The sequence below is a fragment of the Rothia uropygialis genome, from assembly GCF_004137765.1.
Taxonomy (GTDB): domain Bacteria; phylum Actinomycetota; class Actinomycetes; order Actinomycetales; family Micrococcaceae; genus Rothia.
Genome location: NZ_NOIS01000001.1, coordinates 402878 through 518220, shown reverse-complemented (window position 1 = coordinate 518220; position 115343 = coordinate 402878). Strand labels below are relative to the sequence as shown.

The following is a 115343-nucleotide window of genomic DNA, read 5'->3' as shown; positions in this document are numbered from 1 at the left end:
CGCTCGACCTGAACCTCTTCGTGACGAACCGGAACCTCAACGGTTTCGGTGTCTGTCTTGACGTGCTTGCGGAGTCGGACCTGACCCGTCTCGCGGCGTTCGGTCTGGTCGGTTGCCGCGAGCCGCTCCTCATGAGCCACTACATCGTTGTCGGCAGCTCCGTGACGGCCGGTTGCAGCCTGACGGCCTTCGGCTCCGGCCTGGTCGGCGTTGCCGCCTCGCGTCTGGGCCTCAGCCTGTCCATTGCTGTGGCGACCGGTTCCGGCCTGGTTACCGTCACGACCGTCCGCCGTACCTGCGGCCGCAGTTCCGCCCGCAGCCGTTCCAGCGGCGGCGGTTCCGGCCGCCGCATTACCATGCTCCTGGCCTGCCCGATTACCGGCCTGCCCACCCTGGGCGTCGGCGTTGCCGCTGTTGTCTCGTCCCGAGTTGCTGCCGTCCAGCGAGTAGTACTCGTAGATACGCTGTTCTTCCTCGGGGCTCAACGAGCCATCGTCGTCGATGTTCGGGGCATCCTTGACGAAATCCTTGTCATAAGGAACCGTCAGACCGTCATCGGAAGCGCGGGCTTGGTTCAACGGCACAAAGGTTTCCTTGGAACCGAAGAGGCCGGTATTGACCGTAGCGAATGTCGGCTCGTTGGTCTGATCGTCGAGATAAATCTCCCCGACCTTGCCGATCTTGTCGCCGTTGTTTCCGTAAACTGTGCTGTTGCGCAGGGACTCAATGTTCTGGTTATTAGTCATGGTCACTACCTTCTGATCGCTGGTCGGTTGAATTACCAATCCAATTCGAAACCAAGTGATTCCGAGCTATATAAACAACCTAACCACATAACAACTGATGGTCAACGCTTTATCCTTCCACCACGGGCGAAATTTCATATAAGGATATGTTTCTTTCAACGGCAACAACCGTTCATTCTCCGGCAATCTGCCCGAAATGGAGGGAAATGGCGTGCCACACAAACCCACTGCTGTCCATATCTTCCCACATGATTCTCAAGGATTTTAGGGATATTCCAAGCCTCTGGCCAGTCTGTAAACAAGTCTTCCGAGAAGATCAGAATTGGACGAATGCGCGGAAGGTGTCTCATGCAGGCGACCCAAATTGAAGGCGTTGCAAGGGACGGCAATCCCGCTCGCCACCTCACATTCCAGGGGAACGCTTCAAGTCTCCGGAGCAGGTGCACAACGCCCGAGGACGCCCCCAGGATCTATGACCTCGCAGGTGCGCCCTCGGGCGTTCGTACTCGTTGCGACCGACGCGCACCTCCTTATCTTTCTGGCGCTGAGGCTCGTTCTTGGGCCAGCCGCTTGCGTTTCAACGGGAGGAATTCCTCGTCACGCAGGCTGGTCTCGATGTCTTCGAGGCTTCGATCCTTGGTCTCGGGGACCCGGAAGTAGATCACGATCCACGCAATCACGTTGAGGGCCGCATAAACCATCATCGCGCCGCCCGGCGACAAGAAATTGACCAGAGTCAGGGCCGTGGAGGTGACCAAGAGGTTCGAGCCCCACAGGGCCATCGCGTGCAGGCTCGTGGCCGAAGTGCGCACCTTGAGCGGATAGAGCTCCGAGCCCATGAGCCAACCCACGACCTGTATACCGCCTGCTTGGAAAAGCATGAACAGCATGAGGAAGGTCAGCATGAGCGGCAGGTTGGGGTCGTTGCCACCGACGGAAAGAGTGATGCCGAAGAGCAAGATCCACAGCGCCGCAAAGGGCAGGGTCCACAACATGAGGGTCCGTCTGCCCATCCGATCCACGATGAACCGACCCACCGCGGTCATGACGACGTAGACCACACCGACCATGACGTTGATGCTGAGACCGATATCCGACGGCAAGCCGACGTGCGTCAGCAATGTCGGCGTGTAATAGATCATCATCTCCAGGCCGGTAATCTGCGTGAAAATCGCGACGGCAACACCCGCAATAATCGCTGGACGCATCCATTTTTCGGTGAACATCGCGGACCATTCGCTCTTCGCGGCCTGCCGCTGCGCTTTACGGCGAGTGCGTTCGATGTCGCGTATCTCCGATTTCGCGGATTTTTCACTGGGGCGAACCCACTCGAGCACTTGGGTCGCCGTATCGACCTCTCCTTGACTGACTAGCCATCGGGGGCTTTCAGGCAACGGGATCATGCCAATCACCAGCACGATGGCCGGAATAGCGGCGACAACGATTTTCCAGTGCCATTCCACGTCACGCAGGAAGTAGTTGACGAGTGCCGCCGTCAATATGCCTACACCGATCGCAATATTGAAGAAAGTCACGTAGCTGCCGCGCTTGTTCTTCGGGGCAAGCTCCGAAATATAGGTCGGAATAGTCTGGGTTGAACCGCCCACCGCCAGACCGAGGAAGAATCGGCTCGCCATCATGATGTACGGATTCGGCGAAAGGGCACAGAACACGACTCCGAGGACGAAAACCGATGCGACCGTAATGATCGTGATGCGCCGCCCGAAGCGACGAGCGAAGAAGCTGGCACCCAGGGCACCGACCACGGCGCCGGCGAGAATGAACGAGGTGATGAACTCGGCCGTTATCCCGTGCTCACTCACCCCGTAGTCCTGAGCGATCTGCGCGAGGGTTCCGGAGATGACGCCGGTGTCATAGCCGTAGAGCAAACCCCCGAGCGCTACCAGAAGGGAAGCAGAGAGAACCCGGAGTCGCGCCGTACGGCGAGGCTCGTTACTCAACGCCGCTGCTCGAAGCGAACCCGTGTCCGGGCTGTGCGGCCCTGAGCCTTCCGGCGTATTCGAAGAAGAACTTTCGGTGGTCAATCAAGCACTCCTGACGGTCAGAGAAATATGATTCACTTCCAGGCCGCCGAGGCCATCCGTCAAAACTTCGACCGGGACGGATGCCACCGGTCAGTCCAGGAGCGGTGCAAAAAACGGTGCACCGCGGACAATAAGATCCGCGGCACACCGCTTTGTGTCTCTATGCAGGTTATCAACAGGGTTTTCCCACGGGCAAGGTTATCTGCCTCATCCGGGTCCGCTTGGCCAAGGCGTGGAGAGGCCTCGACGTGGCGCCGAAGCCGTCACATCCCTCAGGCATTGTGGTTTCGCGGAGCCAACGATTGCACGTCGGCTTCTTCCAGGGGCACTGATTTCGATCCCGTGATGAGCTTATGCCCAAGCCATATCAGCAAGAAGACCGGCAACCCGATGTAGGAACTCAACACATGGAAGAGCTGGCCCTTGAATACGGCCTCGTAGTTCTGGCCCAGGATGACCACAATGCACAGCACGAACGCGATAATCGGCCCCAGAGGAAAAAGGGGCGCCTTGTATGGAAGATCCTTGAGGTCGTACCCCTGCGCCACGTAGGCCCTGCGGAATCTGAAATGGCATACCGCTATCCCAACCCACACGATGAATCCCGAAAGACCGGAGATATTCACCAACCACGTGTAGGCGGCGCCTTGCCCCACCACGGCCGTGATGAATCCGGCCAGTCCGACACAAGCCGTCGCGATCAGGGCGGGCATGGGGATCCCGCGCTTGTTCACTCTGGCAAATATTTTCGGTGCCTTGCCTTCAAGCGCGAGGGAAAGCAGCATACGGGTCGAAGCGTAGAGACCCGAGTTACCTGCCGAAAGGATGGCCGTGAGGATCACTGCGTTCATGAGGGAAGCGGCAAATGCGACACCGGCTCGTTCGAAGACCAGGGTGAAGGGTGAGAAAGCGATATCCGATTCGTCGCTTCTCAGCAGGTTCGGGTCGGTGTACGGAATCAGAAAACCGATGACCGCAATAGCTCCAATGTAGAAGAGCATGATGCGCCAGAACACGGAACGCAACGCTTTGGGGACGTCCCGGCGCGGATTCTCGGCTTCGCCCGCGGCCACACCGATCATTTCGGTTCCCTGGAACGAGAATCCGGCAATCATGAAGACCGAAATGATTGAGATGAACCCACCGCTGAAGGGTGCGTCCCCTTCGGTCCAATTCGTAAAGCCCGGGGAGTTCCCACCGATGATGCCCACGATCATCAGGATTCCGGCAATCAAGAACACGATGACGGCCGCAACCTTGACGGCTGCGAGCCAGAACTCACCTTCGCCATAAGCGCGTGCCGACAGCGCATTGAGCGCCGTCAGCAAGATCAGAAACACTGCAGCCCAAATCCAGCCCGGCACGTCGGGCAGCCAGAAGGACATGATGAGGCCGGCCGCGACCAGTTCGGCGGCAACCGTGATGGCCCAATTGAACCAGTAGTTCCATCCCATCGCGAAGCCGAAGGATGGGCTCACAAAGCGCGTAGCGTAAGTCTGGAACGATCCGGCCACCGGCAGATGGGCGGCCATTTCCCCCAGAGATTGCATGAGCAAGAGGACCATCAGACCGATGACGGCATAGGCCGCGAGAGCTCCTCCTGGGCCTGCGTCCGCGATGGTTCCGCCGGAGGCGAGAAAAAGCCCGGTGCCGATGGCGCCGCCGATGGCGATCATCTGCATATGCCGGTTCCGAAGCCCACGCTTGAGGCCTTCGGGCGTGAAAGTCTCCGACTCGGTGCTACTGCTGGACACAATTCTCCCCAGGGGTTGAACGCCAAATTTAGTTCAGGCTACCACCCGGGTCCTCGAGGAATGGCGCTCACAAACGGGACGTTCGGCCAGCCACAATCCAGGTTCGGTTCTATCGTCTCAAGTGGTTCGGGGGCGAAAACACCCCGTCATGGGGCCTGGGCTCCGTGACGGGGTGAGGTCGGTTACTACCGATTTCTCGGATTAGTCCCGGGCGGCCGCAATCGCCGCGTCGTAGTCGGGTTCCTGACCGATTTCCGGAACGAGCTGGGTGTAGACCACTTCGCCTCGAGGGCTGATTACGACGACGGACCGTGCCAGGAGCCCTTCCATCGGGCCATCGGTGATCCGGACGCCGTAGTCATCGCCGAAGGTCGAGCGGAACCCCGAGGCGGTTACGACATTGTCGATGCCCTCTGCACCACAAAATCGACCCAGCGCAAAGGGAAGATCGTTCGAGACGCACACGACCGCAACATCGTTGAGACCGGCCGCTTCTTCGTTGAACTTTCGGACACTCGCCGCGCACACTCCGGTATCAACCGAAGGGAAAATGTTCAGGACGATGGTTTTTCCTTGGAAGTCGTTCTCTGTGACTTCCCCCAGGTCGGTTCCGGCCAGGGTGAACGCGGGAGGGGTCGCTCCCTTGTCGGGCAAGTCGCCCGAGGTCTGGGTCGGTTTTCCCTTGAAGGTGATTTCAGCCATATGTACTCCTCAGTCTCATGTATCAGCCATGTGTACTCTTCTGGCTCGTGTATTCGTCCAGCTGGACGATGAACTACCTACTCGGTTTTCTCGGCGACCTGACGCTGAATGCGCGCCAGCATGCCGCTCATCCCATTCAACCTCAAAGGGCTGACCGCTTGGGTGAGGGAGAGCCGCAACGGCAAGTCCGAGGGGACGCCAGTGACGACGTTGGCGGATTTCCCGTCCAGTCCTTCCTGGAGAATCCCCGCGAAACCACGAGTCGTGGGAGCTTCCGGCGGGGCCGAGAAGTACAGACGGACCGTGTTGTCCTCCTCGACCTCGGTCACGAGGAAGATCGGCGACTGGCACTCCGGCACGGGTTCGAGCAACTCGGGGTGGTCCTTGAACCGAGCGGGAAGCTCAGGCAGGCCGTTGCTGAATTCGAGGAGGAGTTGCAAACGGTCCTGAAGCGGAAGCTCGGCGAACTCGTCCACGATCTCCTGCAGTGATTCGGGAAGTTCGGTTGCGGTCTGGGTCATGATGCTGAAGGCGCCTCTCCGGGCTCTTCGCCCTGAACGATGGGTACACGGACGGCATTGCCCCACTCGGTCCATGAGCCGTCGTAATTGCGAACATTGTTGAATCCGAGCAGGTGTTCCAGAACGAACCACGTGTGGCTCGATCGTTCGCCGATGCGGCAGTACGCGATGATGTCCTGTTTCGGTTCGAGGCCGAGCTCATCCTGGTAAATGCCGCGCAACTCATCTGCGGATTTGAATGTACCGTCTTCATTGGCCGCACGCGCCCACGGGACGGAATGTGCCGTTGGGATATGGCCTCCGCGAAGGGCCCCTTCCTCTGGGTAATTGGGCATGTGCGTACGGCGGCCCGTGTACTCGTCGGCGCTTCGCACGTCGATCAGCGGAAGGCTGCCGATGCTCTCGCGGACCTGCGGAAGGTATGCACGGATACGCTCGTCCTCCCGTTCGACGACGGGGTACTCCCCCTGCGCCGGCGAGGGCACCTCAGTTGTCACGTCCCGATCTTCTTCGATCCACTTGGCACGGCCACCGTCCATGAGTCGAACGTCCTGATGCCCGAACAGCGTGAAGACCCACAGGGCGTACGCGGCCCACCAGTTGGATTTGTCGCCATAGACAACGATGGTCGTATCCCGACTGATGCCCTTCTTGGACATGAGCTCAGCGAAAGCTTTCCCGTCCACATAGTCTCGGGTCACGGGATCGTTGAGTTCCGTATGCCAGTCGACCTTGACCGCACCGGGGATGTGGCCGGTCTCGTACAGGAGGACGTCTTCGTCGCTTTCCACGATCACGACGCCCGGATCCTTGGCGTGGTCTGCGACCCACTGCGTGCTGACGAGTCGTTCCGGATGCGCATATTCGGCGAACTTCGCGCTGTTGTCATTCGGTACTGACACTTTTCCTCCGTTGGATAGCGGGAACTCTTCTTGAGAGAACGCTCTGAGGCATCTCTGTTATTCCCGAATTTACAGCTTTGGCGCGTGCAATGCCTTCGGACATATTTCGGACTGTGACAGTGGCGTTCCACTTGTGCTGGAAGACTCCTACGCTGAAATTTCAGCCAAGTGCTCTGACCGAGATGGCAGGACCGAAGAGGCTCCCCAGTCCAAACGATCAGCACGAGTCATTTTTCGAGTGAGGAGCAGGATGAGCCAACGTCAGGTGCACCTTGCGGCACATTTCCCCGGGGTCAATAACACCACGGTATGGTCGGACCCTAAGTCCGGTTCCAATATCGATTTCTCCAGCTTCAAACATTTCAGCCGAACGGCAGAACGCGGGCTTTTCGATTTCGTGTTCTTGGCCGAAGGCCTGCGACTTCGTGAGCACAAAGGGAAAGTTTTCGATCTGGACACCGTCGGTCGTCCTGAAACGGTCACCGTGTTGTCCGCGTTGGCCGCTGTCACGGAGCACATCGGTTTGGCAGGCACTTTGAGCGCGACTTTCAATGAGCCGTACGATTTGGCCCGAAAACTGGCGACTCTCGATCACGTCTCCGAGGGACGTGCCGCATGGAATGTCGTCACCACCAATGATGCCTTCACCGGCGAGAATTTCCGGCGAGGCGGCTATCTCGACTACGCGGATCGATATCGTAGGGCCGTCGATTTCATTTCTGCCGCGCGGCAGATGTGGGAGTCCGACGCCGGGCCGTTCGAATTCTCGTCGGAATTCTTTGACATTGCGGGGCGCTTCCCCGTGCGCAAGAGTCCGCAGACCCACCCGGTACTCTTCCAGGCCGGTGATTCGCCTACAGGCCGTGATTTCGCGTGCGCCAATGCGGACGCGATTTTTACGCGGCATTCCGGCCTCGAGGGCGGTCAGGAATTCTACGCCGACATTTCCGACCGGCTTGCACGGTTCGGACGGTCCAAGGATGACCTCTCGATCTACCCGGGTGTCACCTACATCATCGGTGACACCCATGAGGACGCCGTCGAACGTTCGCGCCAGGTCGCCTTCCAGCAGATCTCCGGTCCCGGAGCCATCGCTTTCCTCGAAAGGCAGTGGGGGAAGGACCTGAGCGCCTACGACCCCGACGGCCCGCTTCCAGACATCGAACCGGATTTCGAGTCGGAATCGTTGACCCAGGGACGCGTTCGACGGGTCAAGGATCCGCGCCCCGTCGTCGAGGAATGGCGTCGTTTGGCGAGGGACAAGAACCTGTCGATCCGCGAGCTGGTCGTAGAAGTTTCCGGGCAGCACTCCTTCGTGGGTACACCTGCCGAAATCGCCGGTCACATGGACCTCTACGTCCAGGAACGTGCCGCGGACGGTTTCATCCTGATTCCCCACCTCACCCCGGGCGGACTCGATGAATTCGTCGACCGTGTGGTTCCTGAACTCCGGTCGCGAGGCGTCTACCGGGATGATTACCCGGGCCGAACCCTCCGGAAGAACATGGGCCTGCCGGACTACCGGCAGGAACGAGAATGGGCAGCATCCCGCGAGCGCGCGGGCGAATCCCGGGAAGAAAACTAGGAGGACAGCATGAACTTACCTCTTGCCGTGGCGGTTTCTCCGCAGGCCACCGCCGATCTTCACGCTTTGGCCCGCCTGGTCGCCGGAGCGGATTCGACCACCGGTACTGTACCGCCTGTCCGCTGGCTCGTGATCCGCGACGATTTTGTCTCGGGTCTGGACGCGTTGACGCTTTCCGCGTGGTTGGCCCCACAGTCCACGCGCCTGGAGCTCGTGCCTGAAGTGCCGGTGACCCATAACGAGCCGTTCCATATCAGCACCGCGACGGCCACTCTCGACTTCGCGACTGAGGGTCGTGCCGGGTATTCCCCCACCGTGCAGACGGAGAACGCTCCCGCCGCCGCAGTCGGAAGGCGGGGTGCGGCTGATTCAGAACACACCTGGCGAGAGGTGCGGGACGTGGACGACGTCGTGACCCGGCTCTGGACCTCGTGGGAGCCCGACGCCGTGATTCGGGAGGAATCGACGGCTCGGTTCATCGATCGCGAGAAGGTCCACTATGTTGACTTCACCGGCACTGATTCGGTCGGTCAGCAGTTCACCGTCAAGGGCCCCTCGATCACTCCGCGTCCGCCGCGCGGCGACTTGCCTGTACTCGTGAGGGTATCGGACGAACCATCCGCACGAACCGCGGCAGACATCGCGGATGTCGCCGTCCTCGACGCGGATGCCTTCCCCACGGCGGACGCGGGGCGTCGGTTGTTGGATCTGTTGACTGAAGGCTCGGCCGACCCAACTATTCTGATGAGCGTCGCTGTGACCGAACAGGGGCGGACTGCTCGCGGCGGGACTTCAGAAGCGGAGCTGTCGGCTCTGGTGGACCAAGCCAACGAACTCCTGGGGCACGCCGGGGGCGTCGACGAGTCCGGAGGATCACCGCGCGAGTCCACGGGTATCGAAGGGGTACTTCTCGACTCCCCGACCGCCGACGCCGCCATGGCAGCGCTCACCGGTGGCGGGCGGGATTCTTGACGTGGCGACCTCCATAGTTTTTGTCGGAGGCGGCCCCAAGACGACCGGAATTCTCCTCGCTCTCGCCGCTTCGATGAGGGCAGAGGGCATGAACCCGCAGGATCAGGTGGACGTCCACGTGATCGAACCTTTCGAAGCCGGGGGCGGGCGCATCTGGCGGCATGAGCAGTCTCCGACGTTGTGGATGAACTCCGTGGCCCGGGACGTCACCATCTTCCCCGACCAGGACGCCTCGTTGACGGCCCCGCCTCTCACCGGTCCCGATCTTGCATCGTGGGTCGGCGGTGCGGGCCGGAACATCCTCGAAGAGCGTGGACTAGGTGACTACGTCGAAGGCTTCACACCGGAGAGCTTCGCGCCGCGTCAGGTTCAGTCCGCGTACTTGGCCTGGGCTTTCGACAGGGCAGTCGAGTCTGTGCCGGACGGCGTTCACGTTCATGTGCACCACTCATTGGCGGTCAAGGTCCTTACTTCCGACGGTCGCCGCAACGTCATTCTGGAGTCGAGCAGCGATGGGTCTGTCCGAATAGACGCCGATGTGGTGGTGTTGGCACAAGGTTTCGTGGAAATCGAGGACGACGCGGAAACCCGCGCGCTGAAGGCTCAGGCCGAAGAGCTCGGGCTGACGTACATCGCGCCGGGTTATACGGCCGATGTAGACCTCTCCGGTCTGGAGCCGGGGCAGGACGTGTTGGTTCGGGGTTTCGGCCTGGCATTCGTTGACGCGATGATGATGGTGACCGAGGACCGTGGAGGAGTATTCGAGTCGAGTGGCGCGAGGACTCGGTATCGGCCGTCGGGCCGGGAACCGGTCCTGTGGGTCGGTTCGCGGCGCGGAGTTCCCTACCATTCCAAGTTGGGCTACCGCCCCGAGGGTATGCGTGTGGGTCCTACCCGGTATGTGACCAAGGAAAATTTCGCACGCCTTGCCAATGATGCGAAGGCCGAGGGGCCGGGAAGGCTCACGGTCCTGGACGACGTAATGCCGTTGCTGGACATGGAGTTGTTCGTCGCGCATTATTCAGAACTCGCCTACCGGCATCCGCAGCGGGCCGAATTCGCGCCGGACGATATCCGAAACAGGGGGGATGAGTGGAGCAGCATCTTCCTCGCGGGAAACCGCTGCCGTGCCTCCGGCCTCAGGAACGAACTGGACCGGTGGGCTCAGGGCCTCGTGCCGGATCCCAGAGACCATTACGACCTCGCACGGATAGACCGGCCCTTCGCTGCGCGTGATTTCGCGGGGAGGGAGGACGTCGAACGAGCCGTGGCCTGCTATGTGCGGGGCGACCTCGACCGTGCCGCCGATCCTTCCTATTCGCAGGACTCGGCTCGTTTTCACGCCTTGGTCGGGGCCTACTATGTGGTCCGAGAGCTCGTCGCCCAGGGAGAATTCTCGGCCGAAGACCGTATTCAGAATTTCGACGCCGGACTCCACGGCCTCTTCTCCTTTATCGCCTCGGGCCCTCCGCCCGAGCGTCTGGAGAATCTGCTCGCATTGCATCGTGAGGGTTTGGTTCGGTTCCTAGGCCCGGAGGTGCGGGTTCGTGTACACGAGGGTGCGTTCGAAGCGACCTCCACCGCGTACCGCCAAGTGGTGCGAACCCGATCGATGTTGGACGCTCGACTCGCGAAAGTCAGCGCGAAGCGGGCCAAGGACACTTTGCTGCGCGACTTGATTCGACGGGGCGATCTGAAGGTTGAGAGTCAGGGCGGGATAGCCGCCAAGTTCCTGATCGATGAGAACAATCGCGCCCTTGATTCTCGCGGAACGCCCCAGGATGATCTCCTGATGGTCGGTCCGTCGGTTGCGGGCTCGGTCGAAGAAGCGTTCTCCAGGCCAGGAACCGATGCCCAGGTTTTCCGGGACAATGAGAGGCTCGCCCAGCGTCTGCGGGAATTCATCCCGACGCCCTCGGTGGCCCAAATCCTTTAGAGGCTCGGATCCTCCGTGGGATCGGCCAGTGGGTCGCGAATGACCAGCACGAGGACGACGGCCGCGACGACCAAGGCAGTCACGGCAACGGGCAAAGGAAGCACCGGGTCCAGGAGCACCAGGAGCGCACCCAACGGAACCGCGGTGTTCACGACGCCGTCCGCGTGCTTTCGGAAAGCGATCCACCAAATCCCCATGAGGAATACGGCGACAGGCACTGCGACCGAATAGGACGCGATGAGAGACGGCAGCTGGGACTGATGGGACAAGTTGTCGATTTCAAGTTCGATTCCCGCGGAAAAGGCCCCAGCGGCCGCGAAAACGAAATAGTGCACATACCCGTAGCGAAGTGATGCTCCGAAGCTGGAGATCGAGCGGTGGTGCGGGGGCCAGAAATAGATCCACCACAGGCCGGCCGTGACCACGAGCGCGAGAATGGCTATGGCCACCAGCTCGCCCAGTTCCTCGGACTCGTGCAAAGCTTCAATAATCGCATTCGCGGAAGCGGACAGGGATTCTCCGAGCACGATCAGGGTGAAGAGGCCATAGCGCTCGGTGATGTGGTGCGGGTGCCACGGCGTGCTTCCGATTCGTTCGGCTACGACCGGAACCGAAACCTCGACGAGCATCAGAAGCACGAAGCCGAGGACTTGGGTGATCGACGCGGGAACCGCAAGCCAGGCGACCCAGAGAACCTGGACGGAGAGGATCCCGGCGGCGTAAACCATTGCCGCGCGGCCTGCTTGGCCGCCCGACCTGGCTGCGCGCAACCATTGGAAGACCATTGCGACTCGCATGACCACGTATCCAATGACCAAAACCGTGTAGTTGCTTTCGGTGAAGGCGGGTTCGAGTCCTGCTGCTAGAACCAGGACTCCGGCCATCTGGACGATGGTGACGAGTCGGTAGAGCCAGTCGTCGGTGTCGAATGATGTTCCAAACCATGTGAAATTCATCCAGGCCCACCAGATACCGAAGAACGCCATCAGATAGTGTGCCAAGGCCCCGCCGATGTCCCCGTCCGACATCAGCTGGTGAAAATTCTGGGCCGCGGTGCTGACAGCAACCACGAAGACGAGATCGAAGAAAAGCTCGAGCGTGCTGGCGGTCCGGGATTTCTCGGTCGGATTCCGTGGGCCCATCGGGACGAGACGGAACCGTGCTGACGAAGGTAATGAATGCATGAAAGGGCCTGTCTGCGCCGGGATGCAGCGAGGACTGCGGAACTCTCGTAGCCTACATTCATCACCTTTAGTTCGCTACGCTAACAGTGATCCGAGATCATGTGCGGCTTATGTTGCACTTCACACCATGTGCTCCGCAAATTGTATTGTCGACCCCCAGCCGCGGTGGCACAATCATCCTTCGTGAACAAGACAGCTGGTTCTAATTCGAATTATTTATCCTCGTCAGACGGTAATTCCACAACGGAGAACTCACCGGGTCAGGAAGAGATTCCGAAGAACGAAACCATGGCATTGGCCCTGGGAGCACCCCGCCCCGCGTCCAAGGCCCCAATCGCGTTGATCGTCGCCGCAGTCGGCGTCGTCTTCGGGGATATCGGGACCAGCCCCCTGTACTCGATGCAAACGGTGTTCAGCATTCACAACCGGGCCATCGGCCCGAGCCAGCAAGACGTTCTGGGTGTGATTTCCATGGTCATATGGTGTCTGCTCCTGATCGTGACGGTGGCCTACATCGGCTTCATCCTGAGGGCCCACAACCAAGGCGAAGGAGGGATCCTGTCCCTGGCTTCGCTCATCTGGCACAAGCTCGGAAAATCGTCCCACCGGGCCGGGATCGCCATAGTCCTCGCCGTCGTCGGCGCTTCCCTGTTCTACGGAGATTCGCTGATCACCCCTGCCATTTCGGTGATGAGCGCGATCGAAGGCGTCGAGGTCGCGAACCCGGGATTCGCCGAATACATCATTCCGATTTCGGTGCTGATTCTTTGCACGCTGTTCGCAATCCAACGGTGGGGCACCGCTTCGATCGGCAAAGCCTTCGGACCGATCATGGTCACGTGGTTCCTGGTGCTGCTCGTCCTGGGCATCCCGCACATTGTCCAGAACCCCTCGATCTTCCGTGCTCTGTCGCCTACTTATGCGATCGCATTCGCTCTCGACCGGCCCTTCATCGCGTTCATCGCCATGGGCGCCGTGGTCCTGGCGGTCACAGGCGTCGAGGCCTTGTACGCGGACATGGGGCATTTCGGGCGCAAACCCATCATGCTCGCCTGGCTGTCTCTCGTGCTTCCCGCCCTGGCCATCAACTATCTCGGCCAGGGCGCGATGATCCTGGACCATCCCGAGACCGTGGAGAATCCTTTCTTCCATATGGCGCCTCATTGGGCGAGGATCCCCCTCGTGGTTCTCGCGGCCTGCGCGACGGTGATCGCCTCCCAGGCAGTCATTTCCGGTGCGTTTTCGGTCTCGCGTCAAGCCACACGCTTGTCCTTGCTGCCCCGGCTCCGAGTGGTGCAGACCTCGAAGGACCAAGGCGGGCAGATCTACATGCCAACAGTCAATCTCCTGTTGTTCCTGGGCGTATTGACCTTGGTCCTCGTCTTCCGTTCTTCCAGCAATTTGGCCGCGGCCTACGGCTTGTCCGTCACGGGTACGCTCCTTCTGGAGCTCTCGCTCTTCCTACTGTTGGCTCGTGCGGTGTGGAAATGGTCCTTCATCCGAGTCGCGACGTTGGCATTCTTCGTCGGCGGACTAGAGCTCCTTCTGTTCGGGGCGAATGTGGTCAAGGTCCTCTCCGGGGGCTGGTTGCCTCTTCTCATCGCCGCATGCTTCATCACCGTCATGCTTTCGTGGCGCCGGGGTTCACGCATCATGTGGGGCCGACGGGCCGAGACGGAAGGCCCGATCGAAGACTTCGTGAATTGCATCCACGGATCGAATGTCCAACGGGTGCCCGGGGTCGCCGTATATCCGCACGGCAACCCCTCGACGGCTCCCCTCGCACTCGGATCGAACCTCGAGTTCAATCATGTGTTGCACAGGACTTCCGTGATCATCACCATGAAGAATGTGGGGGTCCCGCACGTCCGCAGTGACAGGCGTATTCGCGTCACCCAGCTGGGCGATCCGCAGGACGGCATCATCCACGTGCTCTGCCGCGTCGGTTTCAACGACTCTCAGGACGTACCGCAAGCGCTGAGGCTCACGAAGGTCGAATATCCTGAACTCGAATTCGATCCTTCGGAAGCCATATACATACTCTCGGTTTTCCGCATAGAGCCGGGCGAGGAAAAATGCATGCCGCGATGGCAGAAAGTCCTATTCCGCTTCTTGGAAAAATTCTCGGCAAACCGCACTCAGGCGCTGCATTTGCCGTTGAACCGCACCACGGTCATGGGTGCTCAGGCCGAGCTCTGACGTACTTGGCGACAGGGCCACCCCAGGGCGCCGACGTCGGGGCCAGCACCTCTGTGTCAAAGCCGGCGACGGAGTTTCCGCCGGACAGGCGATCATGTTTCCGCGGACGGACCGTGCAGGTTCCGACCCGACACGGCCCCTGTTCCGGGCGATTAGCGTGCTCGCTCCTTGAGGTATCGCTTGGCTTTGGGCATTTCGATGAGGATCATCGCCGCGCCGAGGACCCAGAGGGGGATCTGCACGGACATCGCGACTTTGAAACCGTGCAGCGAATACGTGCTGGGGGTGCCTGCTCCTTGCAGGTCCAGGACGAATCCGATCAACAGGACCGTTATCAGGGCCGCACTGAACCCGCCCATGTTGACCAGTCCTGTTGCGACGCCGCGTTGGCGTTTCGGCGCGTGCGTGCGAACTATGTCGAATGCGGTCATGGACAAAGGTATTCCGCCGCCCATGATTGCGCCGTAAATCAGGGTCACGGAATAGGGTGCGGCTCCTGGCCACAGCAAGAGCATCAGCCAAGCGGCGAACATGATGACGACGCCGGACAGAGACAGCATGACACGGTGTTGGGAGTATTTCGCGAGGATCGGGCCGAAGACCAGGGCACCGATCATGGAGGCCACAATGGCAACGTTGAGAACAAGGTGTGCCGCAGCGTTCGAGTAGCCCAGTCCACCCGTCAGGAACGGGGTGCCCCACAGAAGCAGGAAGCTGTCCGGGGCAAACATCGTGGAGAAGTGCACCCAGAAGGCCAATCTGACACCGGGTCTCTTCAGAAGCGATGTGATAGCTGGCAAGACCCCGGTGGAGCCGGGGCCGACCACGGGCAGCACCTCGGTCAGGATGATGGGGCCGGTATCGGCAAGAACCGGGGAAGAGATGGTTTGGATGCCCTTTTTCTTACCCGTCATACGCTCGATGATGGTTCCCGAACCGGGTCCGTCCCGCATCACGAAGATCACGAAAACCAGGATCACGGCGCCGATGGCCGTGAGGCTCGCGAACCCGGTCATCCATCCGAAGACGCCGACCACGGCGGCCAATGGCGCAACCGCGACGAGCTGGCCGATTTGGCCGGCGAGTCCCGTCAGCTGGTTGACCAGGGGCGCCTGGTCGCGAGTAAACCATTCTGCCGCAAGCCGAACCACCGATGTGAATATTCCGGCGTCGCCGGCACCGAGAAGAATTCGGGCCAAGATCGCCACCGGGATCACGTCGGTCGAAGCGAGGATGAGCTGGGCCGCAGACATGCACAGAAGCCCGACGCCAATGACCCATGAGGTTCCGAATCGATCGAGGCAGACGCCTACCGGGATCTGGCACAGGGCATAGACAACGAGCTGAAGGACGAGAAAAGAAGAAAGAACCGTCGCCTCAGCGCCGAAATGCTCCTGAGCGGTTGGTCCCAGGGCCGAGAAGGAGCTGCGGTTCACCAGGGCGAGCATGTACGCTGCCAGTCCGACAGCCCAAATAAGCCACTTGATGTGCAGTCTCCGGGTCATCATGACCTGACTTTATCTCCGTGCGATGGTACGCGGTCCAGACATTGCACAACCATGACGCCGATCCCCTCCGCCTCGGAGGTGACCGCGGACGCCTTAAGAAAATGACTTAAGAATTCGTCGAGGGCGCGAGGCTACCGCGTCGGAAGCCTCCTGCCTCGAGAAAATCTCAGGCAGTCAGGTCCAGGACGATCCGGCCGCGTACTCCCCCGGATTCGAGTTTCCTGTGCGCTTCTGCGGCCTGTCCCGCCGGCAGCGTCTCCGCGACCCTCAACGTCAGCGCCCCGTTTTCGGCTTGGTCGCGCAGTTCGGAGAGCATCTCTCGGTCTTCTGCCACGTCCCAGACCATCACCGGATGGACATGGAGACCTCGGGTGCCGTCACCCTTGTACCCGCGGAATGTGGCGACCGAGCCATCATCTTTGACCGCCGGAAGGACTTGTTCGGACTGAATCGAGGCATCCGCCAATCCGTCGACACCCTCCGGAACGATTTTGCGGATCGCCTCCGCAACGTCGTCGCCACGGGGCACAAGACGATCCGCGCCGAAAGAACGCACGAGTTCCTCGTCCTTCTCTGCGGCGTCGGCAATGACGGTAAGACCATCGGCCTTGGCGAGCTGAATAATGTAGCCACCGAGAGTGCCCGCGCCACCCGTCACGGCCAGAGTCTGACCGGGTCGGAGGTCAAGCAGGTTAAGAGCCCGGCGAGCTGTCAGAGCGTTCATGGGCAACGTGGATGCTGCGGCGTCGGAAGCGTTCGAGGGTGCTCGGACGACGGACCCGAGCGGCAACACGATATCCTCGCGGTATGCGCCGTGGGATCCGGAAGGCTGCACAACTGCGACGACACGGTCCCCGATCTCCAAGTCGCTATCCGCTCCGGACCCGAGCTCCGCAACGACGCCGGCGACGTCCATTCCCGGAACATCACCTGGCTCTTCGGCCCTGTCCTTGTCCGAGCGCTGCCCCGCGCGAACGCCGGTGTCGGTCGGGCTCACGGCGACCGCCGTCACCGCGATCCTCACCTGTTCGGGCCCGAGCTCCTCGGCGGGAACATCGATTTCATGGAGGGCCTCGGGGCCTCCGTACTGGGTTACTCCGTAAGCACGCATACAACCTGTCTAGCACTGTGCCCGAGCACCCACAACGATTGTGCAATAACAATTAACGTGACCCATCACGGCATGGCCGGGTCAGGCTTCGAAGCCACATCCTCCGTTATGCGGTTTCCGCGTAAAGTGAGGGCCCATGACCTCAGCCTTGCCGGAGAATTGGGAGCCGTGGCGTAGCCCCTCGCCCCTGGGCGAGCGGCGTCCCACCCGAGAGGAGACGGCACACGCCGTCAGCTCGGGGAATGGCCGCGAAGACGTGCTCCCTTATCCTCGGGACGAGCAGAACGCGGGACTCATTCGGCTACTCATCATCGGGATCAACCCGAGTCCGTGGACGGCCGCCGTCAATGCCCCGTTCGCACGGCCCGGAAACCGGTTCTGGGCTTCGCTCGAAGCCGCCGGAATACTGAATCGTCGCATCGACGCCTCCCGAGGTCTTTGCCCTGCGGACGAGCGAATGCTCGCTGAACGAGGCCTCGGAATCACCAACCTCGTCTCCCGCCCTTCGGCACGCGCAGACGAGCTTTCACGCTCCGAACTGCGTGACGGCGGAGACCGGCTGATCGAGCGCGCACGCATCATCAGGCCGCAAGCTGTGGCCGTGGTCGGGATCACGGCGTTTCGCCATGCGTTCGCAGCTCCGCGAACGACGATGGGGCTTCAGCATACGGGCGCCTCGACCGGCTGGCCGAACGACGTCCAGTTGTGGGTGCTGCCCAATCCGTCCGGGTTGAACGCGCACGAGAACATCGGATCCCTCGCGCAGAAATGGCGCGAGGTGTGGGAAGCCACGGTTCCTCCGGACGCGCGTCCTTCGACCGACACCGCCTGACTGCGCGGAAACCGAGAATCCGCATGGTTGATCTCACCCGAGCACCCCGTACAGGTGAGACCCTCCGCGCGGAGCGCGTGACACGCGCTTCCCGCTTCGTCCCGGACCATTCAGTACGCGTCAGCGGGTCGTACAACCGCCGTTGGCGAACATGGTCTGGCCCGGGATCCACCAGCCTTAGGATGCCAAGAATCGGACGAGGCGTGCGATGTCTTTGATCTGGGTCAGCTGGTTTCCCACGGCTTGAGATCTGTGGAACTCGACGCGCTCCGGGGTCTCCTGCCCGTAGAAGAACGGCGTATCCATGGGCCCGGGTGCCACCGCCGTCACCGAAATTCCGCAGTCGGCAAGCTCCTTTGCAGCGGCAGATAGCAGCATGACAGAGCGTTCCGGAACCGGCACCAGGGAAAAGCTCATCTCGGCGGCTGCGGAGCTCATTGTGGCCTCCCCGGGCGAAGAGTTCTCCCTGCGTGCTGTATGCGTTGTTGCGGGCGTCAAAATGCCGACCCTTTATCACTTTTTCGGGTCCAAACAGGGACTCATTGACGCGGTCGTAGAACACGGCTTCGATCTCTATCTGGGCGGGAAAGCATCGATGGAGACTTCCGGTGACCCGATTCAGGACATCCGGTCAGTGTGGGATGCCCACGTCAAATTCGGACTCGCCAACCCTGGCTTCTACACGTTGATGTACGGAACCGTGAGCCCAGGACATTCGCCGGCACCTCAGTCACGCCTAAGCGAGATCCTTCGTGGACTCACAACCCGGGCGGCCGAACAGAATCGGCTCGTCGTCTCCCGCGAGCAAGCCGCCGCACACGTTCTCGTGGCCACCATCGGGGTGACCCACCGCCAAATAATCCTCGCGAAAGCCCATCTGGAGCTCTCCCAGGCGGTACGCGAAGGAACTATCGCCGCAATCACCGGAACTGATCCTCGTAAAGACGACCCGCTCGCCGCGGCCATCGAGATCGCCGCGACCAACCCCGAAACCCTGGGGAGGGCGGAAACCCAGTTGCCGATCGAATGGCTGACTGCACTCGGTGGACGCCTCCCCCGCTGAATACGGTTCGACCGGATAGAGCCGGACCAGGTCGGCATCGATCGGTCACTCCGACCGCGGCCCCAGACCAATCCGACGGAGGAAGAGACCGAACCCTTGACCTCCGCTTTCCGCGATCGGCCGCTTGCCCAGCAGACTGACCTGACCCCTAGGTGCCCCCTGAGAATGAGCAGATGGGGCCACGAGTCAGCTGCTGTCGACCGCTGCACGGCCGTGGTTGTGGACGCCCTGTCTTGTCGGACCTTGCGGCGGCGACCATCACTCGGAGAGGGCGTCCCGGAGGAAGTCGATCGCGAGTTTCCGAGCGACGTTAGCGGCCTTGGTATCCCGGAGGCTGTCCAGCAGCAGGAAGTCGTGGACCATGCCCGCAACGCGGACCGAGGTGACGTCCGTTCCGGCCTCGCGGAGCTTGTTCGCGTACTGTTCGCCTTCATCTCGGAGCACATCGGCCTCGTCGGTAATGACCAAGGTCTTGGGCATCTTTTCGAGGTCCGAACTGGTCGCCCGGAGCGGGGAGGCGTACTTCTCGGCTCGCTGCGCCGGATCAGTCGTGTACTGGTCCCAGAACCACTGCATGCCCTCGCGGGTGAGGTAGTAGCCCTCGGCGAACTGCATGTATGACGGGGTGTCGAATTCGGCGTTGGTCACCGGGTAGAGCAGGCACTGGGCCTTCAGATCGATGCCGCCCCGTTCGGAGTTCATCAGCGCGAACACCGTGGACATGCATCCACCGACCGATTCACCGGTGACTGCAACACGGGAGGTGTCCGTGCCGTGCTCTGCCCCGTGCTCGAGCACCCACTGGCCGACCGCGTAATTCTGCTCGACCTGGGTCGGATACTTGGCCTCCGGGGCCCTGTCGTAGACGGGAAAGACGCCGACGGCGTTCGCGCCGACTGTCAGCTCGCGGAAAAGGCGGTCGTGGGTATGCTCGTCGCCGAAGACCCAGCCTGCGCCGTGGATGTAGAACAGCACGGGCAGCGGTCCGGACGCACTCTTCGGGCGTATAATCCGGGTGCGGACGTTGCCCCACCGTCCTGCATCGACGTCGACCCATTCCTCGTCGACATCGGGCCGGTCGACACCTTCGCCGCTCTGGAGGTCGGCCAGGATCTTCCTGCCCTCTTCGGGCGGAACCTCATAGATCCGGGGGTGCGGGTCGGTGTCCTTGCTCAGCTGGGCAGCTTCTGGCTCAAGGACAGGGGTGATCGGGTCGGGGCTGTGAGACATGCTGACTCCTTCTTCTGGTGTTTCCTGTGGATAGTTGGCCGCAGACCGGGGGTGTGCGCCGAGGTCGTCAATGAGCCGCTCGGCGAGTTTCTGAGAAGACTGCGGGTTCTGCCCGGTGTAAAGGTTCTGGTCCACGACGATGTATGGCCGCAACGGGATCAAACGCTTGTGGTAGTCCACGTGGAGCTCCTTGAGCTTGTCCTCAAGCAACCACGACGCTTTGCGGGCGAAGCTGTTCAGCTTCTCCTCACGGTTGGACAGGCCCGTGATCTTCTTTCCGACGAAGGGGGAACGGCCTGAATCGTCGGCAGTTGCGACGATCGCGGCGGGCGCATGGCACAGCAGGGCCAAGGGCTTGCCAGAGGCGAGCCTCTCGCTCAGGATCTTGCCGGAGACCTCGTCGTAGGCCAGGTCCTCCATCGGACCGTGGCCTCCCGGATAGAACACGAGATCGAAATCGGCTGCGTCGATCTCGTACAGATCGGCAGGATTCTCGAGCACGGGCGCAAGCGTATCGAGCCTGTCGCGAACCTTCTTCGTGGTGCGCGGCAGCCCCCCGGCCAGACCGAGGCTGAGTTCGTCCACAACCGGAATCTTCCCGCTCGGCGTAGCAACTGTCACGTCCCAACCGGCATCGACGAACGCCGCATACGGGACAACGAACTCCTCGGCCCAGAACCCGGTCGGGTGCTCCGTACCGTCCTTGAGGGTCCACACGCGAGCTGCGGTAAGAACCATGAGGACATTGGTCATAGCGTTATCCCCTCTAGAAAGCGTTCACCTCGATGTATGCACTGTATACATCACACTACGACCCAATGTGAGCACCGTCAACGCCCCCTCAGTTCCCACCCGTCGCCATGGGTTGAACGGCAAGGAGCGCCGCCACAGAGGCGCGGACCCGCTCAGCAACCTCCTCGGCGGGCTCCGGGCGGTACTTCCCGTCAAGATGAAGAAAGGCCAACCCGTGAGCCAGGCCCCACAGTGCGGTAGCCAATGCCGGCGGCGCAGCTTCGGGAAAGAGTCGTACGAGCACATCGCTCAGCACAGCGTGCAGTTGCTGCGAGGCCAGGACCCGTTCGCTGTCGGCGGTGTCGCACTCATTGCCGAACATCAGGCGAAATACCGCCGGGCGGCGCAGGGCGAAACCGACATAGGCGACACCGAGTCCCCCGAGGACCTCATTTGGACCCGCATCGGCGGGTGATTCTGCGAGCGTGAGAGCGAGAGCCTCACGGAGGTCATTGAACCCCTCAACTGCGACCGCCGAATCCAGAGCACTACGGTCTCTGAAGTGGCGGTAGGGGGCTGTCGGTGAGACGCCGGCCCGGCGGGCGACCGCTCGCATGGAATAAGACTCCCCCGCCTCCAGTATCTCGATCGCGCTGGTCACGAGCGTGGCGCGCAGGTCACCGTGGTGATACGCCCTCGCCGATGTTGACACTGCTCACTACTCCTTCTATCTTAATGTAAACACTGCAAACATACCGTGCAGGCAAGTACCTGTCCACCACCCCCACCGTGGGCGAGCCCGCATGCACAGAAAAGGACGGAACCGATCATGCAGACAATTCTGGGGGCCAACGGCCAGATCGCAATCGAGTTGGCGCGTGAACTCGGCCGCAAGCACACGAGCGATCTGCGGCTCGTGAGCCGCAATCCGCGCAAGGTCAACGACACCGACACCGTAATGTGTGCTGACCTTCTCGACGCAGAGCAGACCAGAGCCGCGACCGCAGGAAGCGAGATCGTCTACTTCACCGCTGGGTTGCCCGCGAAGACCGATCTATGGGAAGCGCGGTTCCCCACGATGCTCCGCAATGCGTTGAACGGAGCTCGAACCGCAGGCGCAAAATTCGTCTACTTCGACAACACCTACATGTATCCGCAGGACGATCGCATCCAGACGGAGGACACCCATTTCGCCCCCGTCGGACGCAAAGGACGGGTCCGCGCCGACATGGCGAGAATGGCGATCGACGAGATGACGCGCGCGGATATCCCCGTCCTCATCGCTCGGGCCCCGGAGTTCTACGGCCCCGGTCGCACACAGGGCTTCACCAACTCACTCATCATCGACCGATTGAAGGACGGAAGGAAGCCCCTCGTACCGGTCCGCGCAGACACCCTGCGCACGCTCATCTGGACCCCGGATGCCAGCCGTGCCCTTGCGACCCTCGGCAATACTGAGGATGCCTACGGGCAGACTTGGCACTTGCCCGTCGACCAAGATCGACCGACATACAAAAAGTTCATCGAGGTTGCCGCCAAAGAATTCGGCACCGACGAGGCCTACACGGTGATCCCCAAATGGGCACTGACCGCGGCAGGCCTCTTTTCCCCACAGGCAAAAGAAATCCGAGAACTGCTACCGAGATACGCGCACGACAACATCTTCAGCTCCACTAAATTCGCGAACCGCTTTCCCGAATTCCAGGTGACGACCTATAAGGAAGGACTCGAGGTGATCCATCACGAGGCCACGACCACTGCTGGCGAGACTCCCTCCTGAGACGTGGCGCCGCGCATAGGCCGTCACGGGTTCGGCATTGGCAGGACTCCACCGCGTTCCGGGCCGAGAACCAGGATTTGCCCCCGCCTGCATCCGCAGTCCTCGACACTGTCTTGGACCCCTCCTGCGGTGCCCGAGGAGGAGTCCGATCATTGCCTGGCCGAGACCGCTTCGGACCACCTAGGCGGAAGAACATGCGGAGGGTTGGTCAATATCCGGGCCGTCTTATAGTTGCGCAGGAAAATCTTTGGTCGCCGCTGCGAAACGGCCCAACGCGGGATGCCAACACATTGGTTCACTCGCAACTTGTTGCCCCAGGCGATGGGCGCGACCGGCGCCGAAAAGGACAACGAGCGAGACCACGGGCCAAACCCAGGACGACCGGACCCCGCGATTCAGGACGAACTGGACCGGGCACCGGTAGACGGTCCTAGCGACCACGACTCTCGCGGCGTCGACACCGCGGCAACCGCCCTTGCCCTGGAGGAAGCTGGCCTTCGCACAAACCGCTGTGCAGAGCGAAAGGTGGAACGGTGTGTTAACGACCCCCGCCAGAACTTTGATACGGCAATCAACGGCTCGACTTGGCATCGCTCTAGTGCACTTGAACTCCGGCCGGCAGTTGCCGCGACTCAACGGTTCGCGTATCGCATTCTTGGCGCCTGCTGGCCATACGAAAACCGTCTCTCCCCGGACACATGGAATATGGAGGAGGAAAATATCACTCGCAAGCATGAGGCACTCCGGATGCTGTCCGCATCCGTTCGCGCTCGACAGACATCACAACTTCCCGGGGCCCCGGGCGGAGCATTCGCTGACGAGATCGCCGATCTGAATGCCGCACTGTCCTGTAACTCATAGGCAGGTGCAACTTTTTCCCTGCCTGTCGAAGAAGAAGATGTCAGATCGAGGACAGTGAGGGCGACAGGAACCAGGCCGATTAGGGGTAGCGTCGAGGTTATGAGTTCATGGACAGTATCTTCCATTCCAGACCAGACCGGGCGGACCGCCATCATCACAGGCGCGAACTCGGGACTCGGCCTCATCACGGCAACCGAGCTAGCCCGCCACGGCGCGGACATCATCCTCGCCGTCCGGAACATCTCGGCGGGCGAGGCGGCCGCCGCAACGATCCGGACCGAATCCCCGGAAGCAAAGGTCTCCGTCCAGCAACTTGACCTCGCATCGCTCGCCTCAGTCGACGCGTTTGCCGATCGCATGGCAGCGGAGCTCGACCGGATCGACCTGCTCGTCAACAACGCCGGCCTCGTCATCCTCGGAGACCGACAAACGACCACCGATGGCTTCGAGCTTCACCTCGGTACCAATCATCTCGGTCACTTTGCACTCACCGGCCGATTGCTTCCCCTTCTGGAACGCGGACGGTCGCCCCGTGTGGTATCGCTCAGTTCGCTCTCCCACAAGGGCGCTCACCTGGACTTCAGCGACCTCATGTTCGAGAAGAACTGGGATGCATCCGCTGCTTACGGCGCGTCGAAACTCGCTACCACGGTATTCGGTATCGAAATGGATCGCCGCCTCCGCGCCGCGGACTCGCCTGTCATCAGCACGCTCGCACACCCCGGGGTGTCCCGGTCCAACCTCACGCCGCGGGCGTGGCAGCACCGCGGGGCGATCGGGAAGATCATCGCCTGGACCTACGCGGCACTGAACACTCAGCCCACCGAGCAGGGCGCGATGCCGCAGCTGTACGCTGCCACCGCGGACATCGTTCAGGGCGGCCAGTTCTTCGGTCCTGACGGAAAGAACGAACAACGAGGTAACGTGACCGAGGTCCAAGCGACCAGCGAGGCCCGCGACCCGAAGGTGGGAACGAGGCTCTGGGAGGTGTCCGAACAGTTGACACGTGTGAGCTACCTCGATCGGTAAGACGCCACAAGTCGGGAAACCTGCCTGCGGCGGCCCATGATCGCTCGGACCACCCGCCGGACCCTTGGCCTTGAAACACAGCTTCATCGCTTTTCGCCCACCCAATATCTGACCGTGCGGCCGTTACCGCTCGACCGCCCCTGCCGCTGCCTCACTGGTCGTCCCGGCGTATGCCCGACGACGTCAGCGCATACCGTGCCGACGAGGTACGGGATTGGACCCACGGCGGTACGGGCCCGCAGGTTTCAATGGGCGTTGCTCAGGCCCTTCTCCGCGAGCAGCGCGAGGCCGAGACCAATCATGACGGCCCCCGAAATGGCGCCGACGATCTTCGCGGCTTTGGGACGCCTCATGAGTACCACGGCGGCCCCGTAACCAACGGCGAAGTAGACGATCGCACAGTTGATGACGTGAATGAGACCCAAGACGGCCATCTGCGTGCCGATGGGCCACACCGCATTGTCCGAGGCGAACTGCGGGAGCAAGGTAAGAAAGAGCAGGAAGACCTTCGGATTGAGCAAGCTGATGCCAATGCCTTTGACGAAAAGTCTCCCGCCCCCAGCCGGAGCAGTCTCCCCAGCTTGCGCCGGGGCCACAGGGTGACGTAGCGCACTGATTCCCAGCCAGACGAGATAGACGGCCCCGGCGAGGGTGAGAACCGTCATCGCGATATCAGATGCGGCGAAGACCGCGGCGACTCCGGCCGCGACGACGAGTGTGGCTGTAAGGTGTCCGACAAGCATCCCCATCACTGCCGGGAGAACGTCTGAGCGGCGCTTGACCCCCGAGGCGATCGCATATGCCCAGTCCACGCCGGGGACGACCACGAATAGCATCGACACGCCCCAGAACGCGGCCATCAATCCAGCGTCCATTGACAATTCCTCCCGATCTCGAAACGGTAAAGCAATTTTATTCGCGCAAGGGCACAATGTGCTTCGCTTCTACTTGCGAACGGGGCGTGGATTGCGGAGTATATTTCTTATGGATGCACTTGACCGGGAGATTCTCTCACTCCTTCAGCGGGATGGCCGAGCAACGATGACGGATGTAGCCTCAAAGGTCGGGTTGAGCCTGTCGGCCTGCCACCGACGCTTTCGCGACTTGGAGGCCTCCGGGGTGATTCGTGGATTCGGCGTCGACCTCGACCTGGACCTTCTGGGGTTGCCGTTTGAGGCGCTCGTCTTCGTGACGATGAAGGCCGGGGACGCCCCGGCGGTCGTGGCCTTCGAAGAAGCCGTCGCTGCCCTCCCCAATGTCATCCAGGCGCACCGCCTATTCGGCGAACCTGATTATCAGCTCTACATTGCCGCGAAATCGAAACAGGACTACCAAGAATTTTACGATCAGGAGTTGAGTCAATTGCCCGGCGTCCAACGACTGACGTCGACACTAGTCATGAAGACCGTGGTCGCTCGCCACGCCGCGATATGAGCTACCGCCATGGAAGAAACGGCCAAACGAAAAGCCTTTGAACGTCACTGTTTTCGGCACGCCCGGATCCACCGGCCGACTCACCGTCGCCGACTTGCTCGACCGCGTCCGGGTCCTCGTCGGCGAGATGTCTGATGCGGCCGCAATCGGCACCTCCGCCTAAAGCACAGTCGCGGTCGTGAGCGCACTCGGTCCGAGCATGGACCGCAAGACCGCGGAACTACCACTCGTAACATTCTGGACGATATGGCAATCCACGGCGTGCGACGGTTCATGGGGCAGGCCCCTCCGTCGGTGTTGCACCCGTACACAGTCCGGACGGCCTTGAGCATGCCGATCTCGCCATGCTTCGGGACAGTCGCCAACGGAATCGTCGTGGAAGTCGGCCATCGGGGCCCGCCCACAGGGCGTGTACATGACGTCGAAGTCAGCAAGCGAAAAGTCATCGGATTCGCTGCGGTTCCAGGCTATCCGCCCTTCCCTGGGGTGCAATCGCTTCATCGGAAGTTTGGCCAAGTTCTCGACGACCCCGCCTTTCGGCGACAAGCGTGAACTTGTCGACGAGGCTGTCGCCCGGTACCTGGCGGGCCCGAGGTCGGCGACCCGCGCGGGGATCGGAAAGAACGGGCCCCGCGATATTCTGTAAGCGATCTTCGAGCGCACGGTAGCCGAGTATTCAGGCAATGCGCACCCGGTGGAGGTTTCGCGAACAGTGAGCCTCTGCTTGTAGGCGAACGTGCTCATAACCGCACGATAACGACCCAAATGATGCAAGAGGCTTCCAGACAACGAACATGAAAAAGGCTCGTTAGAGGCCCTGGCCGCATTTACACAAGTCGTACTTGCTGGGTTATCCGTCTACGCACGTGACGGAGCGAACGAATTTCAAGCGCAGTGCGTTGCCGACATCGCCGTGCAAGTCATTCCGTCTTGACCGAATCAAGATCAGGCCAAGTTGTCGCCGGCCGCATGCTGCATCCTCGTCGCTACGGCTCTCACCCGGTCTCGGAGTTCGTCGGGGCGTTCGATCACGACCTCGCTGTCGAGTGCCGCGATGACGGGCGGTAGCCAGTCGAGGTTCTCGGCATGGATCTCGGCTCGGTACCAAGCCGGTTCGTTTTCGGCCTCTTGGCCCGGCGTATCGTCCAGCCTCTCCAGGCGAGCCACGCTGAGCGGCAGATGCGCCCGGATGCGAGCCTCCGTCTGTCGAATGCGCAACTCGACATGCCACCGGTAGTCCGCACTGGCAAAGGACTCGAGGAGGTGACCTTCCGTGTCGAACTGCTGAGGCGGTGCAAAGGTTCCACGAGCCGATCGGACCGACCGAATACGGTCCACCCGGAAAGTGCGTTCATCTTGCTTGTCCGTGTCGAATGCGAGGAAATACCACCGGTTTGCGTGCGCGACCAGGGCATGAGGGCGGATCGTGCGCCACGACAGGTTCCCTTCGGCGCTGAGGTATCGCAGGTCGAGGGCGTGTCCTCGGTCCACGGCCTCCGCCAGAGTCAGCATGACGGCTGGGTCGGGTGTCGCTCCCCCGCTCTGGGACGATCTCGTCATCACCCCGAGCAGCGTGTCAATCCGCTTCGCATCGGCGGTCGGCATCGCTCGTTTGATCTTGGACAGGGCCGTCTGCCCGGCAATCCCCGGTTCGGGTGATGCTGCCTGCGCATTGGCAAGCCCGAGGAAGACCGCGACTACTTCTTCCCTGCTGAACATAAGAGGGAGAACGCGCCGGCCGGGGGCCAACCGGTATCCGCCGTACCGCCCTCGTAACGTCTCGACCGGCACCCCCAGATCGTACAGACGCGCCACATCTCTGCGAACCGTCCGTTCGTCAACGCCAAGACGTTCTGCCAGCTCGGAAACAGTGCGCAGCTGCGCGGATTGGAGTAGTTCGAGCATGTGCAAGGCTCGCGCTGTTGGGCCGACCATGACACCCATCATTCCTCAAATACCGGACAGGTATCGCCCGGTAGAGGTATTAGCGTCAAGTCCGTGGCCGGGTTCGTAGGTCACTTTCCGATTCACCTCAGGAGGAAACTGCAATGCAATTGGCAGCCACCCGCATCATCACCGACGACGTCGACGCGCTCGTAGCGTTCTACGAAACAACCACTGGAATCACCGCCGACCGGCTTCACCCGATGTTTGCTGAGCTCCGCACTCCGACCGGCACGCTGGCCATCGCCAGCACTGCCACGGTTCCGCTACTCGGGGACAATGCCGCCGAGGCTCGCGCGAACCGCAGCATCACCTTGGACTTCCTTGTCGACGACGTCGACGCAACCTACAGGAGACTTCAGGGTCTCGTCGAAGTATTCGTCAATCAACCGACGGACATGCCCTGGGGCAATCGCTCCCTGCTCGTCAGGGATCCCGACGGCAACCTGCTCAATTTCTTCACACCGATCGGCAAGGCTTCCCAGTCCCGATTCGCAACCGAGACTCACGAGTAGAACCTTGAAGTGCAGGAGGCCGCAGGAGCCTGCTCACCCCCAGTCATCGAGCACCCCGTTCCCGACGATTACTCGTCCATGAACACTCCTCCGGCCTCCGCCGCTATCGCGGAGCCGTAGGCTGCTGCAGGCGTGAATGCTCCGTGCGGCCTGTCCCCAGAAGTGGTCCTGGCAACGATCGCCGCCAGGATCGCGGGCGTGTAGTCCATGGCGTCGTCGGCGCGTAGCCAACCTTGCCGTCGCGCGCCGTCCGGCCAGGTGACGACAGCATGCCCCCAAGTATGCGGTCGCGGGGCCGAAGCATCCTTTGTCTTGGATGCGGCCATCAACCGGATCACGAGCCTCCGCACCGCCGGGAGCTTGACCAGGCGGCCAACCAACGGCAGGAATGGCCGCAGCACAGGTGAGGTCGGGGCGACAGCGGAGGTGAAATCAACGTTCGGCGCTGCACTGGCGTTACGGGCGGCGAGCAATTCCCCCGTGGGCACCGCGGCAGAGGCCACGGTGGTCCCATCCGGCAGCGCGTGCCGCTGCAGGTTTGACCCGAGCCGGACAGGGACGAGCCTGCCTTCGCGGTAGCTCAGTCCACCGGTACTGAGTACTTCCGCGGAGGTGTGCAGGAAAGCTCTTCACCACGGCGGGCAGCAGCTTGCTGCGTCCACCACCAAGGCGGCCAGCGAGGAACTGGACAAGCGTGAGCTGGCCGAACGTGCGGCTCCAGTCCGTGGGGGCGGCGTCGAGGTCAGGATGTCGTCCGAGCTTCGGCGAGAACGTGTGGATACGATCGAAGAGTCGCCCGCGAACAACGTGCGCAAGAATCTAGGAGACAACGTGTTCTTCAACGCGCGGACAAATATCTGTCGGGCCGGCGGCCGTAGAACATCAATCAGCACGCTCGCAAGCCGGTCTGATCAGTCGTTCGCCAATTACTAGCCAGGATTATGGAAACATAGGCTCGGCCAGAGGCATTTAGACGTTGAAGCGGAACTCCACCACGTCCCCATCCTGCATCACGTAGTCCTTGCCTTCCATCCGGACCTTGCCGGCGGATTTGGCTTCGGCCATCGAGCCCAACGAGTCCAGGTCCTCGAAAGAGACGATTTCCGCCTTGATGAATCCGCGCTCGAAGTCCGTGTGGATCACGCCGGCGGCCTGGGGTGCGGTGTCGCCCTTGTTGATCGTCCAGGCGCGGGATTCCTTCGGACCGGCCGTCAGGTAGGTCTGCAGGCCCAACGTGTGGAAACCGGTCCGGGCCAGCTTGTCCAGGCCGGACTCGTCCTGTCCCGACATCTCTAGCATCTCGCGGCCCTCGTCCTCGTCCAGTTCGACGATGTCCGCCTCAAGTTTGGCGTCCAGGAACACGGCTTCGGCAGGAGCAACCAGATCGCGCAGCTCCTGCTGGCGTTCCTCGGATTGAAGGACACCGTCGTCGCAGTTGAAGACGTAGATGAACGGCTTTGCGGTCAACAGGTTCAGCTCACGCAAGTAAGCCGTCTCCAGCTTGGCACCGGGGGCCCCACGGAAAATCGTCTCCCCCGCTTCCAGAATCTTCTGGGCCTCCTTGTACGCCTCGAGCTGGGCGGCGTCACCCTTCTTGATCTTGACCTGCTTCTCCAGACGCGGAATCGCGTTCTCGAGAGTCTGCAGATCGGCCAGGATGAGTTCGGTATTAATCGTCTCCATATCGGATGCGGGGTCGATCTTGCCATCCACATGCACGACGTCCGGGTCGTCGAAAGCGCGCACAACCTGCGCAATCGCGTGGGCTTCACGGATATTCGCGAGGAACTGATTACCCAGACCCTCACCCTCCGAAGCGCCCTTCACGATTCCGGCGATATCCACGAAGGACACCGTCGCGGGCAGAATCCGTTCGGAGGAGAAGATCTCGGCGAGGCGATCCAGCCGGGGATCCGGCAGATTCACCACGCCCACATTCGGCTCGATCGTCGCGAACGGGTAGTTCGCGGCGACGACGGTGCTACGGGTCAGTGCATTGAAGAGGGTCGACTTGCCCACATTGGGCAGCCCCACGATTCCGATAGTTAAAGCCACAATGACTTACCTTACCGGCCTAGTCCTCAACCCGCATACTGACGTGCGTCTCATGCTCAACCGTTCGCGAAACCGTGCAGTCCTTGGTGCGTGCCAACTCGACCAGACGCGGCACCATGGAGGCCGCTTTCTCCCCGACCTCACCTTCCGGGAACTTCACGGTGAAAGCCAGCTCGACGTCGCGCAACCGGCTTCCGCCTTCATCGTCCTTGTACTTGATCCCGCTCGAGACAACACGGAATTCCTCGGGCTCCGCCCTGCGGGAGGTGACCACGTCGACGTCGACCGCTGAGCACCCGGCAATCGCGGCCAGAAGAAGCTCGACCGGGCTCATGAGCCCTTCGCCTTGTCCGAATTCGACCGAGTCGCCCGAGGAGTTCGTCGCACGATATCGGGTCTTGCCGAGCCTCTGGACCTCGACGGAACGGTAGCCGGGATCCTGCTCGCGGGTTGTCTGTTCTTCCGTGTTCTCACTCATGTGCTCATCCTGCCCCATCCGAAAGCCCTGACAAACGTCATGGTCAATTCGTGACATCACGTATGCGTACCGGCTCCCGGGGACGCGGACCCTTGAAACATGGAAGACAAGGTCATCGAGGCCCAGGGCCTCATTAAGAGTTTCAGGGACGGGTCGGGGCGAGGGTTCAATGCCGTCGACGGAATCGACGTCGAAATCGGAGCCGGTGAGATCATCGGCCTGTTGGGGCCCAACGGGGCCGGGAAGTCCACTCTGATCGATATGATCCTTGGTCTGACCAGGCCGTCCTCGGGATCCGTCAGAATCTTCGGGGAGACTCCGCACGCCGCGATCGCCCGGGGGCGGATCGGCGCGGTCCTCCAAACCGGAGGATTGCTGCCCACTCTGACGGTCAAGGACACCCTCAGAATGATCGCCGCAACTCACCAGAGCCCACTGCCGCTGGAAGCAGCCTTGGAACAGGCGGACCTGACGCACCTGGCCAATCGAAAAGTCGTCAAATGTTCCGGCGGCGAACAACAGCGCATACGATTCGCCTTGGCCATCCTCTCCTCCCCGGACCTGCTGATTCTGGACGAGCCGACCAGCGGCATGGACGCGACCGCTCGGCACAACTTCTGGGAATCCATGAAGGACCAGGCGCGCAGGGGCAGGACCATCCTCTTCGCGACGCATTACATCGAAGAGGCTCAGAACTTCGCCCGACGAATCATCATGGTGGGCGAGGGCCGCATACTCGTCGACGGATCGACCGATGAGGTACGCGACTACGCCGCACCGCGTCAGGTCACAGCGATACTGCCCGACGACGTCGAGGCCTCGTCTCTGCCCGATGTCCGGTCGGTCTCGACCGACGGCGACCGAACCACCATGACCACGGGCCTCTCGGATGAACTCGCCCGTTATCTGCTGACATGCACCGGAGCCCGCGACATCACGATCTCCTCCGGCTCCCTGGAAGATGCATTTCTCGCGCTGACTTCGGATCGGACGGTCGAGACTCCGTCCCGTTCCGGGCGCGCCAACTGACCGGAGGCTACCCCATGAATATCGCAACCTACACCTTGATCGACCTTCGACGAACCCTCGCGGATCGTTCCGGGGTCATCTTCTCCGTCATCCTGCCCGTGGTCTTCTACCTCCTGTTCGGCGCCATGCAGGACTATTCGGACGCCCCCATGAACCACGGCAACATTGCCGCATACATCATGATCGGGATGGCCGCCTACGGAGGTCTCGTCGCGGCCAGCTCGACCACGGGCAGCGTCGTCGTGGAACAGTCGACCGGCTGGGGCCGCCAATTGGCTTTGACGCCGCTGAGCACTTCGGCCATGCTCGTGTCGAAAAGCATCATCATCCTGGTGCGGGCCGCCCTGCCCGTAGCAGCCGTGAATATCACGGGTCTTTTCACCAATGCCGACATGCCTGTGAGTGAATGGATCGCCTCAGCCTTGCTCACCGTAGTGGTGACCCTCCCGTTCGGCTTCTACGGCATGATGTTCGGGTTGGTCTTCCGCTCCGAATCAGCCGTCTCGATTTCGAGCACCGCCCTGGTCATTCTGGCCTTCATTGGAAACGCGTTCTCGCCGCTGCCAGAGTTCCTCATGGGACTGGCACGATTCACGCCCCTTTACGGGGCCACATCGTTGGCACGCTATCCTCTGAGTGAAGGTATCCAGGCGATCAGCGACGGAAGTGGGACCGTGACCGACCCACTGTGGTACGCCGTGGTCAATGTCGTCGGATGGACGCTGATTTTCGCGGCAGTTTGTGTCGTCCTGAGTCAGCGGCAGAAGGGACGCAACTGATGCGAAGCAAACCCCAGTTCCGGCCCCTCCGGGCCGTGCAGGCCGGGGTGTGGCTTGTGTTCGTGTCCTTCACCGTCATATCACTGCTCTACCAGCAACACTCGGCGCTCGGCCTCGGAGCCGGCTTGGCTCTGATCGCCCTGTTCTGCGTGGTTTACACGGCAGGTTTCGGCTACACGGAACTTCTCGCGGAGAACCGTTACCGCTTGTACTGGTGCTGGATCGCACTGCTGATGCTCATCGTGGCCGCTCTGTCCCTGTTCCTCGGCTTCGGAGTCGTAAACCTGACAACCTTTTTCGCGGCGGCCTTGCTCTTCGTTCTGCCTCCTCGTCTCGGAGTCGCCTGTCTCTGCTTCCTGATGGCCGCGACGAACTTGGTCGTTCTCATGTTTGCGGACCAAAGCGGCTTTCCCTATGTGCTGAGCGGCACGCTCCTCGGGCCGGTCATTGTCCTGGTCGTCGCGCTGGCCACTCACAGGGAAAAGGTGGCTAACAGACTTCGTCAGGACCTGGCGGTGTCCACGGAGCGCGAGAGCGTTGCCCGGGACGTTCACGACCTTCTCGGTCACTCGTTGACCGTGATCAACTTGAAGTCGGAGGTCGCGGCCAAGACGATGGAGTCGGACCCCGCGAAAGCACGAGAGGAAGTGCTTGAGATCGCGCGCCTGTCACGCGTGGCGTTGGCCGATGTACGCTCCACCGTCACGCGTCTACGGAGCCCGGATTTCGGCGGGGAGGTCGACGCCGCCCGCAAGGCCCTGACTACTGCGGGCATCGCAGCGCATCTGCCGGATACACAGGCAGCCCGCGAGGTCTCTGGCGTCAATGCCTCACTGTTTTCTTGGGCCGTTCGGGAGGCTGTGACCAACGTGGTGCGCCACTCGGGAGCCTCGCGATGCACCGTGCTCCTCACGCCCGAGAAGGTGCAGATCACGGACAACGGAAGAGGCATCAGCTCGAGCTACGGCAACGGACTCACAGGTCTGCGCGAACGGGCTGAACAGGCCGGAGGCGCGCTCATCATCGAGTCCTTGGTGTCCAGTGAGGGCCTCCTCGACGGCGAAATGCCCGGAACCAGAGTCCTGATCACTATGAATGGCGACCGTTCACCTCTGGAGATTCCATGACCCCCATCCGAGTCCTGATTGCGGACGACCAAGATCTCGTCCGGGGCGCCCTTGCGGTCCTACTGAATTCCGAGCCGGATATAGAGGTTGTGGCGGAGGTCGGGCGAGGAGACAGCGTGCTCGACTCCGTCCGGAACGGAGCGGTCGACGTGGCGCTACTCGATATCGAGATGCCCGGCGGGACGGGGATCGACGCGGCCGAGGAGTTACGGAAAGCCGGCGTGGATTGCGAGGTCATCATCGTGACGACCTTCGGCCGACCGGGCTACTTGAAACGGGCTCTGACCGCGGGTGTCAAAGGGTTCATCGTCAAGGACACTCCCCCGGCGCAACTAGCCGAGGCAGTTCGTCGGGTGAACGCCGGGCTGCGCGTCATCGACCCTTCGCTAGCCCAGGAGTCCCTCTTCAGCCCGGAGAATCCTCTGACCGAACGTGAGATCGAAGTGTGCCGGGCCGCTCGGAGCGGCTCCGGCGTCAAAGACATAGCATCGGTTCTGAGCCTGTCGAACGGAACAGTCCGCAATCACCTATCATCCGTGATCCGGAAGACGAATGCGAGCAACCGGTTCGAGGCGGTGTATCAGGCGCAGCTCAACGGATGGCTCTGAAGCCACGCGTGCCGGCAGGATACCAACGGGCTGAGGTGGCCAGTCCGTGCAGGTTCGCACACCTGTCATTTCCTTAAGTTGTCAGTAGGCACTGGCAGAGTAGAAACATGACCGCACTTCCCCTTGTACTCTCAGCGTTATTGGCTCTCGTGATCGGAGGGGTGCTCGGGTTCGTGCTGGGCGCCCGTTCACGGACTTCAGGAGAAGATCTCTCCGAAGAGAACACCCGGTTGAGAAATGATCTGTCCGCCGCAGTGGAGGGCAAGGAACTGTTGGCCCAACGTGTGGAGAGTCTTGAGGAACGCGCACGCACGGACCAGGACGTCTTGCGGGCACTCGCGCCGGTCAAGAACCAGTTGGCGACGGTCGAGCAGCAGGTGCGTCAGATGGAACGCGAGCGCGCGGACCAATTCGGCTCCGTCAGGGAAGCGTTGGAGGTCTCACGTCGAGGCCAGGATGAACTGCGGGAATCCACACATCATTTGTCGAGTGCACTGCGTTCCACTACGGCCAGAGGGACATGGGGAGAGACGCAGCTTCGTCGTGTCGTCGAAGCGGCAGGGATGGAACGCCACGTGTCCTATTCGGAGCAGGTCGTTTCCGAAGTCCAGGACGAGACGGGGAAGATTCGACGCCTCCGCCCGGACATGGTGGTGACTCTTCCGGGAGGCAAAGAGTTGGTCCTGGATTCTAAGGCTCCGTTGGATGCATATCTCGAGTCCCAGGAAGCCATCGAGGAAGCGGAAAAGGCGGCATGGGAAAGCAAACATGCAAAAGCAGTGCGTTCGCACGTGGACGCTTTGGCATCCAAACGGTATTGGGATGCTCGTGAGACGTCCCCGGAAATCGTGCTGTGTTTTCTGCCCATGGAATCTGCGTTGTCGGCCGCCTTGCGTGCCGACTCAGGCTTGTTGGACTATGCCTCGTCCCGCGGTGTAGCGCTGGTTTCCCCGGTCTCCTTGTTGGCTTCCCTCAAAGCGGTAGCGCTCTCGTGGCGGCAAGAAGCCGTCTCACAGAATGCCCGTGATCTGCTGGCCTTGTCACGCCAACTGTACGAGAGGCTCTCCAGCGTTGGCGGGCATCTGCAGAGCATGGGGCGTGCCCTGAGCCGTAGCGTCGAGTCCTACAATGCGATGCTCGGCTCGATGGAATCACGGGTATTCGTGACGGCCAGAAAAATCAACGAAATGGATCCCACGGCTCCGTCGGATGAGCGACTCGAGGCCGGACCCGTGGACGTCTCGCCGAAGCCCCTGACCGCCCCCGAGTTCCAAGACCTTCGCCCAGGAGCCAACGACCCGTCCGACCACTAGAACGTATGCGACGTATTGCCTTGTCGCGAGGACGTCAGAGTGTGACCGATGACAAGTACGAGAGCAATGCCCAGCCCCACGCCCAAGCTGGTCAGCGCCCAGGTCTGCACGTTGGCTGTGATCGCTTCCCCGAAATGCTGAGCGATGAGCCCCTCGGTGCCCTGAACAGCGTCCATCTGAGTGGTGAACCGGGCCGACAGAACCGTCATCGCCAACCACGTGACCAGGCCAGTGCCGGCCGAGGCCAGGGCCAGAAAAAGTGTTTTGGATCGGGGCGCCAGAAGAGCCGCGAGAAGTGCCACGACCAGGGCCGCCGCGCCCAGGGCGGGAGAAACGGCGGACAGAGACTGCGCACGGTGCAGGAACTTCGCCATAGGCGCGTCGCTCCCATCCTGGGGAGCGCCTTCCAATTCGACGCGGTGTGAACCCTCGTCAAGGCCCAAGTCCAGGTGGACAGTGCTCTGCACCCGATCGTTGAAAGCCTGGTATAGCGGCCCTGTATCCACCACCAACGCCGATGACGAGGGATCGTCGAAGTTGGCGGAATAGGTTGAGGAGGCCATCTCCTTCCACGTTTCCCGGAAGTCTTTCGAGTCGACGGCGCCGGCGACCGTGGACTGTACCAGGTTCGACGCGCGATCCTTGGCCCAACTCTGAATTCCTGCAAAAGTCCCGCTCCCGGACCCGTCCCCCAAATATTGGTTCACTTTGTCGGAACCCATGATGTCTTGTGTAACGTCGTCCGCAAGCTGCGAACGGAACTGCTCATCCTGAACCACGCTGTTGGCGCTCGACACGAAGTGGGCTTCATCGCTCACCGTAAATTGGAACCAAATCAGAAGCAGGGTCAGGGCAGCCAGGCACACGGAAAGTAGGGCAGCTATGGACGCGAATACCCAACGGAGCGTTTGTGACGGGGAGCTGGACATAAGGCAACCGTAATCGCTCGGCACAATTCACGCTGTATCTTCGTCCACAATGCGGCCGGGATCCTTATTCTGTCGGTCAGGCCTGGTAGTCATTAACCATGAGCAACTCGCCATCCTCAGATCAGCCAGATCTCACCGAAGCAGGGTCGGGCGCAGCCGAGCAAACGCAGAGGCCGCCCCTGCCGAACCTCGCGCGAGACACAACCCCGGAGAACCCGTGGCCATTGCACTTGCTCTCTGCCAAGATGAACCAATACATCGCCCGGTGCGATCCCATTTGGGTCGAGGGACAGATCATCGAGCTCAAGAAGCGCGCGCGCGTCACCTACTTGACCCTGCGAGACCTTGAAGAAGAAATCTCCGTACCCGTGAGCCTGTTCCCCAAGGAGACCGCCCGGATTGAGGGCGACTTGGAACACGGTATGCGGGTCGTTGTCCGCCTCAAACCGGATTTCTGGAAGAAAACCGGCCGGCTCTCCATGCTGGGCAGCGGAATACGGCAGGTCGGCCTCGGAGACATGCTCGAGCGTATCGAACGCCTCCGCCGGAAACTCCAAGCAGAGGGCCTGTTCGATGCGGCGCTGAAGAAACCCTTGCCGGTGCTTCCACAGAAGATTGGGCTGATCACAGGCCGTGATTCGGATGCCGAGAAAGACGTCATCCGCAACGCTCGGTTGCGGTGGCCCGGCGCCCAATTCGAAGTCAGAGAAGTCGCTGTTCAGGGTGTCAACTCGCTGTCCCAGGTCACGGCGGCACTCGGCGAACTCGACGAAGACGCATCCGTGGACGTGATCGTGATCGCCCGAGGCGGAGGCGCTTTGGAAGATCTGCTGCCTTTCAGCGAAGAAGCGATGATTCGCGCCGTAGCGCAGGCGAACACACCGGTGGTCTCGGCGATTGGACACGAGGCCGATCAGCCACTTCTCGATTACGTTGCTGACTGGCGTGCGTCGACTCCCACGGACGCAGGCAAAACCGTCGTACCGGATGTCGAGGAAGAACGATTGCGCATCGGTCAGGCGCGAGCCACGACCGAGCGTGTGGTCAGGCTCTACATCGATCGTGAGTCCAACGGTTTGGCCCAGTACAGATCCCGGCCGGTCCTAGCACACCCCGAAACCATGCTCATGGCTCGAGAAGAAGAGACCGATGCGGCAAGGGCGCGTGTATTGCGCGCCGTCACAGTCTCGTTGGACCGCCACCAAGAATCCGTCGCTCATCTGCGGTCCCGGGTAAGGTCCCTTTCCCCTCAGAAAACGCTGGACAGAGGATACGCCGTCGTTCAGAGCCGAGACGGGTCCGTCGTACAAGATGCCCGAACCCTGGAGCCCGGAATCCCCGTGGAGGTTCGTGTCGCTGCGGGAGGATTTGAAGCCACCGTGGACAAGGTCCGCGACGACGATCCCAGGGACCAGCCGGGCCGAAGCAGGACATAACAACCCGACCATTGAAGAATGCGAACAGACCGGAATCTCGCAAAGGAGCCCCATGCCACAAGAAGACTACGCCCCCGTTGAAGAGCTCAGCTACGAACAAGCTCGAGAAGAATTGATGGGGATCGTATCCAAGCTCGAGTCCGGCGCCTCAAGCCTCGAAGAATCCCTCTCCTTGTGGGAGCGCGGGGAAGCACTCGCGCAACGGTGTGAAGAATGGTTGGACGGTGCGAAGAAGAGGTTGGACGCGGCGAAAGAACGCCGCGCCCAATCGGATCAGGAGCCTCCCCAATAACGCTTCCTGGCATGGAGGCCACGGTGCAAATGCCGGAAGTCCTCCAGGACCAAGACTCACGTCAGTTCTGGTGGTACCCGCTCAGGAATTCCCCGATACGGTCCAAGGCTGTGTCTAGTGTCTGGACGTCCGGCAGGGTGACCAAACGGAAGTGATCCGGTGCTTTCCAGTTGAAGGCGGTGCCGTGGCTGACCAGAATTTTCTGTTCCTTCAGAAGATCCAGGGCGAAGCGCTCGTCGTCCACGATCCCGAATTTCTCTGCGTCAAGCTTCGGGAACAAATAAAGTGCGCCCTTCGCCTGCTGGCATGACACGCCGTCGATGCTATTGAGCTTCCTGTGCGCGATGTCCCGCTGTTCACGCAACCGGCCCCCGGGCAGGATCAAATCGTTGATCGATTGATAACCACCCAGGGCTGTCTGAATCGCATGTTGGGCAGGAACATTCGCGCACATACGCATGTTGGCGAGGAGTTTGATTCCCTCCACGTAGTCGCTGGCTTTCCACATCGGTCCCGTGATCGCCAACCATCCGGCTCGGTACCCTGCCACGCGATAAGCCTTGGACAGACCGGAGAACGTCAGGCACAGGGCGTCCTCGCCGGCCAGGGTAGCGGTGTTGATCATTTCCGCGTCGTCGTAGGTGATCTTCTCGTATATCTCGTCGGAGAAGAGGATAAGGTCGTGTTCCTTGGCGAGGTCCACGATCTGCTGAAGGGTTTCCTTGGAATACACCGCCCCGGTCGGGTTATTGGGGTTGATGATCACGATGCCCTTGGTGTGAGGAGTGATCTTCGACGCGATATCTTCGATATCCGGATTCCAGCCGTCTTCTTCGGAGCACTGGTAATGGACGGGTGTACCACCGGAGAGGGCCACAGACGCCGTCCACAGAGGATAATCCGGGGTGGGGACGAGGATTTCGTCGCCTCGATTGCACAAGGCTTGGAGGGACAAAGTGATCATTTCCGAGACGCCATTGCCGATGTACACGTCGTCGGTGTCAAGGTTCCGGATCCCTCGTGTCTGGTAGTACTGGACGACAGCAGTTCTCGCCGAATAGATTCCTCGTGAGTCCGAATACCCCTGGGCTTCAGGCAGGTGACGGATCATATCCATCATGACCGCGTCCGGCGCTTCGAAACCGAATGGTGCGGGGTTGCCAATGTTCAGGCGAAGGATGCGATGTCCTTGCGCCTCCATTTTCTGGGCTTCCTCGAGTACCGGGCCTCGGATGTCGTAAAGGACGTTATTCAGCTTTGTTGACTGCCGGAATTGTGCCATGTGATTTAGCGTACCCTCCATCTGAGCGTGAACAGTTTTATGTCACGATCGCCTTCGCGAAGGTTTCAGATTAGCTCACTGGCCACCGTCCGGCGCCACAACCGCAACGTGTTTTCACCGCATTACAGGTCCTCAGGAGTCATTTTCCTTGAGCCAGAATCGGGCCGCATCCTTTGCTGAGATCGGGCGGTCACCCGTCGTGAGCCTGTTGAGGAATTCCAAGTCACCGGTCCCCAATTTGCCGGAAAGGTCGTTGATCGCGTTCTTCGCCGGGGACGGCAGCTCCTTCGAACGAGCCACAGGAACGACTTGTTGCGCGATGAAATTGGCCTTCGGATCTTCCAGAACCACATAGCCGTTGTCCTTGACGGCTGCGGAGGCGGTGAACAGATCGGCGACGCCGACGCTTCCGTCAGCCAGCTGACCCGAGAGCTTCTCCTGGTCATCTTCCTCTTGGTAGCTACCGGGCTCGCACCCATAGAGGCTTTGGAGCCCTTTGCTGCCGTAAGCCTTGTCTTTGAAACCACTGGGCACCCCGAACTTCAGTTCCTTGCAGTGGGCCGCGAGATCATCGATCGTGGAAAGTTTGTATTTGGCCGCAGTGATCTGATTGACCACCAGAGCGTCCTTGTTCTCAGCAGTGGCGGTGTTGAACGTTGTCACCCCTTCGGGCAGAACCTTGGGCAACGTCGAGGAAATATCGCTGCTGGACATTCCGTGAATATTGAAGGCCGGACTCGGGGTGGGCGTCGTCGACGGTGTCATGCTTGCGCGGGGGTCGTTCGCGTCGCTCTCGCTGGCCGTCGGAGTGGCGGTAGCCTGCGGATTCTTGGCGCCCCCGTCGGTTAGATCGAGCAGTAGATTTCCCGAGTAATCGGGGGTGACGTCGACAGAATTCTCGTCTCCCCTGGCCATCTGGTTCACGTAGTCGGTGCGGCTGTCCGGAGAGTCGACCACCTCAGTCTTGTACCCGGCGTGCGACAGAACCCCCGCATAGAGGTAGGCAACCACTTCGGATTCGTGTGATATGCCTTTCCCGATGCGAATGGTCCGGAAGTCTGATGCCGATGGGTCGGGGTCAGCCTCACCTGCACCTGAGCAACCACTCAGCACGACGGCGACGGACGTCAACAACGCAATGACCGGCAGCATCCAACGCTTCACAGCAATCTCCTCGTGGCACTAGGGGTGGGGCAGGCTCTCACTGTCCTCAATAGGCCAGTCCGTACTTTTTGGCCGCAACTTCGACCAAGGATACTTTTCGGATCTTGGGAAGATCCCCGAGCGGGACCCACGCGACATCGTCCGTCGATCCGCCGACGTCGGTCACTTCCGCCTTCCCGCCCGTGATGATCGCACGGTACAGGATGCGCAAACTATGGAAGGGGCGCTCACGGCCATCGTCGTAATACTTGCTGTCCACCCCGAGGATCCCGTCAAGCTGGATGTCGTACCCGCTTTCCTCGTATGCCTCGCGGATAACAGCCTCTTCGGCCGTCTCTCCGATTTCCAGACCGCCGCCGGGAAGCGTCCATCCGGCCCTTTCAGGGTGCCGCTCCCCCGTCCAGTGGGTCAAAAGAATTTTGCCTTGTTCAATGATGACCGCATAAGCGGCGGGTCGTGTGTCCATCTCAAGAGCCATGAATTCAATCTTAGTTCCACATGAGAACGTGCACGTTCAGCGTGTACCGAGTTGATATTTGGCGCTGTCTCAACGTGCTCTCCTAAAATTGAACTTATGAAACTCACAGCCGAGAATTCCGGCAACCTCCTCACGGACGTCTCAAGCCTGGACTTCTGGCTCGATCACCCGCTGCGAATCGTCCTGATCTTTTTGATCGCCGTGTTGATCAACTTGGTCGCAAGGACCGTGATTCACAAGGTCACGGACAGTATTTCGCGGGGCACGAAAGCCAGGGTCGTGGCCAAGAAGAACAGCAACGGCCCACAGGAATGGGTCGAGGACGCCGTCACGGCCCGTCAGAGACAATCCCAACGGGCCAAGACCGTGGGATCCGTTTTGCGTTCCGTCGCGACCATCGGCATCTGGACGATCGCCGTACTGATGATCATTTCGGAACTCGGATTCAACATCGCTCCGGTGATCGCAAGTGCGGGAATCGCCGGTGTTGCCTTGTCCTTCGGCGCCCAATCGCTCGTCAAGGACTACTTGGCCGGCGTCTCGATCGTGGCCGAAGACCAGCTCGGTATCGGGGACGTCGTCGATTTGGGCGAGGCCAGCGGAACCGTCGAGTCAGTAGGGCTGCGCGTGACGCAGGTGCGCGACGTCGAGGGCACCCTGTGGCACGTCCGTAACGGTGAGATCCTCCGCGTGGGCAACCAATCCCAAGGTTGGGCTCGCACCATCGTGGATGTCCCCGTCCCCTACAACTGCGATATCGAACGCGTCACCAGTTTCCTGCTCGATGCCGCAGAGCGAGTCAAGAACGAGACCGAAGTCGGCCACTCGATTCGCGGCAAACCCGAAGTATGGGGTGTTGAGGAGATGACCGGCGAGTACCTGACCATGCGAATCGCGATTCGCACGGCTCCTCTTCAGCAGTGGGACGTCGCTCGCGTCCTTCGCGTCTACGTCAAACAGGCTTTGGACCACAATGGTCTGCACATTCCGCTGCTGAATCAGTCGGTGATTCACGGAACGCAAAGCATCCCGATCGTCTCGGCGCGGTCAAACGGAGCTACTTCTTCTTCCCCCGCGACTTCGAGCGAGCACTCTTCGCCGAGCGAGCCTTCGAAGAACTAGCTCCTCCGGACGATGACGCCCGGCCCGGTTTCTTTCGAACCGGTGCCGGGCCTTCTGCGCCTCGCCCGGATACTCGTTGATCAGCCTTCGTCTCCGATGCACCGCGGGAGCTCGAGGCTTTACGACCCCTCGTGATCCCTACGAATTCCTGGAGGGCGTTTTCGTCTTCGTCGCTGCGCGAGCCATCGACGTCCTTGTGCCATGCGAGCGCAACCGATCGTCTCGGCATGTCTTCGACAATCCGGTACGTCAGGTCCTTGCGATGGTGGTGCCGCGCAACGGACATCGGTACGATCAACAGACCCAAGCCGGCAGCAACCAGTTCGACCGCATCCCCCGTGTCGCGCATACTCGGCAATTTTCGCGGGCTGGTATTCCACTTTTCGTTGCTGACCGCCGCCCACTCCGGAATGTCTTCGGGTTCTTGCAGCATGAATTCCTCGGCGAGCTCCTCGAGCGGAACTTCGTCGAAAATGGTCAGGACATGGTCGACCGGCATCACCACCACGGGCTTCTCTTCGTAGAGGTGAACCGCATGAAAACGGGTTTTGTCCAGACATTCCGGCTCTGTCTCGGTACGCACCAGAACCATATGGGCGTTTCCCGAAACGAGTGCACGCAAGCCGGCCCCTTCCCCCAGGGCAAGTCTTTCAAGGGGCGTCGATCGACCGAACCTCTCATCCCATCGGGCGAACCATTTTCCCGGCATGACCCCCGGCACAAACCCCACCGTCAGTCCCTCACTGGGCGGGCCGACCGGCGCCTCCCGGGCCGTAGGCGCGGGCGTGTGAGGGGCGTCGTCGTGCTGGGGGGAATCCTCGAAGGGCGAGTCGCTCATGGTGCTAACTTATCAGCGCCTTTCATCCCTCCGAAGACCGTTTTCGAGTTGTGCACGAGCGCGCTCGGGAGTACGGTAGAGGGGTTGCTCGGGGCTATAGCTCAGTTGGTAGAGCGTTTCGTTCGCAATGAAAAGGTCAGGGGTTCGATTCCCCTTAGCTCCACGTCGACACACCGGCAAAACCCCGTTCCGTGAATTCACGGAACGGGGTTTTGCCGTTTCCGAAAGCCTGCTGCTCGCAGGATGCCACGCATCGGTCCGTTGGGCGAACGGAAGCATGCCTTCACGGTGCCAGTGCAGTCCGGAGACGACGCGCGCCCACAGGAAGTCAGGGGTCTATAGCTCCGACGTCCGGCTCGATCGGACGCGTCGCGGCCAGTACTTGATCGCGACGATCGCCACGATCACGAGGAGGATCGCGAGGCCCGCGAGCCACGGCCGCTGGAGCCAGGCCCACACCACTGCCATGCCCACCGTGCCGTAGATGGTCCCCCAAATGAGGGTTCCAACGAGCATCGCGGGTACCCACCGAGGCAGAGGCATGCGCGTGAAGCCCGTGACGCCGATGACAGCGGTCTGGAACCCGACCGTCAGAAAACAGGCTGGGACGGCCAGGACTCCCCAGCGGTTAACAAATGCTTCGGCATGCCTGTACAGAGGCGTTTCGAAGGCTGCCCTTAATCTTCCCGCCCGCCGGCCTCCGGCCGCGGCAGCCCTGCCGACCCCGTATACGAGTGATGTGCGGACGACGCCGACAGCCCAAAAGAAAAGGATCGCAATCCCGAGGTCCAGGCTTTCGATCCATTCATGCATATCGTCTAGCTTACCGAAGATTCCGCGGCTCATCAGGTTCGATGGGCCACACTCGGGGTCGAGGCCCATGAGTTGCAAGGCTCGCGGCGGGGTCGCCCGCCCGAACCCCAAGGCCCTCGGCTGTGACCTTCACCATTTTTACAACGCGCTCCAACGGAGAATCCGCTGCTGGACAGGGTCATATGCAACTTAGGGACAGCACGTCAACAAGAAAATGCAGGCAATCCTAAATCAGGGGTAGCGGACCCTCAGAGCATTAGGTAATGTTTTTATTACCAAATAGCCGGGAGGCAGACCTGGGACGGTCGCTTTCGAGCGGACTTACAGCGGTCGGCGCCTCCAGTGAGTGAAGACCTTCTTCCTGTGTGTGATGCAAAGAGTGGGCCTCGGGGAATCCCGGGGCCCACTCGTCATTAATACTGATTCTGGGAGGCCCGAGGGCCATGTGCGACAGCAGTACGCTGCGCAGCAACCGCTCACGCCCCGCGTCGAAGGCTCAATTGATGTGCCGCACCTTCACGATCCCCTTGGCCAGGGCTTGCTTCAACCGAGTGTCGATCTCTCCCGCGAGGAGCCCCACAGCGTATCGATCGAGGTCCCTGCGTTGGAAAACCCGTGCCGCCCGTTCCAGCCACTCTCTCGTGGCATTCAGATCCAGAATTTCGCCGAGTTGGGATTGGATCTTCTTCGACCGTTTTCTCTCCGAGGTGGCCTGTTTGACCCGTTTCTTCGGCACCGCTGACTCGGCCGAAAGAGACTCGATTGCGTACCGCAACGATTTCGCAGCCTTTCGTACATCGTGAAGATTCTCCAGGACCTCACCGGTCATCGGGTCATCCAGCTCCCGAACCCGTCCGCTTCGTTTGTACAACCGGTCGCTCAGGGTATCGAGCATCCTTGTGACGACTTTTTTCGATCCCCACCCGGAGGCGACGTCGTTGAGACGGGGCTGCCGAGCGAACTCCCTCAGGTCTTTCATCAGGGCGAGGTGTTCCGCGGATGACAGCCGGCTCTTCGCTGCCCGGAGAGCCGCCTCTTCGTCCTCATCGAGCAATGCGCTCAGCTGCTGGTGAGCCACTGTGGTCAGACGGTTCCACCCATCTTGGGCACTCAGGATTTCGCGCACGACTTCGAGGTCACGCGCATCGCTCAGTGCCACACCGGTAGTCTTGATCCCGTCGGCCAGGGACTTTTCGGCATCCCTGTCGATGACCCCCCGCAGCCCCCTCAGCACGCTCCGTATGCCCCGAAATCTGATCCGAAGTTGATGTACCGAATCACTGACACCGACTCGAACGCCGAGGTCAAGTGCGGGGACATCGTCGAGGAACTCGTGAATGACGGCGGAAATCAGGGATTGCGAGCCGCTGAGATGGGGTCCGCCCGCACCCTCCCGACAATTCCGGGAAGCCGTGATGCCGGCATCGGCGTCGAACTCGGGGTCCTGCCCGAGCGCACGGGAAATCTTGGCCACGGAACTCGACGACGTTGCGCCGATCCGTTCGAGAACCTCCTCGACCTCTTCGAAGACTTCAGCCTGTGCCTCCGGTGAAAGGCCCTCGGCCAGAAGTTCGACTTCCCATTCCCGCCAGGCCCTCTGGATTCCTGTCGCGTAGTCGGTCGAGCGTACGGAATCGTCGCACAGCTCCGCGATCTCCTGGCCGTCCCGGTCTCGAAGAATCGTGCGTTCGCGACGGGTTGCCAATCGTGCGGTGGGGTTCAGGTTCTCCCCCACGGTGATTCCTGACAAAACGTCCTTGACCGCAGCGGGCATGGCGTTTTCGTCTTTGAGAAGCCCGAAATGAACTTCTTGGCGCCCTTCCCCCAGTACGAACTTGATGTGCCAGCCTTCATCGTGGCCACCACGACGCCGGCGCAGGACGACCTTTTCGCGGGCCAGATCGCGAGAATCCGTATCGAAGTATGTTGCGTCGAGCTCTTGGATCTGCGGCTCCGCCTCGGCAGTGAGCCGTTGCAGGCCACTCAGGTCAGGCGTGAGGCCGCCATCGGCCGGAGCTTCGTATTTGCGTTCAATTTCTAGGTGCGTTGTACTCATGGTCCTCGATGCTCTTGGTTCGTTGGCGCCCTATCCCGGACGCAGGAGTGGCTCGCGAATACCGGAAGCAGTTCAGGGAGATCACACAGCCCGCCGGGTTCCCGACGGGCTGTGAAAATGAGATGGTCCGCGGTCAGGCTCGCCTGCGAGAGAGCACGTCGTCCAGGTTGAGAACTGAGTCGCCCTTCTTGGCTGCTTCCGCCAGGGTCGAAGACGTTGATTTCGGCTCCGTCGGGACTTCCACAGGGCTGGGAGCCTCGCGGCGTGCCGCGGGGGCATCTACGTAGGTCGGCTTGGGCAATTCGACCGGAGACCACTGACTGGTCGCCGGGGTGAAAGCCACCGGTTTGCCTGCGGCTACGCGCCGGGCTTGTTCGCGCAGGGATTCAATGTCCAATCCGGGCTCCTCAACGTTCGGAACCTCCTGGGCTCCGGACATGCCGGGCCCGGCGGACGGCGCATCATAGGTCACGGTCTCGACCGAACCCACGCCTGCAACGGGGGCCTGCGTTTCTGCCAAAGAACTTTCGTTGTCGTACACGCCCTGAGACTGCTTGACGACGGGGCCCTCTCCCGCGAGAGGCTCGTCGGCCGTAGTCAGGTAGCCGCCATCGACGACCCATTCGTCGGAGCGGTCGTCTTCCTCGGACGAATCCAGGTCCCGAGATGCATTCTGAGAGGTTGCACGACCGGGACCCATGAGACCTCGATCCGAAAGCGCCAAGTATCGAAGGCTGCCGAAGGCACCTAGCCCCACGATCAGAAGGAAGACCGGCAAGGGCCAGGCGATAGCAGTGAAGGGAGCAAGAATTCCCGTGACCAACCCGAATACGAGGGCAATCAGGCCGATAACAGCCGTGACAGTTCGTGCTGTACGGATTCGGGGCTTGGCTGATTCCGTAGCTGATCCGTACGCGGTCGACCTCGGGGGACGGGGAACGCGTACTCCCTCGTGCCGTTTCTCTTCCTCGTAGACTACGGAGGTTTCCGTGGGCGCCCCGGAGGAGACGCGTGGGGACTGGTTACTGTTCATGTCATTCCTTTGACGCAGTAGCACGTGGTCCCGGGGGAAGGCGGGTTCTGTGTTTTCCATGATATCGGTAGCCATGACTTGAGCGACCACCGAAGGCCGACGACGTCGATCGATGCTGCGCACCGACCACGCGACGAGGATGAAAGCGACGATCAGCAGAATGCTGGAAGCCGAAACCCATGAAAAAGACACGCTTGTAGTTTATCTCTCTTGTGGCGTACACCAACTCTCTGCGTCCTGGCGTGTCACCTGATAAATCCCTGCATTTCACCGACGCAATCCGAGACAGCTCCGGAATGCGATGAATGCGGGGTCCCCTCGCGGGGCCCCGCATTCACGGATACGTTGACTTTGCGATCAACGCATCATTCGGAAGGCAACGTTTGTACGAATTCTTTGAGCCACGACCGAAGGCCGGGGCCCAAATCTTCGCGCTCGGCCGCCAAAATCACATTTGCCTTCAGATAAGAGAGTTTGTCTCCGGTGTCGAAGCGACGACCGTTGAAGACAACCCCGTACACGCCTTCGCCTTCCCCGGTGCCCTGGCCGAGCGTTTCGAGCGCATCGGTCAGTTGAATTTCATCACCACGTCCGGGAGGGGTTTCCTCGAGAACGTCGAAGACATGCGGGTGCAGAACATAACGACCGATGATCGCCAGGTTGGAAGGCGCATCCTCCGGTTTGGGCTTCTCGACCATACCCGTGACCTTGACGTAATCCTGCCCCTCGACGGGCTCCACCGCGGCACAGCCATACGCGCTGATCTGGTCCTGCGGAACCTCCATGAGGGCCACAACGCTGCCGCCGGTTTCCTCTTGGGCCTGGATCATGCGCACGAGCAGATCCTCTTGCTCATCGATCAAATCGTCGCCCAGCAACACGGCAAAGGGCGAGTTCCCAACGTGTGTCTTCGCGCGAAGAACAGCGTGGCCGAGCCCCTTCGGATCACCCTGACGAAGGTAGTGCAACTCGCCGAGTGCGGTGGCCTGCTGAACCGATTTGAGGAGATCGTCTTTGCCCGAAGCGGCGAGTGAAGCCTCCAAATCGGGGATGCGGTCAAAGTGATCTTCCAAGGCTCGCTTGGAACGGCCGGTGATCATGAGGATGTCATCGAGACCCGCGGACACGGCCTCTTGAACCACATATTGGATGGCCGGACGGTCGACGACCGGCAGCATCTCCTTGGGGCTGGCTTTGGTGGCCGGCAGGAACCGAGTACCCAGTCCTGCGGCCGGGATCACAGCCTTGGTGACTGGTTTCTGTGAATGATTTTCGGACATACCTATCAGAATAGCTGAGGATCTGGGAAAAACCTTGGGTTTATCAAGGTTGCTTCATAGCCTCCCCTTTGTCTGTCATACGCCGTACAACTCCGCGGCGAGTCTCCTCATTCCGATTCGCTTTCCCCGTAAACCGAATGTTGGGAGATGGGCTACGGTAGAAACTCCTGAGTCATTGCACCCGAGGCCGGAGGATCGAGGATGGACGCCGACAAGCTCGTCCGGGCCAAATCGAAGCTTCGAAAACAGTTACTCGCGGCGCGCGTCAACCGGCGTGAACGGGACAGCGAGGATGTACAGCGCCAACTTGTGGCGGACTCCTGGCGAATTGCACTTTTGGATTACGTGATCGAAACCGTCCCGATCAAAGGCACGGTATGTGCTTTCCTACCGACCGCGACCGAGCCCCCGATCCTGCCCGCTCTCAGAGCAATACACGAATCCGGGAGGACGGTTCTGGCGCCCATCTCGCGACCGGGCAGGATCCTTGACTGGGCACGCTGGACGCCGCAGACCCCGGTCGAGATCAGCCGATTCGGAATCCAGGAACCGGTTGGCCCTCGCCTCGGAACGGAAGCCTTTGGTCATGCCGATCTTCGACTCGTACCGGCGCTGGCGGTCGATGCTCGAGGCGTGCGGCTCGGCTACGGAGGCGGATTTTACGATACCGCTCTCGGGGCCGCGGCAAAGGGCCCGCACGGCGCCGCCAACATCGGCATTTGTTTTGCCGACGAACTTCTGGAGGCCGGAGGCGTGCCTTCGGAATCGCACGATGCGCGGTTGCTGCAGGTCTGCACCGAGGAAGGATTCACGAGAATTCGTCGGTCGCCGTAAAATGGGTTCGCCGCATCCCACCGATTCAGAGGAGACTCTTCATGCCCGTTTACGCGTATGTGTGCAAGAACTGCCAGCATGCATTCGACATTCGTCAGGCTTTCACGGACGACGCGTTGAAAGAGTGCCCCGAGTGCCATGTGAGCGCGCTGCGAAAGAAGTTCAACACGGTTGGGGTGAGCTTCAAAGGAAGCGGCTTCTACAGCACTGATTCCAAGTCTTCGTCCAATTCTTCAGGGTCTGGAGCCTCCGCCGGGGACTCGTCCTCCGACTCTTCCTCGTCGTCGGCTTCGGCGTCAACGACGACATCCTCCGGTCACGACTCCTAAGTTTTCCACACCTGATTTTTCCGGTTCAGACGCAGGACGGGTTGTACCCAAAAGGCGGTTTCTGGTCCAGGGCCGAAGGGTCAAGGTTGGGGACTCTGCAACCGTTGGACTATGCGTATTTTCAGGCATCGGGCCACGCGTCGCGGGTTCCACAGGACCGTTCCGATCAGCGTCCGCATCCGCTCCCGGATCAGCCGCCGGGCGCGCTTTCTGGGGGTCGTTTTACTGATCGGGTCCGCCATGGCCGGCGTGTTGTTGAAGCCTTCGATACAGGGCTCGGGCGCTGAGGTTGTGGTCGCAAAACGCGCTCTTCCAGCGGGACACAGGATTGCGGAGGCTGACCTCGATTCGATTGAGGTCTTTGGGGCCTGGGCCGATTCTGTGCCAGAGGACAGCACGCGAATTGATTCTCTGATCGGTTCCAGGCTCGCAGTGCCGGTTGATCTCGGCCAACAGATTACGGCCTCGATGACGGTCTCCGCTCAGCTCATCCAAAGGCTGCCAGAGGGAATGGTCGCCATAGGTCTGCGAGTACGAGACCCGGATTCTTTGAAGCTCATAGGACAGTCGGCACCCGTGCACCTGTTCGTGGCCGGAAGCCATGGGGAGCAGGTCAAGGCAGAGGGGTTGCTGATATTGGCCCCGGAAAATTCACGGAATTCACATCTTCTCCCGAATTCGGACTCGGATTCCGGAGGGAACTTGGCGTTCTTTGCCGTAGAGCCCTCCACCGCAGAGCAGTTGGCGGGATTGAATAGTGAGGCTGTCGTCGTGGCCAGAAAAACCGACGCGTGATCCGTGACAGTCGCTGCAATATCGAGATTGCCGGTGCCTCCCGAGGCTTCCGATAGCGCGGCTGGGCTACGGAATCCTCATCCGATGCGGATGGGGTGAAGAGGTCAGTCCCAATGAGGAGGCCGTTGTTCGCGCAGCCACCGGCTTCGAGCGTCTTCGGACTGGACCGTCCCCGATGTTTTCGACGAGTCGGATCCGCCTGCACTCTGGCCATGCGGTGTCGGTGCAGATCCGGTGAGTCCCGCCAACCGTACCGGTTCCCCTTGGCTCACGGCGCTGCCGCCGGTCGCGCGTCGCGATCCACGGTGGCGGAATTTTTTTCTCCCGCCCCCGGCATCTTTGTCGGTGCCACGGGGCCCTGCGCCCGAAGAATCGTCGTCGGGCGCAGGCGTACCGCCGTCGGAAGGACCGGAGGTCATCGCTGCTCCGGTGCCACGGGGGCCTCAAGCCCCAAGTAACCCAATATGCGATCGGCAATCGACTGGGGGTCGGCGAATACATCGACCGTCCACAAGGACACGTGATTCCAACCGGTGCGCTCGAGCCTTTCGGGCCTCAACCGCGATCGCTCACGGACCGACAGGGAAGCGTACTGATTCGTCCCATCGGTCGACAAGGCGACTGGAAGTCGCATGGCCGCCCCGTCGTTTCCGTCTGCTGTCCCGGCTGTTCGCGCCCGCGGGCTCAGAACCGCACCCGCGGACATCGACTCGGCTCTTGCAGTGGCCAAACCATCAATTTCCTGTCCAGGCGTCACCGAAACCTCGGCCCCGGCCGCCCTCAAGCGACGAGCCAGATCGGCCAAGAGCCAATCAGCCTTGTATTCCTCGTCATCGGAATCGTGGACCGACAGGAACTCGCTGATCGCGTGTTCGGGAGCCAGGATGGAAGCCTGCTCCGGCTCGGAACCGGAGTGCGCGGTCTCATAGGATTCCAGGAAGCCCACCAAATCCGTCATCCCGTTCCGGAGTTCGCTGTCTCGAAGCTGATCGAGGCTCAACGAACTGACCACTCGAGTGTGGAACCTCGCCGTCGACATCGCTTTCACGAAGCGCTGACGCCCGTGTTCGTCGGATAGCTGTCCGAAGTGCGAAGCCCGGGCTCCTGCCTCCGGAGCAACACCCAAACTGAAAATCACCCGATCGCGGGTCAACCCCCGAGCACGTGCCAGATCGAGGACACGGAATGGCTCCAACCCGGGCTCGAAGAAATCTCGGAGCTCCGGATGAGAGTCCAAGCCCCGGCGAATCTCTTCGGCAATGCGCGCAGCGTGCCGGGGGCTGGCGGTCAGGACGGCCAGAGACTGCCGAGGATCGCGTGAAGCATGCTCAAAAACCATGTCCACGACGGCGCGCACCTCGGCTTTCGGAGACTCGATGATGGGAGCCCCTACGCGGTCGTCCGGTTTCTGTTTGCCCAGATAGTCGACCCGCATCGAACGTGCGCCGCTGACTGCTTCTTCCCCGAAGGGCATGGCAGACAAAGCGCCCTCGTAGAAGTGTTCGTTCAGATAGGAAACCAAAGCCTGGTCACGGCATTCATGGATACGTCCCAATGTTTTGCCCGGTAGGACCTGACTCAGCACATGCATCGCGGAATCGACGCGTTCATTCGACGGCGCCTGATCGTCACCGGTGGTCGGGGAAACGATGAACGGTTGCGGATATCCCGCGTTCTCGTCTCCGAACGCAATGACCTGCCGCGTTCGTGCCAGCGCCGCCAAGCACGCTCCCAAGGGTGTGGACTCGGCGTCCAAGACGATGACCGCGTCCACGGTTGCCGACGGAGGCAGGGTACGGCCAACGCCGAACGGACTGGACAGCCACAACGGCCGTAGTCCGGCCAAGATATCCGGCGCCCTGCGCAGATAGCCTGAAAGGGGAATAGGAGCCCCTTTGAGTATCTGGCGCAATTCCTTGGCCTGCACGGGCTTCAAATTGACCCGCTGGTTCCAACCGCGCGCCGCAGCATACCGAACGCGAGCGGGCCCCGAGGCGACGTGAGCGACGTCGGCCCGTCGGAAAGCCGACTCCCACTCGGAAAGCGTTTTGCCACTGACCAAGTTCACTTCGGGCCGCTCGAGCATTATTTCGAAGGCAGACTGCCACCATGCGAGGTCCAGCTCGGCCGCGACCTGGTCGGTGGACACGTGCCTCTCTTCCAGGTCTTTGAGCAGGTCCTCGAGGCCCTTTCCGCGAAGAATATGGGTCAATTGTTCCCGCTCGGGAAGCGTATCCAACAGAATGCGGTCGTTGGCCATAGCTTCGAACGTCTCGAGCAGGTCAGGGATCGGCAGATCGAAGTAGTCCTTCCGGACCGGGCTTTCTTCCATCACGATCGAAAGATCGCTCAGGTCGTCTGCCACTTCGGCATACAGCTTCCCGATTTTCTCGAGGTTCCCCGGCATTCCCACGGTTCGGTTTTCGACCGCCCAGCTCTGCCATTGTTCCCGCTGCGCCTGAACCTCGATGAGGGCCTGGTGCAAATCCGAGATGTGCACCTGAGGAATGATGTACTCCTTGGCGGCCCGGCGCAGGCGCGAGCGCTGAATCGCGGACATATCGATTCCGCGTTCCCGACGCCAGGTCGAGGTGCCCGTCGCCGCGATCAAGTCCGTGACAGGACGGTCGAATATATCTCCGTTGAAACGGGACAGAGAGTTCCGAATCCCTTCGAGCAGATCCAGTTGCTTCTTCCAACCCACCAGTGTTCTTTCGGGCTTGAGGCCAATCCCGTCAAAACCTTCGTTGACTTCCCGGCGCAGCTCGCGCGCAGTCCGCAAAAGGCTCTGGACCAGGGCCCGGGCCTGTTTGGTTTCTTCGGTATTGACCAGCCGAGCACCGTACCAGGGCGCTGTGCGCGTCGAAGGTTTGAACGCACGGAGTTCCGCAGCCCGCTCCAACTGGGAAACAGTCTCGGCGCGATCAACGGTCGCGTCCATGACGGCACGCTTGAAACGCACCCGCGTCGACGGCCCCGGGTCTCGAGATGTCAGTTCCGCGAGCGTCTGCATCGCCTCGAGGGGCGTCACTCCCCAACGCTCGTCCCTCCAATGGAGCGAAGCAACGTGCTCGGCGAGTTGGCGCCGCATGTTCCTGAGTTCATCGTGCAGTCCCGCAAGCCGGGGTTCGACCGCTCGTTCGTATCTGACAATGGTTTCGATCAGGTCCCGGGCCAGTCCCTCAGGATCGGTCTCCTCGCCCAGTTCAAGGGTCAGGTCGGACAGCTCGAGATCAGCCAATCGACGCCGCACGTTGTGCAACGTTTCTCGGCGCTCGGCCAGAATCATGACCGATTTGCCTTCGGAGAGGAGACCGGCCGCGACGTTGAGCGCCGCACGCAGATGCTGGGTTCCGGACGGCGCCGTGACCGTCATCGACTCGCCGGCTCGAGCACGCTGAACAATCTCGGAAACCGTATCGTCGGCGTCGTAGACCAGCGTCTCGTCGGCCGGGTCCACCTCATTCGCCGGAAGTGGGTTCGAGGTGAATTCTCGGGGTTGCCGGGGCGCGTTGATCTGGGCGCGGTTAAGGTCGGAGATGTCTCGCAATAATCCCGACGTCGCGGTTTCGGGCAGTTCGCCCACTGTGTCCGCCAGATCCGCGAAGGTCGAGATCACGGTACGGGCTTCGATGTGCATTCCCGGAACGTTCACGCACACCGACCGCATGGCTTCCAGAACTGCTTCCGGTGTCAACCGGGACCCGGAGGTGGCCTTTCGGTGCACGCCGTTGGCGAAGAGGTCGATTCCGAAGTCACGCCGCAGTTGACGGGCCATCGCCGGGTTCAGCCGCGCAGGACCGTTGATCCGCAGCTCGAAGTCGTCTCCGTCGGGATGGGGGTTGATCACAATCGGGGCCAGCAGCACGGGGGCGATGTGACGGCGTTCCCCGCGGGCCCCGTCGGGGGTTCCGGAGGGGTTCAGCTTGGCGAACCACGATGCCGTGCCGGCGGCGAGGAATCCCGCTTCGAGACCGTGGTCGGCGTCAAGCTCAAAGATCTTGCCTCGTATAGCTCGTGCGGACCGGACCCCGTTGGTGAACGTCGCACGATCACGCAGAATGGTCGACAGGCGGGTCTTGCGACCGGCCAGCAACTGTGCATATCCGGATGGGTTGGATGCCGAAAGATCGATGTGCACGTTGTCGACCGGGTTGAAGTCCAGCAGCGCGTCCGGTCCCGTATACACATCCACTTGCCGCAGCCATCGGTCGAGGAGCAGCTCGTTGTTGTCGGCCGAATCGGCTTCGCCGGACCCCATGTCGTCGGTCGACGGCGTCTCCGACGGGTAGTTCTCTTGTTCCTCATAGGATATTGCTTCAGGGCCCCTGCTGCGGCTCGCCTGAGATGCAGCGGAATCCGGTGACGACTGACCCGGCCCGGTGCCGTGGCCCGCATCATCGCCGGATTCGTCAGCCGCCCGCGCCTCGGCCCAATCCGCCAGAGACGTTACGGACTCCGGTCGAGTGGCGTCGGACCCGTCGGTTCGGACACGAGCGATCCGGAGGTCGTGGCTTCCGGACGTTGAGGCATCATCCTGCGTGGAAGACAGGTGACCTTCAGAGGCCTCTGCGGCGTTCTGAGGGCTCGCCCAAGGAACGGACGATGGGTTCGAGGTCGCTCCCTCGGACGTATCCTGTTCGTTCTGATCGGAGGAGTGTGGCTTCGTCACGTTGCCTCTGCTTCCGGTGTGGTCGGCGTATTCTTCGCACATCTTAGGGGCCGCGGCTTCACCGCGCACCATCTCTATAGTAGAAGCACACCGAACGGGATTCCGTATAGACGTCCAAATTCGTTCGCCACGGGGAAGAAAAATGGTCCGTCTCGATCAGTTCGAGACGGACCATTATCTTCCGGGAGGATCCTGAATCTCAGGGTTTACTCCCATTCGATGGTTCCGGGAGGCTTGGAGGTGACGTCGAGCACGACTCGATTGACTTCTTCGACCTCGTTGGTGATCCGGTTGGAGATTCGCGCCAGCAGGTCGTACGGGAGACGCGACCAATCTGCGGTCATGGCGTCCTCGGAGGAGACCGGGCGAAGAACAATGGGATGCCCATATGTTCTCCCATCCCCTTGCACGCCCACCGAGCGAACCTGGGACAACAGGACGACCGGCATCTGCCAGACTTCGCCGTCCAAGCCTGCCTTGGTCAGCTCGGCGCGGGCAATCGCGTCCGCGGCCCGGAGCACGTCCAGGTTTTCACGGGTCACTTCGCCGATCACTCGGATCCCTAAGCCCGGTCCGGGGAACGGGTGCCGAGCCACGATCTTTTCGGGGACGCCGAGCTGACGACCGATCGCACGAACTTCGTCCTTGAACAGGGTGCGAAGAGGCTCGACGAGGTCAAAAGCAAGGTCCTCGGGCAAGCCGCCGACGTTGTGATGGGATTTGATGTTCGCGGCACCTTCACCGCCGCCGGACTCGACGACGTCGGGGTACAGGGTTCCCTGCACGAGGAACTTGATGTCTTCTCCAGCGCCTCCGACTTCGGCAACCAGTTTCCGTTGGGCGTCTTCGAAAGATCGAATGAACTCTCGACCGATGGCTTTGCGCTTGGCCTCGGGGTCCGAGACCCCTTCGAGAGCCGACAGGAACCGGTCCGACTCGTCGATAGTGACGACTTTGATGCCCATCGTTTCGGCGTAGTCTTGTTCGACCTGCTCGCGTTCACCGGCCCGCAGCAAACCATGATCGATGAAGAAACACGTCAGCTGGTCTCCGACGGCCTTGTGCACCAACGCCGCCGCGACCGAGCTGTCGACGCCACCGGACAGCGCGCAGATAACCTGCGCGTCTCCGACCTGGGCGCGAATCTTCTCGACTTGTTCCTCGATCACATTGCCCGTGGTCCACGTCGGCTTCAGACCCGCCACGTTGAACAAGAAGTTCTCCAGAACCTCCTGGCCGAAATCGGAATGCTTGACTTCAGGATGCCATTGCACGCCGCCGAGTTTTCGCCCTTCGTGGACGAAGGCCGCGACCGGGGCCCCTTCGGTGCTCGCGAGCACCTCAAAACCTGCGGGTGCCTCGGTCACGGAATCACCGTGGCTCATCCACACGTTCTGTGCGACCGGAGTGCCCGCGAGGAACGAGACTCCCCCTCCGGTGAGGGTTGCATCGGTCGCGCCATACTCGCGGAGGCCGGTTTTGGCCACGGTCCCACCAAGGGTCTGCGCCATGACCTGGAATCCATAGCAGATCCCGAAAATCGGGACGCCGGATTCGTACAGTTCGCGATCCCCCGCTGGTGCACCATCGGCATAGACGCTGGAAGGCCCGCCGGAGAGCACAATGGCCGCGGGATTTTTGGCCAGCATCTGCTCGGCCGACATCGTGTGCGGCACGATCTCCGAGTAGATTTTGGCGTCACGGACGCGACGTGCAATGAGTTGGGCGTATTGCGCCCCGTAGTCGACGACGAGAACGGGACGATCTTCCAACTCGGTCGTCGCCGAGGTTTCGGATTGGGTCACTGCCATACCTTCGGTTTTGTTGGGTGCGATGCGGAGTCTCCCCAGAGATATGCGGGGTCTCGTTATTGCCAGTTTAGGGCAACCGGCCATGCCTCCCAGAAACCACGGAACATTCCAGACGATCTATGCCCTCTGAACGCGGCCTCCGGTGAGGCGGAACTAGTACCGTTTTGTGGACTTGGGGTTCGCGGCGACCTGCGAGACGGTCTCGCGGTGGATACGGCGCTCGACGATGAATGACAAGAAGGGAACGACACCGCCCAATGCCATCACGATCAGTTGCGGCAACGGCCACCTCATGAGCAACCAAAGACGGAAACAGGCCAACAGATAGATCACGTAGAACCATCCGTGGATGATGAGGATTCCGGTCGATATGTTGAGCCCGCCCGTGAGGTTCCCGGTGTTGCGGTTGAGCCATCCCAAAGCCACGCTGTCCCCGGTAGAGGCGTTGGTGGCCCCGGCCATCAGGTCGTAGCCGAACACATATCGAGTGATCATCTCGACAACCAGGAGAAGAAGGAAAGTACCCGAGATCCACGCGCAGTACTTGTATATTCCGAGCGCACCTCTGATTTGAGCCTGGGTTCCGCCGAATTTGCGACGAGTCGCGCGAACGTTCCCCGCTTTCTGGGGCGTCGCGTTAGGAGGCAACGGAACTGACTTGCCATCCGTACGCTCCACGGGATGGGGCTGATTGTTGGGGGTTGGCTTATCGGCCACCATGGTCACCTCGTTGTTTGTCGTGCGTGGACCCGGAGGAGTTCTCGGCAACGACATCCGCGCCGTCCTTCTCCCCGGTTTCAGGTTCGTCGAAGTAGTAGTACTCACGGGCTTCGGCATCGTAGTAGAAATATCGACCCGTGGATTCCTCGTAGAACATATTGCCCTCCCCTGCTGGGAGGATTTCGTAGTACTTCTCGGGATGGATCATACGTTCGTGCGAGTCGGCGAGCATGCGCCACCACAGGTATATGGCAAAGACAGCGAAGACGACCCACTCAATCGCGTAGAAGATATTGAGCCAGTTGACGGAGTGATCGACGACCTGCTCACTATGGATCTTGGTGAGGCTCCCGTGCGGGTCCGCCAACTGAGCGTCGGACTTGACGTGCCCGTCCGAGTCAACTTGCGCCGGCTGCCCGACGGGAGTTTCGGCTTCTGCGGTAAGTGTTCCCGCGTAAAGAGGCGTGTCCCACAGATTGGCCAATTGGGCCGTCGCCGCCGAGCCCAGAGCACCTGCAGTCTTCGTATCCTGCGAGGTCACCGGAGCCTCGTTGGCTACCAGCCGACCCACCACGGTCATTTCCCCGGTAGGCTCTGTCCCGACCTTTCCGGGATCGCTGTCGGTCGTGAATCCACGGGCCACGGGCACGGAGTATTGTTCGCCCGATTCCTGCGGCTCGGCGTCGATGGCGAATTGGCTGACGACCCAATATCCTTTCGTGCCATCGTTGACGCGGCCCTCGATCAACCGGCTTGTTTTCTCGACGTAGTGGCCCTTGACCTGGACCATCGAGTCGGCTTGGCTCTCCAGGACAGGTTCGGAGGGATGCGCCACATCGTGAAGCGGTTGCACGGCTTCTTTGGCCGGATTCGCATGGATCTGGCCGGAGTCCGCAGTACCAAGCTGCCACTTGCTCAGGAGCATGAACCCGGTAGCCAAGGCCAGAGCGAACAACAGCGCACCCAGCCATCTCGGGGTAAAAGCTAATTTGAGCACGGCTTCCAGCCTATCGGTCGGACCTGGGACTTCCCCAAGTCAGCAGGGAATCGGCCCGTCACGGAGCAAACGGGCCGATTCATTCGTCGGTCAATACTGCGGGCGTCCCGTCAGCACGACTTCTGAGCGTTGGAATTCCTTCAGAGTCGAATAACCCGTCGTGGCCATCGCCCGTCGGACCGCTCCCATGAGGTTCGACGTTCCGTCGACATGATGCGACGGCCCGTACAAGACCTCTTGGAGAGACCCGACCTGGTTCATGGCGGTGCGTGTTCCGCGAGGAAATTCGTGATGGTGGGCTTCCGGGCCCCAGTGGTATCCCTGGCCAGGCGCCTCTGTCGCGCGGGCCAACGGCGCCCCGATCATCACCGCATCGGCACCCATGGCCATGGCCTTGACCATATCGCCCGACTGCCCCAGGCCACCGTCCGCGATCACGTGGACATAGCGGCCGCCGGACTCGTCAAGATAGTCACTGCGTGCCGCCGCGACGTCGGAAATCGCCGAGGCCATGGCAGCGTGGATCCCCAGTGCGCGACGAGTCGTGGTGGTTGCGCCTCCTCCGAATCCGACCAGAACCCCGGCCGCGCCGGTGCGCATCAAATGCAATGCAGGGGTGTAGCCGGCGGCTCCGCCCACGATCACGGGCACATCGAGTTCGTAAATGAACTTCTTGAGGTCCAAGGGCTCTTGGTTCTGCGAAACGTGTTCGGCCGAGACTGTCGTGCCACGGATGATGAACAGATCGGTTCCCGCGTTGACGACGGTTTTATAGAACTCTTGGGTCCGTTGAGGAGTCAGAGATCCGGCGACGACGACGCCGGCTTCGCGGATCTGCGCGAGCCGTTCAGTGATCAGCCCCTCTTTGACGGGCTCCGCATAGATCTCCTGCATCCGGCTGGTCACATGGGACATGTCGTCACGGGCCAGCAGCGATATTTCGTCGAGGTAGGGCTGCGGGTCTTCGTACCGAGTCCATAGCCCTTCGAGATTCAGCACCCCAAGACCGCCGAGTTTACCCAACGCGATGGCCGTTTCCGGGGACATCACCGAATCCATGGGAGCACCCAGGATCGGTGTATCGAATTTGAAGGCATCAATTTGCCACTCGGTGCTGACGTCGCGCGGATCTCGAGTACGGCGTGCCGGAACCAATGCCACTTCGTCGAGCGAATAGGTTCGACGCGCACGCTTGGAGCGGCCTATTTCAATGTCGTTGGTCAAGATCTTCCTTCCGCACGCCGTAGGCCGGCGTGACCGAGCTAGCGACGGTAGTTGGGGGCCTCGACGGTCATCATGATGTCGTGAGGATGCGATTCCTTGAGACCGGCCGGGGTGATGCGAACGAATTTGCCCTTGTTCTTGAGCTCCTCGATCGTCATCGAACCGACGTAGAACATCGTCTGGCGAAGCCCGCCTTCCAGCTGGTGCAGAACCGCGGAGAGAGGTCCACGGTATGCGACCTGCCCTTCGATGCCCTCCGGGATCAGTTTGTCCTCGCTCTTGACGTCAGCTTGGAAATAACGGTCCTTGGAGAAGGAGGCGTTCTTGCCCCGTGTCTGCATTGCGCCCAGTGAGCCCATGCCGCGGTAAGCCTTGAATTGTTTCCCGTCGATGAAGATCAGATCTCCCGGCGACTCGTCGCAACCGGCCAACATGGACCCGAGCATCACGGAGTCGGCACCGGCAACCATGGCCTTGCCGATTTCACCGGAGTGTTGGAGGCCGCCGTCGGCAATCAGCGGAACGCCCGCGGGAATGGTCGCTTTGGCGGATTCGTTGATCGCGGTGATCTGTGGGACCCCGACTCCCGCGATGATACGGGTCGTGCAGATGGAACCCGGGCCGACGCCGACTTTCACGGCGTCCGCACCGGCGTCGACGATTGCCTGAGCGCCTTCGCGGGTAGCGGCCTGTCCACCGATGATGTCTACGTGCTCGGCCGCAGGGTCCTTCTTCAGGCGGGCGATCATGTCCAGTACACCCTGCGAATGACCGTTGGCGGTATCGATGAAGAGAGCGTCCACGCCCGCGTCGATCAGCGCCATCGCACGTTCGTAGCCATCGCCGAAGAAGCCGACTGCTGCCCCCACGCGGAGCCTGTCTTCTTCGTCCTTGGTTGCATTAGGGTACTGCTCAGTCTTGGTGAAGTCCTTGACGGTGATGAGGCCAGTGAGTCGTCCGTCGTCGTCCACGAGGGGCAGCTTCTCGATCTTGTGGGCGGCCAGGAGGCCGAACGCCTCTTCCTTGGCCATACCCTCGTGCCCGACCACCAGGGGCATTTTGGTCATGATCTCTTCGACCGTGCGGTCCTCGAATTCGTCCTCGGACAAGTACCGAGTGTCCCTGTTGGTGATGATCCCGAGAAGTTTCCCTCCGTCGTCGACGACGGGCAGTCCGGAAACCTTGAAGTGTCCGCACAAATCGTCCAGTTCACGGAGACTCGCCCTAGGGGAAATGGTCACCGGATTGGTGATCATGCCCGATTCGCTTCGCTTGACACGGTCAACGTGTTCGGCTTGGTCCTGAATCGACAAGTTTCGGTGGATGACTCCCATGCCGCCCAGGCGGGCCATAGCAATGGCCATCCTCGAATCGGTAACGGTATCCATAGCAGCCGATATAACCGGAGACTTGAGGTTGATCCTCCTGGACAAGCGCGTCGTTGTATCCGCTTCGGAAGGGTTGACGTCGGTATTTCCCGGGAGGAGAAGAACGTCGTCGTACGTCAGACCCGTCAGGCCGAAGGGATCGTCAGACAGTGCGGTGGGCTGGGTCAAGGGAATAGGACCTTTCACGTCTTGCGTCTCAGCGAGTGCCTCTCGGCACCCCGAGCTATTGCCTTTCATCATATGACGATACCCCCCGCAAGTCGCTCCCCGGACCGGCGGTTGGTGACTGAAACCATGCCTTGTTCGTTATGAGCCGGAAGATGACTCGTCCGCCCGGCGTGCCTGGCCAATTCTCGTTCCTCGCGCCGGAGGCTTCGTTCCGACGCGAGGAACGAGAATGCTGTTGGCTATCGCGGTGCCAAGGCGTCACCGGAAATGTTCGCCGCGTCGTCGAAACGCTGGTCGAAGAACTTCTGCATACTTCTCACGTATGTAGCCGTCAGGTGGTTGTCGTCGATGTAGGTGTAGACGTTCCCCACCGCTGGCGGGCACCCGCCATCAGGGCATACCAAATCGTCCATGTCGACCGACCCGTACCCGGGAATCTGCGACCGCCATGGCGCTGTCGGGTCCGGGGTGTGGGCGGTCACGTGCGGGAAAGTGCAGTCTTCGAAGCTCTTACCCTGCTCGCACTCGGTATGGGATTCGCCGAAGCGGGCGTTGTCGCGGATACCGATCACGCCGACGCCTTCGCTCGTCCACTTGCGGACTTGGTCCTCGGTCCCCGCCCGGATTCCTTCGGCCGCACCGTCGTAGGACGAGAAGGTGGACTGAATGACCAGATTGTCGGGGTGCCAATCACCGATGGCGGCCTCGGCCTTCGGAAGCCATTCCTGGCACTCCCCGGAGAACCAGTTGTCGTCCACGTTGGTGAAGAAGCAACCGGGATGACGGACAAAAGTGAGATCCCAGTTGTCGTCTTCAGCTTTCTGCTTCAGAGCCGTCATCCACTGTTCGGTGTGGCTGTTGCCCACAGCCACCACATGCTTGCTCGGATGATCGTTCTTCACCACTCGGTAGCACTGCTCACCCGTCAACCCATGCAGATCCTTGTCGAAGTCTTTGTCCTTCGAACATTCCTCTCCGAGACCGTTGACCTCCGCGAAATCATTGCTTCGTGTCAACGCGGTGGGGAGCAAGCCTGCCTTCGCATCGCCCTTGTAGGTGTAATCCGGGTCGAGAATCTCCGCACCCGGATTGTTTTTGTCTGCAGAGGCTTCGATTTTTTGGGTCACGTATGCAATGCGTGCCTGCCAGGCGAGCACGGAACCCGCTCCGACGACGACGCAAGCGAGGATCACGACGCCGGCCCGCCATCTCTTGGTCTCGGACCACTTCCACCGACGAATCGGGGTATCGATCAGCTTCGTCAACAAGTACGCGAGAATAATCGACAGCACGAGCAGCCCTACGCCGGAGAAGAAGCCGGCTTTCTCGCGACCTGTCAAAGTCAAATAGAACACCAGCAACGGCCAGTGGACCAGATACAGACCATAGGAATTGGAGCCCAGCCATACCAGCGGTTTCCATTTCAACAGGCGATCGGCTCCCCATCGAGTGGTCGATTGTCCGCAAATGATGATGAAGCTTGCGGCCAGTGTCGGCCACAGAGCGATGAATCCAGGGAACTGGCCCTGGACGTCCAATAGTGCCCCGCACAGAAGAATCGCGAGCAACCCGACCCAGTTCAGCACCGCGCCCACGCCAGTTCTGACACGTATCCATGGCAGCACGATGGCCACCAGGGACCCCATAGCGAACTCCCAAAGCCGCGCGAACGTGTTGAAGTACGCAGCCGTCTGGTTCGAGTAGGTGTAGTACACCGAGAACCCGAAGGAGATGACGAAGACAACCGCGAAGATGATCGCCAGTATCACCCGGGCCCGAGCTTGGAATTTCCGGACCACCAAGCTGCCGAGCGCAAAGAGCAAAGGCCACATCACAAAGATCTGGCCCTGGATCGACAACGACCAGAAGTGTCGGAACGGCGAGGCCGCGCCGGAATCCGCAGCATAATAGTCAACCGCATTCGCGATCGAGAACCAGTTCTCGTAATAGAAAATGACCGAGAACGCCTCGTGCATGATCGAGAGCCATCGATCGGGCGAGATGAAAAGACGGGTTGCGATCAGGGATCCGGCCACGATGATGGCAACCAAAGGCATGATGCGCTTGAAGACGTGAACCCAGTACTTGGTCAGCTCCGACCAGCCGACCTTGACGCCGCGCTCGATCTTGCCCGTGAAGGAAAGGGTCATCAGGAACGCGGAGATCATGAGGAAGACATCGACGCCGCCAGAGACCCGGCCGAACCAGATGTGGTAGATCGCCACCAGCAGCACCGCAAAAGCTCGTAGCCCTTGGATTTCAGGCCGAAAAGCTCGTTTCTTGCGCGGGCCGGCCTCCGGCGTTGGCGCTTCCTTCAGCGGTGAGCCATGCCCACCTGTCCCGTGCGTATCAGTCATTCAAGATCCTGTGTCAGCCTCGGAGGAGGCGATATCTCGTTCAGTTCGTGTGATGCGAAGCGCTCCGGAGATCGCTCCCAGGGAGTCCATTACCCTCGGTCGGACATTCGGTGTTCATAATAGGCGCCTGTCGAGGAAACTTAGCGAATCAGCGCTGATCAACTCACCAGCAAACCTTTCAGCGTGTTGGTGGGCAATGCTCAGTGAGCGCATCGGCCCTAGACGGAACTCCTGGATTCCCGGTGTAGTTGATTTTTGAATCTTCATGGCTTGCGACGATGGTGACGAATGCTACATCGGCGTATGACGTTTAAAGCACGTCTGACGAACGTTGCCTCAACTGATTGTCGCCGACGCAAGTGTAATCGTTGCCGAGCCCGGGCGAGCAAATGCCAGGGTGATGAGATCATTCACGGCCATCTCCCCAGGTCCCGTGGGTTTTCGGGCTTCGGCCCTGGGACTGAGACCGCCGCGGTCCCGTCGCGTCCTCGTGCTCCCTCAGATCAAAGCATCGATACATAAAAAACGTCCCCGCCACTGAAACGTGGCGGGGACGAATGAATCGCGCGAACGAGGACTAGTCCTCGTCCTCCTCGGGTTTGTCAACAACCAACGTCTCAGTGGTCAGAACCAGTGAGGCGATGGAAGCCGCATTCTCGAGTGCTGATCGGGTGACCTTGACCGGATCGATGACTCCGGCCTTGATGAGATCCTCGTATTCGCCGGTCGCAGCGTTGTAGCCTTGGCCAGGTTCGAGGTCCCGGATGCGGGAGGCCACAACGTAGCCATCAGCTCCCGCGTTGTCCGCAATCCAGCGCAACGGCTGCACCAAGGAACGACGCACGATGTCGACCGCGGTCCGAGCATCCTCGGACTGCAATCCCAGGTCGGCGTCGAGTGCCTTGGACGCGTGAACCAAAGCGGAACCGCCGCCCGCGACGATGCCTTCTTCGAGCGCCGCACGAGTCGAGGACACGGCGTCCTCAATGCGGTGCTTGCGTTCCTTGGCCTCGACCTCAGTGGCCGCGCCGACCTTGATCACCGAGACGCCGCCGGCAAGCTTGGCCAGACGTTCCTTGAGCTTCTCGCGATCCCATTCGGAGTCCACGCGCTCGATCTCGGAACGCAGCTGGGCGACCCGCTCAGCGACGTCCTCGGCAGATCCACTGCCGTCGACGATCGTCGTGTTGTCCTTGGTGACGGTCACGCGGCGGGCATTGCCCAGCTGCTCGAGGGACACGGAGTCCAGCGAGATGCCGAGTTCGCTCGTGATGACCTCGCCACCGGTCAGGACAGCCAGGTCCTGCATGATCGCCTTGCGACGGTCACCGAAGCCCGGGGCCTTGAGCGCAACAACATTCAGGTTGCCGCGCAGCTTGTTGACCACGAGCGTGGACAATGCTTCACCGTCGACGTCCTCGGCGATGATCGTCAACGGCTTCTTGGCCTGAACAACCTTTTCCAGCAAGGGCATGAGGTCGGCGATCGCCGAGATCTTCCCTTGGTAGATCAGAATGGCCGAGTCCTCGAGAACCGCTTCCTGCCGCTCCGCGTCGGTGACGAAGGAGGGCGAGAGATAGCCCTTGTCGAACTGCATGCCTTCAGTGACGGACAGCTCGATTTCGGTCGAGGAGCCGTCTTCGATGGTGATGACGCCGTCCTTGCCGACCTTCTCAAAGGCTTCGGCGAGGAGCTCGCCGATCTGCGGGGACTGAGCCGAGATGGCCGCTACTTGAGCGACTTCTTGGCCTTCGACCTCGCGCGCATTCTCGCGGAGACGCTCGGATACTGCTTTGACCGCCGCTTCGATACCGGCCCGGATCTCGCTCGGTGCAGCTCCGGCCGCAACGTTTCGCAGACCCTCATTCACAAAGGCCTGGGCCAAAACGGTGGCCGTCGTGGTGCCGTCACCGGCAACATCGTTGGTTTTGGTGGCGACTTCCTTGGCCAACTGCGCGCCAAGGTTCTCATACGGGTCATCGAGCTCGACCTCGCGAGCAATGGTCACGCCGTCGTTGGTGATCGTGGGAGCGCCCCACTGCTTGTCCAGAACGACGTTGCGACCACGCGGGCCGAGAGTCACCTTGACCGTGTTGGCGAGCTTGTCCACACCGGCCATGAGGGCCTTGCGGGCTGCATCGTTGAATTCCAACTGTTTTGCCATGAACTACATGACTCCTTACACAGGTCTAGAAAAAGTGCGGGATTGCCGAGTTGTTACTTCTCGACAACGGCCAGCACGTCACGTGCCGAAAGCACGAGGAATTCCTCGCCCGAGTACTTGACCTCGGTTCCGCCGTACTTGGAGTAGATGACGACGTCACCTTCCTGAACGTCGACGGGAACACGGTTGCCCTTGTCGTCAACGCGGCCGGGGCCAACGGCCACGACCTTGCCCTCCTGGGGCTTTTCCTTGGCGGTATCCGGGATGACCAGGCCGGATGCGGTGGTCTGCTCAGCCTCGACGGGCTGAACGACAATACGGTCCTCGAGAGGCTTGATGGAGACGGACATGAGTGACCTTCTTCCTTGGATGGATCAATTCTTGGCGTGAGCCGTGAGGGGCGTGCCAACCGTCGTCGCGGTGCCGATTGAGCGCCAGGCCCATTTAGCACCCTGAGTCCCAGAGTGCTAAAGACGACTCTATTCGGAGGGTTAGCAGAGGGTCAAGGCGAGTGCCAGTTTTCGCCCACAGCGGGAAGAAAGTGTCACATCGGCCGTCCACAGGCCTCGGTAGGGTGGTCCCGTGACGCATTTATTCACTTCCGAGGAGCTCAATGCCCTCGATGCGCTGGAGTACAGGGAAGAGAACGCATTGGCGCTCTCCACGGCTCTGCGCAAACAAGGTTTTCCCCCTGATAGGGCCTCCGCGCTCCTGACCCAAGCCAAACTCCGAGCGCAGGCGCGATTGAAATTCGGCCAGGAAGCCGAACGAATGTTGTTCACCAGGCCCGGGCTCGAACAAGCCACTCGCGCCAGCGTCGCCCAGTGGCACGCACGACGGTTCCAACGGGCGGGCATCGATTCGGTCGCCGATCTCGGATGCGGGATCGGGTCCGACTCCGCGGCGTTCCTGCGCGCCGGCCTGTCCGTTCTGTCCTATGAAATCGATCCTGATACCGCGTCTGTGGCCCGCCACAACCTGTCGACACATGCCACGTCCGAGGTGCGCACCGGAGACGTCACGGATGTCGACACCACGACCTTGCGCACGGTCGGTGGGGAGCCGATCCGTGCGCTATGGCTCGATCCTGCCCGACGCGAGACGGAACAAGGTCGCGTCAGCCGACTCTTCGATCCTGAGGCCTTCGCCCCGCCGTTCTCCCAGATCGAACGCTGGGCCTCGACCGGCATCGCGATGGGGGTCAAGATGGGGCCGGGAATGGAGCACGCCGACATACCGAGCAACGCCGAAGCGGAGTGGGTCAGTTGCGGCGGAGACGTTGTCGAACTGACCCTTTGGTTCAACGGGTTGGCCCGCCCTGGTGTCAGACGCTCGGCCACAGTTCTGGACTCCGACCCCTTGGAGCCACACGTGATCGCGCATTTCTCGTCCGGTTCGGAATTCGGCCACGACGTCGAGGGGTCATTGTCCGAACCTCGTACAGGCCCTCCTGCGGCGTACCTCTATGAGCCTGACGGAGCCGTGATCCGCGCGGGACTCATCGATCAGCTGGCCTCCGCCGTCGAGGGCCATTTCTTGGACCCGCGGATCGCTTATTTCACCTCCGAGCAGGGACTCAATATTCCCGGAGCAACGTGTTGGGCCGTCGAGGAGTCTCTGCCGATGGGACCCAAGACCTTGAAAAAGTGGGTCCGAGATCACGGGGTCACCGGGCTGACGATCAAGAAGCGAGGGGTCGACATTGTGCCTGAAACTCTGCGGGGCCAGTTGCTGGCTGGTACCAAACGCGGCAAGAAGACGTCCGCGGGCCGGCACGCAACCCTAATCCTGACTCGCTGGGAGTCCCAGGAAACCGAGCAACGCGCCGCGTTCGTCGTCCGCCGAATGAGCCAGTGACCGACTGCGCGCTCCAGGACGCGGCTTCCTCGTGAACCCGTGTGTCGCCGACGACCTAATGCTAGGTTTCCGCGTCTCGTGCCCGGCTAAGATGAACTGACCCAATCCGGGAGGATGCACATGATCCCCTTTTCAAGCTCCGAACAGTCGAGCCTCGGCGTCGAGTGGGAAATCGCTCTGGCCGACCGTGAATCAGGCGACCTCGTCTCGGCCGCCGCAGAGATCCTCGCGGCCCTCGAATCTTCGCACTCTCAATACATAGAGCCGGATGGTTTCTCTCCTCAGATCACTCGGGAGTTCCTGGCCAATACCGTCGAGGCGGTCACCGGTGTGTGCGAAAACGTATCCGAAACCATTGATCAGCTCTCGGAGCTCGCCGATGTCATGCGGCAGGAGGCCGACCCGCTGGGTGTGGATTTATTCTCCGCAGGCACCCATCCTTATGCGAAGTGGACCGAGCAACCAGTCTCGGAGAAGGACCGGTATCAAAAGGTTTTGAACCGTACCCAATACTGGGGACGCCAAATGCTGGTTTACGGAGTACATGTTCATGTTGGTGTCGATTCCCGGAGCAAAGCACTGCCTGCGGTGAATCAGCTCGTCAACTACTATCCGCATCTTTTGGCGCTGTCGGCGAGTTCCCCGTATTGGGCGGGAGTGGACACCGGGTACGCCTCACAGCGGGCCATGGTATTCCAACAGATTCCTACATGCGGTGTCCCGTACCAGTTCGAGAAGTGGACCGAGTACGAGCAATACATCGATGGTCTCATCGCAACCGGAATGATCGCCGAGGAATCCGAGAATCGCTGGGACATCCGGCCCGTTGCCCGGTACGGCACCGTGGAGATGCGCATTTGCGACGGCCTTGCGACCCTTGAAGAAATCGGCGCCATCACGGCGCTGACCCAATGCATAGTCGAAGAGGTTTCCCGAATAGTCGACGACGGAGGCCGGATCGGCACAATGCCGCGATGGTTTGCCGAGGAGAACAAGTGGAGGGCCTCGCGCTACGGGTTGGACGCCGAGGTCATCACGGACGGACACGGTACGGTTGTACCCGTCCGTGAGCACACCTCCGCGCTGGTCGAGAGGTTAGAACCGATTGCCCGAGAACTCGGCTGTACCGAAGAATTGGCGGGAGTGCATCGAATACTCGAGCGCGGTCCCGGTTATCTGCGTCAACGTCGGGTCTACGAAGAGCACGGGCAGCAGTTGCGGGCCGTCGTGCGCGATACGGTCGACCTCACTCGTTACGGTTATTCCGAAACCTGAGCGACGAAATTCTAGGACGCTTCCTGGACCCTGGGAACAGAGACGGTCGTGACCTGCATTGAGGGATCGGCCGTAAAGTTCAGACCACTGGGAACGACGTCGCCCATAACCAATCGAGCGCCGAGGGCCGCGACCATTGCGCCGTTATCGGTACACAGTGAAAGTTGTGGAACCACGAGTCGGATGCCATGGGCGGTACATCTCTCGGCAGCCAATTCCCTGAGCCTCGAGTTCGCGGCGACTCCCCCGCCGAGCAAAAGGGTGTCGACCCCATTCTCACCACAGGCCAACATGGCCTTGGCCGTGACAACGTCCGCGACGGCTTCTTGGAACGACGCGGCGATGTCGGCGACAGGAAGCCTCCGCGCGTCGGCTTCGATTCCTTCGACCACGCGTGCCACCGCCGTTTTCAGACCGGAGAACGAAAAATCGTAACGGTGGCTGCCGGGCTTGTCGGGCGTGCCCATGTATTTCGACGCGGTCAGCCCCCGGGGGAAGGCGAACGCCTTCGGGTCTCCCCCGGATGCCGCGTGATCAATTGCGGGTCCGCCGGGGTACGGGAGACCGAGGATTCGTGCGACCTTGTCATACGCCTCCCCTGCCGCATCGTCCAAGGTTGCCCCGAGCAACGTGACGTCCCGCGAGATATCGGTGACCTTGAGAATCTCGGTGTGACCGCCCGAGACCAGCAGTGCACCCAGACCGGCTGGAAGTTGCCCCATGTCGTCGAATCCATGACCTTCGATTCCGCTGTCCTCGAGAAGTCCGACGCCCACATGGGCAACAAGATGATTGATCGCGTAGAGCGGCTTACCCGTGGCGACGGCGAGCGCTTTTGCGGCGCTGACCCCGACCATGAGGGCCCCGGCCAATCCCGGTCCGCTGGTCACGGCGATGGCGTCGATGTCCTCGAGTCCGATCCCGGCATCATGGAGAGCAGCTTCGAGGGCGGGAGTCATGGCCTCCAGATGAGCACGTGATGCGATTTCCGGAATAACGCCACCAAAGCGAACGTGCTCTTCCATCGATGACGAGACGGTGTTGGTCAACAGCCGATGACCGGCAACGATCCCTATACCGGTCTCATCGCACGAGGATTCGATGCCCAGCACGATCGGCTCGGACACCCGGTCGCGGGTCTTGCTCAATGGGTTGGTCCCTTCTTGTTGTGGTCCCGGTCATCGGTCAGGTCCAAACTCATGATGACGGCGTCGACGCCGCCCTGATAGTAGCCTCGACGCTTATGAACCTTGTGGTAGCCCATGGACCCGTAGAGGTTCTGTGCCCGGGGGTTGTCAGCCCGGACTTCCAACATCATGGTCTCGGCCCGCATGGCACGCGCCTGGTCGTGCATCCGGGTCATGAGCCATCGACCGACCCCCCTGCCTTCGTGATCCGGCCGTACAGCAATTGTCTGGATGTCCCCGGTCTCCGCGATCGCCATCATGCCGGCGTATGCAATGATGACCCCGTCTTTCTCGACCACCGTATAACGGCGCGAGGGGTGTCCGATCTCGGCGAGAAACATGTCCACTGGCCAGGCATCCTCGGGGAAGAGAGTCAGTTCCAGGGCGTGTACGGCCTCGATATCGTCGAGCAGCATCACTCGGGCGTGGTATCCGGCAGGAAGTCCGCGCGCATCTATCGCCAGGTCTGTTTCCGGAACGGATGCCGCTGGCCGTGGGCCGATGCCGGGCTGGCTCATCGTGTGGCTCGCTTTCGACCGGCGGGAACTTTGGCATCCGATTCCCGCAGATACAGAGGGGAGGTCGTCTCGAGAGCCGCGTTCAAACCCGCTCGCAACGCGGAGGCGACCAACAACTCCGCCAACGGCTCGTCTTCCTCGTGTCCCGTCAATGCTTCCAGCGCGACGTCGTACAACCCGGCACCCTTGCCCGCGGTGGGCAGATCCGGGTCGAGCTCGGCGGCGTTCCCCACGGTGGGGCCGGAGATTCTTTCGTACCCCGGTTCTGGGGAGCACCCGGACCCGGTGTCGGAGAGACGATAGACGGCACTGTAGACTTCGCGCCGTCGGGCATCCGTTGCAACCCGGAACTCCCGAAAACCCGAAGAGCGGGCGTCTCGGAAGGAGCCTTCCGCGATCGCGTCGAGACTGACAGCGCCTCGAACCGGTACGTGCCACGCCCACGCCATGGTTCGGGCGGTCGTGATTCCTGCGCGGAGCCCGGTGAAAGGCCCCGGTCCGAGACCCGTCACAATCATTCCGAGGTCTTGTCCGCGCACCCCAGCAGTGTCCAGGAGACGACGGATACCGGGAGCCATAGCCTCCGCATGCGAGCGGGTGTCGTGGGTACGGAAGCTACCGAGGATTTCGAGCGGGCCCGCGTACGGCTCGCCTCCGGCAGCCTGGTCCTCGACCTCGATGAGGGCGCCGCTGGCTATGGATGATGTATCGCAACCAAGAATGAGCACGCCATACAGTCTAATGCTCGACTCTTACTCCTCAGCGGCACCCCGGAACTTACGAACCAGTTGATCCACTTCCGCAGCCCCCCAACGCTGACCAGTGAAAGTGATCATGGCCCGCCGCGGGTCGAGGTCTTCTTCCTCACCTTCGATCATGGGGGCGTCATCACCCAGTGACCTTTCCAAGGTGATGTCGACCCGTGAATCGCTCAGGTGCTCCACAAGATCCCGACCCCATTCGACGACGGTTACCGAGCGGTCCATCGTGTATTCGAGGTCCAGGTCGTCGACCTCTTCCGGGCTCGACAGCCTGTAGGCATCCACGTGAACGAGGTCCGGACCACCGGGCCGGGCCCCTTCCGGGTCGTTCGGATGAATCCGAGACAGCACGAAGGTCGGCGAGATGACATTTCCCCGCACGCCCAGCCCGTATCCGAGTGCGCGCGTGAAAGTCGTCTTCCCCGCCCCCAGCTCACCGGTCAGAACCACAAGGTCTCCGGGGCGGAGGTTTCCCGCGAGCGCGTGGGCCACGCGGGCCGTTGCTTCGGGTCCGTGGAGCGTCAATTCGATCTCGTGGCTTTGGGAATTGGGGTCGGTCGAGAACACCGGGTCGATGGGAAAGCTCACGCGTTGTCCTCTCGCAGATAGATTCGATCGACTCGCGGCGAGATCCTCGTCACAATCTCGTAGTTGATGGTTCCGGCCGCGGCAGCCCACTCGTCGACCGAGGGATTCTCCCCGGACCCGAACAGCACGACCGGGGCGTGCAAGTATCCTAAGGCCGGATCCGACAGTCCCGGCCGGCCGAGGTCCACGACCATCTGGTCCATTGCAATGCGCCCGACTTCCGGGAAGGTTCTGGGTTCGGCCCCCTTCGGGTAGATGCGCACGGGCCCGCCGGTCGCGATCCGGGGTACTCCGTCCGCATAGCCAACGGGGATCAGGGCAAGCGTCGTCGGCTCGGTCGTGTTGTACCGCAGTCCGTAGGAAACTCCCTGCCCAGCAGGGACCTCCTTGACCGAGCTGATGAAGGTCTGCAACGTCATGGCAGGCCTCAGTCCCCAGGCTTCCGGCGGTGTGTCCGGAATCGGGGACAAACCGTAGAGCGCTACGCCCACTCGAACAGCATCGGCCGTCATCCTGTTCCGGTCCCCGGTCGAATAACGCTCGGCGGTCAGTGTGCCCGGGCTGTTGGCGAGGTGCGTCAGCTCGGGGTTCAATCCGGCGTCGCGAGCTACGCGCACGGCCTTTTCGAACAGATCCAATTGGCTGTCCGTCTCTGGCCGTTCCGGCTCGTCCGCGACGGCCAAATGCGAAAAGATTCCGACGACGCGAATAAGTCCCTCGGACTCAAGTTTTGAGGCACTGTCCACCAGCTCGGGCCAGTCATCGACCGTGCAACCGTTTCTTCCGAGTCCGGTATCGATCTTGAGGTGGATCTTCGCTGGGATTCCGGTGCGCGAGGCGGCGTCGGCAGCGGCATCGAGGTCCCATCCGGAGACGCCGAGCTCGATGTCGTTTTCGAGCGCAGCGTCGAAATCGGTCACGTGCGTGTGTAGCCAGGCCAGCATGCGGCCGTCAATACCTTCCGACCGCAGGTCGAGGGCTTCGCGGACGTGGACCAGGCCAAGAGCATCGGCACCGGCTTCAAGGGCGGTCCGGGCCACGGGAATCGCTCCGTGGCCGTAGGCATCGGCTTTGACAATCGCGATCAGTTTCGCGGGCGCCGCGATTTCCTTGATGCGCTCGACGTTGGCCGCGATGGCCGTCAGGTCAATCAAAGCGGCACGTTCTGGCGGTGCTTGGCTTCCCCCGGGTGCGCGTCGGTCGCAGGACTTGGAGTTCGTTTGCGATGCGGACTCGTCCGGACCGCTGGTTTCTTCTGCCGATTGCATGCGGTTATTCTCTCACCTTCCCGACGCCCTTCACTTCGAGGTGCCTCCGAAAGCGGCACCAACTGCGTCATCGGCGGCGTGCGCCGGTGTGACGTATTGTTGAGCCCGTGTGGACTTCAGGCGCGGGCGAACAGGAATCGGTACACCTCTTCAGCATGCACACTTCTCCTTTGGCGCAGCCGGGAGACGGACATGCGGGCGGCATGAACGTCTACATCGCGTATCTTTCACGGGCACTTGTCGCACAAGGTTTTCACGTTGAGGCTTTCACCCTGGCCACCGATCCGTCGCAGGTCCCGAATAATCACGATTCCGATCCTTTCGTAGTGTCCGCGGCGTCCACGCAGGTTCTTCCCGGGTACGTGGTCCACACGATTTATCTTCCGGAGGCGCGCGCGGCTTCCAAAGAAAAGCTCGCGGAATTGACACAGCTTTTCGGCAGGGCCTGTGCGCGTTACGCCCAGAATCGTTCCCTGTCACCTGACGTCGTTCACGCTCACTACTGGTTGTCCGGCGAAGCGGCTTTGGCCTACCGAGAAGCCTTGGGTACCCGCGCCCCCATCGTCCTCACGCTCCACACGACCGCTCTGGTGAAAAACGCACACTCCGGGGACGGGGAACCGGAAGAGCCGGCCTCGCGAGCAGCCGCCGAGCGCCGTCTCATCGGCCTCGCGGAGGCCGTCGTCGTCAATACCCGCCACGAGGCCGATCAGATGCGGAGTCTCTACAACGCCGCTCCTGATTCTCTTCACATTATTCCGCCGGGGGTGGACACCGATGTCTTCAGGCCCTCGGACGTTCCCAAAAATCGCTCGGAGCCAAGCAAACGAGAATTCACGGTTCTCTTCGCCGGCCGTCCGCAGCCCCTCAAGGGACCGGAAATACTCATCGAGGCCATCGCTCTCGCCACCAAAGATGTGCCCTCCATCCGTCTGGAAATCCGCGGCACCGCATCCGAGGAGTACATAGCTTCCCTTCGGAAACTTGCTCGGGACCGGGGCGTTCTCGAGCGGTCCATTTTCATACCTGCGAGCGGCCGCGAAGAGCTGGCCGAGGCTTTCCGCCGATGCGATGCGGTAGCCTGCCCATCCTCCTCCGAGACTTTCGGCCTCGTGGCCCTGGAAGCCCAGGCTTGTGGATCTCCGGTTCTCGCTTCCGACGTGAGCGGACTGCGAGTCGCGCTGAACGGCGGGGAATCCGGGATTCTCGTGGGCAGCAGGACTCCGCGTGCGTGGGCACGCCAGATCGTTCGTTTGGCCCACTCCCCGGCTCTCCGGGAACAGTTGGCCACGGCCGGCCTGCGCCATGCTCGCACTTTGACGTGGGATGAAGCAGCCAGGAGGACGGGGGACCTGTATTCCGACCTCGTCCGCCCGACCACCGCGCCAGCCATCCTGTAGATCTCGGACAACCCGCTCGACGAAGGAGAAAAATGCCCACCCAGGACCTCAGCGCCTTGGCAGAACACTTGGAAAGAACGCATATCACCGGCGAGGTCGCGACGGCTCGGGAGATAAACCTCGCACACATCACGGGATTCTTGGAAGGCAACGAGCATCTCGAATTCGGCGTCGAGCTCAAACGAACCTGGACCTGGGAACAGATCTTCGATCTCATGGTCCGGCGATGCGGCATCAATCCCGATCGTGACCACGTAGAAGGCCAAGACACTATCGGAACCGAGCTCTGCCTAGACGCTTTGGACCGCTATCGTCGCCGATTCTGGGAAGCGGTCGGGACAGGCGGTTCCATCCTGTTCGCGACCGGTCACCCCGCCGGGCTCTTCCCGATCTATCAGCACATGGCCACCGCTGCCCGGTCCGGCGGAGCGAACGTGATCGAAATCCGCGAGGGCATCCCTTTCAAGGGTGGAGACCTACGTCAGATCAACGACGTTGTGATGTTCCAGCAATACGGTTCTCTGGCACACACTCACTATCCCGAGCCGATGAGGCTGGTACTCGAACAACTCCAAGAGGGAGGAGGACGACCCGATTTCGTTGTCGCCGACCATGGGTGGGCCGGCGCCGCAGCGTCCGCAGGAATCCCGACCATAGGCATAGCGGATTGCAACGATCCTGGCCTCTTCGTCTCGGAAGAGCAAGAAGAACTGGAAGTCTGCGTGCCGATGGACGACAACGTCTTACCAAGTTACTACTCGGCAGTAATCGAACACATACTTGCAGGGACAAGCAATTGACGCCGTAATTCGGTAGTATTGTTCCGTACTATGCAGTAATATTCCGTCCGCCCTTGGCAATCACGGCGGATTAACAGTTATTGGCTTGTTGCGGTAGGGGGATCCGCTGGCAATGACAACGTATCCGGGCTTGAGCGCGCCCAAAAAGACCACCGTCCAAAGAATGTCGTGGAACAACAAGGCCGTTAAGGCGTTGTCCCTGACAGACGCCGCTGCGATAGCGATCGCCGTGGCCTCGGCTCAATTTCTGCGATTCGGGCGAGATGGCTCCGAACTGCTTCCGTTCAGAGGCAATGATTCCATCGCATACGGAATCATCTCGTTCCTGCTGGCCACGACCTGGTGGATCGCGATGTGGCTGGGCGGGGCCAGGGATTCGCGCATTCTCGGCGCGGGCAATGACGAATACCGGAAAGTCATCTCGTCCTCGTTGTGGGTTTTCGCGGGAATTGCCATCCTCGCCTATGCGAGTAAGGTTCAGTTGGCTCGCGGGTACGTGCTCATTGCTGCTCCCCTAGGCATTGTTCTTCTTCTCGCTCAACGGCTGATGTTCCGCCGCTGGATAATCAATCGGCGTCGCGACGGCGGTGCGTTGATTCGAGCTCTCATCATCGGTGACGCCGAGTCCACGGCTCATTTGGTGGGCACCATGGAGCGGGCAAGGAATTACGGTTACGTTCCAGCAGGCGTTTATTTCGCGGGCCTTCCGGATGCCGAGAAATTGGCATCCCACGGCAACGTCCCGATTCTCGGACACAGCCCTAACCTGGTGAAGATCATGGAGGTTGTGCGAGAACATGCCATTGACGTTGTGGCCATGTCCACCGGTCATCTCATTTGGCCCCGAAATATGCGCAAACTGGGCTGGTTGCTCGCGGAGGAACGCGTCGGTTTGATGATGGCTCCCGCACTGACCGATATTGCGGGACCACGCTTTCACACTCAACCCCTCAACGGTCTGCCCCTGATTCACGTGTCGGCGCCGCGAATGGGTGGTCCAGCCGCTTTCACCAAGAGGGTCTTGGACATCCTCGGGAGCGCTGCGGGGCTTTTGGTCCTCGCACCGTTACTGATGTGCTTGGCGGTGATGGTCAAAATCGATTCGCCCCACGGCCCTATCTTCTTCTCCCAGAAACGCGTCGGCCACCGGGGTCGGACCTTCTCGATGTTCAAGTTTCGGTCCATGGTCCCCAACGCTGAGGAGCTCAAGGCGCAGCTCTTGGAGCAGAATCAAGGTCAGGGCGTCCTCTTCAAGATGGTCAATGACCCCCGCGTAACTCGCGTGGGCAGGTTCATGCGCCGGTATTCGTTGGACGAACTCCCGCAATTGTGGAACGTGCTGATCGGCGATATGTCCCTGGTCGGCCCCCGCCCACCGCTGGACGATGAAGTCCAGAGGTATGAGGAGGACGTTCATCGACGGCTCCTGGTCAAACCGGGCATCACCGGTCTCTGGCAAGTATCAGGGCGCTCGAATCTGTCCTGGGAGGAATCGACACGTTTGGACCTGTATTACGTCGAGAATTGGTCGGTCATCGGGGACCTGATTGTCCTCTGCAAAACAGTCCGGGCCGTCGTGGGCAAAGACGGGGCCTACTGACCGGCCAACCGGCCCAGAGCCTCAGGAATCCTGGCAGCCGCGATCGTCGGCGGCACTGGCCCCGGGGACAGCGTGCTCATGGCCCTTTGCACCAGCAGTCCCGCGGCGGCCACGCGCCCCCAAGAATCGACGTCGTCGGAATCCGCGCCCCCGTTCTCCACACGTGCGGCCAATGCTGAGATTCCCGCTCCCAGGATTCCCGTCAGGGTATCCCCCGAGCCGGCCGTCGAGAGCCAGTTGCTATTGCCCGAATGCACCCACGCCGTACTGGGCCCAGCAACGACCGTGGTGGCGCCTTTGAGCAAAATCGTTCCCCCGAGAACCTTCTGCGCGGTCCGTGCCCAGACGAGTGGCGATGCCTCGATGTGATCTCGCGAGGGGAAACCCTCCTCCGGGAAGTCCCCGTGGGGCCATCCCGACTGTTCAGCCGCTTCCGCGAGCTCGAAAGACCCTCGGGTCCTCAGGCGCGAGAACCACTCCAAAGCCTGGGCCAACTCCCCCGCGTGAGGAGTCATGAGAACATTCGGCGACGCCCGAACACCGTCGGCCGCGTCCCTCGCGAGGATATCGATTGCGGCGGCGTCGGCGACCAACGGCAACCCGGAATCGATGGCATGACGGATGTCGTGCTCTCGATCCGAGCCGGTTGCCCCCGAGCCAATCGCCCACGCCTGAACGCGGTGCGCGCCGACCGATTCGGTTCTTACGGCCTCAGGACACGAGACGGCAACGGTTCCGGCCAGGAAATCGCCGCCGGTATAACGGACCATGCCGGTCCCCGCATTGATCGCCGCCCGGATGCACATGAGCCCGGCTCCGGGGAATTCATCGCTCCCAACGACCGTGCCCAGGACGCCCCGAGAGTATTTTTGATCGCCCTCGCGTGGCAAGGGCCAAGCCGTCGGGAAGTCGCTGTTCTGGAGGACCTGAACCGTTGATTCAGGGAGGCCCTCACTGATCCCCAAATCCAGCACCACGATCTTTCCGACCAGACTTCGGGAGGGTGTGGCCACCAGCCCGGTCTTGGCTCCGATGAAAGTGATGGTGACATCCGCGGGAAGAACCGGGCCAAAAACTTGCCCGGTCGTGGCGTCCAGTCCCGAGGGGGCGTCGCATGCGATGATCAGGGGGCGCCTCCGTGAGCCCGTTTCCATTCCCCTTCTGGTTCTGGTCAGCTCCGCAGTGATGCCCTGTACAACCTCCTGAGCCAGGCCCCGAAGACCACCTCGGCCGCCCGTTCCCAGGATTCCGTCGACGATCAGGTCCGCATGCTGGAGCTTCTCGAGAGCGATTCCGACGGCGTCGGCCGAGGGCATACTGGAAAGACCGATGATGTCTCCGCCCGCCTCTTCGAAGGCGTTGCGTCCCTGTTCATGACAATCACCCTCGGTCAGAAGCGCGGTGACTTTCATGCCTTCCGACCGCAGAAAAGCTCCGGCGAAGAGCGCATCCCCACCGTTATTGCCCTTGCCGATGAGCAAGAGAGCGCGCTTTCCGAAGGCAGTCCCGGTGCGCTCGGCCAGCAGGCGGGCCGCGGTCTCCCCGAGGCCGTGGGACGCGCGTTCCATGAGCGGCACCCCGGCGTCCACGTGCGGCTTCTCGGTCTCTTTGATTTGACGCGCTGTGTAGGTTTTCAGCCCCATGTGATCTCCTCGAGTCGCTGCGCTACGGAAAGTTCTTCCCCGCTCAAGCGTTCCGCAATCACGCTGGCCATGGCCACTCCGCCATCATGGGTGATACTCACGTGCCAGCGATTGATGCCGAGCCGCTCCGCGGTTTCCTGAATGGTCCCGGTTACCACGAGACGGGGCGCACCATATCGGTTCTTCTCGATCCAGCAATGTCTCCAGATCATTCCTGGGGGCGCATGCAGCGCCTTGGCCACCGCTTCCCGGACGGCAAAACGACCAGCCAGCGAGCGCGCCGGGAGCTCCCGTTCTTCTTCCGTGAAAAGTCTTTCACGCAATCGAGGAGTACGCCCGAGTATCTGGGCGAATCGATCGATATCAACGACGTCCACTCCGGTTCCCATGATCAACGCCAAACTCCTTTTCCCGCCCTCCGGATACCCGAAGATAGACGAAACGCCCGCCACACGGGTGCAGCGGGCGTCTTCGCGACGTCATTACTCGACCGTCACCGACTTTGCGAGGTTACGCGGCTGATCGACGTCGTAGCCTTTGGCTCCGGCTAGTGAGCTAGCGAAAATCTGCAGCGGCACAGTGGCCAGCAGAGGCTGCATCAGGCTCGGTGCCTGGGGCACATAAATGATGTGGTTGGCATATTGCTTGACGTCTTCGTCGCCCTCTTCGGCGATCACGATGGTGATGGCACCGCGGGCGCGGATCTCCTGAATATTGGAGACCACCTTGGCATGCAGGGAATCTCGGCCCCGAGGAGAGGGAACGATGACAAAGACGGGTTGTCCCTCCTCGATCAGGGCGATCGGGCCGTGCTTCAACTCGCCCGCGGCGAATCCTTCGGCATGGATGTACGCGATTTCCTTGAGTTTAAGAGCGCCTTCGAGCGCGACGGGGAATCCGACGTGCCGTCCCAGGAAGAGGACGGATGAGGCATCCTTCATCTGGATGCCCAGGTCCTGGACCTGCTGTTCGCCGTCGATGACCTGTTGGACTTTCTCAGGCATCTTTTGCAACTCGTCGAGGATCTCCACGACCTCATCCGAGTACATGTTGCCGCGCAATTGGGCGAGGTACAGACCCAAGAGATAAGCCGCGGTGATCTGCGCGAGGAAAGCCTTGGTCGAAGCGACCGCGATCTCCGGGCCCGCGTGGGTATACAGCGAGGCGTCCGATTCACGCGGAATGGAAGATCCGTTGGTGTTGCAGATAGCGATGACCTTGGCACCCTGCTCGCGTGCGTGACGGATGGCCATGAGCGTGTCCATCGTCTCCCCCGACTGCGATAGAGCCACCACAAGAGTCTTCTCGTTGACAATCGGATCGCGATATCGGAACTCGTGAGCGAGTTCGACCTCGGTGGGGATACGGCACCAATGTTCGATCGCGTACCGTGCGACATGACCGGCGTATGCTGCGGTTCCGCAAGCGATCACAACAATCTTATCCACGGACCGAAGTACAGCCTCGTCGATATGGAGTTCATCAAGGGTCAAGCGGCCCTTCTCGTCCAAACGACCCAGCAGAGTGTCGCGGACCGCGGCCGGCTGATCGTGAATTTCCTTGGCCATGAAGGAGGAGAAACCGCCCTTCTCGGCCTGCGTCGCATCCCACTTGACCTCAAAAGGCTTGCCTTCTGCCGGCTTGCCGTCGAAGTCGGTGATCTCGTAGCTGGCAGCGGTAACGGTCACGATCTGGTCGTTGCCCATTTCCACGGCCTGCTTGGTGTAATCGATGAACCCCGATACATCCGACCCCAAGAAATTCTCGTTCTTACCCAAACCGATGACCAGCGGAGAATTGCGTCGAGCGGCGACGATCCGGTCTTCGTGGTCCTGGTGGACGGCCAACAGGGTGAACGCCCCGTCGAGCCGACGGCAAGTCATGCGCATAGCCGCCGTGAGATCGCCTTCGGCATCATTGTTGTAGTAATCGGCCAGAAGGGTGGCGGCGACCTCGGTGTCCGTTTCCGACACGAAGTCATAGCCCTTGCCGGCCAGCTCCGAACGGAGCTCGGAGAAGTTTTCGATGATGCCGTTGTGGACTACGGCCAAACGACCGTGGTCGACGACATGCGGATGCGCGTTCGCATCCGTGGGCCCACCGTGGGTTGCCCAGCGGGTATGCCCGATACCGAGCATGGCGTCAGGGAGCGGATTGGATTCCAGCTCCGCGTCCAGGGCGGCGACTTTGCCCGCCTTCTTGCGGTAGTCGACCTGATTTCCTGACACGACGGCCACACCGGCTGAGTCGTATCCGCGGTACTCAAGTCGGCGGAGCCCCTCGAGAACAACGTCGAGCGCATAGTACTGACGTTCGGTCGAGCCGAGCTCGCCTACATATCCAACGATTCCACACATGTGCTCAGCTTATCCTAAGCCAAGGCGTGCTTTCTCCCTTGCTAACCGTGATGTGGAACGCGGCCCCGGTCCTGATGCAGGAACGGGGCCGCGGTGCGCTATTCGCTACCCCCGGTCACGCCTGCGAGAAAGCCTCGGACAGCGCCGTGAACAGCGGGTGAGACGATTCGATGCCGGTCAGTTCGGCAACCAACGAATCCGTGGCCGAACGGTTACCGTGCGCGTCGGCCAACCGGCGACGCAGTTCAACGGATTCAGGGTCCTCGGGAACATCGAATGCAAGGGCCGCACCGATCGCCAAGACCAGTGCCTCAGCGGAATGACCGTTTTCGGCAAGCTCCGCGGCCGGTCCGACGAAGCGCTCGTTTCGAGAGATTTTGCGCAGCGGAGCGCGACCGACTCTCTCAACAGTGTCCGGCAGGTGCGGATTCGTGAACCGTGTCAGGATCTTCTCCACATAGGACTGTTGCACCTCGGGGGCGAATCCGAACTTCTCGACGAGCAACAGCTTGGTCTCCGCCAACACGGACTCGACTTTGGCGCGCACGTCGGTATCCTCCAGAGCGTCAGAGATCTTGGAGATTCCCGCTCCATAGCCAAAGTAGGCGGTCGCGGCATGCCCCGTGTTCACGGTGAAGAGCTTGCGCGTAATGTACGGGGCCAGATCCTCCACCCAGGTGACTCCCGGAATGTCGGGAGTCCGTCCATCGAACGGACCCGAATTCACGGCCCATTCGTGATAGGTCTCCACGGTAACGTCGAGCCCTTGCCCAGGTGCTTGGTTCGGCACGATACGGTCGACCGCGGTATTCGCGAAAATGGCGACGTCGTCCGCTTGCGGATAGGCCGCTCGAATCGCCTCGGCGAGACCGTCGGTCGCGTTGATCGCGTTCTCACATGCCATCACGGCCACCTTGCCCGCGCCCGATTCGGCACGCGCCCGGAGACCTTCGGCGATGGCGGGGGCGATGATCTTGAGGACCGTGGGTCCAACTGCCGTCGTGACGATATCCGCGGTGCGGATGTGCTCGGTCAATGCGTCCGGGTCATCAGCAGAGTTGACTCCGGAAAAATTGGTCACCTCAACATCGCGGGGTTCGTTGCCGACCTCGTGAACGGTATAGGCCGGCTGGGCGTTGAGCGAATCGATCAGTGGTTGGGCTACATCCGCGAAGACCAATTCGTAGCCGGCCTCGTGGAGCAGGACGCCGACGAATCCGCGCCCGATGTTTCCGGCGCCGAAATGCAATGCTTTCATGCGTTGACCTTTCCGAAGATCTCGAGGATCTCCTCAGGTGTCTGGGCGGCCTCGAGCTGGGCCACCGATTCTTTGTTCGAGAAGATCTTTGCAATTTTCTGCAACAGATTCAGGTGCTCGCCACCGGCACCTGCGATGCCGATGACAAACCGTGCCGGCTTGCCGTTCCAGTCGACTCCGCCGTCGTAACGCACAAAGGACATGGCCGAGGAATGGATCGCCGATTTCGCCTCGTTGGTGCCGTGGGGAATAGCGAGACCGTTACCCATGAACGTCGAAACCGAGCCTTCGCGCTCGTGCATCGAGTCGATGTACGAGGGATCGACCTTGCCCGTATCGACGAGCAGTTTGCCCGCCTCGTCGATCGCCGTGTCTCGACTCGTGGCGGTACCGCCCAGAACGATCGAGGAAACCCCCAGGATTTCCTGGTCGCTTCCCTCCTGGCTGGGCGTGTCGGTGGGCGTCGGTGTCGCTCCCGATGCCGTCGCTCCCGCTGCGGTCGACCCTGCCGGATCCGCGGCCGGTTCTTCGTTCGTAGTGCCTTCTCGCTGTTCTCGGATCAGCTCGACGATTTCATCGTATCTCGGCGAACTCATGAAATTGTCCACGGTGACGTGTGCAGCCGAGGGGGTCGGGGCCGCCGCGCGATCCGCCAGATCCTCGTGGCTGACCAGGAGGTCGAACTCATCCTGCAGGGAGTTGATCGCCTTGTTGACGACGGTGATGTCGTTGCCGTATCCGGCGTCCTTGATCTTGTTGCGCAGTACGGAAGCGCCCATTGCGGACGAGCCCATACCGGCGTCACAGGCGAAAACGATCGATCGGATCGTCGTGTTCTTGCCCTGGTCTCCCGCGAGAGTACCGGCCACGGAGGACTTCTTGCCCTTCATGCGTTCCATGTCGGATGTGGCCTTGGCCAGATCGTCATCGCCCTGCTTCGAGGCCTTGAGTATCACCGAGGCGATCACCAGAGAAACGATCGTTGCGGTGACCCACCCGAAGGTCACACCCAACATCGCGTTCGGCGGCGCATTGACATAGAGGAAGATCAGCGATCCCGGGGCCGCTGGTGAGCGCAGGCCCGCGTTGAACAAGAGTTCCACGAAGACCCCTGACATTCCGCCGAAGATGGTCGCGATCAACAGTTGCGGCTTCATCAGGACGTAAGGGAAGTAGATCTCGTGAATGCCACCGAGCGCGTGGATCAGAGCGGCTGCGGGGGCCGAGGCACGTGCACTCCCGCGTCCGAAGATGATGTACGCGAGGAGAACCCCCAGGCCGGGACCCGGGTTCGATTCCAGGAGAAACAGGATCGATTTGCCCTGCTGCAGCGCCTGATCCGTGCCGAGAGGCGTCAGGATTCCGTGGTTGATCGCATTGTTCAGGAACAGGACCTTGGCTGGCTCGATCAAGATCGATGCGAGAGGCAGCAGACGCATGTCGATGAGCCACTGAACTGCTACTCCCGCAACATTCATCAGCAGATGCATGATCGGGGCCAACCAGAACATCGAAGCGATCGAGAGGCCCGCGCCGATGATGCCCGAGGAGAAGTTGTTGACCAACATCTCGAACCCGGGTTTGATCCGGCCCTCCATGAATTGGTCGAATTTCTTGACGATCCATGCCGACAAGGGGCCCATGATCATGGCTCCCAGGAACATCGGGGAGCCGGGGCTGTCCCCGATGAAGACCGGGCTCGAGGTAGCCAGGATGACGCCCATGGTCGCCACGGCGCCGACGACGCCGCCGCGGACGTCGTGGATCAGCTTGCCGCCCGTGTACGCAATGAGGATGGGTAGCAGATAGGTGACCATGGGGCCCAGTGCGGCATTGATGTATTCATTGGCAAACGGCCCCTGACCTCCTTGTGGGTCTTCCGACCAGAGGAAAAGGGCCGTGAGCAGACCCCAGGCAATGAATGCGCCGATGTTCGGCATGATCATGGAGGAGAGGAAAGTTCCGAATTTCTGCACGCGCACGCGCGCGCCGACCTTCTTCTTCTCGCTGGAAGCGGTAGATGTGGTGGACACGATGACTCCAGGTTCAGGGGGATCACGTTCTGCGAACCGGGGTCGGAACCCAGGACCAAACGAGGATCCGGGACAACGTGGCCGAGAAAGTGAAATCGACAAAACCGGCGACCGACGAGGACATCCGCGGGTCCGGCTTGGCTGTATCCTATCCGGTTCGCCCAAGCCGAAGATACTCTCGCGCCGGAGGGGTCCTGCTGAAATGAATTCGGAATAGTCAGCAAGCCGCCGTAGACTTTTTTCAATGAGCCAAGCGACGGCATTATCACGCACTTCTCCGTTCGTGTCGCTCGACCGGGAAACCTGGTCGCGCCTATCGGACGAAATCGATGTGCCACTCTCATCCGAAGAAATCGAAAGACTCCGTGGACTCGGCGAGACCCTCGACGTTGAGGAAGTCCGCCAGGTCTACCTCCCCCTCTCCAGGCTGCTCAACCTGTATGCGAATTCGGTCGGGGACCTGAATCAGAAGACGAACCAGTTCCTTCACGAGGATCATCAGCGCACGCCCTTCGTCATCGGCGTGGCCGGTTCCGTGGCCGCTGGCAAGTCCACGACCGCCCGTTTGTTGCGAGCCCTGATGAGCCGTTGGCCCACCACACCCAACGTTCAGCTGGTCACTACGGACGGATTTCTATATCCCAATGCGGAGCTCGAAGCCAGAGGTTTGATGCAGCGCAAAGGGTTCCCCGAATCCTACGACCGGCGAGCCATTCTCCGTTTCGTTTCGGAGATCAAGTCGGGCGCGCCCGTTGTCACCGCGCCCAAGTATTCGCATTTGACCTACGACATCCTCGAAAACGATGAGACCGTGGTTACTCGCCCGGACGTTCTCATTGTCGAGGGCTTGAACGTTCTGGCCCCGGCACAGTTGCGCCCCGACGACAAGGCTGCTTTGGCATTGAGCGATTTCTTCGATTTTTCAATTTACGTGGATGCGCGCACCAGCGATATAGAACAATGGTACGTCGACCGTTTCCTCAAACTTCGAAGTTCTGCGTTCACCGACCCCGAATCGTATTTCCGCAAATACGCGAATCTCTCGGACGAGGAAGCCAAGAGCACGGCTTTGGATATCTGGCGGCGCATCAACGAGCCAAACCTGCTGCACAACGTCAGACCAACCCGAGGACGAGCCAAACTCATCCTTTCCAAAGACGCGGACCATTCGACGCGACGAGTACTCCTTCGGAAGAACTGAATATATTTCGTACCCATAGGTACGGAATATGAGTGCTAGAACTCACCCAGAGTTTCCAAACGCGACAATTGCAAAGCTACGCAAAATTCACCCCCTATGGGTGATTCTTTGGATAGTATGTCCGCATGCTTAAAGGATTCAAAGAATTTATCATGCAGGGCAATGTCATCGACCTGGCCGTCGGTGTCATCATCGGTAGTGCGTTCAGCACCGTCATCAACGCTCTCGTCGAGTCAGTCATTATGCCGGCCATCTCAATGTTGGTCGGCGCCCCCAACTTCGATGATTTCCTGGTCTTCGGCCAGATCAAGGTCGGCGTGTTCCTGACCGCCGTCGTCAACTTCTTGCTCATCGCCGCGGCCCTCTACTTCTGCATCGTCATGCCGATCAACACCATGAACACTCGCCGTGCCCGCAGGCTCGGTTTGGAAGAAGGGGACGACACCGAGCCTGAGGTCGCACTGCTCACCGAGATCCGTGACGCCCTGATCTCCAACAAGAACGTCACGGGCGCATCCTCGTACATGGATCCCGAAGCCAACAAGAACTGACACCGTCAGGCTCATTCCTCCACGAGCAGGAAGGCCCCGCACCATTCGGTGCGGGGCCTTCCTGCTCGTGGAGATGTATTGGAGCGTAAGCAGCTACAGGGCAAGCTCTTTCGCCACGACGTCGGCCAAACGGCTCGCATGGTGATCGACCGACTCCTGGTCGGGTCCTTCGACCATCACCCGAACCAGCGGTTCGGTGCCGGAAGGCCTGAGCAGCACGCGACCAGCCTTGCCGAGTTCCCTCTCCACCGAGGCGACTGCATTCTGCACGGCGTCATTCGAATCGGCGGCTGCCTTGTCCACGTTGGGAACATTGATCATCGTTTGCGGAGCACGCTCGAACCGGTGCGACAAGGTCGACAGGGTCAGACCAGTCCGGCTCACCTCGGCGGCCAGATGCAGACCGGTCAGGATACCGTCTCCGGTCGTCGCGTAATCGCTCATGATCACGTGTCCGGACTGCTCGCCACCCAAATTGTATCCGTACTGGTTCATCGCCTCGAGGACGTACCGGTCCCCTACCTTGGTGCGAAGCATCGTCACGCCTTCGGACGCGAGGTACTGCTCCATCCCGAGGTTGGTCATGACGGTAGCGACCAGGGTGTTGTCTTTGAGCTTTCCGGCGTCGCGTCGTGCAAGCGCCAAAACCGACATGATGGTGTCGCCGTCGACGATCTCACCGCGTTCGTCGACAGCGAGGCAGCGGTCGGCGTCGCCATCGTGGGCGATCCCCAGATCGGCCCCTAGCTCTTTGACTTTGGCCTGGAGACCTTCGAGATGGGTCGAGCCCACGCCGTCATTGATGTTCGTACCGTTCGGCTCGGCGGCCACCACATGGACCTTCGCCCCCGCAATGCGGAAAGCGTCCGGCGAACATCCCGAGGCAGCACCGTTGGCGCAATCCAGGACAATGCTCAGCCCGTCCAGGGACAGTCGACCTGGCAAGGTGGACAGCAGGTGGGTGACGTATCGGTCCTCGGCGTCGGAGAACCGGGAAATCTTGCCTACCTGTCCGCCGTCGGGGAAACGGAAATCCTGCGATTTGAACAATGCCTCGATCTTGTCCTCCACCGCGTCCGGTAGCTTCTTTCCACCACGGGCAAGGAACTTGATTCCGTTGTCGTAGAAAGGATTGTGCGAGGCAGAAATCATCACGCCAAAATCCGCGTCCAGATCGGCCACCAGATACGCCGCGGCCGGCGTCGGAAGCATCCCGGCGTCGTATACGTCCACTCCCGAAGAAGCCAACCCGGCCATGATCGCAGCCCCGATGAATTCACCGCTGACACGGGAATCATGCGCTATGACTGCTTTGGGGCGTTCCCCCCCGGGAACCTGGTCGAATCCGAGTACGACAGCGGCCGCCTGCGCCAATTCCAAAGAGGAACGTGCACTCATCTGTTCACTGTTGGCACGAGCTCGAACACCGTCGGTTCCAAATAATCTAGACATCGAAAATCATTCTACGCATGTCAGTCGGCATCCTCCGACTTGACCACCGGAAACCCTTCTCGGTTGTTCTGTTCCTCGGCTTCGAAGATGTCTGAAGCTGGCCCCACAATCAACGGGTCGGGCTGGCCGACGACGCTGTGATCCTTATTCGGGTACTCGAACTGGGACAGGACGTACCGCATGGCTTCCAAACGGGCTCTCTTCTTGTCGTTGGACTTCACGATGGTCCAGGGAGCATCACCCGTGTTCGTGTAGAAGAACATCGCTTCCTTCGCCTCGGTGTAGTCGTCCCATTTGTCGAGAGAAGCCAGATCAGTGGGAGAGAGCTTCCACTGCCGTACCGGGTCGGTGCGTCGCGCCTCGAACCGCGCGACCTGTTCGGCTCGCGTGACCGAGAACCAGAACTTGATCAACTTGATCCCGGAGTTGACGAGCATCCGCTCGAGCTCCGGAGTCTGGCGCATGAATTCGTAATACTGGTGCGGCGTGCAGTAGCCCATGACCCTCTCGACGCCGGCACGGTTGTACCAGGAGCGGTCCATCATCACGATTTCTCCGCCCGAAGGAAGGTGCTGGATGTAACGCTGAAAGTACCACTGGGTTTGTTCGATCTCGGTCGGTTTCTCCAGGGCCACAACCCGGGACCCCCGCGGATTCAAATGCTCGGTGAACCGTTTGATCGAACCGCCTTTGCCTGCGGCGTCACGTCCTTCGAAAATGAGCAGGATCTTCTGACCTGTCTCCTTGACCCACAGTTGTAGCTTGAGAAGCTCGATCTGCAGTGCCCGCTTGGTCTTCTCATATTCCTTGCGCTTGAGCTTCTCCTCGTAGGGGTACCCAATCTTCCAGACTTCCGAAGTCGAATGTTCCTGGTGCAGCCGGTGCTGGAGCGAGGCGATCTCGTCCAATTCTGCGGCGTAGTCCTCCGTCACGGAGACCCGGCGCTCCTGTTTTTTGAGCGCTTCGGTCACGGCAGGCGTCGCTTCATTGCCGGCCCCGCGTGCCTTGGTCCCCCGGATGGTGATCTGTTCGGCGGCTTGACGGCTTTCCGCCGATGCTTGTCCCGAATCCTTCCGGCTTGCGCCTTGGTCTCCGGACGGCTCGGAGGTTTTCTTGCGTTGAGTGTTCGTCATTGAACATCTTTCCTTTCCCCAGTGCGGACAGCCTCTATTTTATGCGCTGCACGCGCGGACCCGGGGCCCATCGGAAACGCAAAACCCCTCACCGTCCCAAACGGACGATGAGGGGTTTTCGAGCAGTTTCGGAGCGGTTTAGCGCTTGGAGAACTGCGAAGCCTTGCGGGCCTTCTTGAGACCGGCCTTCTTGCGCTCGATGACACGGGCGTCGCGAGTCAAGAAACCAGCCTTCTTGAGGGCTGCACGGTTATTCTCGAGATCAATCTCATTCAGCGCACGAGCAACGCCGAGACGCATTGCACCGGCCTGGCCAGAGGGGCCACCGCCGTGAACGCGGGCGATGACGTCGTAGGCACCTTCGAGCTCGAGGAGCTTGAACGGATCGTTGACTTCCTGCTGATGCAGCTTGTTCGGGAAGTAAACCTCAAGCGGGCGACCATTGACGGTCCACTGTCCCGACCCCGGGATCACGCGAACGCGGGCAATAGCCTGCTTGCGGCGGCCAACTGCGGCCCCGGAAACGGTCAGAGCCGGACGCTCGGTCACAGTGGCTTCGGCGACGGGCTCGGTGGACTCGGAGGTATAGCTGGTGACTTCCTCGCCCTCGGTATTAATCTGGTCTTCAGTATTCTGAGCCACGATTTCTCCTTGTAGTTGTCTTCGTAGGCCCGATTACTGGGCGATCTGGCCGAACTCGTAGGTCTTGGGCTGCTGAGCAGCATGGGGGTGCTCGGCACCCGCATAAACCTTGAGCTTCTTGATTTGTTCGGCCGCGAGCTTGTTCTTAGGCAGCATGCCCTTGACAGCCTTCTCGACAGCCTTGGTCGGGTTCTTCGCCAACAACTCGGTGTAGGAAACGGACCGCAGGCCACCCGGGTAACCGGTGTGGCGGAATGCACGCTTCTTCTCGAGCTTGGCGCCTGTCAGGGCAACCTTCTCAGCGTTGATGATGATGACGAAGTCACCGGTGTCCACGTTAGGAGCAAAGGTCGGCTTGTGCTTGCCGCGCAGCAGTGTTGCGGACTGGCTGGCAAGGCGACCCAGGACAACGTCGGTGGCGTCGATGACATGCCACTGGCGATCGATGTCGCCGGGCTTCGGAGTGTACGTACGCACGTTAATTTGCCTTCGTGTCGGAATTACTTCATTGGCGCTAGTTGGGTGTCACGCCAGATCAGGTGCGCTCGAAGGGGTCTGGGTGAGGGCCAGACAACATCCGTTCCGTCCCGAAGTCTCGCCGCCTAGATCATCCTTGTGCCCTGCAACTGGGCGAATGAACCGGGCGCATGAACCGAGGTGGGACACGCACAACAGCTAGTAACTATACCGGAGTATCCTGGCTTAATCCACAGGTGGCAGAAAGTCCACCGCGATATCCCCCACATCGGCCTCCGCCGACCGGCCCACTCAGTGATCCGCCGCCCTCCTCGCCCGGGTCTGCTCCGCACGCGTCACCCAGTCGGCGGGTGACGAAGGATACGTGATCGATTCCAGAACCAGACCCTCGGGAGGAGCAAGGCGAACGCTGGAGTCGCGAACCGGCACGGCAATCCTGGAATCCAACCATGCAAGGTCTCTCCTGCCCTCCGCGACCGAAACACACGAACCGATGATGGACCGGACCATGTTGTGGCAAAAAGCATCTGCCCGGATACGAGCTTCGATGAGGCCGCCCACCGTGCGCTCGAATCGAACCGACTTCAGGTCACGGATCGTGGTCGCACCAGGACGAGGTTTGCAAAACGACAAGAAGTCGTGCAGTCCCAGCAGACGTTCGCCCGCCCTGTTCAACGTCTCGACATCCAAAGCAAATCTGGTCCAGTACGACGTCGTCCGATTCAGTGGTCCCTGGCGCTCGAGCCCGTCCGCAATCCTGTAGACATAGGAACGAGACATTGCCGAGAAGCGAGCGTCAAAACCTGCCGGAACTATTGTGGCTGATCTAATCACGATCGAGCCCATGGCGGCACCCCGGGAACCGGGCCTCAAAGGCGGCGCAACCGAGGACAGGACCCGCGCCAGGGCACCGTTCATTTTCCGAACAAACGATTCGGCGGGAGTATCCGGCGCGGCGTCGCTCCCCTTACGTACGCGCCCTCTCAAGCGGTTCCAGACATCCGACGGAAGATCGAAATGGACCACCTGGTGATCGGCGTGCACTCCAGCGTCGGTGCGACCGGCCACCGTATAGCGAACGTCCCGGCGAAGAACGAGGCGTGCTGCCTCTTCGAGGCACCCCTCTATGGTCACGAGGCCGGGCTGCTTGGCCCAACCGGAAAACGGGGCACCGTCATAGCAAAGGTCCACACGAACCCGCACACTGTTGTTGTCCGCAACCACGACCATACCCAGATCCCCGACCACGCTTTCTCCTCTGACCGCTCCGGGAGTCGGGCAAGTCGCCGGGCCTGCCGAATCGGGTTCATTCGACGATACGACGGTGTCCTTCTGAGTCATGACGTGTCCTCCGCTTCTCCGGACAATTGCAGGGATACCAAGAACAAAGCCCCGCCCACCGCAACGGTGGACGGGGCCTCAATCATCGCGCAACGCAGCGCGCAGAAGGGATCCTTACTCGGAAACCTTCTGAGCGGCAGCGCCACCAGCCGGCGCGTAGCCGGCCGCGATAGCGGATTCTGCGGTGTCGAACCAGATCTCGGCACGCGTGCTGGAGTACCAGCGCGAACCGGGAACATGGTACTTCATGGAGTCGCGGTTGCCCTTGACCTCGAAGCCCTCGGGGGCTTCGCCGGACTCGAGCGGAGCGTGCGAGCCTGCGGGCAGATCCGAAGCCGGTGCCTCGGGAGCTGCGGCTTCCTCGGCTGCGGGCTCAGCGGCCGGCGCCTCGGTCGGCGCTGCGGAGTCCGACTGGTTGGCGGAAGCGGCAGCGTTGGCTGCCTGGGTTGCTTCGTCAACAACGGCCTTCGACGCGACGGGCTCCATCACGAGCTCGATCACGGCCATGGGCGCATTGTCCCCTGAACGCGATCCGATCTTGGTGATGCGGGTGTATCCACCGGGGCGCTCGGCCATGGCCGGAGCGATCGTGGTGAACAGCTCGTGGACGACGGACTTGTCCGTCAACGAACGCATCACCCGACGGCGGGCCGCGAGATCCCCGCGCTTGGCGAAAGTGATCAAACGCTCTGCCACTGGGCGAAGGCGCTTGGCCTTGGTCACGGTGGTCGTAATGCGCTTGTGCTCGAAGAGCTGCTGGGACATGTTGGCCAAAATGAGGCGCTGGTGTGAGGGGCTACCGCCGAGGCGCGGCCCCTTTGTGGGAGTAGGCATATGAGTTTCTCTCCATTGGTCATGGTTCCCGCGAACTCACATCGCGAGGACCAAAGATTGGTGTGAACTGTGGTCGGCTCGTTGCCGTCCGAGGGACTAGAAGGACTCTTCCTCGTCGGCCTCTTCGTCCTCGGCCGCGCGAGCTGCCAAATCGAAGCCTGCGGGCGAGTCCTTGAGGGACATCCCCAACTCAGCCAGCTTGTCCTTGACCTCGTCGATGGACTTGGCACCGAAGTTCCGAATGTCCATCAGATCCGCCTCGGAGCGCGTCACGAGTTCACCCACAGTATGGATGCCCTCACGCTTGAGGCAGTTGTACGAACGCACGGACATGTCAAGGTCCTCGATCGGCAGGGCCATATCGGCGGCCATGGACTCGTCGGCCGGAGAAGGTCCTACCTCGATGCCCTCTGCCTCGGTGTTCAGTTCCCGAGCGAGCCCGAAGAGCTCGACCAAGGTGCTGCCCGCGGAGGCAACCGCGTCGCGCGGAGCGATGGCTTCCTTGGTCTCGATATCGAGCACAAGGCTGTCGAAGTCGGTACGCTGCTCGACACGAGTCGCCGCAACGCGGAAAGTGACTTTGAGGACCGGGGAGTAGATCGAGTCGACCGGGATGCGGCCAATCTCGGACTCTCCGGCGCCCGCCTTGTTCTGCGAGGCCGAAACGTAGCCGCGGCCACGCTCGATCGTCAGTTCGGCGTTGAAACTTCCCTTGGCGTTGAGGGTTGCGATGCGGAGCTCCGGGTTGTGGATCTCCACACCGGCCGGAACCTCGATATCGGCAGCGGTCAGTTCGCCAGGGCCCTGCTTGCGCAGGTATGCCACGACGGGTTCGTCGTTCTCGGACGAAACCGAAAGCTTCTTGATGTTCAGGATGATCTCGGTGACATCTTCTTTTACGCCGTCCACGGTGGAGAACTCGTGCAGCACACCGTCAATACGGATACTGGTCACGGCGGCACCGGGAATGGAGGACAGAAGCGTGCGACGCAAGGAATTACCCAGCGTGTAGCCGAATCCGGGTTCGAGGGGCGAGATCGTGAAGCGCGAGCGGTTATCCTCGACGACTTCTTCACTCAGGGTAGGGCGCTGTGCAATGAGCACTGATGTTTCCTTTCAGCGAGCATCCGCTATATGACGCAACACAGGTTGGGGAAAACAAGGGATAAGGGGCCGCGGTTGCGGCACCCGGATGTCTCGTGGCCGGAGCCATGAGATCCCAGGCTTGCGGTTCCCGAACAAGGGATACACCAGCCTGGCGGACGGCAACGTCTGGATCAGACGCGGCGGCGCTTCGGGGGACGGCAACCGTTGTGCGCGCTCGGGGTCACATCAGAGATGGAACCTACCTCAAGGCCGGTGGCCTGGAGCGAGCGGATAGCGGTTTCGCGGCCCGAACCCGGACCCTTGACGAACACGTCAACCTTGCGAACACCGTGCTCCTGGGCGCGCTTTGCGGCGGACTCAGCAGCCATCTGCGCGGCGTACGGCGTCGACTTGCGCGAACCCTTGAAGCCCATTTCACCGGCGGAAGACCAGGAAATCACGGCGCCCGAGGGATCGGTGATCGAAACGATGGTGTTGTTGAATGTGGACTTGATGTGCGCCTGACCGGCGGCAATATTCTTTTTATCCTTGCGGCGGGGCTTACGAGCGGCCGCAGCACGAGTCTTTGGGGGCATTAAAAACTTCTCCTACGCGAAAGGGTGATTACTTCTTCTTACCGGCGACCGTGCGCTTCGGACCCTTGCGGGTACGCGCATTGGTCTTGGTGCGCTGGCCGTGTACGGGAAGGCCGCGGCGGTGGCGGAGTCCCTGGTAGCTGCCGATCTCAACCTTGCGGCGGATGTCGGCTGCCACCTCGCGGCGGAGGTCGCCCTCAACCTTCAAGTTGCCTTCGATGTAGTCACGCAGCTGAACGAGCTGGGCGTCGGAGAGGTCCTTGACGCGGATGTCCGGGCTGATGCCGGTGGCGGTCAGGGCCTCGAGGGCACGGGTCTTACCCACGCCGTAGATGTACGTGAGAGCAATTTCCACGCGCTTTTCGCGGGGAAGATCTACTCCTGCGAGACGAGCCATAGTGGCGGTTCTCCTTGTAGTTGATCCAGAGGTTTACAGCATCACTGCCCGAGTTTCCTCGGTCTCCGGCCTCTGTATCCGGAGGTATCCCACTGATGGGGAGCGGTGCCTTGTATTAGATGCCGGCGGTAACCGGCTGCATCAGAAGGCTATTAGCCCTGACGCTGCTTATGGCGCGGGTTACTGCAGATAACCATGACCACGCCGTGACGGCGGATCACTTTGCAGCTATCGCAGATGGGCTTCACGCTCGGCTGAACCTTCATCGCATTCCTTTGCGTTGTTGCAACTTGTAGTTGTTACGAGACCCGACACGCAGTCGGATCTCATGCACGCAGACAGGCACCACCCGTCTGGGCGGTGCCCTTCACCCTCCGCACGAGGCGGAGATGAGATCTACTTGTAGCGGTAGACGATGCGACCACGTGAGAGATCGTACGGAGAGAGTTCAACGACTACCCGATCCTCGGGGAGGATTCGAATGTAGTGCTGACGCATCTTTCCGGAGATGTGTGCAAGAACCTTGTGACCGTTGTCCAGCTCAACGCGGAACATTGCGTTGGGCAGGGCTTCCACCACAGAGCCCTCAATCTCGATTACGCCGTCTTTCTTGGCCATATCCTCCGCTAACGTCGGTGCCCCACGCGCTGTGCGAGAGGCAATTGAATGATTCTTTCTGCCATCACACCACCAAAAATGTGCGCGCGCACGGCAGACACAACCAACAGACAAGTGTACGCCATACTTTGCTGTATGTTAACCCAGCAACTGGTCAGGAACCGTTGTGACTTCCCTCGCTCAGTCCTTTTCGCGCCGATGGAAGGCCGGAAATCCACGGTTCCGGGGCAGAACCAGTCCATTGTGTGCGTTTGTATGGGATACACGCGCTCACAGGTGGGACTTCAAGGGTTCAGGCCATGGCGTCAGTGCCCTGAACTCCCCTAGCTCGCTGCCGCCAACTGGCCGCATGCCCCGTCGATATCTGATCCGCGAGTGTCCCGAACCGTGGTCGGGATACCATGCGCCCGAAGACGCTCGACGAAGTTTTGCTCGACGCCGGGACGAGAGGCCGTCCATTTGGAACCCGGTGTCGGGTTAAGCGGAATGGGATTGACGTGGACCCAGCCCCGGCCCCTCTGGGCCAATTTCTTGCCCAGCAGGTCCGCGCGCCAGCCCTGATCGTTGATGTCCCGGATGAGCGCGTACTCAATCGAAACCCGACGTCCGGTCTGACGGTAATAGTCGTACGCAGCGTCAAGGGTCTCGTCGACCTTCCACCGGTTGTTGATCGGGATAAGCTCGTCTCTGAGCTCGTCGTCCGGGGCGTGCAGGGACAGGGCCAAAGTAACCGGCAGGTTCTCTTGGGTGAACTTGTACATCCCAGGAACCAAGCCAACCGTCGACATCGTGATCCCTCGAGCGGAGATTCCCAGGCCTTCGGGCGAGGGATCGATCAGCCGATGCACGGCGCCCAGCGAAGACTTGTAATTCGCGAGGGCTTCGCCCATTCCCATGAAGACGATGTTCGAGATACGCAAGGGCTTGGTCTCTTCTGGACCGTCCGCGGCGCTTTCAAGCCCCTTCATCGTCTTGACCATGCGCGCCCCCGCTACCACCTGTTCCACGATTTCCGCCGTGGAAAGGTTTCGAGTCAGGCCGGCCTGACCCGTCGCGCAGAAGGGACAGTTCATGCCGCAACCGGCCTGCGAGGAGATGCACATGGTCACGCGGTTGGAATACCGCATGATCACGGACTCCACCAGTGCGCCGTCGAAGAGACGGTGCACCAGTTTCAGGGTGTCTCCGCCGTCGGCCTCCAGGGTGTTCACTGTGGTCAGCAGCTTAGGCATCGCATCGGCGACCATCTGCTCACGGGACGCTGCCGGAAGGTCCGTCATCTCCTGGGGATCTGTGACCAAACGCTCGAAATAGTGCTTGGACAGCTGTGAGGCTCGGAACGGCTGATGGCCGAGTTCCTTGAGAAATTCTTTGCGTCCCGCGAGATCCATATCAGCGATGTGACGCGGCGGTTTGGCCCGTCGAGGAGCCTTGAGCAAGATTTTGCCGGGTTCGAGCCGGGAGGTGATCTCCACGGGGGTCGAAGTCTCGGATGACACGGTAGTGCCCCTTTTCCTGTGTGCGGCGTGTGTGGTGCTTAGTCGGGAATCGGGGCCACTGAGACCCCCAGGGCGGCCAGTTCTTCGGCACCGCCGTCTTCAGCGGTCAGGACCCAGATGCCGTCCCGATGAAATGCCACCGAATGTTCCCATTGGCTCGCATGGGAGCCATCGATGGTCTTGACCGTCCAGTCGTCGTCCAAGATCACGGTCTCCGTCGATCCTGTCACAAGCATCGGTTCGATCGCCAGGGCCATACCCGCCTTGAGCCTGGGACCTGAGTCACGAGTGCGGTAATTCGGAACGTCGGGGGCCATGTGCATCTCGGTTCCAATACCGTGGCCCACGTAATCCTCGACGATCCCGTAGGTCCCGCCCGATTCCTTGCGGACAAAATCCTCGATAGCTGCACCGATCTCCGCCACTCGCCCAGCTGTAGCCGCGGCGGCGATACCGTGCCACATCGCAGCTCGGGTCATTTCTGACAACTCTTGGTCCTGCGTGCTCGCGTTTCCGACCAATACGGTGCGCGCAGAGTCCCCGTGCCATCCGTCGACGATTGCGCCACCATCGATCGAGATGATGTCCCCGTCGCGCAACGGTTCATCGTTGGGAATGCCATGGACGACGATGTCATTGGGAGAAGCGCAGATAGTTGCCGGAAAGCCGTAGTAACCGAGGAAGTTCGACGTCGCGTGGTTTTCCGCAAGAACTTCGCGGAAAGTTTGGTCCAATTGTGCCGTTGTCACGCCGGGGGCGGTCGCCGTGACGGCGGCGTCGAGCGCTCGTGAGGTCACGACGCCGGCACGCGCCATGACACGGAGCTGCTCGTTGGTCTTGTACTCGATTTTGCGTCGGCCGAACATCCGGGCACTTCCTCATCAGGTTTTGTTTGGTTGGTTCATCCGGACCAATCGCCGGGTAGAACGACGGGCCCCCGAGCAGGATGCGCCGGGGGCCCGTCGTTGGGTCTCCTGAGAGACTGGAAATCGAACTATCGAATGGCAGCCAGCAGACGCTGACTGACCTCGTCGATGCTTCCGAGGCCATCCACGCGAGTCACGATGCCTCGTGCCTCGTACAAACCGACGATCGGCTCGGTTTCCTGGGCGTAGACCTCCAGACGGTGACGGATCACTTCTTCCGTGTCGTCGCTGCGACCCTGATCCTTGGCGCGTCCGAGGAGACGCTGAACGAGCTCCTCGTTGTCCGCGGTCAGCAGCAAAACGCCGTCAATCTTCTGACCCAGCTCATTGAGGATCGAATCGAGTTCCTCGACCTGCGCCGTGTTGCGGGGATAACCATCCAGCAGGAAGCCGCGACTCGCGTCGTCCTGAGCCAAGCGGTCCCGAACCATGCGGTTGGTGACCGAATCGGGGACCAGGTTACCGGCGTCCATATACTGTTTGGCCTCGCGACCCAATTCAGTTTCTTCCTTGATGTTGGCCCTGAAGATATCGCCCGTGGAAATGGCCGGGATCGACAATTCCTCGGAGATCTTGGCGGCCTGTGTTCCTTTTCCGGCGCCGGGAGGCCCGATGATGAGCAAACGGTTCATCGCAGAAGTCCTTCATAGTGTCGTTGTTGTAACTGAGCGTCGATCTGCTTGATGGTGTCCAAGCCGACGCCGACCACGATCAGCAGCGATGTGCCACCGAACGGGAAATTTTGGTTCGCATTGAACATCACGAGTGCAATCAGAGGTATCAGCGCCACGATGCCCAAATACAGCGAGCCCGGGAGGGTGATGCGGTTCAGGACGTATCCCAAATACCGCTCGGTCGGACGCCCGGCACGAATCCCGGGGATGAATCCGCCGTACTTCTTCATGTTGTCCGACACCTCTTGCGGGTTAAACGTGATCGAAACATAGAAGTAGGCAAAACCAACGATCAACAGGAAGTACAAGATCATGTAGAGCGGGTGATCGCCCTTGACCAGGTTGCCGTTGATCCAATTGACCCACTCGGGAGGAGGCGTTCCGTCCTTGGGGGTCGAGAACTGCCCGATCAGCCCGGGCAACATCAGCAGCGACGACGCGAAGATCACCGGTATCACGCCGGCCATGTTGACCTTGAGCGGGATATACGTGGTCGTGCCGCCGATCGTGCGCCGGCCGACCATCCTCTTGGCGTATTGCACTGGAATCCTGCGCTGGGATTGTTCGACGAACACCACCGCGATGATCACGACGAGACCGATGCCGAGGATCGCGGCGAAAACGCCCCATCCCTGGGTCTTGAAGATCTGGCCGAGTGCGGACGGGAAGGAAGCAGCGATCGACGTGAAGATCAGCAAGGACATGCCGTTGCCGACACCCTTCTCCGTGATCTGCTCGCCCAGCCACATGATGATGCCTGTGCCCGCGGTCAGGGTGATAATGATGACGATGATCATGAGGATCGAGTCATCCGGGATAACCGGGAGCGGGCAGTTGCCCAGCAGAGCACCCGAGCGAGCCAAGGAGATGATTGTCGTGGCGTTCAGGAGCGCCAGACCCATGGTCAGGTAGCGCGTGTACTGAGTCAGCTTCTGCTGGCCCTGACCGCCTTCTTCATGCAATTCCTGGAATCTCGGAATCACGACTCGAAGAAGCTGCACGATGATCGACGCAGTGATGTACGGCATCACGCCCAACGCGAAGATCGACAATTGTAGGAGCGCGCCACCGCTGAAGAGGTTGACCATGTCGTAGATACCACCGGTGGTACCTCCCATGGCGATGCACTGCTGGACGTTCCCGTAGTCAACACCCGGCGCTGGCACGAAAGTACCGGCGCGGTAGATCACAATGACCGCGAGTGTGAACAGCAGCTTGCGTCGTAGGTCGGGGGTTTTGAACGCCCGTCCGAAAGCGCCGAGCACTTGGCCTCCTGTAAAAGTTTGTTCAGTTGGAATCCCGGCGTTTGCCGTCCGCAGACAGCTGCCGAGCCAATAGGTCCCTCGTTAGTCTAACGGCAATGCGTCGCGGGAACCCGATTACGTCCGTCACCCCGCCACAACGTGCCGGGGCGCAGACAAGATGAGGCCCCTCCCCGGGCTTCCGGGGAAGGACCTCATCCCTATGAAATGCCTTCGAGCATCAGCCCGATCGCAGTTCTACTTGCCGGTTGCGGTGGCGGTGCCACCGGCGGCTTCGATTTTCTCCACAGCGGATGCGGAGAGCTTGTCAACGGTGACGTTGACCTTGACGGTCAGGTCGCCTTGGCCCAGAACCTTGACGGGCTGGTTCTTGCGAACCGCACCCTTGGCCACGAGGGACTCGACGGTGATGTCGCCACCCTCGGGGAACAACTCCGAGATACGGTCCAGGTTCACGACCTGGTACTCCACGCGGAACGGGTTCTTGAAGCCACGGAGCTTCGGAAGGCGCATGTGCAGCGGAAGCTGCCCGCCTTCGAAACCTGCCTTGACCTGGTAACGAGCTTTGGTGCCTTTGGTACCACGACCAGCGGTCTTGCCCTTGGACCCTTCACCGCGGCCCACACGGGCCTTGGCTTTGTGGGATCCCTTGGCCGGACGCAGATCGTGGAGCTTGATGGCCTGGCGCTCTTCGTTGGTATCTGCCATTTTTACTTGACCTCCTCAACCTTCACGAGGTGAGCGACGGTGTTGACCATACCGCAGGTCACCGGATCGGCGGTGCGGACAACTTTGTTGCCCGGACGCTTGAGTCCCAGTGAGCGCAGAGTGTCGCGCATATTCTGCTTCTGGCCAACGTAGGACTTCATTTGCGTGATCTCCAGCTTGGAATCGCTGGGCTGAATACGCTTACCGGACATTACGCACCTGCCTTCTCATCGCGCATGAGGTAGCTGGGGATGACCTCGTCGTTCGGCAGACCACGGCGGGCTGCAACGGCAACGGGCTCTTCCAGCTGACGCAGGGCCTCAATGGTCCCGTGCACGATGTTGATCTGGTTCGTGGAACCGAGGGACTTGGACAGCACGTCGTGGATGCCAGCGCACTCGAGTACCGCACGCACCGGGCCACCGGCGATAACACCGGTACCGGCCGTAGCGGGGCGGAGCATGACAACGCCAGCGGCCGCTTCACCCTGCACACGGTGCGGGATGGTGCGGTCCTCGACGCGGGGAACGCGGAAGAAGTTCTTCTTGGCTTCTTCAACGCCCTTGGCAATGGCCGAGGGAACTTCCTTGGCCTTGCCGTAGCCGACGCCGACCAAACCTTGCCCGTCGCCTACGACGACGAGTGCGGTGAAGCTGAAGCGACGGCCGCCCTTGACGACCTTCGAGACACGGTTGATGGTGACAACGCGCTCGATGTACTTGTCCTTCTCCTCATCGCGGCCACCGCGTCCACCGCGGCCACCACGATCGTTGCGGTCATTGCGACCACGGCCGCCGCGCTCACCGCGGTTGCCGCCGCGACGGTCGTCGCGCTTCGAGGAGTTGTCTTTCTCGGAGTTCTCAGTTGCAGCGTTGTTCTCTGCCACCTGATTTTCCTTTTCGTTTGCGGTCTGCTCGCTCACAGTGCCAGCCCACCTTCCCGGGCGCCTTCAGCAACAGCGGCCACACGGCCGTGGTACTTATTGCCGCCACGATCGAATACGACGGACTCGACGCCGGCGGCCTTGGCACGCTCGGCGACCAGCTCGCCAACGCGCTTGGCCTTGGCGGTCTTGTCCATATCGGTTGCGGAACGCAACTCGGCTTCCAGGGTGGATGCCGAGGCCAACGTGTTGCCCTGAGTATCGTCAATGACCTGCACGAACATGTGCTTGGTCGAACGGAATACCGAGAGACGGGGACGCGCGGCGGTACCGGAGACGTGCTTGCGAACGCGCGTGTGGCGACGCTTGCGAGCAGCGAACTTCGTCTTATTAGCCATGTTTATTTACCAGCCTTTCCGACCTTGCGGCGGATCTGCTCGCCCTCGTAGCGAACACCCTTGCCCTTGTAGGGGTCGGGCGCGCGGAGGCTTCGAATGTTGGAGGCCACCTGGCCGACCTGCTGCTTGTGAATACCGGAAACGGTGAGCTTGTTGTTGCCCTCCACGGTGAAAGTGATTCCTTCCGGAGCCTTCACCGAAACGGGGTGGCTGTAGCCCAGCGCGAATTCCAGGTCGGAGCCTTTGGCCAGCACGCGGTAACCGGTGCCGACGATCTCGAGCTTCTTGCTGTAACCCTCGGAGACGCCGATGATCATGTTATTGATCAGCGTACGGCTCAGGCCGTGCAGCGAACGAGACTCGCGTTCGTCGTCGGGACGGTTGACTGTGAGGGTATCTCCATCGAGGGAGACGGTGATCGGCGAAGCGATCTCTTGGGAGAGTTCTCCCTTGGGACCCTTGACGCTCACGAGGGAGCCGTCGATCTTTACCTCAACACCAGCCGGCACCGAGATGGGGAGACGTCCAATACGTGACATTCTTCTCTTCCTTTCTCTTGTGACCGACTACCAGACGTATGCCAGGACTTCGCCGCCCACGCCCTTCTTGGAGGCCTGCTTGTCGGTAAGCAGCCCCGAAGACGTGGACAGGATGGCGATGCCGAGGCCACCAAGTACCTGAGGCAGGTTGGTGGACTTCGCGTAAACGCGCAGGCCCGGCTTGGAAATACGACGAACTCCAACAATGGAGGATTCGCGGTTCGGACCGAATTTGAGGTCGAGAGCGAGGGTCTTGCCGACCTCTGCCTCTTCCTCGTGCCAGTCCTTGATGTAACCCTCGGCCTTGAGGATGTCAGCGATCCGGGCCTTGAGCTTTGAGTACGGCATGGACACGGAATCGTGGTGTGCCGAATTGGCGTTGCGCAGACGCGTAAGCATATCTGCGACAGGATCTGTCATGGTCATGTGGGCACTTGCCCTTCCTCGTTACGGTTTCCGCTCTCCGGAAGACCGGAAGCGGACCTGAAACGTAGCAGTTAGTTGGTCTTGAACGGGAAACCGAGCTGGCGGAGCAGCGCGCGTCCCTCGTCGTCGGTCTTGGCGGTGGTGACCACGGTGATGTCCATGCCGCGCACACGGTCGATCGCATCCTGATCGATCTCGTGGAACATGGACTGCTCGGTCAAGCCGAAAGTGTAGTTACCGTTGCCGTCGAACTGGCGATCCGAGAGTCCGCGGAAGTCGCGGATTCGGGGAAGAGCCAGGGAAATCAGACGATCAAGGAATTCCCACATACGGTCTCCGCGAAGAGTCGTGTGGCAGCCGATGGGCTGGCCTTCGCGCAGCTTGAACTGTGCGATCGACTTCTTGGCGCGGGTCACCTGAGGCTTCTGGCCCGTGATGAGGGTCAGGTCGCGCACGGCCGAATCGATGAGCTTGGAGTCGCGTGCAGCTTCTCCGACGCCCATATTGACGACGACCTTGACGAGCTTCGGCGACTGCATGGGGTTGCCGTAGTTGAACTGTTCCTGCAGCGCCGGAACGACCTCGTCCTTGAACTTGGTCTTGAGGCTGGGAGTGATCTTGGTTTCGGTCATTAGAGGTCCTTACCCGAGCTCTTGGACACGCGCACGCGAACGGTGCGGTTACGTCCGTCACGCTCTACGGTCTCTTCGCGGTAGCCAACGCGGCTGGGCTTCTTGGTCTCGGGATCGACGATCGCGACGTTGGACACGTGGATCGGGGCCTCGACCTTCTGAATGCCGCCACCTTCACCGGTGTTGGGGTTGGCCTTGGTGTGCTTGGTTACAACCTTGACGCCCTCGATGAGGACACGGTTGGTCTCCGGGAATACCTTCAGGACCTTGCCCTGCTTGCCCTTTTCGGAACCAGAAATGACCTGTACCAGGTCACCGCTCTTGATCTTAGCCATGAGTTAGAGCACCTCCGGAGCAAGCGAGATAATCTTCATGAACCGCTTGTCGCGCAGCTCGCGCCCAACCGGCCCGAAAATACGGGTACCGCGGGGCTCGCCGTCGGTGTTCTTGAGGATCACTGCCGAGTTCTCGTCGAACTTGATGTAGGAGCCGTCTGCACGACGGGTCTCCTTCTTGGTACGAACGATGACGGCTTTGACGACGTCACCCTTCTTGACGTTACCGCCAGGAATTGCGTCCTTGACGGTGGCGACGATGATGTCGCCAATACCTGCGTAGCGACGGCCAGATCCACCGAGAATACGGATAGCAAGGATTTCCTTGGCTCCCGTGTTATCGGCGACCTTGAGCCGTGACTCTTGCTGAATCACTGAATACTCCTGTCGTCTCGCCGGTTCTCACGACGCCGTCAGAAGATCTCTGACTGACGCGACGTGGGCCTTGCGGAACACTGTGTTCGGGATGATTGACGCACCGGTCTGCCATTTCATCAGGAATGGAAGTTGGCGGTTGCGCCTGGGACAGTCCATGCCAGGAACATCTGGTCCCGCTTCGATGGCGGGCGCATGCACCCGTTGACAGCGGCATTATGCACTGGCACGAAAAATCCGTGGTTGCGCGCAGGCCGAGTGGACCCACACAAGTAATCAAGGCTACCACAGGGGTTTTCCTCAGGGTAGGGCCACCGGGGGCTAGAGGACGGAATGGACTTGACGTTCATCACGCCCACCGTGGAAACGGGTCGGGGCCGAGGCTGATCGCGAGGATCGGCCTCGGCCCGGCCCGTTTGAGGGTCAAGGCGCTGCTCGATGAGCGCTCATTGCGTTACCGTTCAGTGCGCCCTCTTGCGACGAAGGGTCACAACCGCGACGCCGGCAGCCGTTGCCGCCGCACCAGCACCGGCAAGCCACATGAGCTTCCCGGCACCGGTGTGGGCCAGTCCGGGCTGTCCGGCCTGTGCATAGCCCTTCGACGAGGCCGGAGTCTGTGAGTTCGCATCCGAGCCGTTCGCCGCGTTCTGGCTCTGAGAGCCCGAGGCTCCTACGACCGGGCCGTTGCCGTTCGTTCCGTTGCCGCCCGTGCCGTTGCTGGCCACACCGTCTCCGGCCTCACCGTGGTGCTCTGAGCTTTCCGGAGACTTCTCCCGGCCTTCACCGGCAACAGCGGAGCCTTCCGTGGCGGTGTTTTCCTGGCCGCCCTTCATGCCACCATCCATTCCGGTCCCACCGTCCGATTCTCCGGGAGCATGTTCACCCGAACCCTTGTCCCCGATGCGAGTTCCGGGGTCCTGCCCGCCAGGGCCCTTGTCATCCTTGGCGCCACCAGGGACCTGTTCGTCGGAACCCTTGCCCCCATTGTCAGTACCGGGGGCCTGCGGATTTTCCGGAGCCGAAGGGCTCGGGGTTGGTGACGGATCTTGCTTGCCCGGCTCACCCGGAGCAGTCACAGCGTCCCCGACTCTCGGGCCAACCAGGGGCCCGTATCCCTGGAAATCCTTCGTCGTCGGGGTAATGCGCAACGCCTCCGGAGCATCCCACGTCTGTTGAGCGACGGTGATCTCGAGGTTCGCACCACGACTCACGTCACCGTCCTTGAGAGAACCCGACAGGAAAGAGAGGGTGTGTGTTGTTCCAGGGCCCCACGCGCCTTCCTTGACACTGGAATTCCCGGTCGTCGGATACGGCAGGCTCAGCTCCCAGTTCCCCTGATGATCTGCTTCGACGGTGGCAATTACGGGGTCACCATTGATGGAGACCGTGCCCTTGTCGTACTTGACGGCCACCTTGGAACCTTCCGATCCATTCGGGTACTTCCATCCCGTCCCCGAGACCTTGATGCTCTGACCCTCGGAGACCACAGTAGCGCCGGTGACCTTCGCCTCCGGATCCTGCTTGGACTCGACGGTCTTCACTTGGGTCTCGGCACCCGAAGCGGTCTTATTCTGGCCCTTGACCGCGCCTGTCGGCGTCGTCGTCAGTTTGAGGAGAGTGTCCGCGTTGATTGGGGTCGGTTCGGCGGGTTGCCAATCGGCGGGTGCACCCTCAGGGGCTTTGTTTTGCACACCTTTGACGGACGTCGACGAGGTGGTGAATTCTCCAGTGCGGTAGTCGATGGTGAAGGGCACCTCCGCGTTCTTATACGCCCCACCCTTGTCGACGGCGAACACGCCCTTCGGAGTCACAACCACATCATTGACGCCGAAGGGAGCGCCCATGGAGTTCTTGGCGACGGTGGCGGCAACCGTGTGAGTGCGGCCGTCGATCACATAAACACCCTTGTCAGGAGAGTTGCCATCGAAATCCGTGAGATAGACGACGTCGTTGGCCTCATCGGCGTCCAGAGACAAGGCCCTCCCGCCGAGATCGATCCACGCCTTGAACTCACCGGTGGTCTTGTCGTATACGCCTACGCCGGAGTTCTTCCCCTTCTCGCCCTGGGACGAGACGTAGATTTCGTTCAGGGATTGGTCGACGGCAACATCGGATGCGTAGAGATTGGCGTCGGGGTCCTTCTTGTGAAGCTTGATCACTTGAACCGGATGCGACAGGTCTTTCAAATCGTAGACCTTGACCTCATCCCTCATGCGAACGGGAAAGTATGCCTTCCCTTCGGACTCGTCCACCGACATGTTCATCACGGCGGTGGTCTTGTCCTCGGCATCGGCCACGTTGATCTTCTGCAGGAACGCGTACGTCTTCGTGTCGAAGACCACCACGGAGCCACGCACACCCACGAAGGCCTTTCCGTCAGCAATACGGACCTCCCGGGGATGGGCAAATTCGATTTTCGCGCGATCTTCGGCCGAGATCTTGGAAGTGGAGAACACCTCCTTCAAAGTAGCCTGGTCATAGGCGGTGACCTCGTTCGCGACGGTGTTGGTCACCCATACGGTGTTATTCACCTCGTCCACGTCGATCCCGAAGGGGCCCTTGAGCTGGACACCGGCGGCCTCCTTCCCGCCCTTTGGAATATAGGGAACAGTGTCCAGGGCGACGGTCTTCTCGATCTTCATGGTCTGTGGGTCGATCCGGGCGAGAGTTGCAGTGGTACTTGCCCCTCCGAGGACCGTGCCGGTGGCCCAAAGAGCGTCATTCTTCTTCGAATAGGCGAGCTGATACTGGCCCGGCAGGCCCTGGGTCTGCTCAGCGCGGACGTCGAAGGTGCGGAACTCGCACGCTGCCGCGGAGGAATCGTGAAGCGGAGCTCCTGGGGAACTCTCCCCCTCGGCCTGGGCCGCCGTGAGCGTACCAGCGAAGGTCAGCGCCGTTGCCGCGGTGACCACAGCCCATGCCCTGATCCCTCGAGGACGAAAGTTGTTGTAGGAAAACATAGTGATCCTCATATTTCTCTGGATGCGATTGATGTCCACGAGCCGCCGGAATGGACACCGATACGAGCCACGTTCACGCGGCCGATCCCTATTGCCACAACGGCAACCCTTGGTACGTGTTAAAGTTAGCCTATTCTTCTATTCACGGTAACCTTAGTTACCCTTGGAAAGTACTTTCGGCGGGGACGACCATGGGCGCGCCGGTCACGGGATCCCTCGTCACAAAGGCATCGAGGCCGAATACCTGGTCAACCAGCTCGGCATCCACAATCTCGCGGGGGTTTCCTTGAGAGATGATCCTTCCGTCCCGCATCATGACCACCCGAGTCGCGTACCTGAATGCGAGGTTGAGGTCGTGGAGGACCATGACGATCGTTCGGCCGGACCGGTGGAGCCGCCGCGTCAGATTGAGCACCTCGATCTGATGAGTGATGTCCAAATAGGTGGTGGGCTCATCCAGCAAGATCAGAGGCGTGTCCTGAGCCAATGTCATCGCGATCCACACCCGTTGGCGCTGGCCGCCGGAAAGCGCTTCCAACGGCCGCTCTCTGAGAGGCAGGACATCCGCAGCGGTCATCGCCTCCAGGCACGCGCGTTCGTCCTCATCGGTCCACGCCCTCAGGAGGGACTGATGCGGGTATCGACCGCGAGCGACGACGTCGGCCACGCACAGTCCCGAGGGGGCTTCAGGTGATTGCGGCAGCATCGCCATAACCCTGGCAATGTCCTTGGTTCGACTCTTTTCCATGGGGACCCCGTGCAGGAAGATCTTCCCCGCAGACGGGGTCAGCACCCGCGCCAGCGTCTTGAGCAGAGTGGATTTGCCGCAGGCATTCGGCCCCAGGATCACGGTCAGCTCGCCGTCGGGAACCTCGAAGTCAATGCCCGGCAACACCGCATCCTGGCCGTAGCCCACGGTGATACCCTCCGCGTACAAGTTGCTCCGCCAGGTATTCGTGCTGCTCACGCTCTCCTCCGCTCCACGATGATCAGATACACCAGATACAGCCCACCCAAAGCACCGGTCACCACGCCCGCATTGAGCGAGACTGGCAAAAGATACTGGCCTATCACGTCCGCGCAGAGGACAATGACCGACCCCACGAGCGCCGTGGTGATCAGCCCCGCGCCGCGAGAGGGGGCGAGGGTGCGCCCGATGTGCGGGGCTGACAGCGCGACAAAGGCCAGCGGACCAGTAATAGCGGTGGCAAGACTGACCAGAAGAACACCCACGAACATGCCGGTCACTCGCCACGTGTTGACCCGTACCCCTCTCCCCGCGGCAATCTGGTCGCCGAACCGCAGCATGGCCAGCGGCCTGGAGGCCTTCATCAGCAGCGGGGTCAGAGCCAGCAGGCCGGTTGCGATCAGGAGGGTCTTGGACCAATTCATGGTGTTCAAAGAACCCGCGAGCCAGGAGGCAGCGGTCTGCGCCTGCGTCAACGAAGCCCGAACGACCAGGAGCGAGTTGATCGCCCCCAACGTGGCACCGGTGCCTATTCCGATCAGAACGAGTCGATATCCCCGCAACCCGGTGTGCCGAGTCAGTAGATACACCACGAGGGCCGTACCGAATCCGCCGAGGATCGCCCCAAAGGCAACGCCCAGTGGATCGGCGTCGAGAACGAGTATCTGCAACAGCGCCCCTGTGGCCGCACCGTGGGTGAAGCCGATGATGTCGGGGCTGCCCAGGGCATTTCCGGAGAGGACTTGGAAGACGGCCCCCGAGAGGCCCAGTGCGGAGCCGACCGCGATCGCGGTGACCACCCGGGGCAGACGGACCTGATTCACGAAGTAGACATCGAGCCGGTCTCCCCTACCCATGAGCGCCTCATAGACGCCCGAGAGGTCTAAGTTCCGTTCGCCCTGCATCATGGCCCAGGCCGAGACCGCTCCCAGTATCAGCATGAGGATCAGGTGCACGATCAACCGGCGGACCGGAATGTCCGCACTGATGCCACGCCTCACCGCCAGAACAGATCGGCCGGACAAGTCCTTCCGAAGCGGCGCCTTGGACCTCGACGGACGATCAGTTCCCGTACTCACAGCGACCTCACCTGCCGGCCGGCCATCATGGCCATGAACAGCGGGCCTCCGGCCAGGGTCGCAATGATCCCCACTTGTGTTTCTTCCGGGGCGATGACGATACGAGCCAGGATGTCAGCAGCCAGCAACCACGCAGGCCCCAGAAGGAGGGAGCCCCCGTTGACCCAGCGGATGTCGTTGCCCAGCGCTCGACGGACCACGAACGGAACCGCCAGCCCTACAAAGGCCACCGGTCCCATGGCCGCGGTGGCCGCTCCCGTCAGCAGGGCCACGGATACCAGGGTGATCGTCTGTGTCCTGGCGAGGCGAACACCGAGTGCAACACCGGATTCTTCTCCGAGGGCCAACGCGTTGATTGAAGGTGCCACGGCAACAGCGAGGATCAGTCCCAGCGCGATCATGGGGCCGACCGACTCCACGATCGTTATGTCCCTCCCCTCGAGGGACCCTGCGACCCACAGCCTGAATTCGTCGAACGCGTCCCGATTGGACAGAACCAACGCCTGATTGACCGCCATCAGGGCGGCGGAGAGGGCAACACCTGCGAGCGCAAGCCGGACAACCGAACCCGTTTCCCCACGACCCAAGACGAAAACCCCAGTGCCGGCCACGGCCGCCCCCACCAATGCCGCGAGCATGTAGACGTGGATGCTCTGCGGCCCGAACAACACCACGGAGAGCACGACGGCGACGGACGCCCCCGAGTTGATTCCCATCAGGCCGGGCTCGGCCAGAGGATTGCGTGTCAGTGACTGCATCAGGGAGCCCGCGACGCCCAGGGCTGCACCGCAGAGGAGACCCAGAAGAGTACGGGGAATCCGCTGTTCAATCACGATGGTGCGGGCAGTAGCCGAACCCGTACCGCGGAAGACCTCAGCGACGTCGGAGCCGGTCAGCCCGTTGGATCCGAAGCGCAGCGAGGCCAGAACGACCGCCACCGTGCAGAGCCCAAAGAGTCCGCACCACGTGACCCTACCCAGCGAACGGTGGTACCCGGCCGGCGCCGTCACGGGTCCGCCCTCCGCGGCATGGCGGCGAGAGCAGAGATCACCTCGCATCGCCGCCTAGGACTCCTCTGTGGCGGTACGACGTCGTCGCATGTACCAGACGATCGCGGCAATCAGGGCCATGATGGCGAAGACGATGGTGCCGACCCAAGGGAATTCCACGGAGTCGCCCTTGGTCTCGGCGGAGGTCTTCTCGGCGTGGCCCCCTGAATCCTTGGAGGTGGCACGAGGACTCGCCGTGGCCTTGCGCTTCGATTTGTCCTTGGTGTCCTCGCTCTTTCCGTTCTCCCCTTCCTTGTTCTCTGCGCCGTCGCGATACTCCGAGCCGGTCGCCTCATCCGTCTCCGAGGAGCCGGCCATCAGCCGGTCGTATTCCTCCTTGGAGATCGGGCGGCCCTCGGCGTCCACATACTCGATCGTTTCGTTTCCCTGTCCGCTCTCACCGGCTCCCCCGGCCTGTTCCCCGGGCTGGCCGGCATTCGCTTGTTGCCCGCCCCCTGGCGATCCGCTGCCGTTGCCGCCTCGATTCTCCGCGTGATCGCCGGATCCGGCATCTTGCCGTGTGCCGCTGGAGAGGATTTCCTCTGACGTGACGTTATAACGGTGACCTCCCGAGGAGTTCTGGTTGACCCCAGCCGTGGTGAATTCCGGGCTGATGTTGGTGAAACCCTTGCTTCCCTTGCCCGGAAGGAGCTCCGTGGCCAGGAAGCGGAGCGTGTGCTTGCCATCCTTCAGGTCCTTCGGCAGGACGAACGAACCGTCCACACGCCCGTTTCCGTCCGATTTCTGCTGGTGCACGACGCACGCACCCTGGGCCGCATCCGCGGGGCACGCATCGCCGTTGTCGATCTTGACGTAGACCTGCTCGTTCTTTGGGAACCCGGTCAGGGTGAAGTGGATGGTGTCACCGGCCTTGAGTGTGCGCGGTGAGACAGAGGACGAGGTTCCCTGCGTGCTACTTTTCGCGCCGCCCGGCGGAAGCGCGGAGGATGCCGTGATCCCCAGTAGAAGAACCACCACCACGGCCCAAAGGACCGTGAGTGACCGATGGAAGTGCGAGGTGATCATGATGGTTTCGATTCCTTCCTTATTCCTCTGAAGTCTCTGAGGAGGGCTCGGATGGCTTGCGAGTCGAGTACAGAATCACGGCCAGAAGCAGTGCCCCGGCGAGCGCGAGCAGCACGTTGTTCCAGGTGAAGACTTTTTGTCGGAACTTTGCTTCCTGTCCGGCCTCACTGGTCTCCTGAGATTCCTGGTCCTGTGGATTCCGCACTTGGCCCCGGGACGAGGGGGAGGCCAAGGGTCGCGCGGTGTGATGAGAAGCCTTCGGAGATTCCTGGGGCGGGGCCGCAACGCGTTTGGCTGGACGCTGGGCGGGAATCCGCGAGGAATGCGCGGGCAGACCTGAAACTCGGAGAACGCGGGCGTGGCGCGGCATCTGGTCCTGGAGCCGCCCCAGAGTCGTCATCTCCCGCACGGCCGCCGGGTCCACGGGGGCCGCAGTGGAGGCGCTCGTCTGCCCCGAACGGGAATGGTCGTCCAAAGCCCGTGCCGCGAACGCCCGTGGCTGACGGCGCGGCGTCGAACCGTGGGTACGGTTGCCGTGATCAAGGCCGGCAGCGGCGGGTGAGTCACCGTCGCTCTCGGGAACCGTCAAGCGGCCCCACCCCAGGAGTTTTCCGAAGTCGTCGTTCTCACCGTTCTGGACCACGAGGCGATACTCCCCCGGCGAGGCATCGTCAGGCAGGGAGTAAGTCAACGAGCGGTCGGAGGCCAGACGGACCCACCCACTGCCCCACGGGTTGCGCGGCGCACCCTCAGCGTAGGGGGTTGCCCGGACCCACTGCCCGGGTTGCCCTCCGGGGACCTCAACCGTGATCCGTGTGCCCTCACGGTTGACTCGGACACCCTGGCGTGAGCTCTCCGAGAGCTCGTCGAGCCCAAGGGCCGGCGGCGTTCCGTTGGGTCGGTACTCGCCCAGGGTGAAGTCGAGGGCACCGCGTCCACCGAAGGTCACCGAGAGGTCGCCCGGGCGAAGGGACCCCGACAGAAGACGTAAGCTGTGGGCGCCTTCCGGGAACGCGGGCGCGGACGTGGCGGCTGTTCCGTCCGGAAGATCGATCCATGCATCGAGGGCGCCGGTGGCAGGATCGGGGTCGACGAGCGCCCAAATGGTCTTGTTGGAGTGAACTTTCTCGTCCAAGTGTGAGATGGCGCCGTCGTCCAGTTTCACCGCGACCTTCGGGGCCCCGGTTTTGCCTCCGGGGTTGCACCAGCCCTCGCCGACCAGGTGGAGCTTCTCGCCACGGGGGATATTCTTGTTTTCTATCCGTGCGGTCGGACGTCTGGCCGTTGTGGTGCATTGGACGTCCGAGATGTCCTGTATCGGCTGAGCCGCCTCCCCGTTCACGGGGATCGGCGCGGTGACCGCTCGACGCTGCACGTCCCCGTCCAGGTTCCGGCCGGACTGCGCGGTGATGGTCAGGTACTGCCCGGTCGTGGCACGGCGCAGTTCTTCAGGGGCCTTGACGGTGATGTCGAAGGAGCCCATCGGGTCGATCGTGTACAAGCCGTGCTCGGGGTCCTCGGTGACCGTGCCCTTCGGGACAAGCAGGACCCAGGAGGTCGGGTCCTTGGATTTTCCGAGGGAAGCCAAGTGATCGCTGATTGCCTGGTCGCCCCTGGCGTATTGGTCGATGCGTCCGGAGGCTGACTGATAGTTGACCTTGATCGAGACAATGGATCCCGACTTTCCGTCCGCGGTCTTCCACCCCTTGCCGACCAGGTGCAGAGCCGCGTCTTCCCCGGTGGTGAACGGCGCGACCTCGATGGTTGCCGGCTCCCCTGACTCCGGCGTCGACGTCGCGGAGACCCACGGCAGCTCCGGTGCGGGCGAGTCCGCCTTTCCGGCGACAGTGACCTTCAGCACCGCGTTGCGGGACTTGTCACCGTCTTTGAGGCTCCCGCTCAGGAAGTGGATCGTATGGTCGGTTCCGGGGAGCCAGGGCTTGTCCGAATTCCTTGTCGTGGGGAAGGGCAGCTCGGCGGAGAAGGTTCCGTCCGGACCGGCCTCGAATTCGCTGACGATGCTCTTGCCGTCCACCGACACGGTTCCCTTGTCGTATTTCACGGCGATCCGCGCCCCTCCGGCGACGGAATTCGTCCAGCCCCGGCCTTCGACGCGGATCTTGTCCGCACCCTCGACCGTCCGGGGGCCGGAGACTTCGGCGGTCTGTTCGTTGGTCCTGACAGTTTGCTTGTTCGACGCGTCGTCGGCCGAGGCGCCGGGGAGGAACAGCCAAGCGGTCACGGTCAGGAGCACGGCGAGGAAGAGCGAGAGGGCTGTTCTGGTGCGTCTGCGAGGGAGGGTGAAGTCGCGAGAGGTTCCGATGTTCATGATGGGTTATGAAGTTCTTCTTCGATCATTGACAGGGAGGGCCCGACGCCGCCGGGGCGGCTCCGACCGGAGGTTTGGTTCAGGGGAGCTCGGCGAGGACGTCGTCGACGATGCCGTTCATCAGCAAGGGGCCGCCGGTGGAGGTCCATCGGGATCCATCGACGGTGATGATGTGGTGGTTCTTGTACGCGGAAAGGTCGGTGAACCCCGAGGTGTTCTCGGCGGTCCTGAGGGCCTGAGCCGCACCGTTCCGATCAGCGGTCGAGCCGGAGTGCGGGTTGGCTTGGCTTGCACCGCCGAGCGTTCCGAAGAACATGTAATCCGCGTCGATGGTCGCGAGGTTCTCCAGGGAGACGGGATCCGAGTGTCCTCTCCCCTCACGGTCCTGGGATTGAGGCCGATTCAGCCCGAGTCCCTCCAGAACCTGTCCCGCCGGAAGCTCCTTGAGGATCAGAGACGGGCCGCTGCCCTGCCATCGCACGATCGAGAAGGTCTTGTTCCCGTACTTCTCTGCGAGCCGGGACTTCCCCTGCTCGACCTTGTCCCGGAAAGCAGCTTTGATCTCCTCGCCCTTGCTTTTCAGGTTCAGCGCCCGGGCGGCGGTATCGAAGTTCAGTTCCCAGGGTCCGCCGGCGTAACCGCAGAAGACCAAGGGGGCGATCTGCCGGAGGATCTCCAGGACGTCCGGCCGGTTGTTGACGCTGGTGCCGTCCACGATGATCAGGTCCGGTTTGAGGCTGGAGATCTTCTCGTAGTCCAGATCTCCGATCCCACCGACCAGGGGGATGTCCTTGGCTTTGTCGGCGAGATAGCCCGGTACGGAGTTCTGTCCTCGGCCGGAGACCGTGCCCACGGGGGTCACGCCGAGCGCAAGTGCGGCGTCCAGGGTGGGTTCCGAGAGTGCGACGACGCGGCTCGGCTTTTCCGGTACGCGCACCTCGGCCTCGTCGATGTCCTTGATCACCCGCTCCGTCGCGTGCTCGGTGGTCCCACTCGATGCGAAAACACCGCACCCGCTGAGGCACGCCATGGTTGTCACCGCGACCACCAGGGCAACGAACGCCCTCAACAGATTCCGGACATTCCGATCACGCCGACGCGCCAAGCGATTCATTATTAACTGTTCCCTTATCCCCCGATATGGCAACCCTCATTTTACTGTCTTCTCGCGGTCTTTGTCATTGCACACCTGGCTTGGACGAATGGGGCCGCACACCCGAAGGGCGCTTGATCCCGGCTCATTGGCTCAAGCGCAACGGCGAATTCTGGACAGCCGTCACGACTGTCATCGACGCCGTCATCTCCCGTCTACCGCGAACCATATATATTCCTCGTCCGAGGGAATCCTCGACGGTCTGATACACCTCTTCGGCCGATGAACGAGGCATGTGGATTGAAGGGGCCCACCTAGCGTCGAGATTCGCGGGTCGCAGGCGGAGTACCAAGGTGGCCGCTTTGTGTATGAATCGACGCCGAATACACACGGTGCTGCCGCCGCAGGCTGTCGAGCGTACAGGGTTGTCACATCGCCGGGTACACCCCACGGCCTTGCCACCTCGCGGGGGGGCGACGTCGTGCGCATCCGGAGCTCGCTGTCGAGTGGCGTTTATCTGGTTAAGGGGGTGGTATCCGTCGTTAGGTGGGGATTTAAGCATCCCCTCATGGGGGGGTAGACAGTGCTCCATCGGGTACCCCCCACGCCCGAGGCGCGGTGCGGCAGGACATCGAGACCAACGCGTGCGCGAGTCTCCCCTCGGCAGCCCGACGACGCCCGATGAGGCGGTGTGAAGGCGCCCGCAGCCGTCGGAAGCGTTTCCATGAACTCGCCCCGAGGACCAAAAGAAAACCGGCGAAACCCTTGGCCCGGCCATTTAACGCAGAAACCCCCTCCCGCGCGGAGCGGGAGGGGGTTTCAGTGGGAGCGGATCGCCCAGCGTGCCTTACTTGGCGCGCTCGACGATGTCCACGATCCGCCAACGCTTGTTGGCGGACATGGGACGGGTCTCCATAATGCGCACGAGGTCACCAACGCCGGCGGCGTTCTGCTCGTCGTGCACCTTCACTTTGTGGCTACGACGCATAACCTTGCCGTACAGACCGTGGGTCACGTGGTCTTCGACCTCGACGACGACCGTCTTGTCCATCTTGTCGGAGACGACATAGCCGCGACGGGTCTTGCGGAGATTACGCTCTTCCGTCTTCTGTTCACTCACTTGGCATCACCTTCGGTAGCGCTAGCCGTATCGG

General features: G+C 61.2%; 110 protein-coding genes and 1 tRNA gene (2 of these 111 running past the window's edge). 32 read left to right on the top strand and 79 right to left on the bottom strand.

Going from position 1 to position 115343, the window contains the following annotated elements; genetic code table 11:
* The 6 genes from EWV35_RS02395 to EWV35_RS02370 all read right to left on the bottom strand — a co-directional run.
* Positions 1 to 746, bottom strand: partial view of a DUF2382 domain-containing protein gene (locus tag EWV35_RS02395; protein ID WP_129657783.1) — the 5' portion only. 238 nt of this gene lie to the left of the window's left edge; the window shows 746 of its 984 coding nt (coding positions 1–746); its start codon is at positions 744 to 746; the stop codon falls past the left edge of the window.
* 530 nt (positions 747 to 1276) lie between these two features.
* The gene (locus EWV35_RS02390; protein WP_129657782.1) at positions 1277 to 2791 is read right to left on the bottom strand and encodes a sugar porter family MFS transporter; all 1515 of its coding nucleotides are present in this window, start codon (positions 2789 to 2791) and stop codon (positions 1277 to 1279) included.
* Between the two features lie 272 nt (positions 2792 to 3063).
* The gene (locus EWV35_RS02385; protein ID WP_129658260.1) at positions 3064 to 4473 is read right to left on the bottom strand and encodes an amino acid permease; all 1410 of its coding nucleotides are present in this window, start codon (positions 4471 to 4473) and stop codon (positions 3064 to 3066) included.
* Between the two features lie 273 nt (positions 4474 to 4746).
* A complete protein-coding gene (tpx, locus tag EWV35_RS02380) occupies positions 4747 to 5247 on the bottom strand; it encodes a thiol peroxidase (RefSeq protein WP_129657780.1) in 501 nt (166 codons plus the stop codon).
* Positions 5248 to 5324: 77 nt separating this feature from the next.
* On the bottom strand, positions 5325 to 5768 hold the full coding sequence (locus EWV35_RS02375; protein ID WP_129657778.1) for a SufE family protein: 444 nt from the start codon (positions 5766 to 5768) through the stop codon (positions 5325 to 5327).
* Positions 5765 to 6670 (bottom strand): sulfurtransferase, encoded by a 906-nt coding sequence (locus tag EWV35_RS02370; protein WP_129657776.1) that lies wholly within the window; start codon positions 6668 to 6670, stop codon positions 5765 to 5767. Before EWV35_RS02370 ends, EWV35_RS02375 begins: the two co-directional genes overlap by 4 nt.
* A 250-nt stretch (positions 6671 to 6920) precedes the next feature.
* On the opposite strand from EWV35_RS02370, the gene EWV35_RS02365 reads away from it, so the two are divergent.
* Genes EWV35_RS02365 through EWV35_RS02355 form a run of 3 tightly spaced genes read left to right on the top strand, consistent with a single transcriptional unit; the run spans position 6921 to position 11163 of the window.
* Complete coding sequence (locus EWV35_RS02365) at positions 6921 to 8255, top strand: LLM class flavin-dependent oxidoreductase (protein ID WP_129657774.1); 1335 nt, start codon at positions 6921 to 6923, stop codon at positions 8253 to 8255.
* Between the two features lie 9 nt (positions 8256 to 8264).
* A complete protein-coding gene (locus tag EWV35_RS02360; RefSeq protein ID WP_129657772.1) occupies positions 8265 to 9227 on the top strand; it encodes an LLM class flavin-dependent oxidoreductase in 963 nt (320 codons plus the stop codon).
* Position 9228: 1 nt separating this feature from the next.
* Positions 9229 to 11163 carry an FAD/NAD(P)-binding protein gene (locus EWV35_RS02355; protein ID WP_165168290.1) on the top strand — a complete coding sequence of 645 codons (1935 nt, stop codon included), beginning with the start codon at positions 9229 to 9231 and terminating at the stop codon, positions 11161 to 11163.
* Here EWV35_RS02355 and EWV35_RS02350 read toward each other — a convergent pair.
* On the bottom strand, positions 11160 to 12347 hold the full coding sequence (locus tag EWV35_RS02350) for a low temperature requirement protein A (RefSeq protein WP_202976016.1): 1188 nt from the start codon (positions 12345 to 12347) through the stop codon (positions 11160 to 11162). The genes EWV35_RS02355 and EWV35_RS02350 overlap by 4 nt on opposite strands.
* Before the next feature lie 183 nt (positions 12348 to 12530).
* On the opposite strand from EWV35_RS02350, the gene EWV35_RS02345 reads away from it, so the two are divergent.
* Positions 12531 to 14546 carry a potassium transporter Kup gene (locus EWV35_RS02345; RefSeq protein WP_238654046.1) on the top strand — a complete coding sequence of 672 codons (2016 nt, stop codon included), beginning with the start codon at positions 12531 to 12533 and terminating at the stop codon, positions 14544 to 14546.
* A gap of 152 nt (positions 14547 to 14698) precedes the next feature.
* Here the strand turns inward: EWV35_RS02345 and EWV35_RS02340 are convergent, their stop codons facing one another.
* Both EWV35_RS02340 and EWV35_RS02335 read right to left on the bottom strand, forming a co-directional pair.
* Positions 14699 to 16054, bottom strand: a complete 1356-nt coding sequence (locus EWV35_RS02340) for an MFS transporter (RefSeq protein ID WP_129657768.1) — start codon at positions 16052 to 16054, stop codon at positions 14699 to 14701.
* Positions 16055 to 16220: 166 nt separating this feature from the next.
* Positions 16221 to 17165, bottom strand: a complete 945-nt coding sequence (locus tag EWV35_RS02335; protein ID WP_129657766.1) for an NADP-dependent oxidoreductase — start codon at positions 17163 to 17165, stop codon at positions 16221 to 16223.
* A 136-nt stretch (positions 17166 to 17301) separates the two neighbouring features.
* On the opposite strand from EWV35_RS02335, the gene EWV35_RS02330 reads away from it, so the two are divergent.
* Positions 17302 to 17997 (top strand): mismatch-specific DNA-glycosylase, encoded by a 696-nt coding sequence (locus EWV35_RS02330; RefSeq protein WP_129657764.1) that lies wholly within the window; start codon positions 17302 to 17304, stop codon positions 17995 to 17997.
* A gap of 177 nt (positions 17998 to 18174) precedes the next feature.
* On the opposite strand, the gene EWV35_RS02325 is transcribed toward EWV35_RS02330, so the two are convergent.
* A complete protein-coding gene (locus tag EWV35_RS02325; RefSeq protein ID WP_238654044.1) occupies positions 18175 to 18375 on the bottom strand; it encodes an SDR family oxidoreductase in 201 nt (66 codons plus the stop codon).
* Between EWV35_RS02325 and EWV35_RS02320 the strand changes: the two genes are divergently transcribed.
* The gene (locus EWV35_RS02320; protein WP_129657762.1) at positions 18374 to 19060 is read left to right on the top strand and encodes a TetR/AcrR family transcriptional regulator; all 687 of its coding nucleotides are present in this window, start codon (positions 18374 to 18376) and stop codon (positions 19058 to 19060) included. The two genes, EWV35_RS02325 and EWV35_RS02320, sit on opposite strands and share 2 nt — an antisense overlap.
* Before the next feature lie 258 nt (positions 19061 to 19318).
* Here EWV35_RS02320 and EWV35_RS13390 read toward each other — a convergent pair whose 3' ends face one another.
* Together EWV35_RS13390 and EWV35_RS02310 are read right to left on the bottom strand one after the other, a co-directional pair.
* Positions 19319 to 21043 carry an alpha/beta hydrolase fold domain-containing protein gene (locus tag EWV35_RS13390; RefSeq protein WP_129657760.1) on the bottom strand — a complete coding sequence of 575 codons (1725 nt, stop codon included), beginning with the start codon at positions 21041 to 21043 and terminating at the stop codon, positions 19319 to 19321.
* Positions 21044 to 21131: 88 nt separating this feature from the next.
* The gene (locus EWV35_RS02310) at positions 21132 to 21734 is read right to left on the bottom strand and encodes a TetR/AcrR family transcriptional regulator (protein WP_129657758.1); all 603 of its coding nucleotides are present in this window, start codon (positions 21732 to 21734) and stop codon (positions 21132 to 21134) included.
* A gap of 117 nt (positions 21735 to 21851) precedes the next feature.
* On the opposite strand from EWV35_RS02310, the gene EWV35_RS02305 reads away from it, so the two are divergent.
* Complete coding sequence (locus EWV35_RS02305) at positions 21852 to 22802, top strand: NAD-dependent epimerase/dehydratase family protein (protein ID WP_129657756.1); 951 nt, start codon at positions 21852 to 21854, stop codon at positions 22800 to 22802.
* A 960-nt stretch (positions 22803 to 23762) separates the two neighbouring features.
* Entirely contained in the window at positions 23763 to 24692 is a 930-nt protein-coding gene (locus EWV35_RS02300; protein WP_129657754.1) for an oxidoreductase, read from the top strand.
* Between the two features lie 245 nt (positions 24693 to 24937).
* On the opposite strand, the gene EWV35_RS02295 is transcribed toward EWV35_RS02300, so the two are convergent.
* The gene (locus EWV35_RS02295) at positions 24938 to 25567 is read right to left on the bottom strand and encodes a LysE family translocator (protein WP_129657752.1); all 630 of its coding nucleotides are present in this window, start codon (positions 25565 to 25567) and stop codon (positions 24938 to 24940) included.
* Positions 25568 to 25676: 109 nt separating this feature from the next.
* Between EWV35_RS02295 and EWV35_RS02290 the strand changes: the two genes are divergently transcribed.
* The 3 genes from EWV35_RS02290 (at position 25677) to EWV35_RS02285 (ending at position 26772) form a co-directional block, all read left to right on the top strand.
* Positions 25677 to 26126 (top strand): Lrp/AsnC family transcriptional regulator, encoded by a 450-nt coding sequence (locus EWV35_RS02290; protein WP_129657750.1) that lies wholly within the window; start codon positions 25677 to 25679, stop codon positions 26124 to 26126.
* A gap of 37 nt (positions 26127 to 26163) precedes the next feature.
* Positions 26164 to 26289, top strand: a complete 126-nt coding sequence (locus tag EWV35_RS13505; RefSeq protein WP_274542935.1) for a hypothetical protein — start codon at positions 26164 to 26166, stop codon at positions 26287 to 26289.
* Between the two features lie 252 nt (positions 26290 to 26541).
* Complete coding sequence (locus tag EWV35_RS02285; RefSeq protein WP_129657748.1) at positions 26542 to 26772, top strand: hypothetical protein; 231 nt, start codon at positions 26542 to 26544, stop codon at positions 26770 to 26772.
* A gap of 299 nt (positions 26773 to 27071) precedes the next feature.
* On the opposite strand, the gene EWV35_RS02280 is transcribed toward EWV35_RS02285, so the two are convergent.
* Positions 27072 to 28061, bottom strand: coding sequence for a helix-turn-helix transcriptional regulator (locus EWV35_RS02280; protein WP_165168288.1), 990 nt, complete (start codon positions 28059 to 28061; stop codon positions 27072 to 27074).
* 113 nt (positions 28062 to 28174) lie between these two features.
* On the opposite strand from EWV35_RS02280, the gene EWV35_RS02275 reads away from it, so the two are divergent.
* Complete coding sequence (locus tag EWV35_RS02275) at positions 28175 to 28585, top strand: VOC family protein (RefSeq protein ID WP_129657744.1); 411 nt, start codon at positions 28175 to 28177, stop codon at positions 28583 to 28585.
* A gap of 68 nt (positions 28586 to 28653) precedes the next feature.
* On the opposite strand, the gene EWV35_RS02270 is transcribed toward EWV35_RS02275, so the two are convergent.
* The gene (locus EWV35_RS02270) at positions 28654 to 29088 is read right to left on the bottom strand and encodes a hypothetical protein (protein ID WP_129657742.1); all 435 of its coding nucleotides are present in this window, start codon (positions 29086 to 29088) and stop codon (positions 28654 to 28656) included.
* Positions 29089 to 29197: 109 nt separating this feature from the next.
* Here EWV35_RS02270 and EWV35_RS13250 point away from each other — a divergent pair, with 109 nt between their 5' ends.
* Complete coding sequence (locus EWV35_RS13250) at positions 29198 to 29518, top strand: hypothetical protein (RefSeq protein ID WP_193554062.1); 321 nt, start codon at positions 29198 to 29200, stop codon at positions 29516 to 29518.
* Between the two features lie 36 nt (positions 29519 to 29554).
* Here the strand turns inward: EWV35_RS13250 and ychF are convergent, their stop codons facing one another.
* Both ychF and EWV35_RS02255 read right to left on the bottom strand, forming a co-directional pair.
* The gene (gene ychF, locus EWV35_RS02260; RefSeq protein ID WP_129657740.1) at positions 29555 to 30640 is read right to left on the bottom strand and encodes a redox-regulated ATPase YchF; all 1086 of its coding nucleotides are present in this window, start codon (positions 30638 to 30640) and stop codon (positions 29555 to 29557) included.
* Positions 30641 to 30659: 19 nt separating this feature from the next.
* On the bottom strand, positions 30660 to 31118 hold the full coding sequence (locus EWV35_RS02255; RefSeq protein ID WP_129657738.1) for an OsmC family protein: 459 nt from the start codon (positions 31116 to 31118) through the stop codon (positions 30660 to 30662).
* Between the two features lie 99 nt (positions 31119 to 31217).
* On the opposite strand from EWV35_RS02255, the gene EWV35_RS02250 reads away from it, so the two are divergent.
* The 5 genes from EWV35_RS02250 (at position 31218) to EWV35_RS02230 (ending at position 35974) form a co-directional block, all read left to right on the top strand.
* Positions 31218 to 32147, top strand: a complete 930-nt coding sequence (locus EWV35_RS02250; protein WP_129657736.1) for an ABC transporter ATP-binding protein — start codon at positions 31218 to 31220, stop codon at positions 32145 to 32147.
* A gap of 14 nt (positions 32148 to 32161) precedes the next feature.
* The gene (locus EWV35_RS02245) at positions 32162 to 32926 is read left to right on the top strand and encodes an ABC transporter permease (protein WP_129657735.1); all 765 of its coding nucleotides are present in this window, start codon (positions 32162 to 32164) and stop codon (positions 32924 to 32926) included.
* On the top strand, positions 32926 to 34053 hold the full coding sequence (locus EWV35_RS02240; protein ID WP_165168286.1) for a sensor histidine kinase: 1128 nt from the start codon (positions 32926 to 32928) through the stop codon (positions 34051 to 34053). The genes EWV35_RS02245 and EWV35_RS02240 overlap by 1 nt, the downstream gene beginning before the upstream one ends.
* Positions 34050 to 34661, top strand: coding sequence for a response regulator transcription factor (locus EWV35_RS02235; RefSeq protein ID WP_129657731.1), 612 nt, complete (start codon positions 34050 to 34052; stop codon positions 34659 to 34661). Before EWV35_RS02240 ends, EWV35_RS02235 begins: the two co-directional genes overlap by 4 nt.
* 107 nt (positions 34662 to 34768) lie before the next feature.
* A complete protein-coding gene (locus EWV35_RS02230; protein ID WP_129657729.1) occupies positions 34769 to 35974 on the top strand; it encodes a DNA recombination protein RmuC in 1206 nt (401 codons plus the stop codon).
* On the opposite strand, the gene EWV35_RS02225 is transcribed toward EWV35_RS02230, so the two are convergent.
* Positions 35971 to 36903, bottom strand: a complete 933-nt coding sequence (locus tag EWV35_RS02225) for a hypothetical protein (RefSeq protein ID WP_129657727.1) — start codon at positions 36901 to 36903, stop codon at positions 35971 to 35973. The genes EWV35_RS02230 and EWV35_RS02225 overlap by 4 nt on opposite strands.
* Before the next feature lie 98 nt (positions 36904 to 37001).
* On the opposite strand from EWV35_RS02225, the gene xseA reads away from it, so the two are divergent.
* On the top strand, positions 37002 to 38339 hold the full coding sequence (gene xseA / locus EWV35_RS02220) for an exodeoxyribonuclease VII large subunit (RefSeq protein WP_129657725.1): 1338 nt from the start codon (positions 37002 to 37004) through the stop codon (positions 38337 to 38339).
* Positions 38340 to 38391: 52 nt separating this feature from the next.
* Positions 38392 to 38631 carry an exodeoxyribonuclease VII small subunit gene (locus EWV35_RS02215; RefSeq protein WP_129657723.1) on the top strand — a complete coding sequence of 80 codons (240 nt, stop codon included), beginning with the start codon at positions 38392 to 38394 and terminating at the stop codon, positions 38629 to 38631.
* 61 nt (positions 38632 to 38692) lie between these two features.
* Here EWV35_RS02215 and EWV35_RS02210 read toward each other — a convergent pair whose 3' ends face one another.
* The 3 genes from EWV35_RS02210 to EWV35_RS02200 form a co-directional block, all read right to left on the bottom strand.
* Positions 38693 to 39913: a pyridoxal phosphate-dependent aminotransferase gene (locus EWV35_RS02210; protein ID WP_129657721.1), complete on the bottom strand. Its 1221-nt coding sequence runs from the start codon at positions 39911 to 39913 to the stop codon at positions 38693 to 38695.
* Positions 39914 to 40045: 132 nt separating this feature from the next.
* Positions 40046 to 41077, bottom strand: coding sequence for an ABC transporter substrate-binding protein (locus EWV35_RS02205; protein WP_129657718.1), 1032 nt, complete (start codon positions 41075 to 41077; stop codon positions 40046 to 40048).
* A 46-nt stretch (positions 41078 to 41123) separates the two neighbouring features.
* Positions 41124 to 41555, bottom strand: coding sequence for an NUDIX hydrolase (locus EWV35_RS02200; protein WP_238654042.1), 432 nt, complete (start codon positions 41553 to 41555; stop codon positions 41124 to 41126).
* Positions 41556 to 41651: 96 nt separating this feature from the next.
* On the opposite strand from EWV35_RS02200, the gene EWV35_RS02195 reads away from it, so the two are divergent.
* On the top strand, positions 41652 to 42677 hold the full coding sequence (locus EWV35_RS02195; protein ID WP_129657716.1) for a mechanosensitive ion channel family protein: 1026 nt from the start codon (positions 41652 to 41654) through the stop codon (positions 42675 to 42677).
* Here EWV35_RS02195 and EWV35_RS02190 read toward each other — a convergent pair.
* Positions 42613 to 43515, bottom strand: a complete 903-nt coding sequence (locus EWV35_RS02190) for a LysR family transcriptional regulator substrate-binding protein (RefSeq protein ID WP_129657714.1) — start codon at positions 43513 to 43515, stop codon at positions 42613 to 42615. The two genes, EWV35_RS02195 and EWV35_RS02190, sit on opposite strands and share 65 nt — an antisense overlap.
* Positions 43516 to 43605: 90 nt before the next feature.
* On the opposite strand from EWV35_RS02190, the gene EWV35_RS02185 reads away from it, so the two are divergent.
* A tRNA-Ala gene (locus tag EWV35_RS02185) sits at positions 43606 to 43678 on the top strand.
* A gap of 173 nt (positions 43679 to 43851) precedes the next feature.
* On the opposite strand, the gene EWV35_RS02180 is transcribed toward EWV35_RS02185, so the two are convergent.
* From EWV35_RS02180 to galU, 4 genes are all read right to left on the bottom strand, one after another.
* Positions 43852 to 44328: a DedA family protein gene (locus EWV35_RS02180; RefSeq protein WP_129657712.1), complete on the bottom strand. Its 477-nt coding sequence runs from the start codon at positions 44326 to 44328 to the stop codon at positions 43852 to 43854.
* Positions 44329 to 44824: 496 nt separating this feature from the next.
* Positions 44825 to 46384: a CYTH and CHAD domain-containing protein gene (locus tag EWV35_RS02175; RefSeq protein WP_129657710.1), complete on the bottom strand. Its 1560-nt coding sequence runs from the start codon at positions 46382 to 46384 to the stop codon at positions 44825 to 44827.
* A gap of 133 nt (positions 46385 to 46517) precedes the next feature.
* Positions 46518 to 47609, bottom strand: coding sequence for a hypothetical protein (locus EWV35_RS02170; protein ID WP_129657708.1), 1092 nt, complete (start codon positions 47607 to 47609; stop codon positions 46518 to 46520).
* Between the two features lie 173 nt (positions 47610 to 47782).
* Positions 47783 to 48697 (bottom strand): UTP--glucose-1-phosphate uridylyltransferase GalU, encoded by a 915-nt coding sequence (galU, locus tag EWV35_RS02165; protein WP_129657706.1) that lies wholly within the window; start codon positions 48695 to 48697, stop codon positions 47783 to 47785.
* 201 nt (positions 48698 to 48898) lie between these two features.
* Here galU and EWV35_RS02160 point away from each other — a divergent pair, with 201 nt between their 5' ends.
* From EWV35_RS02160 to EWV35_RS02150, 3 genes are all read left to right on the top strand, one after another.
* Positions 48899 to 49531: a 5-formyltetrahydrofolate cyclo-ligase gene (locus EWV35_RS02160; protein WP_129657704.1), complete on the top strand. Its 633-nt coding sequence runs from the start codon at positions 48899 to 48901 to the stop codon at positions 49529 to 49531.
* A 41-nt stretch (positions 49532 to 49572) separates the two neighbouring features.
* Positions 49573 to 49860 (top strand): FmdB family zinc ribbon protein, encoded by a 288-nt coding sequence (locus EWV35_RS02155; protein WP_129657702.1) that lies wholly within the window; start codon positions 49573 to 49575, stop codon positions 49858 to 49860.
* Between the two features lie 111 nt (positions 49861 to 49971).
* Positions 49972 to 50655, top strand: a complete 684-nt coding sequence (locus EWV35_RS02150) for an SAF domain-containing protein (RefSeq protein WP_129657700.1) — start codon at positions 49972 to 49974, stop codon at positions 50653 to 50655.
* 415 nt (positions 50656 to 51070) lie between these two features.
* Here EWV35_RS02150 and EWV35_RS02145 read toward each other — a convergent pair whose 3' ends face one another.
* The 9 genes from EWV35_RS02145 to groES form a co-directional block, all read right to left on the bottom strand.
* On the bottom strand, positions 51071 to 55327 hold the full coding sequence (locus EWV35_RS02145) for a hypothetical protein (RefSeq protein ID WP_129657698.1): 4257 nt from the start codon (positions 55325 to 55327) through the stop codon (positions 51071 to 51073).
* Between the two features lie 206 nt (positions 55328 to 55533).
* Positions 55534 to 57132 (bottom strand): glutamine-hydrolyzing GMP synthase, encoded by a 1599-nt coding sequence (gene guaA / locus EWV35_RS02140; RefSeq protein ID WP_238654039.1) that lies wholly within the window; start codon positions 57130 to 57132, stop codon positions 55534 to 55536.
* 159 nt (positions 57133 to 57291) lie between these two features.
* The gene (locus tag EWV35_RS02135) at positions 57292 to 57858 is read right to left on the bottom strand and encodes a DUF3817 domain-containing protein (RefSeq protein WP_129657694.1); all 567 of its coding nucleotides are present in this window, start codon (positions 57856 to 57858) and stop codon (positions 57292 to 57294) included.
* On the bottom strand, positions 57845 to 58855 hold the full coding sequence (locus EWV35_RS02130; protein ID WP_129657692.1) for an SURF1 family protein: 1011 nt from the start codon (positions 58853 to 58855) through the stop codon (positions 57845 to 57847). Before EWV35_RS02130 ends, EWV35_RS02135 begins: the two co-directional genes overlap by 14 nt.
* Positions 58856 to 58945: 90 nt before the next feature.
* Positions 58946 to 60079 carry a GuaB3 family IMP dehydrogenase-related protein gene (locus tag EWV35_RS02125; RefSeq protein WP_129657690.1) on the bottom strand — a complete coding sequence of 378 codons (1134 nt, stop codon included), beginning with the start codon at positions 60077 to 60079 and terminating at the stop codon, positions 58946 to 58948.
* Positions 60080 to 60117: 38 nt separating this feature from the next.
* On the bottom strand, positions 60118 to 61635 hold the full coding sequence (gene guaB / locus EWV35_RS02120; RefSeq protein ID WP_238654037.1) for an IMP dehydrogenase: 1518 nt from the start codon (positions 61633 to 61635) through the stop codon (positions 60118 to 60120).
* Between the two features lie 239 nt (positions 61636 to 61874).
* Complete coding sequence (locus EWV35_RS02115) at positions 61875 to 63992, bottom strand: acyltransferase family protein (protein ID WP_129657686.1); 2118 nt, start codon at positions 63990 to 63992, stop codon at positions 61875 to 61877.
* A 577-nt stretch (positions 63993 to 64569) separates the two neighbouring features.
* Complete coding sequence (groL, locus tag EWV35_RS02110; protein ID WP_129657684.1) at positions 64570 to 66156, bottom strand: chaperonin GroEL; 1587 nt, start codon at positions 66154 to 66156, stop codon at positions 64570 to 64572.
* Positions 66157 to 66209: 53 nt separating this feature from the next.
* On the bottom strand, positions 66210 to 66506 hold the full coding sequence (gene groES, locus EWV35_RS02105) for a co-chaperone GroES (RefSeq protein ID WP_129313947.1): 297 nt from the start codon (positions 66504 to 66506) through the stop codon (positions 66210 to 66212).
* A gap of 232 nt (positions 66507 to 66738) precedes the next feature.
* On the opposite strand from groES, the gene EWV35_RS02100 reads away from it, so the two are divergent.
* The gene (locus EWV35_RS02100; RefSeq protein ID WP_129657682.1) at positions 66739 to 68013 is read left to right on the top strand and encodes a THUMP-like domain-containing protein; all 1275 of its coding nucleotides are present in this window, start codon (positions 66739 to 66741) and stop codon (positions 68011 to 68013) included.
* A 120-nt stretch (positions 68014 to 68133) separates the two neighbouring features.
* Positions 68134 to 69288, top strand: a complete 1155-nt coding sequence (locus tag EWV35_RS02095; RefSeq protein WP_202976015.1) for a glutamate--cysteine ligase — start codon at positions 68134 to 68136, stop codon at positions 69286 to 69288.
* Positions 69289 to 69299: 11 nt separating this feature from the next.
* Here EWV35_RS02095 and tsaD read toward each other — a convergent pair whose 3' ends face one another.
* Genes tsaD through alr form a run of 5 tightly spaced genes read right to left on the bottom strand, consistent with a single transcriptional unit; the run spans position 69300 to position 73610 of the window.
* Entirely contained in the window at positions 69300 to 70436 is a 1137-nt protein-coding gene (tsaD, locus tag EWV35_RS02090) for a tRNA (adenosine(37)-N6)-threonylcarbamoyltransferase complex transferase subunit TsaD (protein WP_238654035.1), read from the bottom strand.
* Complete coding sequence (rimI, locus tag EWV35_RS02085) at positions 70433 to 70993, bottom strand: ribosomal protein S18-alanine N-acetyltransferase (protein ID WP_238654034.1); 561 nt, start codon at positions 70991 to 70993, stop codon at positions 70433 to 70435. The genes tsaD and rimI overlap by 4 nt, the downstream gene beginning before the upstream one ends.
* Positions 70990 to 71721 (bottom strand): tRNA (adenosine(37)-N6)-threonylcarbamoyltransferase complex dimerization subunit type 1 TsaB, encoded by a 732-nt coding sequence (tsaB, locus tag EWV35_RS02080; RefSeq protein ID WP_129657678.1) that lies wholly within the window; start codon positions 71719 to 71721, stop codon positions 70990 to 70992. The genes rimI and tsaB overlap by 4 nt, the downstream gene beginning before the upstream one ends.
* 24 nt (positions 71722 to 71745) lie before the next feature.
* The gene (tsaE, locus tag EWV35_RS02075) at positions 71746 to 72285 is read right to left on the bottom strand and encodes a tRNA (adenosine(37)-N6)-threonylcarbamoyltransferase complex ATPase subunit type 1 TsaE (protein ID WP_193554070.1); all 540 of its coding nucleotides are present in this window, start codon (positions 72283 to 72285) and stop codon (positions 71746 to 71748) included.
* Positions 72286 to 72338: 53 nt separating this feature from the next.
* On the bottom strand, positions 72339 to 73610 hold the full coding sequence (alr, locus tag EWV35_RS02070; RefSeq protein ID WP_129657676.1) for an alanine racemase: 1272 nt from the start codon (positions 73608 to 73610) through the stop codon (positions 72339 to 72341).
* Positions 73611 to 73765: 155 nt separating this feature from the next.
* Between alr and EWV35_RS02065 the strand changes: the two genes are divergently transcribed.
* The 3 genes from EWV35_RS02065 (at position 73766) to EWV35_RS02055 (ending at position 77410) form a co-directional block, all read left to right on the top strand.
* A complete protein-coding gene (locus EWV35_RS02065; RefSeq protein ID WP_129657674.1) occupies positions 73766 to 75010 on the top strand; it encodes a glycosyltransferase in 1245 nt (414 codons plus the stop codon).
* Between the two features lie 32 nt (positions 75011 to 75042).
* A complete protein-coding gene (locus EWV35_RS02060; protein WP_129657672.1) occupies positions 75043 to 75810 on the top strand; it encodes a phosphatase in 768 nt (255 codons plus the stop codon).
* 163 nt (positions 75811 to 75973) lie between these two features.
* Positions 75974 to 77410, top strand: coding sequence for a sugar transferase (locus tag EWV35_RS02055; protein WP_238654032.1), 1437 nt, complete (start codon positions 75974 to 75976; stop codon positions 77408 to 77410).
* Here EWV35_RS02055 and EWV35_RS02050 read toward each other — a convergent pair.
* From EWV35_RS02050 to EWV35_RS02030, 5 genes are all read right to left on the bottom strand, one after another.
* A complete protein-coding gene (locus EWV35_RS02050; RefSeq protein ID WP_129657668.1) occupies positions 77404 to 79053 on the bottom strand; it encodes a bifunctional ADP-dependent NAD(P)H-hydrate dehydratase/NAD(P)H-hydrate epimerase in 1650 nt (549 codons plus the stop codon). The genes EWV35_RS02055 and EWV35_RS02050 overlap by 7 nt on opposite strands.
* Complete coding sequence (locus EWV35_RS02045; protein WP_129657666.1) at positions 79044 to 79448, bottom strand: holo-ACP synthase; 405 nt, start codon at positions 79446 to 79448, stop codon at positions 79044 to 79046. The genes EWV35_RS02050 and EWV35_RS02045 overlap by 10 nt, the downstream gene beginning before the upstream one ends.
* 87 nt (positions 79449 to 79535) lie before the next feature.
* Positions 79536 to 81410, bottom strand: a complete 1875-nt coding sequence (gene glmS, locus EWV35_RS02040; protein WP_129657665.1) for a glutamine--fructose-6-phosphate transaminase (isomerizing) — start codon at positions 81408 to 81410, stop codon at positions 79536 to 79538.
* Positions 81411 to 81525: 115 nt separating this feature from the next.
* Complete coding sequence (locus EWV35_RS02035; RefSeq protein WP_129657664.1) at positions 81526 to 82668, bottom strand: mannitol-1-phosphate 5-dehydrogenase; 1143 nt, start codon at positions 82666 to 82668, stop codon at positions 81526 to 81528.
* A complete protein-coding gene (locus EWV35_RS02030) occupies positions 82665 to 84701 on the bottom strand; it encodes a PTS mannitol transporter subunit IICBA (RefSeq protein ID WP_129657663.1) in 2037 nt (678 codons plus the stop codon). The genes EWV35_RS02035 and EWV35_RS02030 overlap by 4 nt, the downstream gene beginning before the upstream one ends.
* Before the next feature lie 244 nt (positions 84702 to 84945).
* Here EWV35_RS02030 and coaA point away from each other — a divergent pair, with 244 nt between their 5' ends.
* Together coaA and mscL are read left to right on the top strand one after the other, a co-directional pair.
* Positions 84946 to 85902: a type I pantothenate kinase gene (gene coaA / locus EWV35_RS02025; protein WP_129657662.1), complete on the top strand. Its 957-nt coding sequence runs from the start codon at positions 84946 to 84948 to the stop codon at positions 85900 to 85902.
* 125 nt (positions 85903 to 86027) lie between these two features.
* Complete coding sequence (mscL, locus tag EWV35_RS02020) at positions 86028 to 86453, top strand: large conductance mechanosensitive channel protein MscL (RefSeq protein WP_129657660.1); 426 nt, start codon at positions 86028 to 86030, stop codon at positions 86451 to 86453.
* Between the two features lie 93 nt (positions 86454 to 86546).
* Here mscL and glmM read toward each other — a convergent pair whose 3' ends face one another.
* The 34 genes from glmM to rpmC form a co-directional block, all read right to left on the bottom strand.
* Entirely contained in the window at positions 86547 to 87905 is a 1359-nt protein-coding gene (gene glmM, locus EWV35_RS02015) for a phosphoglucosamine mutase (protein WP_129657659.1), read from the bottom strand.
* 20 nt (positions 87906 to 87925) lie between these two features.
* Positions 87926 to 89038: a polyphosphate kinase 2 gene (ppk2, locus tag EWV35_RS02010; protein ID WP_129657657.1), complete on the bottom strand. Its 1113-nt coding sequence runs from the start codon at positions 89036 to 89038 to the stop codon at positions 87926 to 87928.
* 138 nt (positions 89039 to 89176) lie between these two features.
* Positions 89177 to 89680 carry a 30S ribosomal protein S9 gene (gene rpsI / locus EWV35_RS02005; protein WP_129360069.1) on the bottom strand — a complete coding sequence of 168 codons (504 nt, stop codon included), beginning with the start codon at positions 89678 to 89680 and terminating at the stop codon, positions 89177 to 89179.
* Between the two features lie 33 nt (positions 89681 to 89713).
* A complete protein-coding gene (gene rplM / locus EWV35_RS02000; protein ID WP_129360070.1) occupies positions 89714 to 90157 on the bottom strand; it encodes a 50S ribosomal protein L13 in 444 nt (147 codons plus the stop codon).
* A gap of 291 nt (positions 90158 to 90448) precedes the next feature.
* Positions 90449 to 91498, bottom strand: a complete 1050-nt coding sequence (locus EWV35_RS01995; RefSeq protein ID WP_238654030.1) for a tRNA pseudouridine synthase A — start codon at positions 91496 to 91498, stop codon at positions 90449 to 90451.
* 114 nt (positions 91499 to 91612) lie between these two features.
* Positions 91613 to 92332 carry a 50S ribosomal protein L17, sunset domain variant gene (gene rplQ, locus EWV35_RS01990; RefSeq protein WP_129657655.1) on the bottom strand — a complete coding sequence of 240 codons (720 nt, stop codon included), beginning with the start codon at positions 92330 to 92332 and terminating at the stop codon, positions 91613 to 91615.
* A gap of 96 nt (positions 92333 to 92428) precedes the next feature.
* On the bottom strand, positions 92429 to 93436 hold the full coding sequence (locus EWV35_RS01985; protein ID WP_129657653.1) for a DNA-directed RNA polymerase subunit alpha: 1008 nt from the start codon (positions 93434 to 93436) through the stop codon (positions 92429 to 92431).
* A gap of 173 nt (positions 93437 to 93609) precedes the next feature.
* Complete coding sequence (gene rpsK / locus EWV35_RS01980; RefSeq protein WP_129360073.1) at positions 93610 to 94014, bottom strand: 30S ribosomal protein S11; 405 nt, start codon at positions 94012 to 94014, stop codon at positions 93610 to 93612.
* A 28-nt stretch (positions 94015 to 94042) separates the two neighbouring features.
* On the bottom strand, positions 94043 to 94411 hold the full coding sequence (rpsM, locus tag EWV35_RS01975) for a 30S ribosomal protein S13 (RefSeq protein ID WP_129360074.1): 369 nt from the start codon (positions 94409 to 94411) through the stop codon (positions 94043 to 94045).
* 152 nt (positions 94412 to 94563) lie between these two features.
* A complete protein-coding gene (gene rpmJ / locus EWV35_RS01970) occupies positions 94564 to 94677 on the bottom strand; it encodes a 50S ribosomal protein L36 (RefSeq protein WP_030014999.1) in 114 nt (37 codons plus the stop codon).
* A 130-nt stretch (positions 94678 to 94807) separates the two neighbouring features.
* Positions 94808 to 95029: a translation initiation factor IF-1 gene (infA, locus tag EWV35_RS01965; RefSeq protein ID WP_005505018.1), complete on the bottom strand. Its 222-nt coding sequence runs from the start codon at positions 95027 to 95029 to the stop codon at positions 94808 to 94810.
* Between the two features lie 323 nt (positions 95030 to 95352).
* Entirely contained in the window at positions 95353 to 96528 is a 1176-nt protein-coding gene (rlmN, locus tag EWV35_RS01960) for a 23S rRNA (adenine(2503)-C(2))-methyltransferase RlmN (RefSeq protein WP_129657651.1), read from the bottom strand.
* A 38-nt stretch (positions 96529 to 96566) separates the two neighbouring features.
* Positions 96567 to 97394, bottom strand: a complete 828-nt coding sequence (map, locus tag EWV35_RS01955; RefSeq protein ID WP_129657649.1) for a type I methionyl aminopeptidase — start codon at positions 97392 to 97394, stop codon at positions 96567 to 96569.
* A gap of 128 nt (positions 97395 to 97522) precedes the next feature.
* Positions 97523 to 98086 (bottom strand): adenylate kinase, encoded by a 564-nt coding sequence (locus tag EWV35_RS01950; RefSeq protein WP_129657647.1) that lies wholly within the window; start codon positions 98084 to 98086, stop codon positions 97523 to 97525.
* Complete coding sequence (secY, locus tag EWV35_RS01945) at positions 98083 to 99393, bottom strand: preprotein translocase subunit SecY (protein WP_129657645.1); 1311 nt, start codon at positions 99391 to 99393, stop codon at positions 98083 to 98085. The genes EWV35_RS01950 and secY overlap by 4 nt, the downstream gene beginning before the upstream one ends.
* Before the next feature lie 234 nt (positions 99394 to 99627).
* Positions 99628 to 100098: a 50S ribosomal protein L15 gene (rplO, locus tag EWV35_RS01940; RefSeq protein ID WP_129657643.1), complete on the bottom strand. Its 471-nt coding sequence runs from the start codon at positions 100096 to 100098 to the stop codon at positions 99628 to 99630.
* Between the two features lie 2 nt (positions 100099 to 100100).
* Positions 100101 to 100310 (bottom strand): 50S ribosomal protein L30, encoded by a 210-nt coding sequence (gene rpmD / locus EWV35_RS01935; RefSeq protein ID WP_129360080.1) that lies wholly within the window; start codon positions 100308 to 100310, stop codon positions 100101 to 100103.
* Positions 100310 to 101020: a 30S ribosomal protein S5 gene (gene rpsE / locus EWV35_RS01930; protein ID WP_129360081.1), complete on the bottom strand. Its 711-nt coding sequence runs from the start codon at positions 101018 to 101020 to the stop codon at positions 100310 to 100312. Before rpsE ends, rpmD begins: the two co-directional genes overlap by 1 nt.
* Positions 101017 to 101379 (bottom strand): 50S ribosomal protein L18, encoded by a 363-nt coding sequence (rplR, locus tag EWV35_RS01925; RefSeq protein WP_129360082.1) that lies wholly within the window; start codon positions 101377 to 101379, stop codon positions 101017 to 101019. The genes rpsE and rplR overlap by 4 nt, the downstream gene beginning before the upstream one ends.
* 2 nt (positions 101380 to 101381) lie before the next feature.
* Positions 101382 to 101918, bottom strand: coding sequence for a 50S ribosomal protein L6 (gene rplF, locus EWV35_RS01920; protein ID WP_129657641.1), 537 nt, complete (start codon positions 101916 to 101918; stop codon positions 101382 to 101384).
* Positions 101919 to 101945: 27 nt separating this feature from the next.
* Positions 101946 to 102344 carry a 30S ribosomal protein S8 gene (gene rpsH, locus EWV35_RS01915; protein WP_129360084.1) on the bottom strand — a complete coding sequence of 133 codons (399 nt, stop codon included), beginning with the start codon at positions 102342 to 102344 and terminating at the stop codon, positions 101946 to 101948.
* A 71-nt stretch (positions 102345 to 102415) separates the two neighbouring features.
* On the bottom strand, positions 102416 to 102976 hold the full coding sequence (gene rplE / locus EWV35_RS01910; RefSeq protein WP_129360085.1) for a 50S ribosomal protein L5: 561 nt from the start codon (positions 102974 to 102976) through the stop codon (positions 102416 to 102418).
* On the bottom strand, positions 102976 to 103311 hold the full coding sequence (gene rplX / locus EWV35_RS01905) for a 50S ribosomal protein L24 (RefSeq protein WP_129657639.1): 336 nt from the start codon (positions 103309 to 103311) through the stop codon (positions 102976 to 102978). The genes rplE and rplX overlap by 1 nt, the downstream gene beginning before the upstream one ends.
* 3 nt (positions 103312 to 103314) lie before the next feature.
* A complete protein-coding gene (gene rplN / locus EWV35_RS01900; RefSeq protein ID WP_129360087.1) occupies positions 103315 to 103686 on the bottom strand; it encodes a 50S ribosomal protein L14 in 372 nt (123 codons plus the stop codon).
* Between the two features lie 461 nt (positions 103687 to 104147).
* Entirely contained in the window at positions 104148 to 106646 is a 2499-nt protein-coding gene (locus EWV35_RS01895; RefSeq protein WP_129657637.1) for a YncE family protein, read from the bottom strand.
* A gap of 157 nt (positions 106647 to 106803) precedes the next feature.
* Complete coding sequence (locus EWV35_RS01890; RefSeq protein WP_129657634.1) at positions 106804 to 107613, bottom strand: ABC transporter ATP-binding protein; 810 nt, start codon at positions 107611 to 107613, stop codon at positions 106804 to 106806.
* Positions 107610 to 108692, bottom strand: a complete 1083-nt coding sequence (locus tag EWV35_RS01885) for a FecCD family ABC transporter permease (protein ID WP_129657632.1) — start codon at positions 108690 to 108692, stop codon at positions 107610 to 107612. Before EWV35_RS01885 ends, EWV35_RS01890 begins: the two co-directional genes overlap by 4 nt.
* Complete coding sequence (locus EWV35_RS01880) at positions 108689 to 109750, bottom strand: FecCD family ABC transporter permease (protein ID WP_129657630.1); 1062 nt, start codon at positions 109748 to 109750, stop codon at positions 108689 to 108691. The genes EWV35_RS01885 and EWV35_RS01880 overlap by 4 nt, the downstream gene beginning before the upstream one ends.
* A 6-nt stretch (positions 109751 to 109756) precedes the next feature.
* On the bottom strand, positions 109757 to 110767 hold the full coding sequence (locus EWV35_RS01875; protein ID WP_129657628.1) for a hypothetical protein: 1011 nt from the start codon (positions 110765 to 110767) through the stop codon (positions 109757 to 109759).
* A gap of 19 nt (positions 110768 to 110786) precedes the next feature.
* Positions 110787 to 113096 (bottom strand): hypothetical protein, encoded by a 2310-nt coding sequence (locus tag EWV35_RS01870; RefSeq protein WP_129657626.1) that lies wholly within the window; start codon positions 113094 to 113096, stop codon positions 110787 to 110789.
* Between the two features lie 79 nt (positions 113097 to 113175).
* Positions 113176 to 114210 carry an ABC transporter substrate-binding protein gene (locus EWV35_RS01865; RefSeq protein ID WP_129657624.1) on the bottom strand — a complete coding sequence of 345 codons (1035 nt, stop codon included), beginning with the start codon at positions 114208 to 114210 and terminating at the stop codon, positions 113176 to 113178.
* 124 nt (positions 114211 to 114334) lie between these two features.
* A complete protein-coding gene (locus EWV35_RS13120; protein WP_165168284.1) occupies positions 114335 to 114484 on the bottom strand; it encodes a hypothetical protein in 150 nt (49 codons plus the stop codon).
* Between the two features lie 552 nt (positions 114485 to 115036).
* Entirely contained in the window at positions 115037 to 115309 is a 273-nt protein-coding gene (gene rpsQ / locus EWV35_RS01860) for a 30S ribosomal protein S17 (protein WP_129359331.1), read from the bottom strand.
* Positions 115306 to 115343 carry the end of a 50S ribosomal protein L29 gene (gene rpmC, locus EWV35_RS01855; protein WP_129359329.1) on the bottom strand. The gene runs 289 nt beyond the window's last position, so 38 of the gene's 327 nt are visible here — the last part of the coding sequence; its start codon lies beyond the right edge, outside the window; the stop codon is at positions 115306 to 115308. The genes rpsQ and rpmC overlap by 4 nt, the downstream gene beginning before the upstream one ends.

Coding starts and splice junctions, on each gene's coding strand:
- mscL (WP_129657660.1), top strand. CDS start 86,028: ATGCTTAAAGGATTCAAAGAATTTATCATGCAGGGCAATGTCATCGAC.
- EWV35_RS02250 (WP_129657736.1), top strand. CDS start 31,218: ATGGAAGACAAGGTCATCGAGGCCCAGGGCCTCATTAAGAGTTTCAGG.
- rpmJ (WP_030014999.1), bottom strand. CDS start 94,677: ATGAAGGTTCAGCCGAGCGTGAAGCCCATCTGCGATAGCTGCAAAGTG.
- EWV35_RS02320 (WP_129657762.1), top strand. CDS start 18,374: ATGACAGAGCGTTCCGGAACCGGCACCAGGGAAAAGCTCATCTCGGCG.
- EWV35_RS13390 (WP_129657760.1), bottom strand. CDS start 21,043: ATGACCAATGTCCTCATGGTTCTTACCGCAGCTCGCGTGTGGACCCTC.
- EWV35_RS02155 (WP_129657702.1), top strand. CDS start 49,573: ATGCCCGTTTACGCGTATGTGTGCAAGAACTGCCAGCATGCATTCGAC.
- EWV35_RS02115 (WP_129657686.1), bottom strand. CDS start 63,992: ATGACTGATACGCACGGGACAGGTGGGCATGGCTCACCGCTGAAGGAA.
- EWV35_RS02215 (WP_129657723.1), top strand. CDS start 38,392: ATGCCACAAGAAGACTACGCCCCCGTTGAAGAGCTCAGCTACGAACAA.
- EWV35_RS13120 (WP_165168284.1), bottom strand. CDS start 114,484: ATGCCTCGTTCATCGGCCGAAGAGGTGTATCAGACCGTCGAGGATTCC.
- galU (WP_129657706.1), bottom strand. CDS start 48,697: ATGTCCGAAAATCATTCACAGAAACCAGTCACCAAGGCTGTGATCCCG.
- EWV35_RS02035 (WP_129657664.1), bottom strand. CDS start 82,668: ATGAAAGCATTGCATTTCGGCGCCGGAAACATCGGGCGCGGATTCGTC.
- EWV35_RS01895 (WP_129657637.1), bottom strand. CDS start 106,646: ATGTTTTCCTACAACAACTTTCGTCCTCGAGGGATCAGGGCATGGGCT.
- EWV35_RS02330 (WP_129657764.1), top strand. CDS start 17,302: ATGACCTCAGCCTTGCCGGAGAATTGGGAGCCGTGGCGTAGCCCCTCG.
- EWV35_RS02175 (WP_129657710.1), bottom strand. CDS start 46,384: ATGAGTACAACGCACCTAGAAATTGAACGCAAATACGAAGCTCCGGCC.
- rplQ (WP_129657655.1), bottom strand. CDS start 92,332: ATGCCTACTCCCACAAAGGGGCCGCGCCTCGGCGGTAGCCCCTCACAC.
- EWV35_RS02360 (WP_129657772.1), top strand. CDS start 8,265: ATGAACTTACCTCTTGCCGTGGCGGTTTCTCCGCAGGCCACCGCCGAT.
- groES (WP_129313947.1), bottom strand. CDS start 66,506: ATGTCCGTCTCCATCAAGCCTCTCGAGGACCGTATTGTCGTTCAGCCC.
- EWV35_RS02160 (WP_129657704.1), top strand. CDS start 48,899: ATGGACGCCGACAAGCTCGTCCGGGCCAAATCGAAGCTTCGAAAACAG.
- EWV35_RS02055 (WP_238654032.1), top strand. CDS start 75,974: ATGTCGTGGAACAACAAGGCCGTTAAGGCGTTGTCCCTGACAGACGCC.
- glmM (WP_129657659.1), bottom strand. CDS start 87,905: ATGTCTAGATTATTTGGAACCGACGGTGTTCGAGCTCGTGCCAACAGT.
- EWV35_RS02240 (WP_165168286.1), top strand. CDS start 32,926: ATGCGAAGCAAACCCCAGTTCCGGCCCCTCCGGGCCGTGCAGGCCGGG.
- EWV35_RS02050 (WP_129657668.1), bottom strand. CDS start 79,053: ATGGGGCTGAAAACCTACACAGCGCGTCAAATCAAAGAGACCGAGAAG.
- map (WP_129657649.1), bottom strand. CDS start 97,394: ATGTTCGGCCGACGCAAAATCGAGTACAAGACCAACGAGCAGCTCCGT.
- EWV35_RS02190 (WP_129657714.1), bottom strand. CDS start 43,515: ATGAGCGACTCGCCCTTCGAGGATTCCCCCCAGCACGACGACGCCCCT.
- EWV35_RS02065 (WP_129657674.1), top strand. CDS start 73,766: ATGCACACTTCTCCTTTGGCGCAGCCGGGAGACGGACATGCGGGCGGC.
- EWV35_RS02295 (WP_129657752.1), bottom strand. CDS start 25,567: ATGGACGCTGGATTGATGGCCGCGTTCTGGGGCGTGTCGATGCTATTC.
- EWV35_RS01865 (WP_129657624.1), bottom strand. CDS start 114,210: ATGAATCGCTTGGCGCGTCGGCGTGATCGGAATGTCCGGAATCTGTTG.
- coaA (WP_129657662.1), top strand. CDS start 84,946: ATGAGCCAAGCGACGGCATTATCACGCACTTCTCCGTTCGTGTCGCTC.
- EWV35_RS02305 (WP_129657756.1), top strand. CDS start 21,852: ATGCAGACAATTCTGGGGGCCAACGGCCAGATCGCAATCGAGTTGGCG.
- EWV35_RS02375 (WP_129657778.1), bottom strand. CDS start 5,768: ATGACCCAGACCGCAACCGAACTTCCCGAATCACTGCAGGAGATCGTG.
- EWV35_RS01950 (WP_129657647.1), bottom strand. CDS start 98,086: ATGAACCGTTTGCTCATCATCGGGCCTCCCGGCGCCGGAAAAGGAACA.
- rpsH (WP_129360084.1), bottom strand. CDS start 102,344: ATGACCATGACAGATCCTGTCGCAGATATGCTTACGCGTCTGCGCAAC.
- EWV35_RS02335 (WP_129657766.1), bottom strand. CDS start 17,165: ATGCGTGCTTACGGAGTAACCCAGTACGGAGGCCCCGAGGCCCTCCAT.
- rplE (WP_129360085.1), bottom strand. CDS start 102,976: ATGACCGAAACCAAGATCACTCCCAGCCTCAAGACCAAGTTCAAGGAC.
- infA (WP_005505018.1), bottom strand. CDS start 95,029: ATGGCCAAGAAAGACGGCGTAATCGAGATTGAGGGCTCTGTGGTGGAA.
- rplR (WP_129360082.1), bottom strand. CDS start 101,379: ATGGCTAATAAGACGAAGTTCGCTGCTCGCAAGCGTCGCCACACGCGC.
- EWV35_RS02095 (WP_202976015.1), top strand. CDS start 68,134: ATGATCCCCTTTTCAAGCTCCGAACAGTCGAGCCTCGGCGTCGAGTGG.
- EWV35_RS01870 (WP_129657626.1), bottom strand. CDS start 113,096: ATGAACATCGGAACCTCTCGCGACTTCACCCTCCCTCGCAGACGCACC.
- groL (WP_129657684.1), bottom strand. CDS start 66,156: ATGGCAAAACAGTTGGAATTCAACGATGCAGCCCGCAAGGCCCTCATG.
- ppk2 (WP_129657657.1), bottom strand. CDS start 89,038: ATGACGAACACTCAACGCAAGAAAACCTCCGAGCCGTCCGGAGACCAA.
- EWV35_RS02135 (WP_129657694.1), bottom strand. CDS start 57,858: ATGGTGGCCGATAAGCCAACCCCCAACAATCAGCCCCATCCCGTGGAG.
- tpx (WP_129657780.1), bottom strand. CDS start 5,247: ATGGCTGAAATCACCTTCAAGGGAAAACCGACCCAGACCTCGGGCGAC.
- EWV35_RS02275 (WP_129657744.1), top strand. CDS start 28,175: ATGCAATTGGCAGCCACCCGCATCATCACCGACGACGTCGACGCGCTC.
- rpsK (WP_129360073.1), bottom strand. CDS start 94,014: ATGCCCCCAAAGACTCGTGCTGCGGCCGCTCGTAAGCCCCGCCGCAAG.
- EWV35_RS02285 (WP_129657748.1), top strand. CDS start 26,542: ATGACGTCGAAGTCAGCAAGCGAAAAGTCATCGGATTCGCTGCGGTTC.
- EWV35_RS02245 (WP_129657735.1), top strand. CDS start 32,162: ATGAATATCGCAACCTACACCTTGATCGACCTTCGACGAACCCTCGCG.
- EWV35_RS02210 (WP_129657721.1), bottom strand. CDS start 39,913: ATGGCACAATTCCGGCAGTCAACAAAGCTGAATAACGTCCTTTACGAC.
- glmS (WP_129657665.1), bottom strand. CDS start 81,410: ATGTGTGGAATCGTTGGATATGTAGGCGAGCTCGGCTCGACCGAACGT.
- EWV35_RS02385 (WP_129658260.1), bottom strand. CDS start 4,473: ATGCAGATGATCGCCATCGGCGGCGCCATCGGCACCGGGCTTTTTCTC.
- EWV35_RS02290 (WP_129657750.1), top strand. CDS start 25,677: ATGGATGCACTTGACCGGGAGATTCTCTCACTCCTTCAGCGGGATGGC.
- EWV35_RS02350 (WP_202976016.1), bottom strand. CDS start 12,347: ATGCATTCATTACCTTCGTCAGCACGGTTCCGTCTCGTCCCGATGGGC.
- rpsM (WP_129360074.1), bottom strand. CDS start 94,411: ATGGCTCGTCTCGCAGGAGTAGATCTTCCCCGCGAAAAGCGCGTGGAA.
- rimI (WP_238654034.1), bottom strand. CDS start 70,993: ATGAGCCAGCCCGGCATCGGCCCACGGCCAGCGGCATCCGTTCCGGAA.
- rplO (WP_129657643.1), bottom strand. CDS start 100,098: ATGGCAGATACCAACGAAGAGCGCCAGGCCATCAAGCTCCACGATCTG.
- EWV35_RS02300 (WP_129657754.1), top strand. CDS start 23,763: ATGAGTTCATGGACAGTATCTTCCATTCCAGACCAGACCGGGCGGACC.
- EWV35_RS02340 (WP_129657768.1), bottom strand. CDS start 16,054: ATGATGACCCGGAGACTGCACATCAAGTGGCTTATTTGGGCTGTCGGA.
- rpmD (WP_129360080.1), bottom strand. CDS start 100,310: ATGTCCGGTAAGCGTATTCAGCCCAGCGATTCCAAGCTGGAGATCACG.
- rplX (WP_129657639.1), bottom strand. CDS start 103,311: ATGGCTAAGATCAAGAGCGGTGACCTGGTACAGGTCATTTCTGGTTCC.
- EWV35_RS02325 (WP_238654044.1), bottom strand. CDS start 18,375: ATGCTGCTATCTGCCGCTGCAAAGGAGCTTGCCGACTGCGGAATTTCG.
- EWV35_RS02255 (WP_129657738.1), bottom strand. CDS start 31,118: ATGAGTGAGAACACGGAAGAACAGACAACCCGCGAGCAGGATCCCGGC.
- EWV35_RS02235 (WP_129657731.1), top strand. CDS start 34,050: ATGACCCCCATCCGAGTCCTGATTGCGGACGACCAAGATCTCGTCCGG.
- EWV35_RS02150 (WP_129657700.1), top strand. CDS start 49,972: ATGCGTATTTTCAGGCATCGGGCCACGCGTCGCGGGTTCCACAGGACC.
- xseA (WP_129657725.1), top strand. CDS start 37,002: ATGAGCAACTCGCCATCCTCAGATCAGCCAGATCTCACCGAAGCAGGG.
- EWV35_RS02225 (WP_129657727.1), bottom strand. CDS start 36,903: ATGTCCAGCTCCCCGTCACAAACGCTCCGTTGGGTATTCGCGTCCATA.
- EWV35_RS02180 (WP_129657712.1), bottom strand. CDS start 44,328: ATGCATGAATGGATCGAAAGCCTGGACCTCGGGATTGCGATCCTTTTC.
- EWV35_RS02195 (WP_129657716.1), top strand. CDS start 41,652: ATGAAACTCACAGCCGAGAATTCCGGCAACCTCCTCACGGACGTCTCA.
- EWV35_RS02200 (WP_238654042.1), bottom strand. CDS start 41,555: ATGGCTCTTGAGATGGACACACGACCCGCCGCTTATGCGGTCATCATT.
- EWV35_RS01995 (WP_238654030.1), bottom strand. CDS start 91,498: ATGACTCAGAAGGACACCGTCGTATCGTCGAATGAACCCGATTCGGCA.
- EWV35_RS01880 (WP_129657630.1), bottom strand. CDS start 109,750: ATGCGAGGTGATCTCTGCTCTCGCCGCCATGCCGCGGAGGGCGGACCC.
- EWV35_RS02280 (WP_165168288.1), bottom strand. CDS start 28,061: ATGGTCGGCCCAACAGCGCGAGCCTTGCACATGCTCGAACTACTCCAA.
- EWV35_RS01875 (WP_129657628.1), bottom strand. CDS start 110,767: ATGATCACCTCGCACTTCCATCGGTCACTCACGGTCCTTTGGGCCGTG.
- EWV35_RS02060 (WP_129657672.1), top strand. CDS start 75,043: ATGCCCACCCAGGACCTCAGCGCCTTGGCAGAACACTTGGAAAGAACG.
- EWV35_RS02230 (WP_129657729.1), top strand. CDS start 34,769: ATGACCGCACTTCCCCTTGTACTCTCAGCGTTATTGGCTCTCGTGATC.
- rplF (WP_129657641.1), bottom strand. CDS start 101,918: ATGTCACGTATTGGACGTCTCCCCATCTCGGTGCCGGCTGGTGTTGAG.
- EWV35_RS02365 (WP_129657774.1), top strand. CDS start 6,921: ATGAGCCAACGTCAGGTGCACCTTGCGGCACATTTCCCCGGGGTCAAT.
- alr (WP_129657676.1), bottom strand. CDS start 73,610: ATGCAATCGGCAGAAGAAACCAGCGGTCCGGACGAGTCCGCATCGCAA.